Here is a 112,987-nt window from a genome sequence, read left to right as displayed (position 1 = left end):
TTCAGGATCGTGCCGAAGCTCGGATTGCCGTCGTGCGACAGCGCCTTGTACAGACCTTCGCGCGACAGGCCCGCATCGCGCGCGACCTGCGACATGCCGCGCGCGCGGGCGATCACGCCGAGCGCATGCGCGATGAAGGCCGGGTCGTCGCCGGCTTCCTGCAGACAGGCCTCGAAGTAGTCGGCCATGTCGTCGTCGGTTTTCAGGTGTTCGGCCGAATCCCACGGCCGGGTCTTGATCTTGTCCATCGATCACTCCAGGTCGAGCCGCTCGAGCATCGCGTGCGCGGCGCGGATGTCCGCCTGTTGCGTCGACTTGTCGCCGCCGCAGAGCAGGATCACCCATATCGTTCCGCGTCTGACGTAATAGACGCGATAGCCGGGGCCGTGGTCGACACGCATTTCGACGACGGGTGAGCCGGCGGATTTCCAGTCGCCCGGGTTGCCCATCGACAGACGGTCGATGCGCGCCTGGATGCGCCGCCGGGCGACGCGATCCTGCAGGCGGGCAAACCACGCGTCGAAGACGTCGGTAGTCCGGATACTGAACGTAGGCGCACTGTAGGACATGGATCGCGGTATGTCAACCATGGTTCACAGGTTTGGTGAATGGAATCGGGGTGCGTCCAACGATAGGGCCGCGCGTGCCGTTTGAGGGCGAATTGGCCGTCAGGCCGATCCTTTTGCGCGGCCGGACCCGGCCATTCGGCCGAAGTCGGAATTCCGCGAATCCGTCTACAATCAAAAACGTCCTTGCCGCCCGTGCGTGCTTGCCGCGCGCGGGCGGATCCGTTTGTCCTCCTGCACAGGGAGGCACCGCCGTGCGTTACGCGGCGGGCAGTGCCGTGGTCACCAGTAGGTAAAGCGTCCGCGTGCCGTAGGCCGGCGCGTGTTCTGAACGTCGCGCGCTCGTAAGCCGGGCAGGCGGCATCAACCGAGAGTCCCCCATGAAAGCATCGGATCTGTTCGTGAAGGCGCTGGAAGCCGAAGGCGTCGAGTATGTGTTCGGCATCCCCGGCGAGGAAAACCTCGATCTGCTCGAATCGCTGCGGCGATCGAAGATTAAGCTCGTGTTGACCCGGCACGAGCAGGCGGCCGGATTCATGGCCGCCACCTACGGCCGGCTGACGGGCCGCACCGGCGTGTGTCTCGCGACGCTCGGGCCGGGCGCGACCAACTTCGTGACGGCTGCCGCGTATGCGCAGCTCGGCGGCATGCCGATGCTGATGATCACCGGGCAGAAGCCGATCAAGTCCAGCAAGCAGGGGCACTTCCAGATCGTCGACGTCGTCGGCATGATGCAGCCGCTCACGAAGTTCACGCGACAGATCGTGTCGATCGGCAACATCCCGTCGGCGGTGCGCGAGGCGTTCCGTCGCGCGGAGGAGGAGCGCCCCGGCGCCGCGCATCTCGAACTCCCGGAGGACATCGCGCACGAGGAGGGCGACGGCAAGCCGATTCCGCGCAGCTACAGCCGGCGGCCGGTGGCGGAGGAGAAGGCGGTCGCGCACGCGGTCGACGCGATCCAGGCCGCGCGCCACCCGCTGTTGATGATCGGCGCGGGCGGCAATCGCAAGACGACCTGCAAGATGCTGCTCGAATTCGTCGACAAGACGGGCATCCCGTTCTTCACGACCCAGATGGGCAAGGGCGTGATCGACGAAACGCATCCGCTGTGGCTCGGCAACGCGACGCTGTCCGACGGCGACTTCGTGCACCGCGCGATCGAGCATGCGGACTGCATCATCAACGTCGGCCACGACGTGATCGAGAAGCCGCCGTTCTTCATGCGCACGGACGACAAGACCGTGATCCACGTGAACTTCCTCGGCGCGCAGGTCGATCCCGTCTACTTCCCGCAGATCGAGGTGGTCGGCGACATCGCGAACGCGGTGTGGCAGATGAAGGAGGCGATTGCGCCGCAGCCGCATTGGGATTTCGCGCGCTTCGCGATGATCAAGGAGCACTTCGACGCGCACCTGCAGAAAGGCCAGCACGACCCGCGCTTCCCGATGTACCCGGTGCGGATCGTGAACGACCTGTACAACGCGCTGCCGACCGACGGGATCGTCTGTCTCGACAACGGGATGTACAAGATCTGGTTCGCGCGCTACTGGCGTGCGCATGAACCGAACTCGCTGCTGCTCGACAACGCGCTCGCGTCGATGGGCGCGGGCCTGCCGTCGGCGATCGCGACGAAGATCGTGCATCCGCAGCGCAAGGTGATCGCCGTGTGCGGCGACGGCGGCTTCATGATGAATTCGCAGGAACTCGAAACGGCCGTGCGGCTGAAGCTCGACATCGTCGTGATGATCCTGCGCGACGACGCGTTCGGAATGATCCGCTGGAAGCAGGAGAACATGAACTTCCCCGATTTCGCGATGACGTTGAAGAACCCCGATTTCGTGTCGTATGCGCAGAGCTACGGCGCGCACGGGCATCGCGTCGAAGCGGCCGACGATCTCGAGCCGCTGCTGCGCGACTGCTTCGCGACGCCGGGCGTGCACGTGATCGACGTGCCGATCGACTATTCGGACAACGAACGCGTGCTCAACCGCGAAATCAAGCGCCTGTCGGCGCAACTCTGAATCCGCAGTTCACCGGAAGGAGCGTTCCATGCTGAAGGATACCTATCCGTACTATCTGGCCAACGAGGCCGTCTACGCGAACACCGATCTGGAAGTGACCGACAAATTCAGCGGCAAGGTCGCGACCCGCGTCGCGCTGGCCGACGCGAAGGCGATCGATGCGGCCATCGGCGCGGCGGTCGACGCCGCGAAGCCGATGCGCGAGTTGCCGGCGTACAAGCGTCAGGCGGTGCTCGACCACTGCGTCGCGCGCTTTCGCGAGCGATTCGACGAGCTGGCCGAGGCGCTGTGCATCGAGGCCGGCAAGCCGATCAACGATTCGAAGGGCGAAGTGACGCGGCTGATCGATACGTTCCGCGTCGCGTCCGAGGAGTCGGTGCGCATCGACGGCGAGGTGATCAACCTCGAGATCTCGGCACGCGCGCAAGGCTACACCGGCTATACGCGGCGCGTGCCGATCGGCCCGTGCTCGTTCATCTCGCCGTTCAACTTCCCGCTGAACCTCGCCGCGCACAAGGTCGCACCCGCGTTGGCCGCGGGCTGTCCGTTCGTGCTGAAACCCGCGAGCCGCACGCCGATCGGCGCGCTGATCATCGGCGAGGTGCTCGCCGAAACCGACCTGCCGAAGGGGGCATTCTCGGTGCTGCCCGCGCATCGCGACGGCGCGGACCTGTTCACGACCGACGAGCGCTTCAGGCTGCTGTCGTTCACCGGTTCGCCGGCCGTGGGCTGGGCGCTCAAGGAGAAGGCCGGGAAGAAGAAGGTCGTGCTGGAGCTCGGCGGCAACGCGGCGGCGATCGTCGACGCGGACCAGCGCGAGCAGCTCGACTACGTGGTCGAGCGTCTCGCGTTCGGCGCGTATTACCAGTCGGGCCAGAGCTGCATCGGCGTGCAGCGGATCCTCGTGCATGCGGATCTGTACGACGCGCTGCGCGACAAGCTGATCGCGAAGACGCGTTCGCTGAAGATGGGCGATCCGAAGGATCCGTCGACGTTCGTCGGCCCGATGATTTCCGAATCCGAATCGCGCCGGCTGTCCGGCTGGATGGACGCGGCCGTCGCGGCGGGCGCGAAGATCGTCGCGGGCGGCAAGGTCGACGGCGCGATGTTCGAGGCGACACTGCTGGAAAACGTCGGTCGGGAACAGGACCTGTACCGCAAGGAGGCATTCGGTCCCGTCGCGATCCTCGAAAAGTTCGAGCGCTTCGACGATGCGCTCGCGCGCGTCAACGACAGCGACTTCGGGCTGCAGGCCGGCGTGTTCACCGATTCGCTCGCGCATGCGCAGCGTGCGTGGGACGAGCTGGAGGTGGGCGGTGTCGTGATCAACGACGTGCCGTCGTTCCGCGTCGACAACATGCCGTATGGCGGCGTGAAGGATTCGGGGCTCGGCCGCGAAGGGATCCGCTACGCGATCGAGGACATGACCGAGCCGCGCCTGATGGTCGTGCGGCGCCGCTAGCGCGACGGGCGGCGGCCTGACGGCTGACGGCACGCGGGCGGGCGGGCGATCGTGCCGGCCCGCGTGCCGTTTTCGTCTCGGCGCACGCCGACGGGCGCGGCGATGCCCGCCATTGCGTCATCGTGGCGGCACCGCGCGCCGTGCTTGCCGAACGCGCTCGACTGCCTGCATCGCATCGTGATGTAATCGCGCGAATTGGCCAACCGGGGTACGACACCGGCTGGCGTGCGCATTCATTCCTCACGAGGTCGATTCATGTCCCCCGTCTCGGCATTCAAGCTGATTCTGTTGTCATTCCTCGCGATCGTCGCGCTCGAATACATCGCCAAGCGGTTGCGATTGCCGCCCGCGGCCGCGCTGCTGATCGGCGGCATCGGCATCGCGTTCATTCCCGGCCTGCCGCCGATCAACCTCGATCCGGAACTCGTGCTGCTCGTGTTCCTGCCGCCGCTGCTGATGGACGGCGCGTATTTCTCGGTATGGGAGGAATTCAAGCGCAACGTCGGCGGCATCATGATGCTCGCGATCGGCGCGGTGGTGTTCACGACGTTCGCGGTCGGTTTCGCCGTGCACTGGGTCGTGCCGTCGCTGCCGTGGGCCGCGTGCTTCGCGCTCGGCGCGATCGTGTCGCCGCCCGACGCGGTGGCCGCGAAGGCGGTGCTCGAACGCGTCGCGCTGCCGCGCCGGCTGATGGTGCTGCTCGAAGGGGAAAGCCTGTTGAACGATGCGGCGGGCCTGGTGCTGTTCCGCTTCGCGGTCGCCGCCGCGCTGACGGGCGCGTTCAGCCTCGAGCACGCGGTCGTGCGCTTCGCGGAACTCGGGCTCGGCGGTGTCGTGGTCGGCTTCCTGGTCGGCAAGCTCGTCGTGTGGTTCCTGAAGCTGCTCGATGACGACTATCTGGTGATTACCGTCGCGGTGATCGCCGGCTGGATCGCGTACATCGCGGGCGAGATGGTCGAGGTGTCGGGCGTGATCGCGACGGTCACGGCCGGCATGATCGTCGGCTGGCATCAGCACGAGGTGTTCTCGGCGGCCGTGCGCACGCGCGGCACCGCGTTCTGGCAGGTCATCGTGTTCCTGCTCGAAGCGCTGGTGTTCGTGCTGATCGGGCTGTCGCTGCGCGGCGCGATCCACCGGCTCGGCGGTTTCGAGCAGGTGCTCGCGACGATGGTCCCGCCGGTGCTCGCGGTGCTGGTGGCGGTGATCGTGTCGCGCTTCGTCTGGATCTACGCGGTCGAGGCGCTGAAGGTGCCGGTGCGCGGGATCATTCGGCGTGGTGCCGCACCCGACTGGAAGGCCGCGACGATCATGAGCTGGGCCGGGATGCGCGGGGTCGTGACGCTGGCGATCGCGCTGTCGTTGCCGGAGGCGATGCCGGGCCGCGACGTGATCCTGGTCGCGTCGTTCGCGGTGATCCTCGTCACCGTGCTCATGCAGGGCACGACCATCGGGCCGCTGATTCGGCTGCTGCGCCTGCCCCAGCGCGAGGAGCGCGCCGCGCATCACCTGACCGAGCCGCAGGCGTGGGCGCATATCGAGGCCGCGCAGCTCGCGGCGATCCAGCCGCTGGTGCGCGACGAGAGCGGCAAGGTGATTCACCCGCGCCTGCTGGAGCAATACACGTATCGCGCGGAACTGACCGAGCGGGCGAAGAACGAGCCTGCTTATCCGGCGGAGGTACGCACCGCGCACTACGACGTCGTGCTGGCCGCGATCAAGGCCGGGCGTGCGGAATTGTTGCGCCTGCATCGTTCGGGCCGCATCCACGACGAGATGCTGCACATGCTCGAGCGCGATCTCGACCTGCAGGAAGTGTCCGCGCAGCACGCGCGCGGGTAGCGGGCGGCGCGCACGCCATGAACGCGCGGCCGCGTGGCCGCGCCGATCGTGTTCGTCGCGCGGTGCCGCGAGCCTTCGCGTCGCGCCGATCCAGGCGCGGCGCACGATTTTTCCCCTTCCATCTCTCCCGATTCCGCCGCTTCGGAATCCGGCCCCAAAGCGTTCGACACGACGGCCTTGCAGCGCATGCAAACCTCGCGGCGCCGGCTTCGCAAACGTTATCGTCTTTCGCATCCGGAAATGATCTGATTTATCTGAATCCCGCTCTTTCACCATATTTGGCAAAACTAAACCGGAAGGAGATAGATGCTGTGTTCTAATTTCATTTAGAATCAGCCGGTTATCTTTATTGAGAGAAAGCGCGCGGAGGTAATGCGACCGTCGTCGGGGTGAATTCGGCGCTCGGATCCCCGCGAGGCAATGCCGACAGGCCAGATCGGCAACAATTGGCGGATTTCTCCGCCGCCAGTTTTAAGATGGCGTCCAAGTCGGATAAACAACTCCTATGAAAGAATCAATTGGAGATTTGGCGTTTGAAACGGTATTTATGAAAGAATCCAGCGGTGAAAATGCGCCGGATTGTCTGGAGTCGGGGCTATCGGTTCTCCTCGTCGACGATCAGCCGTTCGTCGGCGAGGTGATCCGCCGCGCATTGCGCAGCGAGCACGATATCGACCTGCATGTGTGCACGGACGCACATCGGGCGATGGCGGTCGCGCGCGACGTGAAGCCGACGGTCATCCTGCAGGATCTCGTGATGCCGGAAATCGACGGCCTCGACCTTGTTCGCGCGTGGCGCGCGGACACCGACACCGCACGCGTGCCGATCATCGTGCTGTCGGCGAAGGAGGAGCCGATCGTCAAGCGCGAGGCGTTCATCGCCGGCGCGAACGACTACCTCGTGAAGCTCCCGGACGCGATGGAGCTGACCGCGCGCATCCGCTATCACTCGAATTCGTACCTGATGTCGCGCCAGCGCGACGAAGCGCTGGATTTCCTGTCGCACGACATGCGTTCGCCGCAGACGTCGATCCTCGCGCTGCTCGAGGTCTACCGGACCGAGCACGGCGACATGCCGCCGATCATGGAGCGCATTGCCGGCCACGCACGGCGCGCGCTCGCGCTCGCCGACGGCTTCATCCACCTGACCCGCGCGCAGTCGGAACGCCGCGCGCACGAGGTCCTGAGTCTCAACGAGATCGTGCTCGACGCCGTCGACCAGCTGTGGGAGAAGGCGGCCGGATTCGGCAGCCGGGTATTTGCCCACGTGCCCGGCACCGAGTGCGTGACGATGGGCGACCGCATGATGCTCACGCGCGCGGTCGCGAACCTGATCGACAACGCGCTGAAGTACGGCCCGGCCGGCACGGACGTGCACTGCACGCTGAGCGACGACGGCGGTGCGTGGCTGATCGGCGTCGAGGACGCCGGCTCCGGCATCGCGCCCGAGCAGCGCACGGCCGCGACCGAGTCGTTCGTGCGGCTCGAATCCGCGCATGGCGCGGCGCGCAGCGGCTTCGGCCTCGGGCTTGCGTTCGTCCGCGCGACGGCCGCGCGGCATCGCGGCCAGATCCTGATGCGCAATACGGCGCGCGGCTTCATGGTCGCGCTTCGGCTGCCGGCGCAAGCGGAGCGATGATTTCGCGGCGCGGCCGGCCGGTGCCGCGCCGCCCGCAGACCCCGATGCGCTCGTGGCGCGCCGTCCGGCGCGCGGGCGGGCGCGGTTTTTTTCAACGCTGATTTTAGAAAGCCCATAACGAACATGGCCACCGTGACGCCTCGCGCGACCAATGAAAGCCTGCACCCGACGATCGGCACCGCCCGGCTGACGCTCGGCAACCGTATCCTGTTCAGCTTCGGCGTGTTGTTCGTGCTGATGCTGGTGACGGCCGGCGTGTCCTACGAGCGCCTGCGTGCGATCAACACCGAGGCCGTCAGCATCGAACGCGATTCGCTGCCGGGCGTGTATCTGGCGGCGTCGCTGCGCGGGGCGGTCAACGAATCGTTCGCGACGCTGCAGCAGGCGACGTTCGTCGACACCGATCCCGAACTCGTGCAGCGTGATTTCGCGAAGATCGGCGAGACGCTCAAGGAGATCGAGTCGTTGTCGGTCGACTATCAGAACACGACGTTCCGCGATGACGACCGTCAGCGCTTCGCGGCGTTTCGCGGCGCCTTCGACCGCTACCTGCCGCTGCTGAACGACGCGGTGCAGAAGAGCCGCGCGTCGCGCGAGGAGGCCGTCGCCGCTTATGCGAAGGTACAGCCTGCGTGGGCCGAGGTCGTGCGCAACGCGAATATCCTGGTGCAGGAAAACCGCAAGTTCGCCGACCAGTCCGCGAAACTGATCCGCGAATCCGTGCAGGACACCGAGATCGTCCTCGCGACCGCGCTGGCGATCGTGCTGCTGTCCGCGCTGGGGCTGGGCTACGGGCTGTACCGTTCCGTCACCGTGCCGATGGCGCGGCTCGTCGAGGTGCACGACGTGATGCGCACCGGCAACCTGACGCGCCGCCTCGACCTGCGCCGCCGCGACGAATTCGGCACGCTCGAGACGGGCTTCAACCGGATGGCCGACGAGCTGACCGAGCTGGTCGCGCGCGCGCAGCAGTCGTCGCTGCAGGTGACGACGTCGGTCGCCGAAATCGCGGCGACGTCGCGCGAGCAGCAGGCGACCGCGAACGAGACCGCGGCGACGACGACCGAGATCGGCGCGACCTCGCGCGAGATCTTCGCGACGTCGCGCGACCTGCTGCGCACGATGAACGAGGTGGCCGGCGTGGCCGAGCAGTCGGCGACGCTCGCCGGCGTGAGCCAGAGCGGCCTCACGCGGATGGGCGAGACGATGCGCAGCGTGATGGACGCGGCCGGTTCGGTGAACGCGAAGCTCGCGATCCTCAACGAGAAGGCGCTGAACATCAACCAGGTCGTCGCGACGATCACCAAGGTGGCCGACCAGACCAACCTGCTGTCGCTGAACGCGGCGATCGAGGCCGAGAAGGCCGGCGAATACGGCCGCGGCTTCGCGGTCGTCGCGACCGAGATCCGCCGCCTCGCCGACCAGACGGCGGTGGCGACGTACGACATCGAGCAGACGGTGAAGGAGATCCAGTCGGCCGTGTCGGCGGGCGTGATGGGGATGGACAAGTTCTCGGAGGAAGTGCGCCGCGGGATGCTCGACGTGCAGCAGGTCGGCGGACAGCTGTCGCAGATCATCGCCGAGGTGCAGACGCTCGCGCCGCGCTTCCAGATGGTCAACGAAGGGATGCAGACCCAGGCGAACGGCGCCGAGCAGATCACGCAGGCGCTGTCGCAACTGTCGGAGGCCGCGCAGCAGACGGCCGAATCGCTGCGCCAGTCGTCGCAGGCGATCGACGACCTGACGCTCGTCGCGAACCAGTTGCGCACCAGCGTGTCGCGCTTCAAGGTCGACGCGTGACGCGCGCCGAGTCGCACGGCGGCGCGCACGCGCTGTTCCTGATGTTCGAGCTCGACGGCGAGCGCTATGCGCTCGACGCGGCCGACATCGACGAGGTGCTGCCGCTTGCGACCGCCAAGGCCGTGCCCGGCGCGCCCGAATGGATTGCCGGGCTGCTGATGCGCGGCGGTCAGCCCGTGCCCGTGATCGACGTGCCGATGCTGGCGCTCGGGCGGCGCGCGCATGCGCTGCGGTCGACGCGGCTGGTGATGGCGCGCTATCGCGTCGGGCAGCCCGACCGCGATCGCGTGGTCGGCCTGATCGTCGAGCGCGCGACGCAGACGCTGCGAATCGACCGCACCGCGTTCCGCGCCAGCGGCGTGTCGACCGCGCGCACCCGCTGGCTCGGGCGCGTCGCGAACACGCCGGACGGGATCGTGCAGCAGGTCTCGGTGTCCGACCTGATCGACGACGTCGCGCGCCTGTATCTGTTCGACGGCCTGCCGGGCCACGGAGGGGAGTCCGCATGAAAGAACCCGATTCGCGATTTCGCGGCTGGCTGCTGCGCGAGACCGGCATCGACCCCGATTCGCTCGGCAACGATTTCCTGAGCCGCGCGCTGACGGAGCGCGTGCAGGCGCTGCAGGGCGACGGCGAGCGCCTGCCGTCGGCGGCGCGGCCGCCCGTCACGCCGGAAGCGCTCGACGCCTACTGGCAGCAGCTCAACGCGTCGGCCGACGAGCGGCGCGCGCTGATCGAACTGTTCGTCGTACCGGAGACGTGGTTCTTCCGCGATCGCGAGGCGTTCGCCACGCTCGCGCGGCTCGCGGCCGAGCGGCTTGCCGCGATGCCCGGGCGCGTGATCCGCGTGCTGAGCGCGCCGTGCTCGACCGGCGAGGAACCGTATTCGGCGGCGATGGCGCTGCTCGACGCCGGGCTCGATCCGGCCAGCTTCACGATCGACGCGATCGACCTGAGCGCCCGCGCGATCGAACAGGCGCGGCTCGGCTGCTACGGGCGCAATGCGTTTCGCGGCACGTCGACCGAATTCCGCGGCCGCTACTTCACGCCGGTCGCCGACGGCTGGCTGCTCGACGAGCGCGTGCGCGCGTGCGTGCAGTTTCGCCAGGCGAACCTGGTCGAACCGGGCCCCGACACGGGCATCCGCTACGACTTCGTGTTCTGCCGCAACGTGCTGATCTATTTCGACCGCGACGCACAGGATCGCGTGATCGATTCGCTCGAAAACTCGCTCGCCGACGACGGGATGCTGTTCGTCGGGCCCGCCGAAACGGGCGTCGCGATGCGGCACGGGATGCGCTCGGCGCGCGTACCGCTGGCGTTCGCGTTTCATCGCGTGCGCGGCGGCGCCGCGGCGGACGGCCATGCGGCACCGATGCCCGCGATCGCGCCGCACCGTCGCGCCGAGCGCTTCACGGTGGCGCCGCCGGCCGCGACGCGCCCGCTGCTGGCTGTCGTGCCGCCGACGTGGAGCGATGCCGCGCCGTCGCGCGCCGCGTTCGCGCCGGCCGAGCGCCCGACGGCGCTCGAACCGCGGGCCGACCTGCACGCCGACTCGCCGGCCCGGGTGGCCAACGTGACCAACGTGCCCGACACGCCCGCACCGGCGACACCGGTCGCCGGCAGCGCCGCACCGACGCTCGAGGAAGCGCAGGCGCTGGCCAACGCGGGCGCGTTCGACGAGGCAGAGCGCGTGCTCGCGCAATTCTCCGCGCACGCCGGGCCGCACGCCGACGCGTTCTACCTGAACGGGCTGATCGCGGATGCGCGCGGACGCGTCGCGGAAGCGGGCGACTTCTACCGGAAGGCGCTGTATCTGCGGCCGACGCACCACGAAGCGCTGACGCATCTCGCGACCTTGCTCGACGTCGGCGGCGACGGCGCCGGCGCGCGATGGCTGCTCGAGCGTGCGCGACGCTCGGCCGGATAACGGGAATACGGGTTGGGAGCCGACATCGGGATGACCGAGGAAAGAATGAACCGCGACGCCGTTGCCACTGACGACACGACGCTCGGCGTCGACGATTGCTGGAACCGGATCGGCACGCACGGCGACCGCTCGTGCGAGCGGCTGGCCGACTGCCTGCGCTGCCTGAACTGTCCGGTCTACGCGTATCACGCGGCGAAGCTGCTCGAGCGCCCGCTCGGCGTCGCCGAGATGGCCGACGCCACGCAGCGGATCAGCGCGTTCGACGCGACCCGCGCGCATGGCGACGACGATACGCGCCAGGCGGCGCTGGCGTTTCGCGTCGCCGACGAATGGCTCGCGCTGCCGATCGGCGTGCTGCGCGAGATCGCCGGCACGCGTCCGATCCATTCGCTGCCGTATCGCCGTCATTCGGCCGTGCGCGGCGTGGTCAACATTCGCGGCACGCTGCGCATCGCGATCTCGATCGGCGCACTGCTCGGCCTCGACGCGGGCAAGGGCGGCAACGGCGGCGCGGACGGCCGTTTCACGCGGCTGCTGGTCGCCGCGCACCAGGGCGAGCCGGTCGTGTTTCCGGTCGACGAAGTCGAGGGCGTGTTGCGCTTCAGCGCATCCGAATGGGTGCCCGTGCCGGCGACGGTCGGGCGCGCGAGCGCCGGCCTGTCGCGCGGCGTGCTGTCGTGGCGCGGCAAGTCGGTGGGCCTGCTCGACGACGATCGGCTGTTCGACGCCGTGACCCGGAGCATGCGATGAGCGGCGATGACGATCTGAGCCACCTGTCGCTGCTCGAGCTGTATCGCGAGGAAACGCGCACGCAGACCCAGGCGCTGTCCGAACGCCTGCTCGCGCTCGAATCGGGCGAGCCCGACTCCGTCGCGCTCGAGGCGTGCATGCGCGCCGCGCATTCGCTGAAGGGCGCCGCCCGCATCGTCGGCGTGCCGCTCGGCGTCGACATTGCAGGGCGCATGGAAGAGTGCTTCGTCGCCGCGCAGGCCGGCACGATCGCGCTGACGGCCACGCACGTCGACGTGCTGCTCGCCGGCGTCGACCTGCTGGTGCGCGTCGCCGATCCGCAGGCGCAGCCCGTGTCGTCGACGGAGATCGAGGCGTTCGCACTGGCGCTGACGGGTGCCGACGGCGCGCACGCGATGCCGGTCTCGGCCTCGGCCTTCGCGCCGCCGCCGGCGCCGCCGTCCGTCGTGCCGCATCGCGAGCATGACGGCGCCGCGAACGAATCCGTGGGGGCCGGCGCCGCGGTGCCGCCGCTCGCCGTGTCGGCGGCCGTGCCCGATCCGGTCCAGGCCGGCCGCGCGGCCGGCGCGGGCGCGATGCGCCGCGTGCGGGCCGATACGCTGAACCGGCTGCTGAGCCTGTCCGGCGAGTCGCTCGTCGAATCGCGCTGGCTCAAGCCGTTCGCGGAGTCGATGCTGCGCGTGAAGCGTGCGCAGCGCGATGCGGCCCGTTCGCTCGATCTGTTGTACGAACAGTTTGCCGACGATCTCGACGCGGGCGTGCTCGCGTCGGTGAACGAAGTGCGGCACATGCTCAACGATCTGCAGCGCTCGCTCGCCGAGCGCATGGACGAATTCGACCGCTTCGAGCGGCGCAGCACGCACATCGCCGAGCAGCTGTACGACGAGGCGCTGCAGTGCCGGATGCGGCCGTTCGGCGACGCGACGCGCGCGTATCCGCGCATCGTCCGCGATCTCGCGCGCTCGCTCGGCAAGCAGGTGCGCTTCTCGATCGTCGGCGAAGGCACGCAGGTCGACCGCGACATCCTCGACCTGCTCGACGCGCCGCTCGGCCACCTGCTGCGCAACGCGATCGATCACGGCGTCGACGCGCCCGACGCGCGTCGCGCACGCGGCAAGCCGGCCGAGGCGAGCGTCACGCTGGAGGCGCGCCACAGCGCCGGCTCGCTGCTCGTCAGCGTGATCGACGACGGGCCGGGCGTGGACATGGACGCATTGCGCGCGGCGGTCGTGCGCCAGCGCCTGACCGACGACGAGACGGCCGCGCGGCTGTCCGATCCCGAGCTGCTCGAATTCCTGCTGCTGCCGGGCTTCTCGATGCGCGACGCGGTGACCGACGTGTCGGGGCGCGGCGTCGGCCTCGACGCCGTGCAGGAAATGGTGCGCGGCGTGCGCGGCGCGGTGCGCATCTTCAACGAGCCCGGCGCGGGCATGCGCTTCGTGCTGCAACTGCCGCTCACGCTGTCGGTGATCCGCAGCCTGCTGGTCGAGGTCGGCGGCGAGCCGTACGCGTTCCCGCTCGCGCACGTGCGCCGCACGCTCGAACTGTCGCACGACGACATCGACGTGCTCGAAGGGCAGCCGCATTTTCCGTTCGACGGCCGGCGCGCGGGCCTCGTCGGCGCGCATCAGCTGCTCGATGCGGGCGAACCCAACGTCGCGCGCGCGAGCACGGCGGTCGTGGTCGTCGGCGGCGAGCCCGAACTCTACGGTGTCGCCGTCGACCGCTTCCTCGGCGAACGGATGCTCGTCGTGCAGCCGCTCGACAGCCGCCTGAACAAGATCCAGAACATCGCGGCCGGTGCGTTGCTCGAGAACGGCGACCCGGTGCTGATCGTCGACGTCGAAGACCTGATCCGCTCCGTCGACAAGCTCGTGCGCGGCGGACAGCTCGCAAAGCTCAAGCGCGATCCGCAGCTCGCGCTCGCCGACCGGCGCCGCCGCGTGCTCGTCGTCGACGATTCGCTGACGGTGCGCGAGCTCGAACGCAAGCTGCTGGAAAAGCGCGGCTACGACGTGACCGTGGCGGTCGACGGGATGGACGGCTGGAACGCGGTGCGCAGCGACGCGTTCGATCTGGTCGTCACCGACGTCGACATGCCGCGCATGGACGGGATCGAACTCGTCACGCTGATCAAGGGCGATCCGATGCTCAAGCGCGTGCCGGTGATGATCGTGTCGTACAAGGATCGCGACGAGGATCGCCGGCGCGGGCTCGACGCAGGCGCCGACTACTACCTCGCGAAGAGCAGTTTCCACGACGAGGCGCTGCTCGATGCGGTGCACGACCTGATCGGGGATGCACGCGGATGAACATCGGCATCGTCAACGATCTGCCGCTTGCCGTGGAGGCGCTGCGCCGCGTGATCGCGCTGCGCACCGATCATCGCGTGCTGTGGGTGGCGACCGACGGCGACGAGGCGGTGGATTTCTGCGTCGCGCATCCGCCCGACCTCGTGCTGATGGATCTCGTGATGCCGAAGCTCGACGGCGTGGCCGCGACGCGGCAGATCATGGCGCGCGCGCCGTGCGCGATCCTGGTCGTGACCGCGAGCGTCAGCGCGAACACGTCGTCGGTCTACGAGGCGATGGGCGCCGGCGCGCTCGACGCGGTCGACACGCCGACGCTCGCGCTCGGCCTGCCGTCGGATGCGGGGCCGCAGCCGCTGCTCGCGAAGATCGACCAGATCGGCCGGCTGCTCGAAAGCCGGACCGTGACGCTCGTGCCGCCCGGGCCGGCCCTCGCGCGCGGCCTGCCGACGCTGATCGCGATCGGCGCGTCGGCGGGCGGCCCGACCGCGCTCACCGCGCTGCTGCGCGCGCTGCCGGCGGATTTTCCGGCTGCGCTCGTGATCGTGCAGCACGTCGACCAGGCGTTCGCGCTCGGCATGGCGGAGTGGCTCGACGGCTATACGCGGCTGCCCGTGCGTGTCGCGCGGGAGGGCAGCGTGCCGCAGGCGGGCGAGGTGCTGCTCGCGGCGACCAACGATCATTTGTACATGTCGCCGCGCGGCGTGCTCGGCTATACGCGGCATCCGGCCGAGACGCCGTACCGGCCGTCGATCGACGTGTTCTTCAACAGCGTCGCTGACGGCTGGCAGGGCGACGCGCTCGGCGTGCTGCTGACCGGAATGGGGCGCGACGGGGCGCTGGGGCTGAAGGCGATGCGCGCGAAGGGTTGCTACACGATCGCGCAGGACGAGGCGACGAGCGCCGTCTACGGGATGCCGAAGGCGGCCGCCGCGATCGGCGCCGCGTCGGCGATCCTGCCGCTCGAGCGGATCGCGCCGCAACTGATCTCGCGCGTGACGCGCATGCCGCTCGACTGACGGCGCGCGACCCCGGCGGGGCCGCGTTGCAGGCGCCGCGCGGCGTCGCGTACAATTGCCGCCTGCGGAGATGGCATGCCTCCCTGCGGTCGATCCCGGCGCGTCGCGCGCGGTTCGGCCCTCAACCGCCGGTTGCCCGGCTGATGATGCCTGCGTGTTCCTGGGTCGTCAGGAGGTCGCAGGCCGTCCATGCGGTATTCTGCCGCCCAGGTTTTGATGTCCCGTCGAATCTGGAAATCATGTTTTTCTCGACTTCTGCCGATTTTTTCGCGACCGTGCGCTACGTGTGCCGCTGGCTCGCGCTTTCCGCCCTGCTCGGCGCGCTGGCCGGCACGGCTTCCGCGTTGTTCCTGATCGCGCTCGACTGGGCGACCGGCACGCGCGTCGCGCATCCGTGGCTGTTGTGGGGACTGCCGGCCGCCGGTTTCGCGACCGGCTGGGTCTACCACCGGTTCGGCCAGTCGGTCGCGCGCGGCAACAACCTGCTGATCGACGAAATTCACGACCCGAAGGCGCTCGTGCCGAAGCGGATGGCGCCGCTCGTGCTCGTCGCGACCGTCGTCACGCACCTGTTCGGCGGGTCGGCGGGCCGTGAAGGCACGGCCGTGCAGATGGGCGGCGCGCTCGCCGATCGCGTCACGCACCTGTTCCGGCTCGATCGCGAGCATCGGCGCGTGCTGCTGATGGGCGGCATCGCGGCCGGCTTCTCGTCGGTGTTCGGCACGCCGCTCGCGGGCGCCGTGTTCGGGCTCGAGGTGCTCGCGATCGGCCGCGTACGGTACGACGCGCTGCTGACCTGCGTCGCGTCGGCGATCGTCGCGGACGTCGTGTGCCGCGCGTGGGGCGTGCATCACACCGTGTATGCGATTCCGTTCGTGCCGGCCGTGTCGGCGACGGGGCTGGCCGCGACGGTCGTCGCGGGCGTTGCGTTCGGCGTCGTCGGCCGGCTGTTCGCGTTCGCGACGCATGCGCTGACCGCATGGTTCCGTCGCGTCGTGCGCTATGCGCCGCTGCAGCCGGTGCTCGGCGGCGCGCTGGTGGCCGTGGCCGCCACCGTGCTGAACGTGCCGCAGTATCTCGGGCTCGGGATTCCGACGATCGAGGCCGCGTTTCGCGGGCCGCTGCCGGTTTACGATTTTGCGGGCAAGTTCGCGTTTACCGTCGTCACGCTCGCGTCGGGATTCAAGGGCGGCGAAGTGACGCCGCTGTTCTACATCGGCGCGACGCTCGGCAACGCGCTCGGCCAGGTGCTCGCGCTGCCGGTGCCGGTGCTCGCGGGGCTCGGCTTCGTCGCGGTGTTCGCGGGCGCGGCCAACACGCCGATCGCATCGACGATCATGGCGATCGAACTGTTCGGCGCGGATGTCGGCGTCTATGCGATCGTCGCCTGCGTGGTCGCCTATCTGTTTTCCGGACACGCGGGGATTTATCGATCGCAGCGGGTGGCGGTGGGGAAGGGGGCGCGGGTGGAGGCGGAGTGACGGCGGCGCGCGGGGCGGCCGACCGCGGTGTGTCGACCGAAACCGAGACCCGGTGATCGCGCCGATCACCGGGACCGGGGGGGCGTCCGTTACGCCTTCGGCAGTTTCGCGACGTTGCGCGCGAGCAGTTCCTCGATGTCGATGCCTTTCTCCGCGAGCAAGGCCGTCACGACGCCGGTCAGCTCCCCGAGCGTTTCCTTGACCGACTCGCGGATCGTATCCACGACGACCTGGGTGCTGCGCTCGATCTCGATATTGACCTTGTCGTCGACGCCTTTGGCGTCGAAGGTGGTCGCGCGTCGCGTTTCGGGAATCAGCCAGACGTCGAACCAGCCTGCGTCGCGATCGACGTCCGACACGGTGAGGCTGCAGCCGTTGATCGCGATATAGCCTTTCGCGAACACATAACGTTTGAAATCGGCCGGCACGCCGATGCGGATCATCCGGTTGTGTTCGGACGACGCGATTTGCAGGATGGTCCCCATGAAGTCGACGTGACCGGACAGCGGATGCCCGCCGATTTCCGCGCCGTCCTTCGCGGCCCGTTCGACGTTGACGCGGGCGCCGGTCGTGAGGTCGGCCAGCGTGGTGATTCTCAGGCTCGGCAACATCACGTCGAAGTCGATCAGCAGCGGTGAGTGGATGGTCGTCACCGTCAGGCAGACGCCGTCGACCGAGACGCTCGCGCCGATCTCGATGTCGGTGGTGAACCGCTCGGGGAATTCGATGCTGAACGTTCTCAGTTCGCCGTGATCCTTGATGGCCTTGATGACGCCAACACCCTGAACAATGCCTGTAAACATGATCCGCCTTTCGTCGCAAATTGCCTGGCCGGTATGATAAGTGATCGCGGCGGGCGGCGTCGGGGCCGGACGCGCGGCGGCAGTTGCCGCACGTCCGGCCCCGACCGGGTTGCCGTCAAGCCTCCGCCGGCTCTCCCCGCGGGCCGGCATCGCCGCTGACCGCGCGCCGCGGCGAATCGATCAGGCCCTTCGCCAGTTCCAGCGCCTGCCGCTCGAACAGCCGGCGATAAATCCCGCCGTCGATGCGGATCAGCGCGTCGTGGTTGCCTTCCTCGATCACCTTGCCGCGATCGAGCACGAGCAGTCGGTCGAGCGAGCGCACCGTCGACAGCCGGTGCGCGACGACGAGCGTCGTGCGGCCGACCATCAGCCGCTCCATCGCCTGCTGGATCAGCACCTCGCTTTCGCTGTCGAGGCTCGACGTCGCTTCGTCGAGGATCAGGATCGGCGCATCTGCGAGGAACGCGCGCGCGATCGCGACGCGCTGGCGTTCGCCGCCCGACAGCTTGATCCCGCGCTCGCCGACGAGCGTGTCATAGCCGTCCGGCAGCGCGGCGATGAAGTCGTGCGCGCTGGCGAGACGCGCGGCGCGCTCGATGTCCGCACGGCTCGCGTCGGGACGCGCATACGCGATGTTCTCCGCCAGCGTGCGGTGGAACAGCACGGGTTCCTGCTGGACGATCGCGATCTGGCTGCGCAGCGAATCCTGCCGCACCTGCGCGATATCCTGGCCGTCGATCGTGATGCGGCCGCCCGACACGTCGTACAGACGCTGGATCAGCTTGATGAACGTCGTCTTGCCCGACCCGGAATGGCCGACGAGGCCGACACGCTCGCCGGGCGCGATGCGCATCGAGAAGTCGTCGTACAGCGGCACCGGATGATTGCCGTAGCGGAACGTCACGTGCTCGAAGCGGATCTCGCCTTGCCCGATCCGGATCGCCGGCGCGCCGGGACGATCGTCGATGCCGAGCGGCTGGCGCTCGAGCGCGACGAGCTCTTCCATGTCGTTGACCGAACGCTGCAGGTTGCGGATGTGCATGCCGACGTCGCGCAGGTAGCCCTGCAGCATGAAGAACATCGTCAGCGAGAATGCGATGTCGCCGACGCTCGCTTCGTCGTTCGCCCACAGCCGCAGCGCAACGCCGATCATCGCCGCCTGCATCGCGACGAGCATCGCACCCTGCAGCCCGCCGTTGAGCGTGCCGCGTACCCACGTGCGGCGCGTGCGCTGGCGCCATTTGCCGATCACGCGCGCGAGCCGCGCTTCCTCGCGCGTCTCCGCGCCGAACGCCTTGACGACCGCATTGCAGCTCACCGCGTCGGCGAGTGCGCCGCCCATGCGCGTATCCCACATGTTGCCGAGCCGCGCGGCCGGCGCGACGATGCCGAGCGACACGGCGACCGTCACCGAGATGTACAGCAGCGAACCCACGCCGACGACGAGCCCCATGACAGGCCAGTGCGTGCCGAGCAGCACCGTCGCCCCGACGAGCATCGTGACCGACGGCAGCAGTGCGATCAGCACGGTGTCGTTCAACAGGTCGAGCGCCCAGATTCCGCGCGTGATCTTGCGCACGGTCGATCCCGCGAAGCTGTTCGCGTGCCAGTCGGTCGAGAACCGCTGCACGCGATGGAACGACGCAGCGGCGATCTCGCTCATCATCTTCAGCGTGAGCGTGATGATGTTCAGGTAGACGCCCTGACGCAGCAGCGTCGCGCCGATGCCGAGCGCGGCCAGCGTGCCGAACGCGACGACGGCCGAATGCCACGCGGCGGCGCGGTCGGTCAGGCCGGTCGACAGCGCATCGACGAGGCGCCCGGCGAACAGCGGCGTGAGCACGTCGGCAAGCGCGCCGAGCAGCGCCAGGGTCGTGATCGTTGCGATGCGCACCGGCTGCTTGCGCCAGTAGCGGAACGTGAAGCCGAAGACGGCCTGGAATGCCTGGCCGCCCAGATGGGTGGTTTTTCTGGTCATGTATCGTTGCCCGGCGCATCGCGCGACGGGACTTTCCGGTTCGGAGAACGTCGAAAACGCAACAGCCCGACCGCGGGGATGACGCGGGCGAAACGAAAACGGACTGTCGGAAAAATGCGCGGGCCGGCGAGTTAGCGGAGCACTCGGGAGCCGGCGCGGACGACGGGCTGGATCAGCCGCGCCGTGGGACCACGTTCGGGAAGGCTGCTGGCATTCGGAACATCTGCACCTCCCTGAAGTGAACGGTTGAAAGGACGCCGAAAAGACGTGAAGGGATTTTATCAGCAGTGCCGGAGTCGCCGCAACGTCTGACGAATGCGGCGTTGCAGCGTCGATACGGTTAGTATTCGGGGTTTCGGCCCTTTTTCGCGCGGGTTCCGCGGTGCGGTGCCGCACGGGTCGGCGGGCCGCATCGATTACACTTTGCCGTTGCGCGCCGGCCGCCGAGGCCGCGCGGATTCACCCCCGATACATTCCTGAGGAAACGATGAGCGACGTTCAGCAAGGCATCCTGGCTCCGATCGACACGGCGGCCCGATACCTCACTTTCACGATTTCGAACAACGGCAACGTGGCAGCGGCGCTGACGGCGTTGCGCGAGCTCGTTGACGGGCGCGACACGGTCGCGGGCTTCGGACACGCGCTGGCCGCACACCTCGGGCGTCCGGTCCCGGGCCTCACCGAATATCCGGCGTTCGCGGTGAACGACCGCACGCTGCCGATCACGCCGGCCGACATCTGGGTCTGGCTGCGCGGCGACGATCGCGGCGAACTCGTGCTGCGTGCGCGGGCGATCGAGCGGGCGCTTGCGCCGGCGTTCGCGCTGCAGGACGCGGTCGACGGATTCCGCTATTCGAACGATCGCGACCTGTCGGGTTACGAGGACGGCACCGAGAACCCGACCGGCGACGACGCGCTGGCCGCGGCGATCGTCACGGGGCAGGGCGCGGGTCTCGACGGTTCGAGCTTCGTCGCGGTTCAGCAATGGCTGCACGACTTCGACCAGATGGAGCGCATTGCGTCCGGCGACATGGATCACATCGTCGGCCGCCGCCGCTCGGACAACGAGGAACTCGACGACGCGCCCGAGTTCGCGCACGTGAAGCGCACGGCGCAGGAGAGCTTCGAGCCGGAGGCGTTCATGCTGCGCCGGTCGTCGCCGTGGTCCGACGCGCGTCGCGCGGGCCTCTACTTCGTCGCGTTCGGCTGTTCGTTCCGCGCGTTCGACGTGCAGATGCGCCGGATGAGCGGCGCGGACGACGGCATCGTCGACGGCCTGTTCCGTTTCACGCGACCGCTGACGGGCGCGTATTTCTGGTGCCCGCCGGTGAAGGACGGCAAGCTGGACCTGTCCGCGCTCGGACTCTGACCGCCGGACGACATCCGCAAACGGGCGGGTCGCGCATCGTGCGCGGCCCGCCCGTTTTGCTTGTTGCGTGGCGATCGTGTGCGGCGCGCTGCGCCGCCCGTCAGTTCAGCGTCGTTTCGATGCGCGTGCCGCGCTTGATGAACAGCGTCACCGGCGTTTTCTCGCAGATTTCCGCGAGCCGCTGGCGCTGCGCATCGTCGAGCGGGCCGTCGAGCGTCACGACGCGGCGCACGTATTGCTGTCCTTCGCGATCGGCGTGCAGTTCGGTGCGCACGTCGATCCGCACGGCCGGCCACGTCTTGCGCTGCATGTACATGCGCAGCGTCGCGGCCGTGCATTGCGCGAGGCCGGCCAGCACGAACTCGAACGGCGCCGGCCCGAGGCCCTGTCCGCCTTCGCGCGGCGCTTCGTCGCCGGTCAGCGCGTGCGTGCCGGCCTGCAGCTGGACGACGTAGTCGGGTGCGTCGGCGGCGAGGGTGGCGGCAGCATGGATGAGCGGCATGGCAAGACTCCGGTAAGCGGGGAAAGAGGCGGCAGCGACGATGCGCGGCGTGCGAGCCGTCAGCATACCGTCTCGACGAAAATCGCGGGCGCTGCGTGCGTCGACGTGGCTCGCCAGAATCAGCCGGCGACGCCGGCGCTCCGGCGCACGAGCGTGGCGACGCGTTCGCGCACCCACTGATGCGCGCGGTCGGTTTCGCGCGACTCGTGCCAGTACGCGAGCAGCGGAAACGGCTTGAGCCGCAGCGGCAGCGGCTGCACGGCGATCGGCAGCAGCGCCGCCATGCGCAGCGCATACGTGCGCGGCAGCGTCAGCAGCAGGTCGCCCGCCGCGGCGATCTGGCAGGCGGCGAAGTAATGCTGGCACACGAGCTGGATGTGACGGAAGCGCCCGTCGTTGCCGAGCAGCACGTCGAGCGATTGCGGTTCGCCGAGCGACGACACCGCGACATGCCGTGCGGCGAAATAGTCGCCGCGCCGCAGCGGACCGTCGGTCAACGGATGATCGTGCCGCATCGCGACGACGAGCGAATCGTCGAGCAGATGTTCGGTCGCGATGCGCGGGCCGGTCTGCACGCGTCGATCGACGGCCAGATCGAGATTGCCCGACGCGAGTTCGCGTTCGATGTCGTGCACGGCGATGCGGCGGCTCACGAATCGCAGGCCCGGCGCTTCGTCGGCGAACGCGGCGACGATCTGCGGCAGCGCGATCGATTCGAGCACGTCGCGAATGCCGACCGCGATGCTCAGGTCGAGCGTCGCCGGGTCGAATGCCGACGGGTCGCGCGCGGCGCGTTGCAGGCCGGCGAGGTGAAGCTGCACGTCCGCGATGATCGTGCGCGTGCGCTCGGTCGGCACGACGCGGTTGCCCTGGCGGACGAACAGCGGGTCGTCGAAATGCGCGCGCAGCCGGTTGAGCGCATGCGTGACGGCCGGCTGCGTCAGGTGCAGCGCACGGGCGGCCGCGCCGATGCCGCCGTGCACGTAGACGGCGTCGAGCACGCGGAACAGGTTCAGATCGAGACGATGATCGGCGGGCACGGACGAAGTCGGCGTGGTGGACGGTGGGGCGATTCTAATGGATGCGCGAACAACGGCATGCGGGTGCGTGCGTTAGAGAGACGATCGATGCCGTTCGATGCGTGTCGATGACGATCGACCCGATACGCGAGCGTGTGCATCCGACGCGCGATGCGGATCGTGCGCACGATGCGAGCCTGCCCGTCGGCAGGCGCATTTCCATGCGGTAGCACCAGCGTTCGGCGACAGCCTGTAGAAATCCGCCATCATACTGTCCCGGTCAGCCATTTCATGCCAAAGACACGACCCGTTCGGCTAAGATGCCGTCGCTTCATATTTCGAGATAGCCGTCCCTGTCGCACGCGTTCAAACCAAATATAAGCCTGACAGTTCGACGGTATTACAAGAAGTCGAAACAGTCCGGGGGCTTGGCAGTGGAAGCAGCAGATCAGAGGTGGGTCGTAATCTATTTGAGTACGGGGTTTTCCTTGGCGCAGGCCGCGCGCCTTGGCGAGGCCTTCAATCTGGCGAATCGCCTGCACGCGTTCAGTGCGGATTACCAGCTGAAGTACGTATCGGAAAGCGGGGGATTGCTGCAGTCGTCGTCGGGCGTGCAGATCGCCGCCGATCCGCTCGGCGACGAGCACGGCCATCGTGCGCTCGCGTTCTTTCATCTTCATGGTGACCGCGCTTCGGTCAACTGGAACGATGCATTGCGGCGTCGGCTCAGCGACATCCGCCGGCATGCGCGATGGATCGTCGACGCGATGGACCTGTCGACGCTCGCGGCGTCGCAGCGGCAGACGGATGGAAGTCACGCGCGAACCGATCGCGCGCGCCGGACGGCGGCCACGATCGAACTGCAGGCCGGCGAGGCCGACGTGTTCTCGGCCGTGCTCGACATGTTCCGCGCCGATCTCGGCGACAGCGCCGCGCAGGAGATCGCCAGCAACCTGATGCGGCCGGTCGAGCAGCGCTATGCACAGTCGATGTGGGCGTTTCGCGAGCTGAGCGCGAGCCCGTCGATCAGGATGTCGGCGCAACGGCTGCGCGCGCAGAGCGCGAACCGCATTTCGATCGCGGAAGTCGCGCAGACGGCCGCGATGAGCGAGCGCAATTTCCTGCGGCGCTTCAAGAAGGAAATCGGCGTGACGCCGACCGAGTTCGTGCAGCACGTGCGGCTCGAGCGCGCATGCCACATGCTGATCCACACGACGCTGCCGGCCGACAAGGTCGCGCGGCGCACGGGCTTCGGCAGCGGGGAGCGTCTGGCGAAGCTGTTTCGCCAGCGCCTGCGGGTGTCGCCGACCGAATTTCGCGTCGCCGAGCGCGAACGGATCCTGACGAACGGCGCCGGCGCGGCCGATCCGCAACTCGTGCCGCGGCCCGCGAAATCCGGCGGCGAGCGGGCGAGCCGGGGCGCGCGCGCCGATGCGCGGGAGAAAACGGGCCGGATAACCGTAAAATCACCGTGTCGCGATCACGATCCCCGGTTTCCATGCCCTTGCTCCCCACTACCGCCACAGCCCCCTTCTGCCCGTCGGAAGTAAAGGGCAGCATTACGATCGACGCCGGCGCGTCGCGCTGGATGAAGCTCAAGCGCTTCTTCGGCCCGGGCCTGCTGGTCGCGATCGGCTACATGGATCCCGGCAACTGGGCCACCGACATCCAGGCCGGCTCGCAGTTCGGCTATTCGCTGCTGTGGGTCGTCGCGTTCTCGAGCCTCGCCGCGATCTTCCTGCAGATGCTCGCCGCGCGGCTCGGCCTCGTCGCGGGCAAGGATCTCGCGCAGGCCAGCTACGACCGCTATGGCCGCTTCGGCCGCATCGTGCAGTGGGTGACCGCCGAGGTGTCGATCATCGCGTGCGACATCGCCGAAGTGCTCGGCTGCGCGCTGGCGTTCAAGCTGCTGCTCGGCGTGCCGCTCGCGTGGGGGATCGTGCTCACCGCGCTCGACACCGTGATCGTCCTCGGGCTGCAGGGCAAGGGCGTCCGGCAGATCGAGGCGATCGTGCTCGGGTTGATCGCGACGATGGCGTTCTGCTTCGTCGCGCAGGTCGCGATCACGCCGCCCGACTGGCATGCGGTCGCTTCGGGGCTCGTGCCGGGCGATCCGGGCCATGACCGCAAGGACGCGATCGTGCTCGCGCTCGGCATCGTCGGCGCGACGATCATGCCGCACAACCTGTATCTGCATTCGTCGGTCGTGCAGACGCGCCATGTCGTCGGCGGCGCGCGCGGCCTGATCCGCGACACGCTCGCGCTGGTGCGGATCGACACCTGCGTGTCGCTGTTCGTCGCGATGCTCGTCAATGCGGTGATCCTGGTCGTCGCGGGCGCGGCGTTCCATGCGACCGGCCAGCACGACGTGACCGACATCGAGCAGGCGTACCGGCTGATCACGCCGATCGCGGGCGGCGCGGCCGCGCTGCTGTTCGGCATCGCGCTGCTCGCGTCGGGGCAAAGCTCGACGCTGACCGGCACGATTGCCGGCCAGGTGATCATGGACGGCTTCCTGCACACGAAGATTCCGTGCTACCAGCGCCGGCTGATCACGCGCGGGCTCGCGCTGGCGCCTGCGCTGATCGGCGTGCTGTGGCTCGGCGAGAACTCGGTCGGGCGACTGCTCGTCTGGAGCCAGGTGCTGCTGAGCCTGCAACTGCCGTTCGCGATGTGGCCGCTGATCCGGTCGGTCAGCGATCGCGACGTGATGGGCGAGCATGCGATCGGCCGCAGGATGCAGGTCGCCGCATGGACGCTGTTCGCCGTCATCACCGGCACGAACCTGCTGCTGATTACGGGTGTCGCGGGCTGATACAGCCTGTCACAGGCTGAAACAGGCGCGTGGCGCGCGTGCGTTAAACTGCGCGTTTTCCAGCTGTTCGACGTCCGTTATGTGGAGTGAAATCAGCAACATCGGCGACGCCGCGCTGACCCTGCCGGTCGCGCTGACCTGCGCGGTCTGGCTCGCGCTGTCCGACTGGCGGCTCGCGATGCGCTGGATCGTGCTGCTCGCGGCCGGCATGAGCCTGGTCGGGGCGACCAAGATTCTCTATGCGGGCTGCGGTGTCGAGATCCCGCAGTTCGACTTCCGCGTGATCAGCGGCCATACGATGCTGTCGACGTCCGTGTGGACCGTCGCGCTGTCGATGCTGTGGCAGGCCTTCCGTGCGGGCAAGGTGCCGGGCGTGGCGGCGGGCCTCGCCGTCGGCGCGGTGACGGCCGTCGCGCGCGTGTTCGACCATTCGCACACGATTCCCGAAGTCATTGTCGGCTGGCTGCTCGGCGCGCTGGTCGCGCTGGTGTTCCTGCGGACCTACGACCGGGCGCACAAGCGCTCGTTCTCGCCGCGCATCGCGGCCGTCTGCCTGCTGCTCGTGTCCGGCATCGCGTACGGGAATCGTGCACCGTTCCAGCAGATGATCGATACGCATTCCCCGCAGTTCTGTGCCTTCATGCGCACGTCGTCCGGCAACGGGTTCTGAAGGGCGTTTTTCCCGGGGCGTCGGTGTCCCGGTGTCAGGTGATGTTGTCGCCCGCGGCGGCGGCCCCGCCGAGTCACATCCAATTCTTTCTTCTTCATTGTCAAAATCCGGCGTTCCGCGTTCATTGAATCGATGTTCGCGGTGATCCGGCGCGCCGGGCAGGCTCCGTCCCGTCGCCCGGAGAGGCGAAGGTCATGAGCCGGGTCTATGACTGGGCATTACGAATATTCATTTCATCGATCGGCGGCAATCGCGTACGCTGGCGTTCGTTCGATCGCGGCCGGCAGCGGCGGCCCGCCCGATTTGTCCGACGCGGTGCGGCCGGCTCGCTATACTCGCGCAAACCGCGCGGCCGTCGGCCCGCGCACGGCAACCGCCGTCGCGGCACCGGTCCGCCACGACGATTCACGATAGGAGCAGGTCTCATGACAGTCGTTTCCCCGCGCCTCGCAGGCAAGTGCGCGTACATCACGGGCGCCGCCGGCGGCCTCGGCCGCGCGATCGCGCGCCGGATGGTCGAGCAGGGCGCGCGCGTGTTCCTGACCGACATCGCCGATGCGGCGGTGCTCGACGCGTTCGCGCACGAACTCAATGCGGGACACGCGGCGCCGGTCGCGTTCGCGGCCACGCAGGACGTGCGCGACGAGGCGCGCTGGCAGGCGCTGCTCGCGCAGGCGAACGAAGCGATGGGCGGGTTGTCGGTGCTCGTCAACAATGCCGGCGTCGGGTCGATCGGCGCGCCCGCGCAGATCGAGCTCGACGAATGGCGGCGCGTGATGGCGATCAACGTCGAGAGCATCGTGCTCGGCTGCAAGCATGCGCTGCCCTACCTGAGCGCGAGCCATCCGGCGTCAATCATCAACATCTCGTCGGTGGCCGCGTTCAAGGTCGAACCGGATTTCACCGCGTACAACGCGTCGAAGGCCGCGGTCGCGTCGCTGACCAAGTCGGTCGCGATCGACTGCGCGCGCCGCGAGCTCGACGTGCGCTGCAACTCGATTCACCCGGCGTTCATTCGCACGGGGATCGTCGAGCCGCTGTTCCAGTCGCTCGGCGAACGCGATGCAACGCGCAAGCTCGCACGCGGCATTCCGCTGCGCCGGCTCGGCGATCCGGACGACGTCGCGCATGCGGCCGTCTATCTCGCATCCGACGAAAGCCGCTTCGTGACGGCCGCCGAACTCGTGATCGACGGCGGCATGTGCGCGGTCTGACGCGCATCGACGACAACAACCGGAGGAGTACATCGTGTCGACACCCGTGAACCGCCAGCTGCTGCTGAAGACGCGCCCGGAAGGGCGGGTCGGCCGCGAACACTTTTCGCTCGTCGACACGCCGGTGCCGGCGCTCGCCGACGGCGAAGTACTCGTGCGCGTGCTGTATCTGTCGATGGATCCGACCAACCGCGTGTGGATGAGCGACGTCCCGCAATACCTGCCGCCCGTCGCGATCGGCGAAGTGATGCGCGCGCTCGGCATCGGGCGCGTGGTCGCGTCGCGCCATGCGGGTTTCGCGCAGGGCGATCTCGTGCAGGGGCTGGTCGGCTGGCAGGACTATGCGGTCGTGCCGGCCGAGCAGGCCGCGCAGCTCGTGAAGCTGCCTGCGCAGTCGGGCCTGCCGCTGCCGACGCTGCTCGGCGCGTGCGGGATGAGCGGCCTGACCGCGTATTACGGGCTGACCGACATCGCGCCGGTGCAGCCCGGCGAGACGCTCGTGGTGTCGGCGGCGGCCGGGTCGGTCGGCTCGATCGCCGGCCAGATCGGCAAGATTCACGGCGCGCGCGTCGTGGGGATCGCGGGCGGCGCGGACAAGTGCCGCTACCTGACCGAGACGCTCGGCTTCGACGCGGCCGTCGACTACAAGGCCGACGATTTCCGAGAGCAACTGAAGGCAGCGACACCGGACGGCGTGCACGTGAATTTCGAGAACGTCGGCGGCGAGGTGATGCGCGCGGTGCTGTCGCGGATGGTGATCGGCGGGCGCGTCGCGCTGTGCGGCGTGATCTCGAACTACAACAGCGGCCGCGCGGCGGACGACGTCGGCGTGCTGATCTCGAAGCGGCTCACGATGCGCGGCTTCCTGATCCTCGACTACCGCAAGAGCCGCGAAGCGGTGCAGACGCTCGCCGGATGGCTGCGCGACGGCCGGCTCAAGGCCGAGGAAACCGTCGCCGACGGGCTCGAGAACGCTCCCGACGTGCTGAATCGACTGTTCGACGGCGACCATCGCGGCAAGCTCGTGCTGCGCGTCGATCCGGACGCTTGAGCCGCGGCACGCGCGCGCGTTGAGTCTGCATCGTCCGGCATCAATTTAAGACTCGTCCCATATATTGTTCCGGCCGCTCTCCTTAAAGTAATTGCCAGCAAACGGCGGCGTGACATGCGCGTCACGCCGCCGTTTTTCATTTGCGCGGCAAAAAGGGAGGCGAAACATGCAAACGAAGACGGGGCAGGCGGCACCGGCGGCGGTGCGCGATCGAACGAAGCGGCGCATCGGCACAAGGTTGCGGATCGTCGCAACCGGGTTCGGCATCGCGTTCGCGATGTCGGGCGCGGGAGCGGCCGAGCAGGCGCAAGCGAATGGCATCGTGCGAATCACCGGCGCGCTCGTCGATCTGTACGACGTGCGATTCGACGCGCCGTCGATCGGCGCGTCAAGCAGCGCGACCGCGGCGACACTCCGGTTCGATGCGCATGGCCGGCGCCTGCCGGGCGCGCATGTGACGCTCGTGGAACTGGACGGCCAGCCGCTTTCGCGGCCCGCGGAAGCGGCGGTTCGCGCGACATGGCGCGATGCGCGCGACGATCGGATCGTGCCGCTGGAAGCGGGGCGCGCGCATCGTGTCGGCCCGTATGGCGGCGAGCTGACGGTCGCCGGGCCGGACATGGAAACGGGCGCCGTGGCGCCCGTCGTGATCAGGATTCGACATCCGTGACGCGTTGCGTCATTCCCCTTGTTCGGCGCGCGCGTAGATGTCCCAACTCGCCATGAACAGCGCGGCGACGAGCGGTCCGATCACGAAGCCGTTGATGCCGAACAGCGCCATCCCGCCGAGCGTCGAGATCAGCACGACCCAGTCGGGCATCTTCGTGTCCTTGCCGACGAGGATCGGTCGCAGCAGGTTGTCGACGAGGCCGATCACGCCGACGCAGAACGCGACGAGGATCACGCATTTCCAGATCGCGCCGATCGCGAGGAAGTAGAGCGCGGCGGGCACCCACACGAGGCTCGCGCCGATCGCCGGCAGCAGCGACAGGAACGCCATCAGCGCGCCCCACAGCACGACGCCCTCGATCCCGAGGATCCAGAAGATCAGGCCGCCGAGCGCGCCCTGCACGAGCGCGACCGCGATGTTGCCCTTCACGGTTGCGCGCACCACCGTCGTGAACTTCGCGAGCAGCAGGTTCTTGTGCTCTTCGTCGAGCGGCATCGCGCGGCGCACGCGGCGGCCGATCTCGCCGCCGTCGCGCAGCAGGAAGAACACCATGTACAGCATCACGCCGAAGCTGACGACGAACTGGAACGTGTTCTGTCCGATGCTGAGCGCCTGGGTTGCCGCGAACTGGCTGATCTGCGCGGCGCCGTCGGTCAGCTTCTTCTGGATGCCGGGGATGTTGGTCAGCCCGTATTTCTGCAGCAGGTTCTGAATCGACGTCGGCAGCGCGTGAATGATGTCATGGAAGTACTGCGAATAATTCGGTTGCGCGTTCTTGAGTTCCTGGTACACGTACGCGATTTCCTGCACGAGCGTCGCCGCGACGAACACGAGCGGCAGGATCACGATCAGGATGATCAGCGACATCGTCACGAGCGCGGCCAGGTTGCGCCGCTTGCCGAAGCGCGCGGCGAGCCAGCGCTGCACCGGCTGGAACAGGATCGCGAGAATGGTGCCCCAGAAGACGGCGCCGGAGAACGGCGCGAGAATCCAGCACAGTCCGACGGTGACCGCGAACAGCAGGAAATAGAAGAATTTTTGGTGATCGTGTCCGCTATCCATGGATGGTTCGCGCAGATTGATGCCTGGTTTGATTGAATTTCGTTGCCTCGGGCGCGATCGGCTCGCGAACGTCACGGGTTCGCGGCGAAGCGCGCGCAGGGCGGCCCGATGGGCAGTATGCCCGCAAAGGTGCCGCCATCATAGCCGCTGCGCGCGGCGCACGCGAAAACGCCGCGACCGGGGTCGCGGCGTTGCCGGGAAGCAAATCGGCCCTGGGGCCGTGACGGCTCGTCAGATGTGGAGGCGGGTGACCTTGGTGCCGTTGACCGACAGGTCGCCCATCAGGCCCGCGTTGGTCAGGACCAGCACCTCGACCGGAGCGGTGGCCGTGTTGGAATCGACCGCACCGTTCGCGCCGACCTTCACGACCGCGACGGAGGCGTCGGCGCCGGCCGACCAGCCTTCGGACTTGCGGAACGAGTCGAGCGCATCCTGCGTCATGAACAGGAACACGATCGCCTTCGATTGCGCGCCGGCCTGCAGGCCGACCGACAGCGACGACGTGTTGTAGTAGCCGACGGTGCTGCCGCCGACGCGCAGCGCGCCGTTGCCCGACTGACCGCCGACGATGAAGCCGGCCTGCAGCACGTTCGGGAACACGAGCACGCCGCGCGATTTCGCGACGAGTTCACGCGAGCCTGGCACCGTCGAATAGAGGCGCGATAGCGTCGCATTCACGCTCGCGTCGATCGATTCGCGTTTCGACGCGCTGGCCGATGCGTTGTCGGGTTTGTCGGGCGTGGTGGTGCAACCGGCAAGGGCGAGACTGCCGAGCATGACGGCGGCGGCGGCCTTCAGGGCGAGAGACTTCTGCATGGCGTTTCTCCTTCGTTGTCGGGTTGAGAACGGATGGGGCGGGCGGCGGTGCGGGCAGCCCCGTTCAACGGCGGGCAAGCAGCAGGCCCGCGACGAACGCGAGGCCCGCGACGACGCCCGCGGTCTGCCATGGGTTGTCGTGCACGGCTTGCGACACGCGCTCGGCCGAATCGCGCAGCCGGGCGGCCGCGCTGCCCGACGCGTAGTCGAGCGTGCTGCGCGCTTCGTCGAGCCGCGACTGCACGCGCTTGCGCAGCGCGGCGATATCGCCGTCGCCGTCGTTCTTCAGCAGGTCTTCCAGTTCATCGACCAGCCCGCGCAGATCGTCGGACACGTCCGCATGCAGGTCGCGGGCGGCCGAGCGTGCCGAGCGTCCCACGCGCCGGCCGGTGCGACGGATATCGGACAGGCCGCGGTCCAGCTTGTGTTCGATCGAGTCGGTGAGCGCCATGATGTTTATCCTCCTTGGATTTGATTTGCAGCCCGGATTTGCAGGCCCATTTGAAGATAAGACGAATCCCAGCAACCAATGTGATTCACATCAGCCAATTGAGTTTCGAGACAAATTTTCAATTCGTCGGCAAGTTTCCCGGGAAGCCCCGCGCGACGGGGCGCGGCGGCGGTTGAAAAAATTTCGCGCTTCGGGCGAAACGACGTGGCGAGCCGTTGCGCGACGTGAAAGTCCGGTAAATATGGCGTCGCCCGATGCGTCAGGTAAATAGTGCCATTGCGCGTGCCGTGCCGATGCAATTGCACTAATCGTCCATTTCTTCGTGGAGCAGGGTTTGTGCCCGCGATGGCCGTAGGCGGTGCCGTCGTCCAGCCCGAGGCCGATGACGGCGGGACCGTGGTCCGACGAGCGATATGCAGCGGATGCGTAACAGGCGGCCCGTTGCGCCGGAGTTTTGTAATCGGGCATGGATTGCAGCGCGATCGGCTCGGCGGCGTCGGTGTGTCAGGCATGCACGGCCTTTACGCGCGCGCGGCGAAAATGGCGAAGCGACGCGGCGGGCATGAACGGCGGCAGGCGTGACATGGAACGTTCCACGGGAAGAAAATTCGAAGGGTCGGGCAAGCATCCTGACGGCAAAATCGCGTGTTGTGATCGAATTGGCCATCAGGCCAGTGCCGAACGGCCAACGATGAAGGCAGGGCCGGCCAGGGCTGCTACGCTTCGCATCTGACACATCGTTCCGGCCTGCGATCCGAACGCGTCCGCGCACGGCCCCCACAGGAGATTTCCATGTCCTACATGCTGTTGATCGTCGAACCGACCGGCCAGCGCGCCGAACGTACGCTCGAAGACGGGCAGGCGCTGTACGCGCGAATGGTCGATTTCGCGGAGACGCTGAAAGCGCGCGGCGTGCTGCGCGGCGTCGAGTCGCTGGAGCGCACCGAGCACGCGACGCGCGTGCAGGTGCGCGAAGGCGAGACGCGCCTCGTCGACGGCCCGTTCGCCGAGGCGAAGGAAATGGTCGGCGGCTTCTTCATCGTCGACGTCGACACGCGCGAGGAAGCGATCGAGATCGCGCGCCAGTGCCCGGCCGCGCAATGGTGCACGGTCGAAGTGCGCGCGGTCGGCCCGTGCTTTCTGTAACGGCTGCACCTCGGTATTTACCCTGATTCGTCGCGCGGCACGTCGATCCGGCGGTCTGCCGCCCGTCGTCCGGATAAGGCGCCGATGAGCGGACGCCCCTTTTCACCGATGACAAGGAGTGAGCGATGCGATTCATGATCATGATCCGGGCGAACGCCGTCAGCGAATCCGATGCGTTGCCGGACAACCGGCTGGTCGAGGCGATGACGGTCTACCACGAGGAGCTGGCCAGGGCCGGCGTGCTGCTCGACGCGAACGGCTTGCGGCCGAGCGCGCGCGGCTGGCGCGTGCGGTACACCGGCGGCAAGGGCACGGTGGTCGACGGCCCGTTCGCGGAGACGAAGGAGCTGATTGCCGGCTACACGCTGATCCAGGTGCGCTCGCGCGACGAGGCGCTCGAATGGACGCGCCGGTTTCCCGCGCCGTTCGGCGCCGAAATGGACTGCGAGATCGAGGTGCGGCCGCTGTTCGAGCTCGACGACCTCACACCGAGCGACGCGGTCGAGCGGTTCCGCGATCTCCACGTCGGCCGCACCCACGCCTGAATCTGCCTGAATCCAATCTCACCGGAGCATCCGTCATGCACAAGATGGTCTTCATCAACCTGCCCGTGGCCGACCTGCCGCGCTCGAAGACGTTCTACCAGGCACTCGGCTTCGAAGTCGTACCGGCCTATACCAACGATCAGGCCGCCTGCATCAAGATCAGCGACACGATTTTCGCGATGCTGCTCGTGCGGCCGTTTTTCCAGACCTTCACCGGCAAGACCATCGTCGATCCGGCGACGCAGGTGCAGGCGCTGTCGTGCCTGTCGTGCGACAGCCGCGCCGAGGTCGACGAGATCGTCGCGAAGGCGCTCGCGGCCGGCGGGTCCGCGCCGCAAGCGCCGCGCGAGTATCCGAACATGTACGGCCACGGTTTCGACGATCCGGACGGCCACGCATGGGAGCTGATGGCCATGCCGCTGGATGCTGCCACCCAGGGGCAGGCGTCGTGACGCGTGAGGCGACTCACCGTGCGATCGAAGCGGTCTGGCGGATCGAGGCGCCGAAGATCATTGCCCGCGCCGCGCGCGTGGTGCGCGACGTCGGCGTGGCCGAGGAACTCGCGCAGGACACGCTCGTCGCGGCGCTCGAGCACTGGCCCGTCGACGGCGTGCCCGACAACCCGGCCGCATGGTTGATGACGGCCGTGAAGCGGCGCGCGCTCGACCGGGTCCGGCAGGAGTCGCTGCATGCGGCGAAGCGCGATCAGCTCGGGCATGAAATGGACGCGCTCGAAGCGCACGTCGTCCCCGACATCGCGGATGCGCTCGCCGATGCGAGCGACGACGATATCGGCGACGACCTGCTGCGGCTGATCTTCACGTCGTGCCATCCGGTCCTGTCGACCGATGCGCGCGTCGCGCTGACGTTGCGGCTGCTCGGCGGGTTGACCACGAGCGAGATCGCGCGCGCGTTCCTGTCGCCCGAGCCGACGATCGCGCAGCGCATCGTGCGCGCGAAGCGCACGCTCGCGGCGGCGCGCGTGCCGTTCGAGGTGCCAGCCGCCGATGCGCGGCCCGCGCGGCTCGCGTCGGTGCTCGAAGTGATCTACCTGGTGTTCAACGAAGGCCATGCGGCGACCGCGGGCGACGACTGGACGCGCCCGGCGTTGTGCGACGAGGCGCTGCGACTCGGCCGCGTGCTCGCCGGACTCATGCCGGACGAAAGCGAGGTGCTCGGGCTGGTCGCGCTGATGGAGCTGCAGGCGTCGCGCATGCACGCGCGGACCGATGCGCAGGGGCGGCCCGTGCTGCTGCTCGACCAGGACCGCAGCCGCTGGGATCCGCTGCTGATCCGGCGCGGCCTCGCCGCGCTCGAGCGGGCGACGAAGCTCGGCGGCGTGCGCGGCCCGTATGCGCTGCAGGCCGCGCTGGCGGCGTGCCATGCGCGCGCGCGGCATGCGTCGGAAACGGACTGGGCGCAGATCGTCGCGCTTTACGACGCGCTGGCCGAAGTCGCGCCGTCGCCGGTGGTCGAGCTGAATCGCGCGGTGGCGGTGGGGATGGCGTTCGGGCCCGCCGCGGCACTGGAAATCGTCGACGTGCTGCGCGACGATCCGGCGCTCGCCCGCTATCACTGGTTGCCGAGCGTGCGCGGCGACCTGCTCGCAAAGCTCGGCCGCGCCGACGAAGCGAAGGTCGAGTTCCGTCGTGCGGCGGAGTTGACCCGCAACGAACGCGAAAGGGAATTGTTGTTGAAGCGCGCGACGGATGCGTGACGCGTGACGAGCGACGCCGGTGCGAGCGCACCGGGCGTCGCGCCTGAAGCCTGAAGCCAGAAGCCGAATCCCGAGCGTAACGCCGACCCACCGACGACGCGACCCATCCCGCCCCCGCCCGTCAACTGTCCCTCATTCCCGCCCTCCGCTATCGCGCGGATTGAAAAAGCCTATTGGGGGATGCGAACGCCAGCGCCTAGATTAAAAGGCACGAAGCGTGCGCGTCCGGCCTGCGCTTCGTTCCCCACATACATCATCGGCCCGGCTTCGCACGCGGCCGCGCCGACTCGAACGGAGGCGCAAATGGCTCAACTCAAGGGCAGCAAGACCGAAGAGAATCTGAAGGCCGCATTCGCGGGCGAATCGCAAGCGAACCGGCGCTATCTGTATTTCGCTTCGAAGGCCGACGTCGAAGGCCAGAACGACGTCGCCGCGCTGTTCCGCTCGACTGCCGAAGGCGAAACGGGCCACGCGCACGGCCACCTCGAATACCTCGAAGCAGTCGGCGATCCGGCGACGGGGCTGCCGTTCGGTTCGTCGCGGCTGAACCTCGAATCGGCGATCGCCGGCGAGACGCACGAATACACCGACATGTATCCGGGCATGGCCAAGACGGCGCGCGACGAAGGCTTCGACGAAATCGCGAACTGGTTCGAGACGCTCGCGAAGGCCGAGCGCAGCCACGCCAACCGCTATACGAAGGCGCTCGACGCACTCGTCGACTGACGCGAGTCCGGCAGCAAGGCAGCACGGCCCGGCCCGACATCCTGCGGCCGGCCGTGCGTTGATCGCTGCCCGCGTCACGCGGGCGGCGCGTCCGCGCGCATGCGCGCCACGCTGGAGCGCCCCATGCCACACAAGGAAGGCAGTCTCGAAGCCCCGACGCGGCATCCGCTCGACTGGCAGTCCGAAGCGTTCTACGACCAGGCCGCGATCGATGCGGAAATGACGCGCGTGTTCGACATCTGCGCCGGGTGCCGGCGCTGCGTGTCGTTGTGCGGCGCGTTTCCCGCGCTGTTCGATCTCGTCGACGACACGCCGATGGGCGACATCGAGGAAGTGCCGAAGGACGCGTTCGGCAAGGTCGTCGACCAGTGCTACCTGTGCGACCTCTGCTACATGACGAAATGCCCGTACGTGCCGCCGCACGCATGGAACGTCGACTTCCCGCACCTGATGCTGCGCGGCAAGGCGGCGCGCTACAAGCGCGGGGAAGCGCCGCTGCGCGACAAGGTGCTGTCGAACACCGACGCGCTCGGCCATTTCGCGGGCATTCCGATCGTCACGCAGGCGGTGAACGCGGTGAACCGCACGCCGCCCGCGCGCCACGCGCTCGAAGCGGCGCTCGGCGTCGATCGCAACGCATGGCTGCCGGAGTTCGCGCCGCGCAAGTTTCGGCGTGCCGCGAAACGCTCGGACGGCCCGCCGGTACGTGACGGCGAACGCACGCCCGGCAAGGTCGCGATCTACGCGACGTGCTACGTGAACTTCAATGAGCCGGGCATCGGCCACGACCTGCTCGCGATCCTCGCGCACAACGAGATCCCGTACGAGCTGGTCACGCGCGAAGCGTGCTGCGGGATGCCGCTCCTCGAGCAGGGCAACCTCGCGGGTGTCGCCGCGAAGAAGGCCGTCAACATTCCGGTGCTGGAGCGCTATGCGCGGGAAGGTTACGCGCTGATCGGCGCGATCCCGAGCTGCGTGCTGATGTACAAGAGCGAACTGCCGCTGATGTTTCCCGGCGACGACGCCGTGCGCGCGGTGGCGGACGCATTCTGGGATCCGTTCGAATACGTGATCGCGCGGCATCGCGACGGCTTGCTGAAGACCGATTTCAAGCAGGGCCTCGGCACCGTGTCGTATCACGTGCCGTGCCACGCGCGCGTGCAGAACATCGGCCGCAAGACGGCCGACACGCTGTCGCTCGTGCCCGATACGCGCGTGAACGTCGTCGAGCGCTGCTCGGGGCATGCGGGCACGTTCGGCGTGAAGAAGGCCTTCCATGCGGACGCGATGCGGATCGGGGCGCCGGTGTTCAAGGCGATGGCCGAGCCGAAGCCGGATGTCGTGTCGTCGGACTGCGCGCTCGCCGGCCATCACATCGTGCAGGGCATCGACGAGAAAGGGTTGCCCGCCGCGCCGCTCGCGCATCCGCTGACGCTGCTGCGCCGCGCGTACGGCATCTGAACCAGTCGCTCCACGAAGACATCGACGCTATCCAAGGACACGCCATGACGCTGACCCGCGACTCGCTGCTGACGCTCGAAGCGTACGCGAAGATCCGCAAGGCCGAACACGCGCGGCTCGTCGCGTACAAGCGCCGCCGCGCGGTGGCGCTCGGCAACCATCTGCGCCTCCTGTTCGAGGACGAGACCACGATCCGCTACCAGATCCAGGAAATGCTGCACATCGAGAAGATCTTCGACGAGGCCGGCATCGAAGGCGAACTGGAAGCCTATCTGCCGCTCGTGCCCGACGGCACCAACCTGAAGGCGACGCTGCAGATCGAATACGAGCACGAGGCCGAACGGCGGGCGGCGCTCGCGCGGCTGATCGGCGTCGAGGATCGCGTGTACCTGCGCGTCGACGGGCACCCCGACGTCTATGCGATCGCCGACGAGGATCTCGATCGCGACAACGCGGAGAAGACCTCGGCCGTGCATTTCGTGCGCTTCGAACTGGACGGGCCGATGCGCGCGGCGCTCAAGGGCGGCGCGACGCTGTCGATCGGCTGCGATCACCCGGCCTATACGATGCCGCCGCAACGCGTGGACGCGGACGTCGCCGCGTCGCTGGCCGGCGACTTGCGCTGACGCGCGCGGCCCGGCGCCGCTTCCCGTATCGCGCGGATTCCCCACATCGTTCCGACCCGAAACGCGGCGCCCGATCGTCGCGCCCGCCGCCGTTGGCTGTCCGCTACGGCGAGATGTAACAGGCCCGTCGAGGCTTGCATGCCGGGAAACGATGTGCATCGGCCTCAGAGCGCTTTCATTACTCGCGGAGAAACAATAACAAGATTGTGCGACGGGAAAATTCAGTCGAATGCAATTTGAACGAATTACCGATCCGTGAATATCTTGTTACGAATTTTTCCCTGATTTACCGATTTTCGGCGGCGATTCCCGGGAGGGTTGCGGGCAAGGGTCGGAACAACGCCGGAGGCCTGCCTGGCGGGCCTCGCAGAGCCCCGCCAGACGGGGCTTCCCAGCATCTCGCATAAGGATCGCGTAAAAAAATTCAAGCGTAAATTGATTGCGCATCCATGGCAGGTTGTTTCAGTTCGTAACATTAAGTCATTGTCATATTGAGATAAACCCTGAGGATGGTATGCTTCGTGCACAAAAATTCCCACATTGGAGTGAGACCGTAGTTTGTGCGCCATAGCCGTGAATGGCGGCACCGTGAAAGTGCGGTGTCGCACCGGCATGCACAACGATCGGATAACCATAATGTGCAACCGGGCCGCCCCGTGACGCGATGCGTGACGACGGCGCCGACAATCGCAGCCCCGGCCTGGCTGCGTGGAGAAATCGACTATGTTCTTCGATGAGCTTAACGATGAAGAGTGGTTTCGACTTTCAGCGCTGATCGCCGATGAACCCATTCGGCTGAACCGTCGAGGCCGTCCGCGAGCCGAACCGCGCGTCGTCGCCAACGCGGTTCTCTGGATCCTGACGACCGGTGAAGCGTGGTCGAAACTACCCGGGCGCTATCCGTCCGGGCCGACGTGCCGCCGCCGCTACGAGGAGTGGCTCGCGAACGGCACGCTGCTGCAGATGATCGACGTGCTGACCCAGTTCAGCGGGCGCACGTTCGCGTACGTGCCGCCGCCGCCGGCGCCGGTCGCGCCGGCATGCCGTGCGGAGCCCGTGCCCGACAACGACCGTCTGCGCGGCGTGTTCTGGCAGAACCCCGAGTCGTGGCAACTGCCGGTCGCGCAGGCAAACGTTTGGGATGGCGAGGGCGCTTCGCTGACCGCGATGCCGAACGGCGCCGCCGAAGCATCGTCCGGTGCGTCGTTCGCGGTGCCGGGCGCGCAGCCCGCGGGGCTGCGTCACGGGCGTCCGTCCGCCGCGAGCTTCGCCGCGGCCGAGCCGCAAGTCGACGAATACCGCGGCTATACGATCAGCGGCAGCGCGCAGCCGGTGCAGAACCTGATGTACCGCGCGTGGGCCGAGATCATGCAGGACGACCGGCGCGTCGAGCGCTCGGGCCTGATCGGCCCGCGCTTCACCGATGCGGAGGAAGCGGAGCAGTACGCGCTCGACTGGGCGCGTCAGTGGATCGATCGCCATGGAGCGAGCGACGAACCGGTGCGTGCGCAGCAAAGCGAGGTGCTGGCCGGCCTGTCCGCGCTGGCGCGTGCCGAGTCGGACATCAAGCGCTTCATCGCCGAGCGTCGTGCGGGCGCGTTGTCCGAGGGCCGCAACGACCCGGTGCAAGCGGATCGCCGCGAATACGCGTATCGCGTAGGTTGATCGTCGTCCGAACGAAAACGCGCGGGTCGTCGTCCGTCACGACGCCCGCGCGTTTTTTTGTGTTCGTCATTTCCGCGATGCCGGGTGCACCGTCGAGAGGGCGCGCCCGGCGGACATCGCGTCACTGGCGTCCGTAGGTATCGTCGAAGCGGACGATGTCGTCCTCGCCGAGATACGCGCCCGACTGCACTTCGATCAGTTCGAGCGGCATCTTGCCCGGGTTCTCGAGACGGTGCGACACGCCGAGCGGGATGTACGTCGATTCGTTTTCGGACAGCAGGAAGGTTTCGTCGCCGCGCGTGATGCGCGCGGTGCCGCGCACGACGATCCAGTGTTCGGCGCGGTGGTGGTGCATCTGCAGCGACAGTCGCGCGCCCGGCTTCACGACGATGCGTTTCACCTGGAAGCGCTCGCCCGTGTCGACCGAGTCGTAATGCCCCCACGGGCGATGGACCTTGCGGTGATCGGTCGCTTCGGCGCCGCGTTCGGCCTTGATGCGCCCGACGATCTTCTTCACGTCCTGCACGCGGGACTTGTCGGCGACGAGCACGGCATCGGGCGTTTCGACGACGACGAGATTGTGCGTGCCGACACACGCGACGAGCCGGCTTTCCGAATGCGCGAAGGTCGATTCGGCGTTTTCGAACAGCACGTGGCCGCGGCCGACGTTCTCGGCTTCGTCCTTCGGCAGGATCTGCCAGATCGCGTCCCACGAACCGACGTCCGACCAACCCGCGTCGAGCGGCACGACGACGCTTTCGCACAGCTGCGGCAGGTTCACGAGCCGCTCCATCACCGCGTAGTCGATCGAGTTCGACGGCGACGCGGCGAACGCGTCGCGATCGACGCGGAAGAAGTCGCCGTCGTCCTTGCCGCGTGCGACGGCCTGCTCGCAGGCCGCGAGGATCTCGGGTTCGAGCTGGCGGATCGCGTTCAGCCACACCGACGCGCGCACGATGAAGATCCCGCTGTTCCACCAGTATTCGCCGGATGCGACGTACTGCTGCGCGAGTTCGAGATGCGGCTTCTCGACGAAGCGGTCGAGACGGCGCACGTCGAGGTTGCCGGTGGCGGCGTCGCCGAGCGGCGCGCCGACGCGGATGTAGCCGTAGCCCGTTTCGGCGCGGCCCGGCACGATGCCCATCGTCGCGATCTTGCCCTGGGCCGCGCAGTGCACGCCGGCCGCGACGGCCGCATGAAAGCGCGGCTGGTCGGCCACCGCGTGGTCGGCCGGCATCACGGTCATCACGGCATCGCCGCCGCCGGCGACGATCCGCAGCGCGGCGAGGGTCAGCGCGGGCGCGGTGTCGCGGCCGAGCGGCTCGAGCATGATCGATGCACGCTTGCCGGTCAGGCGCAGTTGTTCGGCGGTCGTGAAGCGATGATCCTCGCCGCACACGATCAGCACGTCGTCGTTCAGCGGATGACCGGTCGCGAGGCCGTCGAGCCGCAGCGCGGTGGACTGCAGCAGCGAATGATCGCCGAGCAGGCCGATCAGCTGTTTCGGATAGTGTTCGCGCGACATCGGCCACAGACGCGTGCCCGAACCGCCGGCAAGGATCACCGGCTGCACCGCGACACGCGTCGCGGCGTCGGTTGCGGCGGAAGAAGAAGGGCGCGTATCGGCTGCCACGGCCGGAGCATTCATGATGACACTCTCCTCGATTGAAGTCAGTGCCTGTTTTGTAGCATGAAGTAAATCGACAATAAAACCGGGCGATATGCGCGATATTCGGCGCGCATGCGTCATGGAAATTTTTCCCCTATCGCACGCGATGCAAATAAAAAAATAAAAAATAATTCGATGAATCGGGCTGGGGCCCCATCCTGCAAAGGGTTGCCGGGGTCCGTAAAGTTCTCGAAAAAATCCCGATTCACGACCGATTCGGGAAAACGTGCCGATTTAATTCAAGAATCGCGCGGCAAGAATTTCCGATTATTTTTCGAAATACTTGAGCGCTTGAGGCGCGATTTTCTTGTCGCTTCAATAGCGTCATGCAACGTTTGAATCGAAGGTGCGGCACGGGCTGCACGAGGAGCTGTTCGGCAAACGCCTGTTCAAAGAGGAAGCGGACATGTTGAGCGTGCTGGCGAGAGTCATCGATATTGCGATGGTCGTGTTGGGGGCATTGATCGCCGCCGCGCTGCACGGCGGCAGCATCTGGCTCAACGACCTGCAGCGCACGACGGTGCTGTTCGACTGCCTGCTGGTCGTCGTGTTCTTTCCGGCGATCGGCATTTACCAGTCGTGGCGCGGCAAGCGCCTCGTCGGGCTGGTGGGGCGCGTCGCGTTCGCGTGGCTGGTGGTCGAGCTCGCGGGCATCCTGATGAGCTTCAGCTTCCACCAGTCGGGCGACCTGTCGCGACTGTGGCTCGGCTACTGGGCGCTCGTGACGATGGCGCTGCTTGCCGGCTCCAAGGCTTGCGTGCACGTCGTGCTCCGGCAGCTGCGCCGCGGCGGCTACAACCTGAAGGCGGTGGCGATCGTCGGCGGCACGCCGGCGGCGCGGCGGCTGATCGCACAGATGCGGGCGCGTCCGGAGGCGGGCTTCAACCCGGTGTGCGTGTACGACGAAAGCGAAGTGCCGGGCGAAGTCGCGCTCGACGACGTGCGCATCGAGCGGCAGTTCGAATCGCTGGTGTGGCTGGTGCGCAGCCGCGCGATCAGCGAGCTGTGGCTCACGCTGCCGATCACGGAGGAGCGCCGGATTCACCAGATCGTGACGGTGTTCCGCCACGACTTCGTGAATATCCGTTTCATTCCGGACGTGCGCACGCTGTCGTTCTTCAACCAGGAAGTGGTCGAGGTGCTCGGCGTGCCGGCGATCAACCTCGCGGCGTCGCCGATCACCGACGTGCGGATCCTGCCGAAGTTCGTGTTCGACCGGCTGTTCGCGCTGGCCGCGCTCACGGCGCTCGCGCCGGCGATGGTGCTGATCGCGTGCCTGATCAAGCTCACGTCGCGCGGGCCGGTGTTCTTCCGCCAGAAGCGCAAGGGCATCGACGGCCACGAGTTCGAGATCTACAAGTTCCGCTCGATGAAGGTGCATCAGGAAGTCGCCGGACAGGTCACGCAGGCGACCAAGAACGACTCGCGCGTGACGCCGGTCGGCCGCTTCCTGCGCCGCACGAGCCTCGACGAACTGCCGCAGTTCATCAACGTGCTGAAGGGCGAGATGTCGGTCGTCGGCCCGCGGCCGCATGCGCTCGCGCACGACGACATCTACAAGGATCTGGTGAAGGGCTACATGTTCCGCTACCGGATCAAGCCGGGCATCACCGGCTGGGCGCAGATCAACGGCTTTCGCGGCGAGACCGACCAGATCGAGAAGATGATGGGACGCGTGAAGCTCGATCTGTACTACATGCAGAACTGGTCGTTCTGGCTCGACATCAAGATCGTCGTGCTGACGCTCTGGAAAGGCTTCACCGGCAGCAACGCGTACTGACGCGGTTTCATCCCGCGCAGACACTCCGGTTTCACGAATTTCGAATCATTGGTCACGAGGTCCGACACATCATGAATCTGACTATCATCGGCAGCGGTTACGTAGGTCTTGTCACCGGCGCCTGTCTCGCCGACATCGGGCACGACGTGTTCTGTCTCGACGTCGATCAGGCGAAGATCGACGTCCTGAACAACGGCGGCGTGCCGATCCACGAGCCGGGCCTCAAGGAAGTCATCGCGCGCAACCGCGCGGCCGGCCGCCTGCGCTTCTCGACCGACATCGAGGCCGCGGTCGCGCACGGCGACGTGCAGTTCATCGCGGTCGGCACGCCGCCCGACGAGGACGGTTCGGCCGACCTGCAATACGTGCTCGCGGCGGCGCGCAACATCGGCCGCTACATGAAAGGCTTCAAGGTGATCGTCGACAAGTCGACGGTGCCGGTCGGCACGGCCGAGCGCGTGCGCGCGGCGGTGGCCGAGGAACTCTCGAAGCGCGGCGGCGACGCTCCGATGTTCTCGGTCGTGTCGAATCCGGAATTCCTGAAGGAAGGCGCGGCGGTCGACGATTTCACGCGGCCGGACCGCATCGTGATCGGCTGCGACGACGACGTGCCGGGCGAGCGCGCGCGCGAGCTGATGAAGAAGCTCTACGCGCCGTTCAACCGCAACCACGAACGCACGCTGTACATGGACGTGCGCTCGGCCGAATTCACGAAATACGCGGCGAACGCGATGCTCGCGACGCGCATCTCGTTCATGAACGAGCTCGCGAACCTGGCCGACCGCTTCGGCGCAGACATCGAGGCCGTGCGCCGCGGGATCGGTTCCGATCCGCGCATCGGCTATCACTTCCTGTATGCGGGCTGCGGCTACGGCGGCTCGTGCTTCCCGAAGGACGTCGAGGCGCTGATCCGCACCGCCGACGAGCACGGCCAGTCGCTGCAGATCCTGAAGGCCGTGTCGTCGGTCAACGCGACGCAAAAGCGCGTGCTCGCCGACAAGATCGTCGCGCGTTTCGGCGAGGACCTGACGGGCCGCACGTTCGCGATCTGGGGTCTCGCGTTCAAGCCGAACACCGACGACATGCGCGAGGCACCGAGCCGCGAGCTGATCGCCGAGCTGCTGTCGCGCGGCGCGCGCATCGCGGCGTACGACCCGGTCGCGCAGCAGGAAGCGCGCCGCGTGCTCGCGCTAGATCTCGCGGATCACCCGAGCTGGCTCGAGCGTCTCACCTTCGTCGACGACGAGGCGCAGGCCGCGCGCGATGCCGACGCGCTCGTGATCGTTACCGAATGGAAGGCGTTCAAGAGCCCGGATTTCGTCGCGCTCGGCCGTCAATGGAAATCGCCGGTGATCTTCGACGGCCGCAACCTGTACGAGCCGGAGACGATGAGCGAGCAAGGCATCGAATACCACCCGATCGGCCGCCCCGGCTCGCGCCAGGCCGTCGCCGCCCGCGTGCCGGGCGCCGCGCGCGCCAACGCGTAATCCGCGCGTCGCCGTTACCCGTAACCTGAATCGAGACGCCATGTTCCGGAACATCCTGATCGTCTGTCACGCGAACGTCTGCCGCAGTCCGGCGGCGGAACTGCTGTTCAAGTCGCACGCGGCATCGCGTGGCGGCCCGCGCGTGACGTTCCACTCCGCCGGCGTGCGTGCGAACGACGGCGACGGCATCGATCCGGTGATGCGGCAACTGCTCGCCGAGCGCGGCGTCGATGCGACGACGCACCGGTCGCGGCGGCTGTCGCGCCGGATCGTGCGCGACGCCGACCTGATTCTCGTCAGCGAGCGCGAACAGATCAAGGCCGTCGAATCGGTCGATCCGTTCGCGCGCGGCAAGGTCCACCTGCTGGGCAAGTGGGAGGACGCCGAGATCGCGGATCCGCATGGCGGCCCCGAGGCCGACTATCGCGAGAGCTACTCATTGATCGAACGTCTGGTTCAAGGATGGCTGCAAAAACTATGCTGAAACGTCCCATGCGCCCGCTGGCGCTCGCCGTCGCGATGACGACATTCCTGTCGGCCTGCGCGACCGCGCCCGGCAACTATCTCGACTCGTCGAACCTGAAGGACGAAGGCCGGCAAGGCCAGACCGAAACCTATCCGGTTCATTACATCGACGCGAAGCTGGTGATGGATCAGCTGCAGAAGCAGCAGGTCGAACACCCGCTGCCGCCGGGCCGTTACACCGATCCGTCGCAATACGTTTACCGCATCGGCCCGCAGGACATTCTCGGCGTCACCGTGTGGGACCACCCCGAGCTGACGACGCCGCAGGGCCAGTCGTTCTCGAGCGGCGGCAACACGACGCAGACGATCGCGGGCGCGTTGCAGCAGCCGTATTCGTCGTCGCTGCCGGGCCAGGCCGATCCGTACGGCCAGACCGTGGCCGCCGACGGCACGATCTTCTTCCCGTTCGTCGGCCGCATCCACGTGGCGGGCAAGACGATCGCGCAGACGCGCGACGAGCTGGCCACGCGCCTCGCGCGCTACGTGAAGAATCCGCAGCTCGACGTGCGCGTGCTGTCGTTCCGCAGCCAGAAGGTGCAGGTGACGGGCGAGGTGAAGACGCCGGGCCCGCTCGCGATGAGCGACGTGCCGCTGACGCTGGTCGACGCGATCTCGCGCTCGGGCGGCTCGACCGCCGAGGCCGACCTGCAGCGCGTGCGCCTGACGCGCGACGGCAAGCTCTACACGCTCGATGCGAACGGCGTGCTCGACCGCGGCGAAGTGAAGCAGAACGTGATGCTGCAGCAGGGCGACATCGTCAACGTGCCGGACCGCAGCGACAGCCGCGTGTTCATCATGGGCGAGGTCAAGACGCCGGTCACGGTGCCGATGCTCAAGGGCAGGCTGACCATCGCCGACGCGCTGACGGCCGGCGGCGGCATCCTCGACACCGATGCGAACCCGCGCAAGATCTACGTGATGCGCGGGATGCGCGACAACCCGACGAAGCCGGAAGTGTTCCGTCTCGACATGACGCAGCCGGATGCGCTGATGCTGTCGAGCCGCTTCCCGCTCCAGCCGCTCGACGTCGTCTACGTCAGCACGGCCAGCTCGGTGCAGTTCAACCGTGTGCTGCAGCAAGTGCTGCCGACGATCCAGACGATCTTCTACATGCGGCAAATCACGCGCTGATAGCCCGCCGGGGCGGCGCCTCCGCCCCGGCACCACTCAAGCGGGAACGAATGGTGAACACGCAAGCAAAACACGCCTACGCGGATCTGACCGCGAAAACCGAGGAAGAGGACGTCGTCCTCGGCCAGCTGCTCCAGGTGTTGATGGACGACATCTGGCTGCTGCTCGGCATCGCGGTGACCGTCATCGCGCTTGCCGGCCTCTACTGCTACATCGCGAAACCGGTGTACCAGGCCGACGTGCACGTGCGGGTCGAGAGCAACGACAACACGTCGCAGGCGCTCACGCAGACGCAGACGGGGGCGACGATCAACAGCGGCCCGCAGCAGGCGCAGACCGACGCGGAAATCGAGATCATCAAGAGCCGCGGCGTCGTCACGCCGGTCGTCGAGCAGTTCAAGCTGAACTTCTCGGTCGTGCCGAAGACGATTCCGCTGCTCGGCAGCCTGTCCGCGCGCGTCGCGACGCCCGGCGAGCCGTCGCGCGCGTGGTTCGGCCTGCGGTCGTATGCATGGGGTGGCGAAGTCGCCGACGTCGACACGATCAACGTCGTGCCCGCGCTCGAAGGCAAGAAGATGACGCTCACGGCCGGCCCGAACGGCACGTATACGCTGGTCGGACCGAACGGCAACCGCCTGCTGTCGGGCCGTGTCGGCGAATCGGAGCAGGGCGGCGGCGTGACGCTGCTCGTGCAGAAGCTGGTCGCGCGTCCGGGCACGCAGTTCACCGTGGTCCGCTACAACGATCTCGACGCGATCACCGGCTTCCAGTCGGGCATCCAGGTGTCCGAGCAGGGCAAGCAGACGGGCGTCGTGCAGATCTCGCTCGAAGGCAAGGACCCGGACCAGACCGCCGCGATCGCGAACGCGCTCGCGCAGTCGTACCTGAACCAGCACGTGATCGCGAAGCAGGCCGAAGCGACCAAGATGCTCGACTTCCTGAAGGGCGAGGAGCCGCGCCTGAAGTCCGACCTCGAGCGCGCGGAAGCCGCGCTGACGCAGTATCAGCGCACGTCCGGCTCGATCAACGCGAGCGACGAGGCGAAGGTCTACCTCGAAGGCAGCGTGCAGTACGAGCAGCAGATCGCGGCTCAGCGCCTGCAACTCGCGTCGCTCGCGCAGCGCTTCACCGATTCGCATCCGATGGTGATCGCCGCGAAGCAGCAGCTCGCGGAGCTGCAGGGCGAGAAGGACAAGTTCAGCAACCGCTTCCGCAGCCTGCCGGCGACCGAAGTGAAGGCCGTCCAGCTCCAGCGTGACGCGAAGGTCGCCGAGGACATCTACGTGCTGCTGCTGAACCGCGTGCAGGAACTGTCGGTGCAGAAGGCCGGCACGGGCGGCAACATCCACCTCGTCGATTCCGCGCTGCGCCCGGGCGATCCGGTCAAGCCGAAGAAGGTGCTGATCCTGTCGGCCGCGGTGTTCCTCGGGCTGATTCTCGGTACCGGCGTCGTGTTCCTGCGCCGCAACCTGTTCCAGGGCATCGAGGATCCGGATCGCGTGGAGCGCACCTTCAACCTGCCGCTGTACGGGCTGGTGCCGCAAAGCACCGAGCAGGTGAAGCTCGACGCCATGGCCGAGAAGGGCGGCGGCCGCGCGCGGCCGATCCTCGCGAGCCTGCGTCCGAAGGACCTGAGCGTCGAAAGCATGCGGAGCCTGCGCACCGCGATGCAGTTCGCGATGATGGACGCGAAGAATCGCGTGGTCGTGCTGACCGGTCCGACGCCGGGCATCGGCAAGAGCTTCCTGACGGTCAACCTCGCGGTGCTGCTCGCGCATTCGGGCAAGCGCGTGCTGCTGATCGACGCCGACATGCGCCGCGGCATGCTCGACCGCTACTTCGGCCTCACCGCGCAGCCGGGCCTGTCGGAACTGCTGAGCGATCAGTCGCCGCTCGAGGAGGCGATCCGCGAGACGCCGGTGCAGGGCCTGTCGTTCATCTCGGCCGGCACGCGCCCGCCGAACCCGTCGGAGCTGCTGATGTCGACGCGCCTGCCGCAATACCTCGAAGGGCTCGGCAAGCGCTACGACGTCGTGCTGATCGACTCGCCGCCGGTGCTGGCGGTGACCGACGCGACCATCATCGGCCGCATGGCCGGCGCGACCTTCATGGTGCTGCGCTCGGGCATGCACACCGAAGGCGAGATCGCCGACGCGATCAAGCGCCTGCGTACCGCGGGCGTCGATCTGGAAGGCGGGATCTTCAACGGCGTGCCGCCGAAGGCGCGTGGCTACGGCCGCGGCTATGCGGCCGTCCACGAATACCTGAGCGCCTGACGGCATTGCACGAAACCGGGCCGGCGTGCGCAACGCCGGCCCGGCCGACTGGAGAACCCTCGATGAAAATTTCCGTGCTCGTTCCGACCTACAGGCGTCCCGCCGACCTCGCGCGCTGCCTGCTGGCGCTGCAGCGTCAGCAGCGGCTGCCCGACGAGGTGATCGTGGTCGCGCGCCCGGAGGACGATGCCACGCACGAGCGCCTCGCCGACCCGTCGGTCGGCGGCATGCTGCCGCTGCGGATCGTGCCGGTCGACGTGCCGGGGCAGGTCGCCGCGCTGAACAAGGGGCTCGACTCGGCGAACGGCGACGTCGTCGCGATCACCGACGACGACGCGGCGCCGCGCGCCGACTGGCTCGCGCGCATCGAGGCCGTGTTCCTGGCCGACCCGCGCGTGGGCGCGGTCGGCGGCCGCGACTGGGTGCACGAGAAAGGCCGCGTGCTCGACGAGTCGCGCGAGCTCGTCGGCCAGCTCACGCTGTCCGGCAAGATCATCGGCAACCATCATCTGGGCGTCGGCGGCGCGCGCGAAGTCGACATGCTCAAGGGCGCGAACATGAGCTACCGCCGCGCCGCGATCGAACGTCTGCGCTTCGACACGCGGCTGCGCGGCGCCGGCGCGCAGGTGCACAACGACATGGGTTTCAGCATGCAGGTGCAGCGTGACGGCTGGACGCTCGTCTACGATCCGGCGATCGCGGTCGATCATTTTCCGGCCGAGCGTTTCGACGACGACCGGCGCGACGCCGCATCGCTCAATGCGATCAGCAACGGCGCGTACAACCTGCATTTGATCCTGCGCGAGCATCTGCCGCCGGTGCGGCGCGAGATCGCGTGGTGGTGGTGGACGCTGATCGGCACGCGCGTCTATCCGGGCTTCGCACATGTGCTGCTGTCGCTGCATACCGCGCGGCGCGAGCGCGTGCGCGAGCACTGGCGCGCGGTGCGCCGCGGCGCACGCGATGCGCGCCGCGCCGACCTTGCCCCCCATCGTGCGGCGATGCCGCCGGTGACGTCTTGAACGGGCTGCGCGCACGACGCGCGGCCATCCCCGGAGGGCTTGAAATGGTACGACCCCAACGCTCACTTTGTTCGCTGTCCCCCAAGGGGACGGTCAGCCTCCTTGGGGCGGTCCGGCGGAGGCTTGCATGAATTCCACGAAGGTTCACGTCCACCTGTTTTACGGCGCCGATCCGCGTACTTACCGGAAAGGCGAGAACATCGGCTGCCTGTACGGCTATCACCACGCGGAATCCGACGAATTCCGGCTGACCTATTCGCAGGACCGGCGCGAGAACCGCGTCGCGAGCCTCGCGCGCCGTGCGCTGAAGGCGGCGCTCGGCTTCGACGTCGTGCATGCGTGGCGCAATCGCGCCGCGTTGTTGAGCACCGACGTGATCTGGACGCACACGGAGCAGGAGCATCTCGCCGCCGCGCTGATCCTGAAGCTCGCCGGCGCACAGGGCAAGCGTCCGCTGCTGCTCGCGCAGAGCGTGTGGCTGTTCGACAAGTGGAACACGTTCGGCGGCCCGCGCCGCTGGCTGTACCGCAAGCTGCTCGCGCGCGCCGACGCGCTGACGACGCTCGCCCGCGACAACGCCGAGCTGTGCCGCCGCTTTCTCGGGCGCGAAGCCGAGTTCGTCTACTACGGGCTGAACACGCAGGACTTCCCGCCGACGGAGCCGCGGCAGTGGCAGCCGAACCGGCCGCTGCGGATCGCCGCGATCGGCAACGACCGCGATCGCGACTGGCGCACGTTTCTCGCCGCGTTCGGCGGCGACGAGCGCTACGACGTGCGGCTCGCGACGCGGCGCCGCGTGCCGCGCGAGTGGCATGCGCCGAACGTGAAGATCGGCTCGGCCTCGGGCCTCGCGAAGCAGCACGAACTGTACGCGTGGGCCGACGTGATCGTCGTGCCGCTGCGGCCGAACTTCCACGCGTCGGGCATCACCGTGATGCTCGAGGCGGCGGCGGTCGGCAAGCCGATGATCGTGTCCGACGTCGGCGGGCTCAGCGACTACTTCCCGCACGACACCGCCGCCTACGTGCCGGCGTTCGACGCGGCGGCGATGCGCCAGGCTGCCGATCGCTTCGTGGCCGATCCGGTCGCCGCGCTCGAATGCGCGCGTGCCGCGGCCGCGTGCCTGCGCGAGCGCGACCTGACCACGCAGGCGTTCGCCGAACAGCACGTGCGGATCACGCGCGACATGCTGCGCCGGCGTCGCACGCCGGCGGCGGCCGGTCACGCGATGCCGCTCGCGGATTCGCGCCCGTCGTCGCGGTGAGAGCGGATCGATGAGTACGATTGCCGCCGAACGCGCACCGTCGCGCAGCCGCAGCCGGTTGCCCGAACCGAAGCACTGGGTCGGGCAGGCCGGGCTGTGGACGTTTACCGCCGCGCTGATCGCCATTCACCAGGGCAAGGTGCTGACGCTCGCGTTTCCGGTGCTGGCGATCGCGGTCGGCATCTGGCTGTATTTCAAGAGCCCGGCGCGCTACGTCGGCTTCATGTGGTGGGTGTGGTTCCTGAGCCCCGAAGTGCGGCGTCTCGCCGACTGGTCGAAAGGCGCGTTCACGCCGACGAGCCTGATCCAGGTCGCGCCGCTCGCGGTGACGATGATCGCCGGGTTCGGGCTGCTCAGGCATTACCGCGTGCTCGCGCAGCGGCGCGGGATTCCCGTGCTGCTGATGCTGTTCGGGCTCACGTATGCGTATCTGGTCGGGATCGTGTCGAGCGGCGTGATGGCCGCGACCTACGACCTCGCAAACTGGGTGTACCCGGTGCTGATCGGCTTTCACATCATGGTCAACTCGCGCGACTATCCCGAGTACCGCGACGTGCTGTTGTCCACGTTCATGTGGGGCATGCTCGTGATGGGCGTGTACGGGGTCGTGCAGTACTTCGTGATGCCGCAGTGGGACGTGCTGTGGATGATCGGCTCGGACATGGGCTCGCAGGGCGAGCCGGTGCCGTATGGCGTCCGCGTCTTCAGTACGATGAACTCGTCGGGGCCGTTCGCGTTCGCGATCATGGGCGCGCTGGTGTTCGTGTTCGCGGCGCCGCAGAAGGTCCGCTGGTTCGCGGGCGCCGCCGGCTTCGTGTCGTTCGCGCTGTGTCTCGTGCGCTCGACCTGGGGCGGCTGGGTGATCGCGCTCGCGATCCAGCTCGTGCAGTCGAGCAACCGTGTGCGGATGCGGATCCTGATCAGCGGTGTCGTGCTGGTCGGGCTGTGCGTGCCGCTGCTGACCGTCGGGCCGGTGGCCGACCGGCTCGGCGCGCGCCTGCAGTCGATCACGAACCTGAAGGACGACCGCAGCTACGACGACCGCAACAAGTTCTACGCGACCTTCGCGCAAACGGCGTTCACCGACGTCGCCGGCGAGGGGATGGGCGCGACCGGCGCGTCCACCAAGCTGTCGAGCGACAGCGGCGAGCTCGGCAAGTACGGCAGCTTCGACAGCGGCGTGATGAACGTGCCGTTCGTGCTCGGCTGGCCCGGCACGCTGCTGTACCTGTCGGGCGTGGTGATGCTGCTCGCCCGCACGCTGCGCGCGGCGTTCAAGCTGCGCAAGGACAAGTTCGTCGGCGCATGCCTGAGCCTGTGCCTGTCGGTGTTCGCGATGCTCGTGTTCACGAACTCGCTGATCGGCACGGGCGGCCTGCTGCTGTTCACGGCCATTTTTTCAATACTATCCGCGGCGCACTGGCAGAAGGCACAGCGCCTGCTGGCCGCCGCGCGTTCACGGGGAGGCGACCATTGAGAATCGCGATCGTCACGCACGTCGTGCGACATAACGACGGGCAGGGCCGCGTCAATTACGAAATCGCGCGCGCGGCGCTGGCCGAAGACTACGAGGTCACGCTGGTCGCGTCGCATGTCGCGCCCGAGTTGTTGGCCGACCCGCGCGTGCGCTGGGTGCCGGTGAAGGTCGGCGGCTTCTGGCCGTCGAATCTCGTCAAGCAGCAGGTGTTCGCGCTGAAGAGCGCGTGGTGGCTGCGCGCGCATCGCGGCGAGTACGACGTGCTGCACGTGAACGGTTTCATTTCGTGGATCAAGGCCGACGTGAATACCGCGCACTTCGTGCACGGCGGCTGGTTCAAGAGCCCGTATTACCCATTCGGGCTGACGAAGGGGCTGTGGTCGGCGTACCAGTACGTCTACACGCGCGTGAATACGGCGCTCGAGCGCTGGGCGTACCGGCGTTCGCGCGCGATCACGGCCGTGTCGCAGAAGGTGGCCGACGAGATCGCCGGGCTCGGCATCGACAGCGGCAAGATCAGCGTGATCTACAACGGCGTCGACGGCAGCGCGTTCGCGGGCGCGCAGGCCGATCGCGCGGCGTTCAAGCTGCCGGACGATGCGTTCCTGCTGCTGTTCGTCGGCGATCTGCGCACGCCGCGCAAGAACCTCGGCACCGTGCTGAAGGCGCTGACGAAGCTGCCGGCGAACGTCCATCTCGCGGTGGCCGGTTATCTGCCCGGCAGCCCGTATCCGGACGAGGCGCGCGCGCTCGGCATCGATTCGCGCGTGCATTTCCTCGGTCTCGTGAAGAACATGCCGACGCTGATGCGCTCGGTCGACGCATACGTGTTTCCGTCGCGCTACGAAGCGATGAGCCTGTCGCTGCTCGAGGCGATGGCGGCCGGGCTGCCGGTCGTCACCGCGCGCACCGCTGGCGGCGCGGAAATCATCACGCGCGACTGCGGGATCGTGCTGGAGGACCCCGACGATCCGGCCGCGCTCGCGCAGGCGATCGGCTCGCTCGCGGCGTCGCGCGACACCTGCCGCGCGATGGGCGACGCGGCCCGCGAACTGATGACCCGTTTCGGCTGGGCCCACATGGGCGCCCAGTATGTCGCGCTCTACCGGCGCATCGGCCAACCCTCGCAGCCGTCCGCGTTCGAGCGGGTCGAGCATGCGGTTACGCAGGAGCAGTCGTAATGTCCCAATCTTCCCGGCCGATCAAATCGTTGCAGATCGGCATGCACTGGTTCCCCGAACGCGCGGGCGGCCTCGACCGGATGTACTACTCGCTCGTCGGCGCGCTGCCCGGTGCGGGCGTCGAGGTGCGCGGGCTCGTCGCCGGCTCGCCGAAGGTCGCCGACGACACGGGCGGCGCGATCCAGGGCTTCGGGCCCGCGTCGCAGCCGCTCGCGCGCCGCATGCTCGCCGCGCGCCGCGCGTTGCGCGACGAGATTCGCAGCGAGCGGCCGGACGTGATTTCGTCGCACTTCGCGCTGTACACGTTTCCGGGGCTCGACGTGACGCGCGGGATTCCGCAGGTGTCGCATTTCCAGGGGCCGTGGGCCGACGAAAGCCAGGTCGAGGGCGCCGCGTCGCTCGGGCAGCGCGCGAAGCGCTATCTCGAACAGGCCGTCTATACGCGCTCGTCGCGCCTGATCGTGCTGTCGCAGGCGTTCGGCCAGATCCTGACGAACCGCTACGGCATCGATCCGTCGCGCGTGCGCGTGATTCCCGGCTGCGTCGATACCGCGCAGTTCGATACACCGCTGACGCCGGCCGAGGCGCGGCACAAGCTGCAACTGCCGCAGGACCGGCCGATCGTGCTGGCCGTGCGCCGGCTCGTGCGGCGCATGGGGCTGGAAGACCTGATCGACGCGATCGGTCTCGTCAAGCACCGTCACCCGGACGTGCTGCTGCTGATCGCCGGCAAGGGCAAGATCGGCGAGGAACTGCAGCAGCGCATCGACGACGCGGGGCTGCAGGACAACGTGAAACTGCTCGGGTTCGTGCCCGACAATCATCTCGCGGCGCTGTACCGCGCGGCGACGGTCAGCGTGGTGCCGACGGTCGCGCTCGAAGGCTTCGGGCTGATCACGGTCGAATCGCTGGCGTCCGGCACGCCGGTGCTGGTGACGCCGGTCGGCGGGCTGCCGGAGGCGGTGGCCGGGTTGTCCAGCGATCTCGTGCTGCCGTCGACGGGCGCGGATGCGATCGCGGAAGGGCTCGGCGGCGCGCTGTCGGGCGCGATCACGTTGCCGGACGAGGCCGCGTGCAAGCGCTACGCGCGCGACCATTTCGACAACGCGGTGATCGCGCGACGCGTCGCCGGCGTGTACGAAGAGGCGATCCAGGCGGCGGGGTAAGCGAACGCGGCACGCCGCCGCGACGGTCGGGCCGGCGCACGCGCATGCGTCCGGTCCGCATGCCGGCCGCCCGAACGGGGCGAGCCGGTTTTTTCGTTCTGTGCGAGGCACGCCGCGCTCCGTGCTCGACACGTCGCCACGCGTCATGCACGCCTGAACGTTACGGCCCAGACGGCGAATGCAACCACGCTGACCGCCGCGCCGAGCCCGCAGACGCCGATCCATCCGGCGTGCGCATACATCATCGTCGACGCAATCGCGCCGAGCCCGCTGCCGACCGAATAGAACAGCATGTAGCAACCGACGAGGCGGGCATGCGCATCGGGCCGCGCGCCGAGGATCATGCTCTGGTTCACGACGTGGACGGCCTGCCCGCCGACGTCGAGCAGCACGATGCCGACGACCAGCAGCGCGATCGACGTACCGGCGAACGCGAGCGGCAGCCACGAGAGCGCGAGCAGCGCGAGGGCGGCGCCGGTCGTGGCTTCGCCGAGGCCGCGATCCGCGAGCCGGCCCGCGCGCGCGGCGGCGGCCGCACCCAGCGCGCCGACCAGACCGAATGCGCCGATCTGCGTATGCGACATCGCATGCGGCGGCGCGCTCAGCGGCAGCACGAGCGCGCTCCAGAAGATGCTGAACGCCGCGAACATCAGCAGTGCGATTGCCCCGCGCACACGCAGCACGCGCTCGTTGCGCAGCAGCGTGACCATCGAACCGAGCAGCGCCGCGTAGCCGATGCGCTCGCGCGGCGCGCAGGCATCGGGCAACAGCCGTGCCAGCGCGACCAGCATCGCGATCGCGAGCGCGCCCGACACCAGATAAACCGCGCGCCAGCCGGCGACATCCGTGACGACACCCGCGAGCGAGCGCGCGGCGAGCAGGCCGATCACGACGCCGCCCTGCGCCGCGCCGACCACGCGGCCGCGCTCACCGGCGCCCGCAAGCGCGGCCGAGCAGGCGATCAGCCCCTGCGTCATCGCGGTGCCGAGCAGCCCGACCGCGACCATGCCCGCCAGCAATGCGATGCGCGTCGACGAGGCGGCCACGCCGATGCATGCCGCCGTCAGCAGCAGAAGTTGAACGGCGATCAGGCGTTTGCGGTTCAGCAGGTCGCCGAGCGGCACGACGAACAGCAGCGCGAGCGCGCAGCCGAGCTGCGTCGCGGTGATGACACCGCCGACCGCCGCCTGCGATACGCCGAAGTCATGTGCGATCGAGTCGAGCAGCGGCTGTGCGTAGTACACGTTCGCGACGCTCGCCGCGCAGCACACGGCCAGCAGCGCGACGAGCGCCGTCGGCACGCGTGACACGGCGCCCGGACGAGCGGCGCGTGACGTCGCGTTCGACGCGACCGTTCCTGAACAGGACGATTCCATGGGGGGCCTCACGCTCGCTCAAGTAGTTGCAATTTGAAACCAGTGTGAGTGTAGGAAAAGTGGTTTTAAAATGCAACCTGTGTGACGGCGGGCGACGGGCCCGCGCACGGACGGCCGGCGGCCCGCGAAGGCGCCGGCGCGACAGCGGAGAGCAATATGGCCAGGCAGAAAAGTCTCGCGGATTCGCCGTGCCCGGTGGCACGGGCGACCGATATCGTCGGCGATCGCTGGGCGTTGCTGATCGTGCGCGACGCGTTCGACGGCGTGCGCCGGTTCGGCGATTTCCGCGCAAGCCTCGGCGTCGCGAGCAACATCCTGTCGGACCGGCTCAGGATGCTGGTGGACGCCGGCGTATTCGAAGTCGTGCCCGCGTCGGACGGCAGCGCGTATCAGGAATACGCGTTGACGAAGAAGGGCGAGGGGCTGTTTCCGGTGATCGTGATGTTGCGGCAGTGGGGCGAGGCGAACCTGTTCGAGCGCGGCGAGCCGCATTCTGTGCTGGTCGAGCGCAAGACCGGCCGCGCGATCCGCAAGCTCGCGCTTCGGCACGACGACGGCCGGCCGCTGAAGGCGGCGGAGACGGTCGTGCGGAAAGTGGGCGACGAGGGGGGCGGGACGCGCGCGTGAGCGCTCAGTGCCGCTCGCCGCGCCAGCGCCCGGGCGCGACGCCGAAGCGCTTCGTGAAAGCGTGCGTGAAGGTGCTCTGGTCGGCGAAGCCGACCATGCCGGCGATGTCGACGAGCGGATGGCGGCCGTCCGCGAGCAGCACGACGGCGGCGTCGAGCCGCAGCCGCTGCAGGTAGCGATGCGGGGTTTCGCCGAACGCGTCGACGAACAGTTGATGAAAGCGGCGCATCCCGTAGCCGCAGTGCGCGGCGAGATCGGCGATGCGCAGCGGTTCCGCGAGCCGCGCGCGCAGCCAGCGGTCGATGCGCGCGAAATCCAGGCCCGCCGCGGGCGCGGCGAGGCCGGCATCGTCGAGCAGCGCGTCGCATAGTCGCGCGGCGGCCTGCCACTGGAAGCGATGCGCGCGCCGCGTGTCGCCGGCCGTCCCGTCGAGTTGCGCGGCCGCCGCCGCGACCTGCGCGACGAGCGACGTCAGCGCCGGGTCGATCGACACGGCACGCGCGCTGTCGAACAGCCGCCGCGGCACCGCGAGCGACGCGGCGGGCAAGTCGAGCACGAGCTGGCGATTGTCGCCGAGGCCCGCGTAATCGTGGCGCGCGCCGGCCGGAATCAGCCACGCCGCGTGCCGGTCGATGCGCTGGCCGACGCCATCCACCGCCATCACCATCGCGCCGTCGACGCCGATCACGACCTGGTGAAAGTCGTGCACGTCGGATGCTTCGCACGTGTCGTAACGGCGCAGCGCGATGGCGGGAGACGGGATGCGTTCCATCGGAAGGACGTCGGCCGGCGGCGTCGTCAGATGGCGAGCAGTTCGACTTCGAACACGAGCGTCGCGTTCGGGGGGATCACGCCGCCTGCGCCGCGCGGGCCGTAGCCGAGTTGCGGCGGGATCGTCAGGCGACGCACGCCGCCGACCTTCATGCCCTGCACGCCTTCGTCCCAGCCCTTGATGACCATGCCGCCGCCGAGCACGAACGCGAACGGGTCGTTGCGGTCCTTGCTCGAGTCGAATTTCTGACCGTCGGTCAGCCAGCCCGTGTAGTGGACGCTGACGGTCTGGCCGGCTTGCGCCTGTGCGCCGGTGCCTTCGGTCAGATCTTCGATTTTGAGGCCCGATGCGGTCGTGGTGACGGACATGACTTCTCCTGAAAAGGGGGTGGGTAAAACCGCTATTGTAGGCGAGCGGGCAGGGGGCTGCCGTACGTGGCGAGCGCCCGTCCGCGTGCCGATCGCGAGTCGGTCGCGGCGGTCTTCGCAGAGCCCGCCCGATACGCCAATGGAACGCGCGTTTGAATTTTTCGCGAACCGGAGCGACGGGGGTTGCACCGCGCGAACGGGGCACGCGTATGAATCGGTGCCGCCCGGCTGCTCGGCGTCACGTCGAGCGCCACCGCGCGATCCCGTGAAACGCCCGTCGCGCGGCGTTTTCGTGCCGATTTCGGCGCGTGCGCGCGCCGCCCGGCTGGCGGTCCCTTACCGGCATGCGCGTTCGAATCGCGGCACGCGCGAACGCCGCTCGAACGTCGCTTTTTCCGCGCTGCCGACCGTGCCCTGTTTGGAAGCGCGCGTCTACCGCGCGGCTTGCGCGCGGCGCCGGCCGGCGCCTATCTTTACAGTTATCGATGTCAAGATTTGGGCGTTGCGCGATGCGCTGCCCGGGCCCGCGCCGACAAGGCCGCGACGGCTGCCGGGCCGCCCGAAAACCAGGAGAACGACGAACATGAAGTCAGCCGCTTCCGCCACCGCCGCCGAGGTGATGCCGGTGCGCCGCGACCTGCGCTTCGACCTGCCGGTCGAACGCGCGAAGGACTGGCATGGGCTCGGCCCGCACGTGACCCACTTCTTCAATGCGCTGTCTCTGCTGTTTCCGGCCGGCGAACGCTTTTTCATGGATTCGGTGCGCAATTATCGCGACCGGATCGACGACCCGGTGCTCAAGCGGCAGGTGCTCGGCTTCATTGGCCAGGAGGCGATGCATACGCGCGAGCACGTCGAATACAACGAGCTGATGCAGGCCAACCGCCTGCCCGCGCGCAAGCTCGACAAGCGCGTGTGGACGGTGCTCGGCTTCGTGAAGCGCACGCTGCCGCATTCGGTGCAGCTCGCGCACACGGTCGCCGCCGAACACTACACGGCGATGCTGGCGGACTGGCTCCTGCGCGACCCGACGCGCCTGGACGGCTCGGTCGAAGGTTACCGGCAGATGTGGCTGTGGCATGCGCTCGAGGAAACCGAGCACAAGGCCGTGTCCTACGACGTGTGGAACGCCGTGATGAAACCGGGCCCGCGCCGCTACCTGATCCGCGTCGGCGTGTACCTGGTGACGACGCTGACGTTCTGGCCGACCGTGTTCCTGATGCACGTGACGCTGCTGTCGCGCGATCGCGACATCAGGCATCGCATGCGCGGCATGCTGCGCATGATGGCATTCCTGTACGGGCCGCGCCGCGGGCTGTTCCCGCGCATCGCGGGTGAATGGCTGAGCTTTTTCCGGCCGGGCTTCCATCCGTGGGACCACGACAACCGCCACCATCTCGCGCGCGTCGACGCGCTCGTCGCCGCCTACGGCGAACACGACGGCGCGTCGGCCGGACGCGGCCGCGCCAACGCACTCGCGCCGCTCGCATCGGGGCGCTGACGCCGCCGCGCCATGCGGCACGTGTTGCGTTCGTGCATCAACCCCACTTCTTCCGACGATTGACTGGCGTCAAGCGGAAAACGGTTGCGCGAGCGGGCGCCGGTACGGCCGCCGCGGCCGCGCCGGCGCCTGCCGCCGGTCCGATTCCTCGTGCCCGGCGTCGCGTGGCGCACCGGCGCGCCCGCACCGGCGCGGCTTCGCGCGCCCGCAACCCGTACGGCCGTGGCTTCGCACCCGCCGCGCCACCGGGATATCACCCATCTAGCCGCGCGTCGGCGGCACCGATATACCGTTCATGAAAGGATCCGCCCGGCGCGCGATTATTGCCCGGGGGGATTTTATTCGGACGGAAATGCGGCCAATATGTCGGTTCGATCGAGGTCCTTCGGATGCGGCGGCGAGCCGGCGCACGATACCAACGCCAAGCGGGGAACAACGATGGTTGCAAGGTCACCCGACGCAAGCGGGACGACGGCGTCCGAGATGCCGCTCGTGTCCGTTACCGCTCCCGAGGCCGGACGCAAGCTGTTCGTGATCATGCGTTCGCCGGACGAGCCGTTGCTGGCGCAACTGCGCGAGCTCGGCTGGGACATCTCCGTCGCGAAGACGGCCGGCGCCGCGCAGAACATGACGTCCGGCGTGAACGTCGCCGCCGGGCTCGTCGATTTCTCGGGCTTCACGTCGCGCGACTATCCCGCGCTGAAGGCGTGCCTCAGCCAGCCGGCGATCGGCTGGATTTCCGTCGCGCAGGCCGGCATCACGATCGGCGTTGCCGTGCGCGAGCTGATCCGCAGCTACTGTTTCGATTACGTGACGCTGCCGTTGCCGTACGAATGGATTTCGCACGTGCTCGGCCACGCGCGCGGGATGGCCGCGCTCGATCGCGTCGACGGCGCGGCGTACGCGGCGTCGATCGGCGAGCACGGGATGATCGGCAACTGCGAAGCGATGCAGCAGCTGTTCAGCACGATCCGCAAGGTCGCGAAAACGGACGCGAGCGTGTTCATCTCCGGCGAGTCGGGCACCGGCAAGGAGCTGACGGCACTCGCGATCCACGAGCGCTCGGCGCGCGGCAAGGGGCCGTTCGTCGCGATCAACTGCGGCGCGATTCCGCATCACCTGCTGCAGTCGGAACTGTTCGGGTACGAGCGCGGCGCATTCACCGGGGCGAACCAGCGGCGCGCGGGCCGGATCGAATCCGCGAACGGCGGCACGCTGTTTCTCGACGAAATCGGCGACATGCCGGTCGAAAGCCAGGCGAGCCTGCTGCGCTTCCTGCAGGAAGGGAAGATCGAGCGCCTCGGCGGCCAGGAGTCGATTCCGGTCGACGTGCGGATCATCTCGGCGACGCACGTGGATCTCGACGGCGCGGTCGAAGCCGGACGCTTCCGCGCGGACCTCTATCACCGGCTCTGCGTGCTGCGCATTCACGAGCCGCCGCTGCGCGCGCGCGGCAAGGACATCGACATCCTCGCGCATTACGTGCTGCAGAAATACAAGGCCGACAGCGGCCGCAAGATCAGCGGCTTCACGTCGGCCGCGCTCGACGCGATGCGCCGCTACGAGTGGCCCGGCAACGTGCGCGAGCTGATCAACCGGGTGCGCCGCGCGATCGTGATGGCCGAGAGCCGGCTGCTGACGCCGCACGATCTCGGGCTCGATGTCCCGGGCGAAACGGAGCCCGTGACGCTCGAGCAGGCGCGTTCGCTCGCCGAGCGCACCGCGATCGAAAACGCGTTGCTGCGCAACGATCACCGGATCAACAAGGCCGCCGCCGAACTCGGCATCTCGCGCGTCACGCTTTACCGGATGATGATCGAGCACGGGCTCAACGACCACGACAACAACGGCGACAACGGCGGAAAGGACGGCGCGCCGCCGGACGACGCCGACCATCAGCGAGTCGGCTGAACGGCGGCGGGAAGCGTCCGCGGTCGTCCCGTGCGCGGGCGGCCGGCGCCATGTAAAGCGCGTGAAACGTTTCCTGCCGGCGGCCGCCAAAATCGCCCCTGCAAACGCCCGCGGCGGCGTGCCGCCCGCGCCGGGAAAATTTTCCGGATCGTCCGCGCGCCTTGTCCGGCAAGGCGTCGCCGTCACACGGGCGCGCCCGCCTGCGCCCGCCATGTTTCAGTTTCGCAACGTCCTGCCTGTCCCGCCCGTTCCGGCCGCGGGCTTGTCCGACGAAAGCCTTGTGCGGCCGGCCCGGAACGAAGCTGGCCCGCTCCTTGCGGCGTTTGAGGTGCGAAAGTCGACGACGTGGCATCCGGCCGGTTCGGCAGCGAACCATGCGAGGACCGGCAAGGACGCAGTCCGGGGGATGACCGGACGGACGGGCAGCACAGCCCTGCTCCGAACGGCATGGGCCGTCGTCGACGGATCGTCGGGGCGCCGGCATTGTCCGGTTGCCGGTACAAGCTACGGATCGAATACGGGGTAGAAAAATGACGAACGATCGCCACACGCCGCGGCCGGCAGGCCGCGATCGAAGTGATTCGACCCATCGCCGGTCGACCGCGCATCTTGCTGCCGGCCGGCATGCGTCGACAGGCCATCTCTCCGCGCCCGGTGCGAGGCGGATCCGGCTGATACCCGGTCATCCGCGCCGGGCCGGCGCTTTCTCGCTCGCCAACCCGATCCGCATGGGGATGTGCACGCGGGCACCGGTCCCCCGGCGCCCGATCTTCGCTTATTGACGACGTCGAGCGCCTGCGGTCGCCAGCGCAGGCGATCCGTTTGCAATGCGAATGACGTGCCGCGTCCGGATGCGCGATACGGACGACGAACCGGCGCGACGGCGAACGTCAGGGAGGCGTCGCCGTCCGGCGAGCAGGGGAGGGGCGGTCAGGCCGCGCGCGACGGGCATCGCACCCGTGCGCGCGCGGCACCGCTTCAGCCGCCGTAGATGTCGAAGTCGAAGTACTTCGACGCGAGCCGCTTGTACGTGCCGTCCTTGACCATGTCGAGGATCGCGCGATCGATCTTCGCCTTCAGGTCGGTATCTTCCTTGCGCAGCCCGATGCCGGCGCCGATGCCGAGCACCTTCTCGTCGACGAGTTCGGGCCCGACGAACTGGTAGCCCGCGCCGCGCGGCGACTTCAGGAACCCGATCGCGGCCTGCACCTCGTCCTGCAGCGCGGCGTCGAGGCGGCCCGACGTCAGGTCCGCATACACGCCGTCCTGATTCTGGTACGACACGACGTTCGCACCCTGCTTCGCCCAGTAGGCCTTCGCATACGCTTCCTGCGTCGTGCCCTGTTCGACGCCGATCGACTTGCCCTTCAGCGATTCGGCCGTCGGCAGCAGCGGCGAGCCCTTCTTCACGACGAGCCGCGTCGGCTGGTTGTAGATCTTCGTCGTGAAGCCGATCTGTTCCGCGCGCTGCGGCGTGATCGACATCGACGACAGCACAGCGTCGAACTTCTTCGCCTTCAGCGCGGGAATCATCCCGTCGAAATCGTTCTCGAGCCACACGCACTTCGCCTTCAGCCGCGCGCAGATCTCGTTGCCGAGGTCGATGTCGAAGCCGACGAGCTTGCCGTCGGGCGCCTTCGATTCGAACGGCGCGTAGCTGGCGTCGGTGCCGAAGCGCAGCGTGGTCCAGTCCTTCGCGACGGCGGGGCCTGCCGATACCGCGAGCAGGGCGATCGAAACGGCGGCAATCAGTCTCTTCATGGTGGTTCCTTGGCGTGGTCTATCCGGTTCTGGGCGACACGGTTGCTGCGGGGACGCACCGCGTCCCGGTGCGCCGTCCGCACGGTCATTAACGCAGAAAATAAAATCGCAGTCCAGAATGGACAAAAAATATCGATCCTTCGGACGGAATACCGACGCGGTGGGGGACGACCCTTGCAAAAATACGAAAATGGACTAATCTTGTTAGTAAATTCGTTTCGAGACTAACGATCATGTCACAGCCCGCCTTCGATCCGCATTCCGCCCCGCGGCAGGCCTCGGTCGCGCAGATGTCGGCGGCCGGCCTGCGCGCATTCTTCAACATCGCGCGCGACTGGGAGCTGACGATCGACGAACAGATCGTGCTGCTCGGGTCGCCCGGCCGCTCGACGTTCTTCAAGTGGAAGGCCGCGCCGGAATCGGCGCGCCTGCCGCGCGATACGCTCGAGCGGTTATCGTTGCTGCTCGGCATCTACAAGGCGCTGCAGATCCTGCTGCCGCAGCCGGCCGCGGCCGACACCTGGGTCAAGCGGCCCAACGACGCCGCGCCGTTCGGCGGCAAGCGCGCGCTCGACCGCATGCTCGCCGGCAACGTCGGCGACCTGGTTGCCGTGCGTCAATATCTCGACGCGATGCGGGGTGGCTGGGCGTGACGATGCCGATCGAAGCAGTCCAACACTGGCCCATGACCGTCGTCGATTGGGCACCTGCCTATCGCGTGATTCCCACCCGTTTTCCGGCCATCAACCTGTTCGACCGCGTCGCGTCCGCCGAGGATTTCGACGCGCTGTACGCGCTCGAATCGCTGACCAACGACCGCATCCGCAACGAAGTCGGCACGCTCGAACTCGTGCCGCCGGCCGAGCGCCGCTACGGCCAGGGCTGGGGGCCGATCATGGCCGCGTTCACGCACCTGAATCCGCAGGGCAGCCGCTTTTCCGACGGCAGCTACGGCGTGTTCTACTGCGGGCGGTCGCGCGATACGGCGATCGCCGAGACGCGCTATCACAGCGGGCTGTTCCTGGCCGCGACGAAGGAGGCGCCGATGCGCCAGCAGATGCGGCTGTACACGGTGTACGCGCAGGGCGACGTCGCCGACGTGCGCACGTGGCCGCAGCGCAGCCCGGGGCTGCTCGATCCGCTCGACTACGGCGCCGGGCAGGCGTTCGGCCGTGCAGTGCGCAGCGCGGGCGGCGCGGGGATCGTCTATCCGTCGGTGCGCGACCCGCGCGGCGAGTGTCTCGCGGCGTTCCGCACGACGGTGCTGCGCGACTGCCATCACGCGGCGTATCTCGAATACAACTGGAACGGTTCCGCGATCGATGCGGTGTTCGAATTGAACCAGGTCGGCTAGCCCGCGCGCTGCCCGCGCACGCAAACGCCTGCGGTTGGGGCACGCCATGAACGCTGCGGGCCTCAGGCCCGTTATCGGCGTGAACAGGCCTCAAGGCAGCGGCAGGTCGCCCGCGTGACGTGCGCGCGCGTCGGCCTGGGTGAGCGACCATGTCTCGCCCGTGCGCGGCTCGACGATCGTCAGGCGTCCGGACGGTGCGAACGCGCCGGTGTCGATGAACCATTGCGCGCCGATGCGCTGCGGCGCGCGCACCGGCGTGTGGCCGGTGCAGGTCAGCGACAGGCCTGCCTGCCGGGCCGGGTCGGCGAGCCCCTGCACCAGGTCGCGCCCCCAGATCAGCCGCTCGCGCACGTCGGGCGAATAGCTGCCCGCGTCGAGTTCGGCGTCCGGGCCGAAGAATTCCGCATGCAGCACGTTGAAGCGCGCGGGGCCGTCGCCGATCACGCGCACGAGCGGCAGCGCGTCGACGCGTGCCGCATGCGCGTGCAGCCGTTCCGGCGGGAGATCGGCGCCCCAGTCGCCGCCGATTCCGCGCCACGCGTCGGGCGACAGCTTGCCGCGCGACACGAGGCTCAGCACTTCTTCGTGATTGCCGCGCACCACGTGGCACCACGGGCGGTCGAGCAGCTCGAGCGCGGTTTCGGAGGCGGGGCCGCGATCGACGAGATCGCCGACCGAAAACAGCCGGTCGCGAGCTGGGTCGAAGCCGATGTCGTGCAGCAGCGCGCGCAGCACATCCACGCAACCGTGCAGATCGCCGACGACGAAGTCGCGGCCGGCCGCGTTCGCGGGATGATGGCAGAGGACGGGAGTCATCCCGATATCTTAGGCGCTCACGCCCATCGCAACGTCATGCAGGAATGGCGATAATCGGGGCGGTACCGCCCGGCGCGGCGCAGCGGGCCGTTCGGACGCCGGCCGAATCCTTTCCATCCGCTTTCGGAATCGTACGATGACGCTTTATCCGCAGGTGTTACGCAATCGGCCGCGCATGGTCGCAGCCCTCGCCGCGGGCGTGCTGTGCGCGGTGCTGCTGCCGTTGCAGTTGAGGCCGACCGCGCGCGCGCTGATCGGCTGGGATTGCACGATCTGGCTGTATCTCGTGCTGATGTGGGTGCGCATGGTCACCGCGCATCATCATCAGGTGCGCGAGATCGCGATCCGCGAGGACGAGAACGCGACGACCGTGCTGACGGTCATCTGCATCGCGACGGTCGCGAGCGTCGCCGCGATCGCGATCGAACTCGCCACCGCGAAGAACGTCGGCTTTCGTGCCGGGCTCGGCCATTACGCGGTCACGGGCGCGACGCTGTTCGGCGCATGGTTCCTGATTCCGACGATCTTCACGCTGCACTATGCGCGGCTCTATTACGGCTCGCCGAGCAGCGATCGCGCACTGCGGTTCCCCGACCGCAACCCCGAGCCCGATTACTGGGATTTCCTCTATTTCGCGTTTACGCTCGCGGTCGCGTCGCAGACGGCCGACGTGTCGCTCGCGAACCGTTCCGCTCGGCGCGCGGTGCTCGCGCAGTCGATCCTGTCGTTCTACTTCAACATGGCCGTGCTCGGGCTGTCGATCAACGTCGCGGCAGGGTTGTTGAGCTGACGTGGGTGACCCGAGCGGCTCGTGGAGACCGCCGCTTCACGGCGTTTCGCGTTGTCACGCGCCGCGCCGCACCGCGATCCACGCCCCCCAGAACAGGCTCGAGAAAAAGCGCAGCGGCGCATCGAAGCCCGCATCGTGCATCAACGCGAACACGGCTTCCTCGGCAACCGGCGGGTCGGCGCCCTGCAGGATTTTCGCAAGCTGCGCACGCACGGCGTCGGGCGTCGCGCCCTTCATCCGCCAGCGCTGCTGCCACGCGTCGAGCAGGCGAGGGTGGTCCGCGTAGCGGCGATAGTTGCCCGCGATCACGAGCGGCGCGCCGGGCTTCAGGCGGCGCGCGATCGCGTCCAGCAGCGCGGCCTTCGCCGCGTCGCCGGGGACGTGATGCAGCACGCCGATCAACGTCGCGCCGTCGAAGGCGGGCGCATCGGGCAGCGCATCGACGCCGGCCTCGACGAATTGCGTGCGGGCGGCGAAACCCGCCGCTTCGACGTTGGCACGCGCGAGCGCGAGCATCGGCGCGGACGGATCGACGGCCGTGAACTGCCAGCCGGGTTCCAGCGCCGCGGGTACGCAGATTTCCTGCCCGGTGCCGCCCGCACCCACGATGAGGAGCTGCGCCCCCGGCACATCGATCGCCGACGCGAGCATGCACGCGGCGAGCTCGTGGCACGCGTCGTAGCCGGCGAGCGCGATGCGGGATTGTTCGGCGTATTCGTGCGCGCGTACCGGATCGAACTTCGCGGCGCTGGCGGGGAGCGACATGGCGGATTCCTCGGGTTCGGGCGCGGACGGGGTGCCCACGCGCATCGCACGGAGCGTAAGCGCGGTCCGGCCGCGCAACAAGGCGAGCGGACATTCCGGTATGCGGACTACCCGATTCGGCGCGCGATACGCACAAGCGTTGGCGGGGTCGATTCGCATTTAAAAATGTGAGGATTCGATGCATCGCGGCCGTGAAACCGGCGCATACTTTTCTCCCCCTCTGCCTGGCCGTCGCATGCCGGGCCACGATGCGCCGCGCCGACCGCGCGGCCATGCCGCTCGGCACGCACGAGGAGCGCATGATGTCAGATTGTCCGCACGATCCGTATGCGCAGCACTACATTCACTGCCTGCCGTCCGGCGCGCAGCCCTGCGGCGCGCTCGGCACGTCGCCGCGCACGCATTTCCGCGTGTGGGCGCCCGGCAGCACGCATGTCCAGCTCGAACTCGATACCGGATTGGGGCCGACGCTCGTCCCGATGACGGCGGCCGGTCCGCACTGGTTCGAAGCGTTCGTCGAATGCGGTGCGGGCGCGCGTTACCGTTATCGGCTCGACGACGTCACGTCGATTCCCGATCCCGCATCGCGTTCGCAACCCGACGGGCTCAACGGCCCGAGCGAGGTCGTCGATCCGCGCGCGTTCACGTGGCGCAACACGTTCTGGCGCGGACGTGCGTGGGAAGACATTGCGCTGTACGCGATTCGTCCGCACGCGGTGGGCGGCTTCGACGGCGTGCGCCGCCGGTTGCCTCAGCTTGCCCGTCTCGGCGTGACCGCGCTGGAGTTGCTCGCGTCGCCGCACGACAGCCTGCCGTTCGCGCCGCTCGCGTCGGAGGGCGGCCCCGACGGACTGAAGGCGCTGATCGACGATGCGCACGGCTACGGCCTCGCGGTGCTGCTGGAACTCGACTACGCGCGCTTCGGCAGCGGCACCGACGCGCTGCGTCATTACGCGGCGCCGTTCTTCCACACGCGCGACGATCCGCTGCAGGTGCCGCCGCTCGCGCTCGATCATCCGGAGGTGTGCGACTTCTTCTGCGACAACGCGCTGTACTGGATCGACGAATACCGTTGCGACGGCTTGCGGTTGCGCGAGGCCGACCGGATTGGCACGTCGTGGCTGCGCGAGATCGCCGACCGCGTGCGTGCGGCCGTGCCGGCCGACCGGATGATCCACCTCGTGCTCGGCAGCGAGCGTCATCCGGTGCATCTGGCCGACACGCATTTCGATGCGCAGTGGAACGGTTGCGGAGAACGCGCGCTGCATCGGCTGACGGGGCGCGACGTGTCGGCGCACGAAGGGATTTCGCCTCACCAGTCGATCCACACGCTCGCGCGCGCGCTGACTGCGGCAGGCGCGGCATTCCAGCCGGCCACGGCGGGCGAGGGTCCATGCGCCGAAGGGTTGTCGCTCACGTCGCTGGTGCTGTCCGATGGCGCATGGCGCGAGAGCGAGCATGGCGATCATGAGCAGACGCCCGGCCTCGCGGCGCTTGCGCTGTCGCTGCTCACGCCGCAGATCCCGCTGATCTTCGACGAAACCGCGCGCGATGTCGATCGTGCGCATTTCGTGCAGTCGGCGCTCGCGGTGCGCGCGAAGCTGATTGCGCCGCGGCTGACCGATTGCCGGCCGCAGGACGCGCATGCGCTGAAGGCGAGCGGTGACGGCGATGCCGATGCGCTGCTTGCATCATGGTGGCTCGCCGATGACGAGACGTTGACGATCGCATTGAACCTGTCGCCCGACGCGGTGCCGTTCGATGCGCCGAGCGGGCAGGTCGTGTTCGAGACGCCGGCACGCGCACGCGACCGGGTCGATGAAGGGGAGTTGCCGCCGTATTCGCTCGTTGCGTGGCTGACGGGTGACGTCAACCGCTACGCGCTGACGCACGACGTGCGCCGCCTCGACGACAGCGCACGGCGCGCAATGCGTCCCGTTCCGGGCGCATGATGTCCGGACTGCCCGGCGCTGGCGCGCCCGGCCGCACTTACCAGAAGCCGCGAATGCCCGCGACGCCGTACGCGCCGTGGCGGCGCGCGTCGTCGAGATGCGCGCGTGTCATGCCGCCGAGCGCATAGACCGGCATCGCGGCCTGCGCGGCCAATGCGGCGAATCGCGTCCAGCCGAGCGTCGGCGCGCCGGGATGGCTCAGTGTCGGCAACACGGGCGACAGCGTGACGAAATCCGCGCCCGCGCGCGCGGCCAGCACGAGATCGTCGGCCGCGTGGCATGCGGCCGACATGCGGCGCGCGGCCGGCAGCGGCCGTTGCGCGACGGCGCGCAGGGCGGCGCCGTCGAGGTGCCAGCCCGCGCCGTCGAGCTGCATCACGCCCGCCGCATCGATCGGTCCGTTGAGCATCAGTTGCGCGCCGGCCGCGTCGCAGCGCGCGAGCGCATCGGCGGCCAGCCGCGCGAACGCGTCCGCATCGAACGACTTCACGCGCAACTGCACGAGCGTCTCGCCGCGTGCGAGCACGGCCGACAGCCTGTCGAGGAATGCGTGGCAATCGGCGGCCGACGCGGACGCCGGCTCCGGCGTGATCACGCAGCAGCGCGGCAGCGTCGGGCTCATCGCGTGCGGCGACGACAGCGAGAGGCCGTCATTCGTCGGCCTCCTTCGCGATCTTCGGATAGACGCGCACCAGCACGATGCGCGGCCCGTTCATCTTCTTCACGACGACGTCGAAGCGATCGAACGACACGCGCTGCCCTTCGCTCGGCAAATCGCTGAGCGCCTGGATCACGAGGCCGCCGACCGATTCCGCACGCCCTTCGTCGATGTCGATGCCGAGTGCCTGCTCGAGCGACACGACGGGCAGGCTGCCCTTGCCCATCAGCGTGCCGTCGTCGAGGCGGCTCCAGTCCGCATCGCCCTGGCGGAACTCGTCGTGGATCTGGCCGACCAGCGCGCCGAGCAGGTTGTCGAGCGTCAGGAAGCCGATCGGCTTCTCGCCCTTGTTGCCGACCAGCGCGAAGTGCGGCGCGCCCTTGCGGAAGCGGCGGAACAGCTCCAGCGCGGGCATGTCGGGCTTCACGTACTGCACCGGGCGCACGTAGTCGGACAGATCCTCGAGCGCCGCACCGGCATGACGCGCGAGCAGCAGGTCCTTCAGGTGGATCAGCCCGCTCACCTGTTCGCGCGACGCATCCTCGAACAGCGGATAGCGGCTGAAGCGGTGCCGCGCGACGATCTCCATGTTGTCGGGCAGCGGCAGGTCGCGGCGCAGGCCGATCATTTCGTGTGCCGGCCGCATCAGGTCCGACACGGTCATCGACGAGAAATCGAGCGAATGCGCGAGCGTGTTCCACTCGTCGTTGGTGTACGTGCCGCGGGCCGGTTGGGCCGCGTTGCCCGCGCTGCGGCGGCTGCGCAGGATCAGCTTCAGTTCGTCGGTCGAGTAGTGCGCGTCGCCGCCGTGGTCGGCCGACAGGCCCGCGAGCCTCAGCACCGCGTTCGCGCTGCTGTTGAGCACCCAGATCGCCGGATACATCGCCCAGTAGAACGCGTAGAGCGGCAGCGCGACCCACAGGCCGACCTTTTCCGACTGGCGGATCGCCATCGATTTCGGTGCGAGCTCGCCGACCACGATGTGCAGGAACGAGATCAGCGAAAACGCGAACACGAGCGAGATCAAGTGCACGATGCGTTCGGACTGCACGCCGATCAGGTCGAGCAGCGGGCCGATCAGTTCCGCGAACGCCGGCTCGCCGACCCAGCCGAGGCCGAGCGACGCGAGCGTGATGCCGAGCTGGCAGGCGGACAGATACGCGTCGAGCCGGCCGTGCACGACGGCGAGGATGCGGCCGCGCAGGCCGTGCTTGCGGGCAAGTGTCTTGACGCGCGTCGCGCGCAGTTTGACGAGGCCGAATTCGGCCGCGACGAAAAACCCGTTCAGGGCCACCAGGAACAACGCGCCGATGAGCGCGAAGATCTGTAACAAAGAATCGCTCCAGTCATGACAGGCCCATCAGTATAGGGCCGGAAAGGGAAATGTAATGATTCGGGCGCCGATCGATTACACCGGCGCCTCGCAAGGGACGGAGAGCGAGAGGGTGACGGCGGAGCCGTCGGCGAACGGGGTGTGGGTGAAGGTGCCGCCGTGCGCGAGCGCGACACGCTGGCACAACGCGAGCGTCCAGGCAACGCGCTTCGCGTCGCGCGCGCGCAGCATCTCGCTGCGGGCGAACGGTTCGAATGCGTGCGGCAGCGCGGGATCGGCGAGGGCGTCGGCGCTCACGTCGCAGGTGACGTGCGCGACGCACAGCGCGCCGTCGCGCGTGCATGTGAAGGTCACGCGACTGCCGGCGGCGCTGGTTTCGACGGCCGTCGTCAGCATCGTCCAGAGCGCCTGCGCGATGCGTTCGCGATCGGCGCTCAGCGACGGTTCGCCGTCGGGCAGCGTCGCGTCGACGGTCACCTGCCGGGCGTCGGCGAGCGCGAAGCGCACCAGTGCGAGCGTGTCGTCGAGCAACGGGCGCAGCGCGAACGGCTGTACGGCGATCGCGAGCGTGCGCGTTGCCGCGCGCGGCGCGTCGAGCACGTCGTCGATCAGCGCGACCTGCTGGTCGATCCCCGCGCGGATGCCCGCGAGCGCGCGTTGCAGGTTCGGGTCGGCGCTGGCAAGCTGGCGCTCGAGCACGTACGCCCAGCTGTGCATCGCGTTCAACGGGCTGCGCAGGTCGTGCGATGCGGTGGACAGCGCCTGGTCGCGCAGGAACAGCGCGGCCTCGGCGGCATAGTGCGCTGCGCGTTCGCGCAGGAGGTCGGCGGCGGGATCGACGGGATGGGGCGTCACGGAGCTGGCCTGTCGGAAGCGGTTGGCATGAAAAACACGCGAACCGCCATTATAGGGATCGCGCGTGTCACGCCGGCAGCGCGTCCTCGTCCTTTTTCCGGGCGTCGCCGTTCGGCAGCAACTGGCACGCGAGCAGGCCGGCCAGCATCAGCGCGCAGCCGACCAGCGCGCGCAGCGTCAGCGTCTCGCCGAGCGCGGCCCAGCCCGCGATGGCTGCGAACACGCCTTCCATGCTGAAGATCACGGCCGCGTGCGCGGGCGCCGCATCGCGCTGCGCGACGACCTGCAACGTATAGCCGACGCCGACCGACAGCAGCCCGCCATACAGCAGCGTCGGCAGCGCGCTGCGCAGCATCGCGACGCTGACCGGCTCGATCACGAGGCCGACCGCGAGGCACAGCGCGCCGCACGCGACGAACTGCAGGAACGCGAGCACGAGCGGATCGTGCCGCTTCGCGAAATGGCCGACGGTCATCACGTGCGCGGCGATGATCACCGCGCCCACGAGCTGGAACCAGTCGCCGTAGAGCACCGAGAAATGCTCGTCGATGCTGAGGAAATACAGGCCGATCGCCGCGAGCAGCGCGCCGAACCACGTGCCGGCGCCGATCCGGTGGCGGGCGAACACGCCCATCAGCGGCACGATCACGACGTACAGCGAGCTGATGAAACCCGCGTTCGCGACCCGTGTGTACTGCAGGCCGAACTGCTGAAGCGAGATCGACACGGCGAGCAGCCCGCCGAGCGCGAGGCCCGGCGCGAGGAGCGCCGGCTCGCGCCGAATCGCCGCGAGCTGCGCGCGCGAGCCCGCGTTGAACGTCAGCAGCGGGATCAGCACCAGTGCGCCGAGCAGGAAGCGCAGCCCCGTAAACAGGAACGGCCCGATCACGTCGAGGCTCAGTCGTTGCGCGACGAACGCCGAGCCCCAGATCGCGGCGGCGGCGAGCATCAGCAGGTTGGCGCGGAGGTGCTTGCGGGCTTCGGGCTTCATCGGAATTCTTCGGAAGATTGCGAACGGCGAAACCGCTCAGTTTACGCCGAGATTGCAAGGCTGTCGGAAAACCTTCGGAGTGCGGCCGCCGCGCGGGCGTCGCGCACGCGCGAATACAGCACGACCTGCGAGTGCGGCAGCGGCGGCAAGCCGAATTTCGCGCCGACGTCGACCAGCGTGCGCGGCGCGACGCGCCGGGCCAGCGGACAGACCGCGAGCCCGGCCGCGGCGGCCGCCGTGACCGCCGCGACGCCGCCACCCGTAAAGCGCTCGCGCCACGGGCGTCCGGCATGCTCGAGCGCGCGCAGCGCGGCGGCCCGCACGCCGCACGGCCCGGCCAGCACCGCGAGCGGCAGCGGCTCGCCGGCGCGCGGCGTCCAGTCGGGCGCGGCGAGCCACGCGAGCGGCTCGGTGAACAGCAGCGTGCCGTCGTCGCGCGGCGGATCCTCGCCCGGTTCGTGCCGCACGACCGCCGCGTCGAGCCGCCTTTCGTCGTATTGCGCGAGCAGGCTCGCCGACATTCCCAGATGCATTTCCAGCGACAGCCCGGGATCCTGCCGGTGCAGGCTCGTCAGCACGGCCGGCAGGTCGGGCACCGCAACGTGCTCGCTGACGCCGAGCGACAGGCGATGCGTGCCGGCCGAAATCGCGCCGAGCGCCTGGTCGTGCGCGTCGAGCAGCGCGCGGGCGGCCGGCAGGAAGTTTTCGCCGTCAGCGGCCAGCTTGACGACGCGCGGCGTGCGCGCGAGCAGCGGCTTGCCGAGGTGCGCTTCGAGCCGTTTCAGCTTCAGGCTGACGGCCGATTGCGTGGTGCCGAGCGCGTCGGCGGCGCGCGTGAAGCTCGCGAGATCGGCGACCAGCACGAACGCGCGCACCGCATCGAGGTCGAGGACTTTCATTTCAAATGAAAATGAATGAAATATTGATTGATGACTGTTCATTATAGTTATGCGGGCCTAATCTGGCGTGGTGTTTCCACTTTTCAACGTCACCGAAAGGAGCAGACCATGCCGTTCACCCGTATCGCAGTGCGCGAAGGCAAACCCGCCGCCTACCGCGCGGCGCTCGTCGACGGCGTGCATCGCGCGCTGATGCACACGTTCAACGTGCCCGAGGACGACATCTTCATGGTCGTGACCGAGCATTCGGCCGAAAACTTCGTGTTCGGCCGGCATTACCTCGACATCGAACGCAGCGACGATCTCGTGATGATCCAGATCACGGCGAACAACACGCGCACGCTCGAGCAGAAGCAGGCGCTGTACCGGACCATCGCCGAAAACCTCGCGCGGCAGCCCGGCGTGCGGCCGCAGGACGTATTCATCAGTCTCGTCGAAGTGCTGAAGGAGGACTGGTCGTTCGGCAACGGCATCGCGCAATACGTCGTCTGATACGTCGTTTGACACGCGACAGGCGCGACAGGGCCAGATCGTTTCCCGCGCGTTTTCGCGGCGTGTACTATGGAAGCTGCTTCACGGGCGACGCCGGTGCGAAGGATGCGCCGGCGATTCTTCATGTGCAGGAGCCTCCATGTCGCGTGTGCTGGAAATCGTGTTGTGCCTGTCGCTGGAAGGTTGGCCGGTCAAGACGGGAAGCCGCGCCCGTGGCGAGCAGCGCGACTTCGGTGCCGAACTCGTCCGGGCGTGGCGGATCTGTCCGCAGGTGCGGATGCGGCGCGGCCAGGAGCGCGTGACGATCGAGCCGTGCCAGGTCGAGGAGGCCGAACCGAACCCCGGCGAATGCTGGTGGACGTGGATCGAGTCGAACGCGCAGGGGCGGCGGGTCGTCGCGTCACGCACGAAGGCATTCGCGCCCGGCGTCGTGGAGCGGGAGTTGTTCGATGCCGAGCATGCGGGCATCGTCGTGGCCGCGCCGGCGTCCGGGCCGATTGCCGATACGGAATCGGCGGAGGCCGCGGGCGACGGCGACCGCGTCGTGCCCGGCCACGTTGACGAAGCGGCGGTCGCCGCATCGTCGGCGCCGGTGCGGCCGCGGCTCGTCAGCGAGCGGCGGCGCGGGCGCTGGGCGGACGACAGCGGCGTGGTGGTCGAGATGACGCTCGACGACGTCACGCTGCACGGCGGCGCCGAACCGCCGCGCCGCCATGTCGAGCTGCGCCTCGCGGCGCCCGACTGGGAAACCGCCGCCGCACGCACGGCCGCGCTGCGCGCGCTGTTTGCCGCCGCGCGCGAGCTCAGCGGCGCATGGCCCGCGTTCGTGCAGCTGACCAGCGTGATCGACCGCGCGTGCGCGGGCGAGCCTGCCGTCGCCGGGCCGGTCAAGGCGCAACTCGTCGACCTCACCGGCATCCGCACGCAGCGGGCCGCGCTGTTCGCGCTGTCGGGCGACATCGCCGCGCAATGGCTCGGCAACGAGCGCGGCGTGCTCGACCGCGACGATCCCGAATTCGTGCATCAGATGCGCGTCGCGCTGCGGCGGCTGCGTACGCTGATGCGCTTCTTCCCGCGTTTCGCGGACGATCAATGGCAGAACACGTTCGGCGTCGACTTGCGCTGGCTTGCGGCCCTGCTCGGCACGGTGCGCGACTGGGACGTGTTCTCGACCGAGAGCCTGCCCGCGCTGATCGCGGCCGACGGCGGCAGCGCGGACTGGGACGGCACGCTCGACGCCGCGCGCGTACAGGCGCTGGCCGCGCGCGTCGAACTGCGCCAGGCGCTGCATTCGGCGCGCTATGCGCGACTGACGCTCGGCTGGCTCGAGTGGCTGTGCGGGCTCGCGCTGCCGCCGACCGATGCGGACGACACACCGTCGCTGCGGCGGCATGCAACCAAGCGCGTGCGGCGGCTGTTCGGTCACCTGTATGCATCGCCAGCGCTCACGTCGCTCGACACGGCCGCGCGGCACCAGGTGCGGATCGACGCAAAGCGGCTGCGCTATGCGCTCGAATTCTTCGCGTCGCTGGCCTCGCGCCGCACGCGCAACGAGACGGTCAAGACGCTCGCGCGCGTGCAGAGCGTGCTCGGCGAGGCGAACGACACGATCGTCGCGCTGCATCATCTCGAGCAACTGGCGGCGCCCGCTTACCAGCTGGGTTTCGTGCGCGGCTACGGTGCCGCGCTCGAGCAACGCGCGGCGAGGGATGCCGAGACGCTGCTCGCGAGCCTGCGTCCGCCGAAGCTGGATGGCAAGCCGCGTTGAGCCTCGCGCGCTCACTATAATGGCCACCCGTTTTCTTCAGACAGACCGATGAGCGACGCGTCGCCTCCTTCCTCTTCCGCCGGACCGCTCGAACTGGGCGGCGAACTGTGGCTGCGCGCGGGCGGCCAGACGCTCGGCGGCGCCACCCGCATCGCGCTGCTCGCGGCGATCGGCGACACCGGATCGATCACGCGCGCGGCGAAGGCCGTCGGGCTCAGCTACAAGGCTGCGTGGGATGCGATCGATACGATGAACAACCTGGCCGGCGAGCCGCTCGTGACGCGCGCGACGGGCGGCAAGGGCGGCGGCGGCACGACGCTGACGCCGCGCGCGACCTCGCTGATCGCCGCGTTCCGCACGATCGAGCGCGAGCATCGCCGCTTCATCGACGCCGCGAGCGCGGCGGTGTCCGGTTTCGACGTCGACTGGGCGTTGATCGGCCGGATCGGGATGAAGACGAGCGCGCGCAACCAGTTGTTCGGGAAGGTCGAATCGATCGTGCGCGGCACGGTGAACGACGAGGTGACGCTCGTGCTGCCCGGCGGGCAGGTGATCGTCGCGGTGCTCACGCACGAAAGCGCCGACGCGCTCGGCCTGCAGCCGGGCGCGGATGCGTGCGCGCTCGTGAAGGCGTCGTGGGTCGTGCTGGCGGTTGACGACGAAGGCGGCGCCGAAGCGTCTCTGAAGGTATCCGCGCGCAACCAGTTGCGCGGGACGGTCGACGCCGTCGCGGCGGGCGCGGTGAACAGCGAGGTGACGCTGGCGCTCGACGGCGGCGGGACGCTCACGGCCGTGGTCACGAACGACAGCGTCGGGGCGTTGCAGCTCGACGCCGGCCGGCGTGCAATCGCGCTGTTCAAGGCATCGAGCGTGATTCTCGCGGTGACGGGCTGATCGCGCGCGACGGCGGTGTGAGCCGTTTCCGGCGATGACCGTGGGCGGACGAGGCGAAACCGGCGCCGCCCAACGTACGCGAGGCGCCGGCTTCGATCCCGTTTTCAGCTTGTGCCGCCAATGCGGTTTCTCTCAGGTCAAACGTGGCCGCTCGGGCCACCGCCTTCGCGCGATCAGGTGACGCGCGTCGGCCACTCGGCGTGCGGCGTGGCGGCCTGCACGCGTCCTTCGCTCAATTGCACGACCTGGTCGCCGAACGCGGCGACGTCGTCGGGATCGTGCGTGATGAGCACCATCGGGATATCGAGCCGCGCCTGCAGTTCGGCGAGCTCGTGGCGCATGCGCTGGCGCATCGCGCCGTCGAGCGCCGCGAACGGCTCGTCGAGCAGCAGGATGCGCGGCTGCGCGACCAGCGCGCGGGCAAGCGCGACGCGCTGCTTCTGTCCGCCCGACAACTGCGACGGGAATTGCCCGGCGAGCGTGTCGAGTTCGAACGCCTGCAGCCAGTACGCGACTTCGGGCGGCACCGTCTTCGCACGCGGGTTGCGCAGGCCCGACGTGAGCCCGAACGCGATGTTCTGGCGCACGTTCAGGTGCGGAAACAGCGCATAGTCCTGGAACAGATACGCGACGCGGCGCGCACGGGTCGGCACGTCGATGCCGCGCGCGGAATCGAACAGCGGTTCGCCGTTCAGCGCGATCGTGCCTTCGTCGGGCGACAGCAGGCCGGCGATCGCCTGCAGCGTCATGCTCTTGCCCGCGCCGGACGGCCCGAACAGCACGACGCGCTGCGTGGCGGCCGTAAACGACACGTCGAGCGTGAAGCGGCGCTCCGCGTTCACGTAGGTCTTGCGGATGTCGACGGCAACGCTCATGCGGGCCTCCGTCGTGCCGCGCCACGCGTGCGGGAAGCCGCTTGCGCGACGGGAAGGCGTTTTGCCGCGACCCGTGAGGCGCGGCGAATCGGAGGCGGCCGGCGCGTCATGTCGGCTGGCTCCGCCCGGCGCGCGACGGCACGAGCCAGCCGGTCGCGAGCAGCACGAGCACGCAGGTGATCGACGTCACCAGCACGAGGAAGTTGGCCGTGTTGTCGTCGCCGGCCTGCACCGCCGCATAGATCGCGACCGACAGCGTCTGCGTGCGGCCGGGCAGGTTGCCGGCGATCATCAGCGTCGCGCCGAATTCGCCAAGTGCGCGCGCGAAGGCGAGCAGCGCGCCGGCCAGGATGCCGCGCGTGGCGAGCGGCAGCGTCACGCGGAAGAACACCGCGGCTTCGCCGAGCCCGAGCGTGCGTGCCGCGCGCTCGAGATGCGGATCGACGCTTTCGAACGCCGTGCGCGCCGATTTCAGGATCAGCGGAAACGCGACGACCATCGATGCGATCACCGCGCCTTGCCACGTGAAGACGAGTTCGATGCCGAGCGTGTCGAGCCACGCGCCGAACACGCCGCGTCGGCCGAGCAGCACGAGCAGGTAATAACCGAGCACCGTCGGCGGCAGCACGAGCGGCAGCGTCAGCAGCGAATCGACCACGTCGCGCATCGGCGAGCGCCAGCGCGCGAGCATGAAGGCGGCGGTGACGCCGAGCACGATGTCGAGCGCGGTCGCCCAGCCGGCGACCTTCAGCGACAACAGCAGCGGCACCCAGGCGTCCTGCATCATGCTGCGCTCACTTGCCCGCGGGCTTGAAGCCGAACGTCGCCAGCACGGCCTGGCCCTGCGGCGACGCGACGAAGTCGATGAACGACTGCGCCTGTGCGGCATGGCGGCTGTCCTTGACCACCGCGATCGGATAGGTGATGGCCGTCTGCGTCGGCACCGTCAGCGCGACCTTCACGCGGCCCGGCATGATCGCCGCGTCGGTGCCGAACACGAAGCCCGCGTCGACTTCGCCGCGCGCAACGTAATCGAGGCTCTGGCGCACGTTGGCGGCCAGCACGCCCTTCGCGCTGACGGCGTCCCATACGCCAGCCGCGCGCAGCGCGCCTTCCGTGTAGCGGCCGACCGGCACCGACGCCGGGTCGCCGTACGCGATGCGCTTCACGCCGGGCGCCGTCAGGTCGTTCAGCGACGTCGGCGCGGCCGCGTGGCTGTCGGCCGGCACGATCAGCACGAGCGAGTTCGCCGCGAAATCGCGGCGCGTGCCCGGCACGATGACTTTTTCGCTGATCGCACGATCCATCGCCTTCTGGTCGGCCGATGCGAACACGTCGGCCGGCGCGCCCTTGGCGATCTGCTGCATCAGCACGTCCGACGCGCCGAAGTTGAACAGCACCTTGGTGTCCGGATGCTGCTTCTGATAAGCATCGCCGACGGCCTTGAACGCATTCGTCAGGCTTGCGGCCGCCGACACGACCAGCTCGTCGGCAGCGGAAGCCGGCCCGCTGAACGCGATGCCCGCGGCAAGCGCGGCGAGCGGCAGCAGGCGGAGCAGGGTGCGGCGAAGCGGGCGGACGGTTGGGCGCATGGTCTGGTCGTTCGAATGGAATGGTTGAAACCGTAATCGTAATATAGGGCGGGTTATAACGCTCGGCATACCGTTCATGCGCCGGTGCGCATGAAATCTTCAGATCTGGAAGGCGACGGGAAGGATGTGCGTGCGCCCAGTCATGCGTGCATCAACGGCGGCGGCGACCCGGTGCGGTGCAGCGACGACGGCTGCGATGCCGGCCGGTAGTTGGGATTGGCTTTCCAGCGGGCCCGAACGAACGGCCGCTCGTGCCCCGACAGCTCCAGCGCGACCCGGGTGACCCAGCGGTGTGACGGCACCGTGATGCCGTGCAGCGCGACGGTGACGAGCGCGAGGCTCACGACGACCGCCGGCACCGACCAGCGGTGCGGCACCGCGTGCCACGAGCCGGCGATGAATGCCAGCGCGGCGATCGCGCCGACGATGCAGCCGGTGATCGATTCGGACGGCGAATGCGCGTCGAGCGCGACGCGCGACACGCCGACCGCGATGCCGGCCGCGAGCCCGAGCGCGATGCCGGCGATCCGCACCGGCGTGCGCGTGCGGATCAGCGCGAGGAAGATCGCGACGGGATAGACCGACGTCGACAGCATCGCGTGGCCGCTGAATCCCGTGAAGTCCCATGCGCGGATACCGACGCCCCAGCCGAGGAACGCGATCTTCGTGAGCGCGACGACCCCGATCGCGACGGCGAGCACGCCGAGCCACGCGGCCGCGCGCTGCCACGAGTAGCCGAGCGCGAGCCACACGGCGATCGTGATCGCGAGCGGCAAGGTCAGGCCGGCGCCACCGAACGCGGTGATCATGATCCACAGGTGAGAGGGCAGGTCGAACATCGGGAGGGGAACGAGCAGAGGCGGGACGAATGCTTAAATCAACGCGCGAGCCGGGAAGAACGACTACAACGGATACAAGCGGCTAAACCCCAGTATAGCGCCGCGTATGCTCGAGGCCCGTTTTTTGCCGCGCGGCGGAACTATCCGCGCGCAGGAAAAATCCCAGAAACAATGTTATGGTGCATTGCACAAAGTCGAACGATGCACCGAGTGTTGTCCCCCTATTTTTCCTGACTGCGAGCCCGATCGATGACCAAAAGTCTGACGAAGGTATGGCTGGGCGGCATGAAACGTATGCTGTCTCCGGCCGCCAAACGTGCGGCGCGCGATGCACAGCGTATCGCGCGCGATACGCTCGAGGCTGCGGCGTCGCCCGCCGCGACCGATCTGTCCCCGCCGCGTGAGTCGCGCGTGCGGCCGCGCGCGGCTGCATGGGCGGCTGGCGAGTGGACGCGCGGCGAACACCCGATGGCGCCCGCGCTCGGCCGTCTGGTCCAGCAGCTCGCCTACGGGCTGTACGTTCCGCCTGGCCGGCGGCGCGGTGCGATACCGCTCGTCGTGATGCTGCACGGTTGCCAGCAATCGGTCGACGAGTTCGCGCAGGGCACCCGGATGAACCTGCTGGCCGACAAGTACGGCTTCGCCGTGCTGTATCCGGAGCAGTCGGTCCGCGCGCACTCGCACGGCTGCTGGCACTGGTACGAAGACACCGACCGCGCGGGCCGCGGCGAGGCGGATGCGGTCGCGTCGCTCGTCGACGCGCTCGTCGACGAGCACGGCTTCGACGCATCGCGCGTCTATGTCGCCGGGCTGTCGGCCGGCGCGGGCCTGGCGGCACTGCTGGCGCTGCACCACCCGGATCGCTTCGCGGCGGTGGCGCTGCACTCCGGCCCCGCGCTCGGCGAGGCGAATTCCGGGATCAGCGCGATGGACGTGATGCGGCGCGGTCTCCGGCAGAATCCGGCCGCGGTGGTCGACACGGTGGTCGATGCTGGCGCGTATCCGGGCATGCCCGTGCTGATCGTGCAGGGCGACCGGGACCATGTCGTCGCACCGAAGAATGCGGACCAGTTGATGGTGCAGTTCATGCGCCTGAACGGGCTCGCGGACAGCCGCGGCGCACTGCGCGGTGGCGAGCGTGTGGAAACGCGCGAGGCAGGCGCGCAGATCACCGACGTGCGTCGCGACGGCGAGTCGATCGTGCGGCTCTGTCACGTGAAAGGGCTCGAACACGCATGGGCGGGCGGCGACGAAGCGGTGCCGTTTCATGCGGCGGTCGGCCCCGATGCGAGCGCGATGATCTGGTCCTTTTTCGAAGGGAATCGGCGCACTGTGGCGACCGAACGACGCACCGTCTGATCGACGCTGGCCAAAGGCTAGGGTTTTCCCTATAATTCGGGAAAACCCTAGTCAAAGAACCTTTGGATTGCGAGATCGACCATGTACCTGCTGAGCCACCTCTTCCTGATGCTGACCAAGAACGCTGAAAAGGCCGCGAAAGAGCGCGCCGATGCGTACCTGTCCGAAGCAACCGACATCTACGATCTCGAATTCCGCATGCGCAAGATCGATCGCGAAGCGGCGATGAACCGTCCGTTCTCGTTCGGCTCGCGCTAAGCAGCGCAGCGCGGGCCGGCTCACCAGCCGGTCCGGCGAATCACGCAAAAGGGCGTGTGTGGCAAGCAGCCGCACACGCCCTTTTTGCATTCGGCGCCGCGCGTTGCGTCAGACGACCGTCAGGCGCACCGGCACGTTGTTGCGGGTCGCGTTCGAATACGGGCACACGTGGTGCGCCTTGTCGACCAGCGCCTGTGCGTCGGCCTTGTCGAGCCCCGGCAGCGACACGCGCAGTTCGATGTCGAGCCCGAAGCCGCCGGCATCGTTCGGGCCGATGCCCACTTCCGCGGTCACTTGCGTGTCGGCCGGCAGCGCCTGCTTGTTCTGGCCGGCGACGAACTTCATCGCGCTCAGGAAACAAGCCGAGTAACCTGCGGCAAACAGCTGCTCCGGGTTCGTGCCTTCCGCGCCCGTACCGCCGAGCTCGCGCGGCGCGGCCAGCTTCACTTCCAGCTTGTTGTCGGCGGATACCGCGCGGCCGTCGCGGCCGCCCGTGCTCGTGGCGCTGGTCTTGTACAGAATGTTCATGGTGCAGCTCCTGTCGGAAGAGTGGTAGGAAGCGGTCCGGTCGGACGAGGTGTCGCCGGCCACGAACGAAATATAGAACACAAATGATTTGTGTGCAAATGAAATTTTGAAGAAAAAGCCCGGGCAGTGCCGGGCTTGTTTGAGATCGACGTGCCGTCAGCCTTCGTTGGCGGCCGACAGCGCGTTGCGCAATTGCTGGAGATCCGCGCGCAGCCTGACCAGGAACTCGGGCGTTTGCTGCATCGCGCAGAAGAGATCGGCGGGCACCGAGCGCGCCTTGAGCTTCAGCGCACGGCCTTCCGCGGTCAGGCGCACGTTGACGACACGCTCGTCGGTCGCGCTGCGCACGCGTTCGACGTAGCCGAGCGCCTCGAGCCGCTTCAGCAGCGGCGTGACGGTAGCCGGGTCAAGGTCGAGGCGGGCGGCGATGTCCTTCACCGCGATGTCGTCGCGCTCCCACAATACGAGCATTGCAAGATATTGGGGATAGGTCAGCGACAGCTTGTCGAGCAGCGGCTTGTACGCCTTCGTCATCGCATGGGAAGTCGAATAGAGCGCGAAGCACAGTTGCTCGTCGAGCGTCTGGGGCAGCGGGGGCAGGCGGTCCATGATTCGGGGGCGCGGCGGACGCGCTAACGATTTGCATGCAAATTATTTTGCGCGCAACGGATTCGATTGAACAGGGGGCGGCGCGAAGGTTGGGGCGCCGGGGCCGGGAGGGGAGATGGACGGCCGGCGGCGTGCGCCGGCCGAGTCTGCGTCAGCGGCCGGACTCAACGGCCCGACGCGGGCGTCGCGGCTCCCGGTTCCTGCACGCCGAAGCAGCCGCGATAGGTCGCGTAGAACGAGCAGTACATCATCGTGACGATGATGATCGTCACCGGCATCATGATCGTCAGCACGTAGGCGCCCGCGCCGAGCGCCTGCAGCAGCAGCGACAGGCCGAACGACGTGCCGAGCGCGACGCCGAACCACAGCAGCCCGTACACCACGAATGCGCCGCGATTGCGCCAGCAACTGACGATGCTGAAGAACAGCGCCTTGGCGGGCGGGATGTCGTGCCACGCGGTGAGCACCGGCGCGAACCAGAACAGCATCGCGACCGGCGCGTAGAGCAGCGTCGCCAGCAGCAGCGCGCCGAGTGTGCCTTGCGCGGCAAGCGCTTCCGGCGTCGGACTCGTTTCGCTCGTCGCGCCCAGCATCATGGTGAGCAACCCGCCGCCGTCCACGACGGACGAGGCGGCGAACACCAGCACCATCAGCGCGACATAGACCACGCCGAGCACGAGCAGCCGCTGCGTCGTCACGGTGCCGTACGAGCGGAAGCCGTCGATGAGGATCGTCGGCATCACCGGCTTGCCGGCCACCGTGTCGCGGCACGCGGCCATGAAGCCGACGGCGATGCCGGGGATGAACAGCAGCGGCAGCGCCGCGCCGATGACCGGCACCATCGACACCAGCGTGATCGCCAGCAGGTACGTGAAAAACAGCGTGATGAACGCGAGCGGGTTCCGGCGGAACAGCCAGATGCCTTGACGGAACCAGACATAGCCCGCTTTCGCGGGCACTTCGATCAGTTGCATGCGGTATGGGTCTCGGGAAGCGCGGGCGTGTGGGCGATACGCTCACGCAGGATGCGTTCGAAATGACCGGGGTCGTGCGGTTTGAGCATTTCAGCCGCGCGCGGCAGGTAGAAATCGTACAGGCGCGACACCCAGAAGCGGTACGCGCCCGCGCGCAGCATGTCGCTCCAGTGGCGGCGCTCCTCGGCCGTGAACGGCCGGACCGTCTGGTACGCGCGCAGCAGCGCGTCCGCGCGCGCGACGTCGAGCACGCCCGTCGCGAGGTCGACGCACCAGTCGTTGACGGTCACCGCGACGTCGAACAGCCATTTGTCGCAGCCCGCGAAATAGAAATCGAAGAAGCCGCCGAGCCGGACGTCATGACCGGTGCCGGGCGCCGCGTGAGCGAACAGCACGTTGTCGCGGAACAGGTCGCAGTGGCACGGGCCGCTCGGCAGCGCCGCGTAGTCGTCCGACGAGAAGAACGCGGCCTGATGCGCGAGTTCGTCCTCGAGCAGCGTGCGCTGCGCGTCGGAAATGAACGGGACGATCGCCGGCACGTTTTCCTGCCACCACGGCAGGCTGCGCAGGTTCGGCTGGTGGCGCGCATAGTCGCGCCCCGCGAGGTGCAGGCGCGCGAGCATCTGCCCGACCTCGATGCAGTGTTCGACCCCCGGTGCGAGTTCGGCGGCGCCATCGAGCTTCGTGACGATCGCGGCCGGCTTGCCGTGCAGTTCGCCGAACAGCGCGCCGTCGTCGCGCGGGACCGGATCCGGCACCGGCACGCCGTGGCTGGCCAGATGGCGCATCAGATCGAGGTAGAACGGCAGCTGTTCCGCCGTCAGCTTTTCGAAGATCGTCAGGACGTATTCGCCGCGCGTCGTCGTCAGGAAGAAGTTGCTGTTTTCGATGCCGGACGGAATGCCGCGGAACGCCAGCACGTCGCCCAGTTCGTAGTGGCGCATCCATTGCGCGAGATCGGAGTCGGAAACAGCGGTGAAAACGGCCATGCGAGATGCGTCTGGTCAGTTGTCGGCACGCGCGCGGCGTGCGGCGCGACAGGAGGTGAAGGGAAAGCCGGCGCGCCGCGTCGGGATCGACGCGGCGCGGGGGGAATCAGTAGCGGAGGTTCACCGACGGCAGGCGCGTGATCGGGACGCCCGCGTCGTGCGGCTTCGGCGACGTGTCGAGCGTCGAGCTCATCTGGTAGCGCGTGCCGAAGTTCGACTTCACGTCGATCTCGACCGGCTTGCCGCGATCGCGATACTCGGTGACCTCGGTGCCGTTCTTGCTCTTTTCATGGAAGCTCGGCGTGCGGCGAATGTCGGCGAAGTCGACTTTCGACGTGACTTCGGCGCCCGGCCGGTTGATCTTGCGGAGATCGGGCAGGCCGGCGGCTTCGTTGGCCTCGGCCCGGGCCTGCGCGTCGGCGTCGGGCGTGCCGCCGGCGGCGTAGGCGGCGCCGGCGGCGGCAAACGTGCCAGCGAGCACGGCGGCAGCGGCGACGAGAATGAGCGGCTTCATGATGAGTCTCCAGTGAACCTTCCGATTTTAGCAAATACTGCGCGCGGCCCGGCCCTCGCGTGCAAGCGGCGTGCAAGCGGGCGGCCATGAGCGTGATCGGGTTCCGTGGTAATGTCGTTCGATCAGACGAGGTGATGAAAATGAAGAACGATTTGAGCCGCCGGCATCGGGTGCTGACGCCCGAGAGCCCGCCCGTCGAAGCATTCGACGATTCCGTTGCCGCCGTCGCGCGGCTGTCGGCCATCTACGACACCAATACGGGCTTCCTGCGCGACGCCTTCGCGCGTTATCGCCGCCATGAATCGATCACCGAGCACGTGCGCGCGTGCTATCCGTTCGTGCGGATTCGCACCGACGTCAACACGCACGTCGATTCGCGCCGTTCGTACGGTTTCGTCGCGGGCCCCGGCGTGTTCGAGACGACCGTCACGCGTCCCGATCTGTTCGCGAACTACTATCGCGAGCAACTGCGCCTGCTGTCGAAGAACCACCATGTGAAGATCGAGATCGGCGTGTCGTCGCAGCCGATTCCGGTTCACTTCGCGTTTCCCGAAGGTATCCACCTCGAAGGCGAACTCGATCGCGACCGCCTGCTCGCGATGCGCGACATCTTCGACACGCCCGACCTGTCGTACCTCGACGACCGCATCGTCAACGGCACGTTCGAGCCGGCACCCGGCGATCCGCATCCGCTCGCGCTGTTCACCGCCGCGCGCGTCGACTTTTCGCTGCACCGGCTGCGTCACTACACGGCGACGTCGCCCACGCACTTCCAGAATTACGTGCTCTACACGAACTATCAGTTCTACATCGACGAGTTCGTGAAGCTCGGCCGCGCGATGATGACGGAAAGCACCGATCCGGACGTGCGCGCGTACCGCAGCCAGTACAGTTCGTTCGTCGAGCCGGGCGACGTCATCACGTACAACGCGAACCTCGGCAGCGAGCCGGCCGAGGGCGCCGCGCCGCCGCGGCTGCCGCAGATGCCCGCGTATCACCTGAAGCGCGCGGACGGCAGCGGGATCACGATGGTCAACATCGGTGTCGGTCCGTCGAACGCGAAGACGATCACCGATCACATCGCGGTGCTGCGTCCGCATGCCTGGGTGATGCTTGGCCACTGCGCGGGCCTGCGCAACACGCAGCGCCTCGGCGACTACGTGCTCGCGCACGGTTACGTGCGCGAGGATCACGTGCTGGATGCGGACCTGCCGCTGTGGGTGCCGATCCCGGCGCTCGCCGAAGTGCAGCTCGCGCTCGAGCGCGGCGTGGCCGAGGTCACGCGTCTCGAAGGAGCCGAACTGAAGCGCGTGATGCGCACGGGCACGGTCGCGAGCGTCGACAACCGCAACTGGGAACTGCGCGATCACCGCGAGCCCGTGCAGCGGCTGTCGCAGAGCCGCGCGATCGCGCTCGACATGGAAAGCGCGACGATCGCCGCCAACGGTTTCCGTTTCCGCGTGCCGTACGGCACGCTGCTGTGCGTATCGGACAAGCCGCTGCACGGCGAGCTGAAGCTGCCGGGCATGGCCGACACGTTCTATCGCGGCCAGGTCGACCAGCATCTGCAGATCGGCGTGAAGGCGATGGAGATTCTGCGCACGAACGGGCTCGACAAGCTTCATAGCCGCAAACTTCGGAGCTTTGCGGAAGTGGCGTTTCAGTGAGGTGAACGCCGCGCAAGCAGCGGGCGTAACGACAAAGGCCGCACGCGAACTTTCGTTCACGTGCGGCCTTGTTCTTTGTCCTGCAGTGCGCGGGCCCGATCGACCCCGCATCTAGACGCTCAGCACTCGCCCTTCTTCGCGTGTCCCGGCGGGCAATGGTAGCCGCCGTGACCGCGATGGCGCTCATGATCTTCCCACTCACGACGCTCCCAGTAGCGGCGGCCGTCCCAGTAGCGATCGCCGTGCCAGCCGATCACGACCGCAGGCGCCGGTGCGACCACGACAGGCGCGGGCGCGACGACGACCGGCGCGGGCGTGCCGATGTTGACGTCGACGTTGACGGCATGGGCGAGGCCGGACAGCGAAAGACCGAGGCCGGCGAAGGCGAGGGCGATCAGTGAGCGTTTCATGTTGTTTTCCGTGATGTCGTTGTCAAAGGCCGGCGCGACGCGATGGACGCGAGGGGGATCGTTCCACCGGGGGGACGCCACGCCGACGAGATGCAGTGTGCAGGCGCGGCGCGAAAAAGGCGAGACGGGTTTGTTACGGTGGATTGACGTCAGGCACGCTTGCCGGATCGATGACGGGCTGCACGATTTGACAATGGCGGGCCGGGCATGGGAAGCGTTGATCGCATTGCGCGATGCAGGCTGCCCGGATTTGACATTCGGCGGCGCCCGGCTGCACGGCGGGATTAACACGGCGTTACAAAATGACGCGCGGCAGGTGGCGGAATTGCCATGCCTGCCGCGCGGGAGACGGGATGCCGGCCGTGAGGCAGGCCATCGCACCGATCGAATTACAGATAGAACATGCGGTCTTCTTCGGGCCGCGGCGGATGGTCTTCGCCGTCCGCGCCTTCTTCCTCGCCGCTGTCCTCGTAGAACGCGAGCACGGCGTCGAGCACCTGGTCGGGATCGTCGATCACCTGCATCAGATTCATGTCTTCCGGATTGATGAGGCCCATCGGAATCAGCTGGTCGCGGAACCACTGCAGCAGCCCCTGCCAGAACGTGCTACCCACGAGAATGATCGGCACGAGGCGCGACTTCTTCGTCTGGATCAGCGTGAGCACCTCGGACAACTCGTCGAGCGTGCCGAAGCCGCCCGGCATCACGATCACCGCGTCGGAGTTCTTCACGAACGTGACCTTGCGCGTGAAGAAGTGGCGGAAGCGCAGCGAGATGTCCTGATAGTGGTTGCCCGCCTGCTCGTGCGGCAACTCGATGTTCAGGCCGACCGACGGCGCCTTGCCGGCGTGCGCACCCTTGTTCGCGGCTTCCATGATGCCGGGGCCGCCGCCGGAGATCACCGCGAAGCCGGCGTCGGACAGCTTGCGCGCGATCTGCACGGCCAGCTTGTAGTGCGGCGTGTCCGGTTTGAGACGGGCAGAACCGTAGATGCTGACGGCCGGGCGGATCTCCGACAGGTACTCGGTCGCCTCGATAAACTCTGCCATAATCGTGAACATCTGCCACGATGCGCGCGCCTTCTTGGCCGTCGCGCGTTCTTGATCTGCGAGCGAACGCAGACTCGGAATCACTTTTCTCTTGTTCATAATGCCTGAAGAACGAAATCTGGAAGGTAAGACCCTGCTATTGGTTGACGGTTCGAGCTATCTGTATCGGGCTTACCATGCGATGCCTGATTTGCGTGGCCCTGGCGGGGAGCCGACCGGAGCGCTCTACGGAATCATCAACATGCTGCGCCGTATGCGCAAGGAAGTCAGTGCAGAGTATAGCGCTTGCGTGTTCGATGCAAAGGGCAAGACGTTCCGCGACGACCTTTATGCCGACTATAAGGCAAACCGTCCGTCGATGCCGCCCGACCTTGCACTGCAGGTCGAGCCGATTCACGGCGCGGTCCGTGCGCTCGGCTGGCCGCTGCTGATGGTCGAGGGCGTCGAGGCCGACGACGTGATCGGCACGCTCGCGCGCGAAGCCGAGCGGCACGGGATGAACGTGATCGTGTCGACCGGCGACAAGGACCTCGCGCAGCTCGTCACCGATCACGTCACGCTCGTCAACACGATGACCAACGAGATGCTCGATCGCGGCGGCGTGATCGAGAAGTTCGGCGTGCCGCCCGAGCGGATCATCGACTACCTCGCGCTGATCGGCGACACCGTCGACAACGTGCCCGGCGTCGAGAAGTGCGGGCCGAAGACGGCTGTGAAATGGCTGTCGCAATACGACAGCCTCGACGGCGTGATCGAACACGCGGGCGAGATCAAGGGCGTGGTCGGCGACAACCTGCGCCGCGCGCTCGACTTCCTGCCGCTCGGCCGCAAGCTCGTGACCGTCGACACGGCCTGCGATCTCGCACCGCATCTCGAATCGATCGAAGCATCGCTGAAGAGCGACGGCGAAGCACGCGACCTGCTGCGCGACATCTTCGCGCGCTACGGCTTCAAGACGTGGCTGCGCGAAGTCGACAGCGCGCCAGCCGAAGGCGGCGGCGCCGATGCGCCGGAAGGCGAGCCGGCGCAAGTGGTCGCGGCGGACATCGTCCGCGAATACGACACGATCCAGACCTGGGAACAGTTCGACGCATGGTTCGCGAAGATCGATGCGGCCGCACTGACCGCATTCGATACCGAAACCACCTCGCTCGATCCGATGACCGCGCGGCTCGTCGGCCTGTCGTTCTCGGTCGAGCCGGGCAAGGCCGCGTATCTTCCGGTCGCGCACCGCGGCCCCGACCTGCCCGAGCAGTTGCCGATCGACGACGTGCTCGCGCGCCTGAAGCCGTGGCTCGAATCGGCCGACCGCAAGAAGGTGGGCCAGCATCTGAAGTACGACGCGCAGGTGCTCGCGAACTACGACATCGCGCTGAATGGGATCGAGCACGACACGCTGCTTGAATCGTACGTGCTCGAATCGCACCGCACGCACGACATGGACAGCCTCGCGCTGCGCCATCTGGGCGTCAAGACGATCAAGTATGAAGACGTGGCCGGCAAGGGCGCGAAGCAGATCGGCTTCGACGAAGTGGCGCTCGAGCAGGCCGCGGCGTACGCCGCCGAAGATGCGGACATCACGCTGCAGCTTCATCATGCGCTGTATCCGCAGGTTGCGCGCGAACCGGGCCTCGAGCGCGTGTATCGCGAGATCGAGATGCCGGTGTCGCTCGTGCTGCGCAAGATGGAGCGCACCGGCGTGCTGATCGACGACGCACGCCTGCAGGCGCAAAGCAGCGAGATCGCGACGCGGCTCATCGAACTCGAGGGCCAAGCGTACGAACTGGCCGGCGGCGAATTCAATCTCGGCTCGCCGAAGCAGATCGGGCAGATCTTCTTCGAGAAGCTGCAGTTGCCGGTCGTGAAGAAGACGCCGAGCGGCGCTCCGTCGACCGACGAAGAAGTGCTGCAGAAGCTGGCCGAGGATTACCCGCTGCCGAAGCTGCTGCTCGAGCATCGCGGGCTGTCGAAGCTGAAGTCGACCTACACCGACAAGCTGCCGCGCATGGTGAATCCCGCAACGGGCCGCGTGCACACGAACTATGCGCAGGCCGTCGCGGTCACGGGCCGCCTCGCGTCGAACGATCCCAATCTTCAGAACATTCCGGTGCGCACGGCCGAGGGCCGGCGGATCCGCGAAGCGTTCATCGCGTCGCCGGGGCACCGCATCGTGTCGGCCGACTATTCGCAGATCGAATTGCGGATCATGGCGCACATTTCCGGCGACGCGTCGCTGCTGCGCGCGTTTTCGCAGGGGGAGGACATCCACCGCGCAACGGCCGCCGAGGTGTTCGGCGTGACGCCGCTGGAGGTCAACTCCGATCAGCGCCGGATCGCGAAGGTGATCAACTTCGGGCTGATCTACGGGATGAGCGCGTTCGGCCTCGCGTCGAACCTCGGCATCACGCGCGATGCGGCGAAGCTGTATATCGACCGCTATTTCGCGCGCTATCCGGGCGTCGCGCAGTACATGGAGGACACGCGCGCGGCAGCGAAGGAAAAGGGCTACGTCGAAACCGTTTTCGGCCGCCGCCTGTGGCTGCCGGAGATCAACGGCGGCAACGGCCCGCGCCGCCAGGCCGCTGAACGTGCGGCCATCAATGCACCGATGCAGGGCACGGCGGCCGACCTGATCAAGCTGTCGATGATCGCGGTGGACGACTGGCTCACGCGCGACCAGCTCGCATCGCGGATGATCATGCAGGTGCACGACGAACTGGTGCTCGAGGTGCCCGACGACGAACTGTCGCTCGTGCGCGAGAAACTGCCGGAAATGATGTGCGGTGTGGCGAAGCTGAAGGTGCCGCTGGTCGCTGAAGTGGGTGCCGGCGCGAACTGGGAAGAGGCACACTGACGCACCCCCGCGTGATTCCCGCGTCCCGCGGCATATTGTTGCAGGGATGCTGAATATCGAGATGGTTTGCTTGTGGTCAACGCGCAAGCTCCCGGACAATGCATGTCAGTCAGGTCATTGTCGCGGGGGCAGCGCGCCCCGCGTTCCGGCGTCGGCGCATCGAAGTGTTTCGAACTGCACATCGATGATGTCCGAACCGGTTAATCCAACGGGCGGCGCGAACGCATCGCGTCTGCATCGTCCGGCGGCAGCAGTTTCGAATCGCAAAGGGGGAATCGGATGCATCGGATCATCATCGTAGGCGGAGGCGCGGGCGGCCTGGAACTGGCGACGCGGCTCGGCGACCGTTACGGCGCGCGCGGCAATCGTCCGGCGCGTGCGCTCGTCACGCTCGTCGACCGCAATCCGACCCACATCTGGAAGCCATTGCTGCACGAGGTCGCGGCCGGCAGCATGGACCCGTTCACGCAGGAACTCGAATACGCAGCCCAGGCACGCTGGCATGGCTTCGAGTTTCAGCAGGGCGAACTGACCGCGCTCGATCGCGCGGCGAAGCGCATCACACTGTCGCCCGTCAACGACAGCGACGGCGCGGAACTGCTGCCTGCGCGCGACCTGGAATACGACACGCTCGTGATCGCGATCGGCAGCACGACGCATTTCTTCGGCGTGCAGGGCGCGGCTGAAAACGCGATTGCGCTCGATACGGTCGGCGAGGCCGAGCGCTTCCGCAAGCGCCTGATCGCCGCGTGCATGCGCGCCGAGCACCAGGCGCCGGCGCAGCCCGCGCCGGGGGCGGCGGACGAGCCGCGCATCCAGGTGGTGATCGTCGGCGGCGGTGCGACGGGCGTGGAGCTGTCCGCTGAACTGCGCAACACCGCGCAGGTGCTGTCCGTCTATGGGCTGCACAAGCTCGACCCGCAGCACGACGTCGGCATCGTGCTGATCGAATCGGGGCCGCGGATTCTGCCTGCGCTGCAGGAGCGCGTCTCGACCGCAACGGCCGAGCTGCTCGAAAAGCTCGGCGTGCGCTTGATGCTCGCGGAGCGCGTGACCGAGGTCGCGCCGGGTTTCGTGCATACGGCGAGCGGCAAGTCGGTGCGCGCGGATCTCACGGTCTGGGCTGCCGGTATCAAGGCGCCGTCCGTGCTGTCGAATCTTGATGGCCTGCAGGTCAACAAGCTCGGCCAGCTCGACGTGCGCCGCACACTGCAGACCTTCACCGACGACAACGTCTTCGCACTCGGCGATTGCGCGGCATGCGTATGGCCCGGCAACGAGCGCAACGTGCCGCCGCGCGCGCAGGCCGCGCACCAGCAGGCGAGCTTTCTGCTGAAGGCGATCGGCTGCCGGCTCGACGGACGTCAGTTGCCCGAGTTCACGTATCGCGATTTCGGTTCGCTCGTGTCGCTCGGTCACTTCAGTGCAGTCGGCAATCTGATGGGCGGGCTGATCGGCGGCAACATGCTGATCGAAGGGCTGTTCGCGCGCTTCATGTATATGTCGTTGTACCGCCTGCACATCGCGGCGCTGCACGGCTATCCGCGCATGGTGCTCGATACGTTTGCTCACTGGCTGCGCCGCACGACGCTGCCGCGCGTCAAGCTGCACTGACCGCGCGGTTCGTGCACCGACGGGCAGGGAACGTGCATCGAGCGTGTTTCCTGCCCGTTGTCGTCTCAGGTGCGGTTGACCGCGGATTCGCGCACCGGGCCTGTTCATTGCGCGTCACTTCGTTTCAATCCACGGACATTCGCGCGCGCGCCGACGCTCGCCGCATCGTCCGCGCATGGCCTTGCCGGGCCGGGTTGCCGCGGTTATCGATACCGTTGGGTGCTACGGCATTGCATCGTCGTAATCGAGTCTTACACATCTGACAGTTGACGCGACAACGGATTATTGGGCATCTTGTCCGGGTTTCCGCTTGCGGCGGGGTGCCACCGCCGCGACATCCGCGCCGTCCGCCGGCGTGGTGCCGGGGCGAGTCCCTAGCCGTGACGGCGGCGCCCAATCGAGGAGTGCATTCATGTTGAAACCCGAAGTCGACAGCCTGGTTCCCCACGTTCCGTTCTCGCGCCGCAAGTTCATGCAGGCCGCGCTGGGCGGCACCTTCGCGGCGGCCGTGCTGCCCGTGTCGGCGCAGACCATCACGACCGACAGCAGCGGGCTGGACGTCGACACCATCGAGATCCGCTCGGGCGACGCGAGCATCCCCGCGTATCGCGCGCAGCCGGTCGACAAGACGAACCTCCCGGTCGTCATCGTGATCCACGAGATTTTCGGCGTGCATGCGCATATCGCCGACGTCTGCCGTCGCTTCGCGAAGCTCGGCTATCTGGCGATCGCGCCCGACCTGTTCGCGCGCCAGGGCAATGCATCGAAGTATCCGACGATGAAGGAGCTGTTCGACAACATCATCAGCAAGGTGCCCGACCGGCAGGTCACCGAGGATCTCGATGCGACCGTCGCATGGGCCGGCAAGAACGGCGGCGACCTGTCGCGTCTCGGCGTGACGGGGTTCTGCTGGGGCGGCCGCCAGGCGTGGCTGTACGCGGAGCACAATCCGCACGTGCGGGCGGCCGTCGCATGGTACGGGTTCGTCGAGGGCTCGACCGACGAGATGACGCCGTTCAATCCGGTCGATCATGCGTCGTTGCTGAAGGTGCCCGTGCTCGGGCTGTACGGCGAGAAGGACACGAACATCACGCAGGCGTCGCTCGCGGACATGCGCAAGGCGATCCAGACGAGCGACTCGAAGCTCGCGCGCCAATCGGAGATCGTCGTGTATCCGGATGCGGGTCACGCGTTCTTCGCCGATTATCGGCCGAGTTACGTGAAGGGCGATGCCGAGGACGGCTGGAAGCGCGCGATCGAGTGGTTCCACAAGTACGGCGTGATGTAAACGAAGAAGCGGCGGCAGATGCCGCCGCCTTGTCGTCGCGCCACGCAGGTGCTTATGGGTTCGGGCCGGTCGCGATCGGCCGCGACGGATCGGCGCTCCATTCGCTCCACGAGCCCGGATACAGCGACGCGCCATGCAACCCCGCGATTTCGAGCGCGAGCGCGTTGTGGCATGCGGTCACGCCGGACCCGCATTGCAGGATCACGCTGTTCGGTTCGGTGCCGGCGAGCAGCGTGGTGAACGTCTCGCGCAGCTCATGACCGGTCTTGAAGCGGCCGTCGGCGGCCAGGTTGTCCTTGAAGAACCGGTTGCGTGCGCCGGGAATGTGGCCGCCGACACGATCGATCGTTTCGTTTTCGCCGCGATAGCGATCCGGTGCACGCGCATCGATCACGACGCGCTTGGCCGACGTCACGTTCGCGAGCACGGCCGCCGCGTCGACCGTCGATTCGAGCGGGGTCGTCGCGCGGAAGTCGCCGGCGGCCGGGTGCGGCACGTCGGCGGTCAGCGGCTGGCCGGCCGCTTCCCATGCCTGCAGGCCGCCGTCGAGCACCGCGACGGAATCGTGCCCGAGCCAGCGCAGCAGCCACCATAGCCGCGCCGCATAGGCGCCGCCTTGTGCGTCATAGGCGATGACCTGCTGGCCCTGCTTGACGCCGCGGCTGGCGATCAGCGTCGCGAATGCGTCGCGGGTCGGCAGCGGATGGCGGCCGTTGGTGCCGGTCTTGCGGCCGGACAGGTCGCGGTCGAGATGGAGATACTGCGCGCCGGGAATATGGCCGGTCGCATAGGCGGCTTCGCCCGCGCCCGGATCGACGAGATCGAAGCGGCAGTCGAACACGGCGACGCTGCCCGGCGCCGCGGCCAGCCGCTCGGCGAGATTGGCTGCGGAGATGAGCGTGGTGTAGTGGGTATGTGGCATGACGGCTCCCTGGAGTGCAAACGGCCTGATACTCCAAGTCTAAACAAAAAAAGACGGGCCGAAACCCGTCTTTTCATATGCCGAATGCCATGCGGCGCCGGCGCGCCGCGCGCGGTCAGATGTCGCCGAGGTGGCGGCGCAGGAACTCGTGGAAGTGCTGCATGCCGTCTTCCATCGGGCTCTGGTACGGACCGACCTGCGATTCGCCGCGCGCCATCAGTGCGCGGCGGCCTGCGTCCATCCGCATCGCGATTTCGTCGTCCTCGACGGCCGTCTCCATATAGGCGGCGCGCTCGGCCTCGACGAACTCGCGCTCGAACAGTGCGATTTCCTCGGGGTAATAGAACTCGACGATGTTGGTCGTCTTCTGCGGGCCGCGCGGAATCAGCCACGACACGACGAGCACGTGCGGATACCACTCGATCATCAGGCCCGGGTAGTAGACCATCCAGATCGCGCCGAACTCCGGCGGCACGCCGTTGCGGAACTTGAGCACCTGCTCGTGCCACTTCTGGTAGGTCGCGCTGCCCGGTTTCGCGAGGGCGTTGTGCACGCCGACCGTCTGCACGCTGTACCAGTCGCCGAACTCCCATTTGAGATCGTCGCACGACACGAAGCTGCCGAGGCCCGGGTGGAACGGAACGACGTGATAATCCTCGAGGTAGACCTCGATGAACGTCTTCCAGTTGTAGTCGCACTCGTGCACTTCGACGTGATCGAAGTGATACTCGGAGAAGTCGAAGTGATGCTTCGTGCCGAGGTTCGCGAGATCGCGCGCGACGTTGCGGCCATCGGCCTCGAACAGCAACCCCTGCCAGTTCTGCAGCGGGCTCTTGCCGAGGTTCAGGCACGGCTTGTCGGGGAAGTGCGGTGCGCCGAGCAGCTGGCCTTCCAGATCGTACGTCCAGCGGTGCAGCGGACACACGATGTTCTGCGTGTGGCCGCGCCCGTTCAGCATGATCGCCTGCCGGTGGCGGCACACGTTCGACAGCAGTTCGATCTGGTTCGCCGGGTTGCGGACCAGCACGCGGCCTTCCTTTTCGGACGGCAGCGCAAAATAATCCCCCGCCTCGGGCACCATCAATTCGTGCCCGACGTAACGAGGTCCTTTCTTGAAGAGGGTTTCGATCTCGCGCTCAAGGAGCGCCTCATCGAAATATGCAGTGACTGGAAGCTGGCTGTGAGCCGACTTCAACTGAAGCGCATCGCTCAGATTGGACATTCCCACTCCCGGTGTTAGCGTGAAAGCAGTGAACAACCCAACCATCGAAAAATCGATTTAGGGAAACGCGGAATTATACCCGGTTCGCCCCGCAAGGCTAGGATTAAGTGCCTGATTTGTGTCAATTTTTTGTCGGCAGGCAATCCGGGTGCGCACCCCGTGTGTCGAAGATGGGGCCGGAAGATGTGCCGGGCTGCCCACGTCGGCAGATCGGAGAATTCTCTTTTGCCGTAGAATGTCCGACTTGTTTTGAAATTTGACACCCTCGTCCATGGCGAAAACCGCATCCCCAGGCGCCACGCCGCCCGGCAATGGCACCGAACCGTTGCCGGACAATTATGAGATGGCGCTCGCGGAACTCGAGACGCTGGTTGCCCGGATGGAAGGCGGCGCGTTGAGCCTCGAGGATTCACTGGCGGCGTATCGCCGCGGTGCGACCCTCGTTGCGTTTTGCCAACAGCAGCTCGAGAAAGTGGAGCAGCAGGTTCGCGTGCTCGACGGCGCGACGCTGAAGCCGCTTTCGTCCGGAACGGCCGCCACGGACGGCGAAGACGACGATCTATGACATTCGAACAATGGATGCGGTCCGTGCTAGACCGTGTCGAGGACGCACTCGGCCACTATTTGCCGGCTGATAATGTAGTGCCCACGCAACTTCACGAAGCGATGCGCTACGCGGTCCTCGGCGGCGGCAAACGCGTTCGCCCGCTGCTGTGCCATGCAGCAGGCGAACTGACCGGCGCGACCGAAGCGGCGCGCAACGCAGCGGCGGCGGCGCTGGAGATGATCCACGTTTACTCGCTCGTGCACGACGACATGCCGTGCATGGACGACGACGCGCTGCGACGCGGCAAGCCGACCGTGCACGTGCAGTACGACGAGCCGACGGCCCTGCTGGTCGGCGATGCGCTGCAGTCGCAGGCATTCGTCGCGCTGACCGACGCCGCGGCACTGACTCCGGTGCAGCAGGCTGCGCTCGTGCGCGAGCTGGCGCTGGCGAGCGGCTCGATCGGCATGGCCGGCGGGCAGGCGATCGACCTGGCGAGCGTCGGCCTCAAGCTGACGCGCGAACAGCTCGAGACGATGCACCGGATGAAGACGGGCGCGCTGCTGCGTGCCGCCGTGCGGATGGGCGCGCTGGCAGGCGAGACGCCGTCGGCGGAAGCGATGGCCGCGCTCGACGTTTACGCGGGAGCCGTGGGTCTGGCCTTCCAGGTCGTCGACGACATTCTCGACGTCACGACCGATTCGGCGACGCTCGGCAAGACGGCCGGCAAGGATGCGGCGAACGACAAGCCGACGTACGTATCGATCCTCGGCCTCGACGCATCGCGTGAGCTCGCGGCCCAGCTGCGCGCCGAAGCGCACGATGCGCTGAAACCGTTCGGCGCACGCGCACAGCGTCTCGCCGAACTTGCCGACCTGGTGGTGAACCGGGTCAGCTGACGCGAAGCCCGCCGCTGCGCACACGCTACGGTGCGTGCAATAGAATGCGGGCGCGTTTGATTTCCTACAATGGAACGACGATGTACGACTTGCTGAAAACCATCGACGACCCGGCGGATCTGCGCCGCCTCGATCGTCGCCAACTCCAACCGCTCGCGGATGAACTGCGCGCGTTCGTGCTCGACAGCGTGTCGAAGACGGGCGGCCATCTGTCGTCCAACCTCGGGACGGTCGAGCTGACGATCGCGTTGCACTACGTGTTCAACACGCCGAACGACCGGATCGTCTGGGACGTGGGTCATCAGACCTACCCGCACAAGATCCTGACGGGCCGCCGCGACCAGATGCATTCGCTGCGCCAGTACGACGGCATCTCGGGTTTCCCGCGCCGCAGCGAGTCCGAATACGACACGTTCGGCACCGCGCACTCGAGCACGTCGATCTCGGCGGCGCTCGGGATGGCGATCGGCAGCCAGCTGAACGGCGACGACCGCTTCTCGATCGCGGTGATCGGCGACGGCGCGATGACGGCCGGCATGGCGTTCGAGGCGATGAACAACGCGGGCGTGTCGGAGGATGCGAAGCTGCTCGTGATCCTCAACGACAACGACATGTCGATTTCGCCGCCGGTCGGCGCGCTGAACCGCCATCTCGCCCGCCTGATGTCGGGCCGCTTTTACGCGGCCGCGCGCGCGGGCGTCGAGCGCGTGCTGAGCGTCGCGCCGCCGGTGCTCGAACTCGCGCGCAAGCTCGAGGAGCACGCGAAGGGCATGGTCGTGCCGGCCACGTTGTTCGAAGAGTTCGGCTTCAACTACATCGGCCCGATCGACGGTCACGATCTCGATTCGCTGATCCCGACGCTGCAGAACATCCGCGAACTGCGCGGCCCGCAATTCCTGCACGTGGTGACGAAGAAAGGCCAGGGCTACAAGCTCGCCGAAGCCGATCCCGTGCTCTACCACGGCCCCGGCAAGTTCAACCCGGCAGAAGGCATCAAGCCGTCGACCACGCCCGCGAAGAAGACGTACACGCAGGTCTTCGGCGAATGGCTGTGCGATGAAGCCGAGCGCGATTCGCGCGTCGTCGGCATCACGCCCGCGATGCGCGAAGGCTCGGGCATGGTCGAGTTCGAGAAGCGTTTCAAGGATCGCTATTACGACGTCGGCATCGCCGAGCAGCACGCGGTGACGTTCGCGGGCGGCCTCGCGACCGAAGGGCTGAAGCCCGTCGTCGCGATCTACTCGACGTTCCTGCAGCGTGCGTACGACCAGCTGATCCACGACGTCGCGCTGCAGAATCTGCCGGTCGTGTTCGCGATCGACCGCGCGGGCCTCGTCGGCGCGGACGGTGCGACGCACGCGGGCGCGTACGATCTCGCGTTCATGCGCTGCATTCCGAACATGACGATCATGGCAGCGTCCGACGAGAACGAATGCCGCCAGATGCTGCACACGGCGCTTCAGCAGCCGAACCCGACCGCGGTGCGCTATCCGCGCGGCGCGGGCACGGGCGTGGCGACGGTGAAGGAATTCACCGAAATCCCGCTCGGCAAGGGCGAAGTGCGTCGCCGCACGTCGCAGCCGGAAGGCAAGCGCGTCGCGATTCTCGCGTTCGGCACGATGGTTGCGCCGTCGCTCGTGGCGGGCGAGGAGCTCGATGCAACGGTCGCGAACATGCGCTTCGTGAAGCCCGTCGATGCGGCGCTCGTGCGTGAACTCGCCGAGACGCACGACTACCTCGTCACGGTCGAGGAAGGCTGCGTGATGGGCGGTGCGGGCTCGGCCTGCGTCGAAGCCCTGATGGACAGTGGGGTTATCCGACCCGTAATACAATTGGGCCTCCCTGACCAGTTCATCGATCACGGCGATCCCGCGAAGCTGCTGTCGCAATGCGGCCTTGACGGCGCGGGCATCGCGAAGTCGATTCGCGAACGCTTCCTGAGCCCGGCGGCCGATGTCGCCGGTCAGGCGAAGCGCGTCGCGTAAGCTGGCGCCGCCTGCGGGCGGCGTCGGTGCGACTGGCGCAACCGGTCTACATTGATGCGGAAAACATGGGCCTGCGGGCCCATGTTGCTTTTCCGGCTGCCGCATGACGCGGCGTGCGCGTCGTCGGACGCGCGGCTTACAAGGATTGAACAAGATGAACCAGATGAATCCCGCCTTCGTGATGCCCGACGTGCAGAGCACGGTGGATACCCGCCAGATTCCGATTCAGCGCGTGGGCGTGAAGGCGGTCCGGCATCCGTTGACGGTGTGCACCGAGAGCGGCGACGTGCAGCCGACCGTCGGCGTCTGGAATCTCGACGTGCGCCTGCCTGCCGATCAGAAGGGCACGCACATGTCGCGCTTCGTCGCGCTGCTCGAGGAGAATCGTGCGCCGCTGACGGTCGCGCGCTTCCGTGCGATGCTCGCGTCGATGCTCGAGAAGCTGGAAGCCGAGGCCGGCCGCATCGAGGTCACGTTCCCGTACTTCGTAAACAAGACGGCGCCGGTGTCGGGCGTGCAGAGCCTGCTCGACTATGAAGTGACGCTCGCGGGCGAAAGCCGCAACGGCGAAGCGCGCCTGTTCCTGAAGGTGCTCGTGCCGGTGACGAGCCTGTGCCCGTGCTCGAAGAAGATTTCGCAGTACGGCGCGCACAACCAGCGCTCGCACGTGACGATCGACGCCGAGCTCGCGGCCGACCTGCCGGTCGAGGCGCTGATCCGCATCGCGGAAGAAGAGGCGTCGTGCGAGCTGTGGGGCTTGCTGAAGCGTCCGGACGAGAAGTTCGTCACGGAGCGTGCGTACGAAAACCCGAAGTTCGTCGAGGATCTGGTGCGCGACGTCGCGCAGCGTCTCGATGCGGACGAGCGCGTGGTCGCCTATGTGCTCGAAGCCGAGAACTTCGAGTCGATCCACAATCACAGCGCGTATGCGCTGATCGAGCGCGACAAGCGGCACGCCGCGTAACGTTGTGCCGCTGCGGCGTTTTGCCGCTGCAACGGAAAAGGCCGCTCGATCGAGCGGCCTTTGTGTTTTGGCTGGCGTATTCCGAAACGTGCCGGTGCGTCGTGCGAATCAGCGTGCGAGCGACGCGAGATCCCAGCGCGGTTTCACCGTGAACGCGTAGTCGGCGTTCGCCTGCTCGGGCCAGCGGCCGAGCCGCAACGCGCCGGCGAGCGCGATCATCGCGCCGTTGTCGGTGCAGAGCGCGAGATCCGGATAGTGCACGTCGAAGCCGCGCTTGGCCGCGGCGGCCGACAGCGCCGCGCGCAACTGGCGGTTCGCGCCGACGCCGCCCGCGACGACGAGGCGCTTGAGCTTCGTCTTCTTGAGTGCGGCGAGCGACTTCGCGACGAGCACGTCGACGGCCGCGTCGACGAAGCCGCGCGCGAGATCGGCCTTCGCGCGTTCGAGTGCTTCGCCTTCGAGTTTTGCCGCCTCGAACTTCTTCATCTGCGTGAGCACGGCCGTCTTCAGGCCGCTGAAGCTGAAGTCGAGATCGCCCGAATGGAGCATCGGGCGCGGCAGCACGACGGCGCCCGGCGTGCCCGTTTCCGCGAGCTTCGACACTTCCGGGCCGCCCGGGTAGCCGAGGCCGATCAGCTTCGCCGTTTTGTCGAAGGCTTCGCCGGCCGCGTCGTCGAGCGTCTCGCCGAGCGTCTCGTACACGCCGACATCGGTCACGCGCATCAGCTGCGTGTGGCCGCCCGACACCAGCAGCGCGATGAACGGAAACGGCGGCGGCTCGTCGACGAGCAATGGGGACAGCAGATGGCCTTCGAGGTGATGGATGCCGACGGTCGGCTTGTTCCATGCCAGCGCGAGCGCGTTCGCGATGCTCGCGCCGACCAGCAGCGCGCCGGCGAGGCCGGGGCCTTGCGTGAATGCGATCGCGTCGATGTCCTCGCGGTGCGTGCCGCTTTGCGCCATGACTTCCTCCAGCAGCGGCAGCGCGCGGCGGATGTGGTCGCGCGATGCGAGCTCGGGCACGACGCCGCCGTATTCGCGGTGCATCGCGATCTGCGAATGAAGCGCGTGCGCGAGCAGGCCGCGCTGCGTGTCGTAGAGCGCGAGGCCGGTTTCGTCGCAGGAGCTTTCGATGCCGAGAACGAGCATGGTAGAGGCGGGGCGAGCTGCGTCGAGCGCGCCGCGGGAAGGTAAACGTAACCGCAAATTATAGCAGGCGAGGGCCTGCCGCCGCTGGGGTGCGGCCCGGGTGCGCGGCCGGGCAGGTACAATCCGCGCCATGGAAACTTATGACATCGCTAATGCCGTTGATTTTAAAGGGTATTTTTCGGTGTTCTGAGTGCGCGTGTACTAGCAATGTGTCCCAGCACGGAGACTAGCGAACCGCCCCCGTTTTCCACGCCCGGAGGGCGGCTTTATCCCGCCAGTCGCAAGCCTCCATCGCGGCTCGTTCATTAATCAGAGCTTGAGCCAAATCCGCCACCGTTTTACCTGCCGGTCGCGGTGCATGGGCGCAGTCTTGCAAGTACGCGTCCGGAATACCTCCCGAACTCCCCGCAGCACACCCCGCCAGTACCGCCGCAATGATCGCGGCCCCTCCGATTTTAATTCCCCGCATTCGCATCCCCGTAGATCGCGTCCCAGACAACATCAGGGACGACAGTTTCAGCAACCGCAGGGTTCACCTTGATCGCCTCTGCCAGCCTGTCTGAGGCCGCCTTCGCGCGTTTCTGCGCCGCTCTTTCCGCGTCTTTCTGCGCGTCGAGCGCCCGCGCGTACCCATCTCGCTCCCGTTCGACCTTCTGCACCCGGTCCTCTAGTTCGCTCGCGCGCGCGTGCTCGTGCTTTGCGTAGAGTCCCGCACCGGCCGCACCTATTGCCGCGACAAGGAACAGGGCCGCGAGAATCTGATCAATTCCCCGCATCAGTCGTCTTTCTTTGGCGTTGGTTGGTCGCCCAGCTTGCGCCACAGGGACCAGTCCTTATCGATCAAGCCGCTCTTGAGCGCCACCGCAGTACGTGCCACACGGGGCAAAGCGCCCCAGATATAGCAGACCGATAGGACAATCGAAGCGATCGCCGCGTAGGTACTGAGCGGCAGAGTAGTGAGGCCGTAAAGCGCGGTTCCGGTTGCTGCTCCTACCTTCACCGCTGATGCGGCGGCACTATCGGCCGCCTCCTGAAAAATGCCCATTTGCTCCTTTGTTAGATGAGGCCAGTCCCGTCGATGACGAGGAAGTGCAAGTGATACGCCTCGCTGAAACCTACCCAGTTCGGAGGCGTTCCCGCCCAATCCTGCTGATACCACGCAACCGTGTCTCCGGCCGTTCGAAATAGAGTGAGACTGGGCCGGTATGTACCGTCACCTGAAATGAGGGTATGGCATGGGAACGGGCACGATACGAGCACCGGGCGGCCGTAAGAGCGGGACTCCGTAGGCGGATGTGGATGACCTATACCGCTACCGTTCCAGCCATAACCGGGTACGTACTGAATATGGAACGCGTCCACAACTCGGTAAAACGGCCGCGATGAATCCGCGACGAGGGCGCCAGTCTCCGAAAATACTTGCAATCCGAAATTTCCGCCGACCGGCGGCGTCGTGTCGAATACGAAGAATCGAACCGTTGTTTGCTGCCACGTAACGATTCGGATTGTGTGGAAGTTGCCGGAGACTTGATGGTCCCAGACGGTAGCGCCGACTCCTCCATCTGATGCGAAGGCGTACAGCGGCGTGTTAGCCGTGAACGAAAATGTTGCGACCCAGAACGTACCGTCGAACCACTTGCCAACGTCGTTGTAGGCAACATGAAGACCCATGCTTTGGGACACTGCGGCGAGTGACTGAACGCATTGAAAGTTTGGCGTCCGTCCGTCGATCTGGTACAGCCCACCATCAGTGAACGCCTGAAACCCGACAGTCAATCAGTAGACCCCATAGACGAGGGTTCCCGGCATCGGCGTTCGATAGTTTGTTGACGATCCGGAGTAGAACCAGCTAATTCCGTTCACGTCGATTTGTACTACAGGGACAGGCGCGTTACCCGAAACGTGCCGAAATTGCCAGTCTGGAGTGAACGCCCAAAAGGGCGTCCCGCCAGAAAGATCGGCTACTCTTGAGCCAGAGCTACCGCTTTCATCCAGTCGAACCACTCCGACCACACGTCCGGCGCGAGTAGTTGCGTCCAGAGCGATGCGGCCTTGCTGGTCCCAGATTTGCAGACCTACAGGCATTAGTAGAACCCGAGGCGATACCGGAGGGTTCCGTTAGCGTCGAAGCCCCGCACGCCGTTACTGTCAATGTTCAATCGGTTTCCTTGTCCGTCCGTATTGTTGATTTCAAACCAGCCACTCTTATCAAGCCGCCATCCTTGCCGCCCCGCCACGTAGTTGTCGGACTGGATGTAACTCCCAATCATCGCGTTCGTGATGCGCCCATTTCCGATGAACACGTCATTGAGAAACACTTGTCCGCCTTGCACGATAAACGGAGAACTCACGGCGGAGCCGTTCGGATCGATGATTGCAAACCGTGATGCGGACATCAAAATTTGCGATTCCACGTCACCGCCGCTCCCGTTGACGCCTAGCGAGATGCCCGCCATGTACGTCCGGCCGTCTTTCGTGATTTGTGTCTTAACGGTGTACGAGGCGGACAATTGCCCGTTGAGATCGGCGTATGATTTGGCGACGGTTTGAACTGCGGCGGCGTTGTCGTTTGCCTGTGCCTGTACAGTCGTGATCTGCTGTGCCTGCGCGCTGTCCGCTGTCGCGCGCGCTTCGGATTCGGTACGGACCACCGCTATCAATTCGTTATTGGCATTCTCGAACTGGGCCGTGATTGTATCGACGCGATTTGCAAGAGCTAGGTCCGCCTCTGCGCGTGCCGACTGTTCCGACCAGACGCCCGCGTAAACGGAAGCGGAGCCAGCTTTACCTCCATCGTCACCGGCCATAGGCGGATTCATCTGCGCGGATAGCCGCCCATGTACTGCTGTCGCAGTTCAACGCGGAATTGCTCCGCGCGTTCGTCGAAGTCGCCCGTAAAGGTGTTCTCCTCCATCATGTTGTCGCCGTGCACCGTGACACTCGGAACCGGGACGGGGATCGTCCAACCGAAATACCACTCCATGAAGTCCGACGCGGCGAGCATGCATGCATGAAGGAGCGCACTCGATTCAAACAGGACAGACTTGTGCGCATCCTTGTACAGCGCGTCGTGAACCTGATTGACCAGGAGCGCAAGGCCGTTGAAGTTCTTCCGGGCATAGAACGCACGAATCGCGAGCCACATTGCCGCCTTGGCCCACTCGCCGCCCGCACCCTGAACCTCGTAGTTCGCAATCTCGGTCGGGCTGAATGACTGCGGCATCCCGCCTTGCTGGATGAGCCATTTGGGCGCGGGTGATTCGCGGTACACGCCGTCTTTCATTCATTAACGAGAAGGAAATTCTATACTTGGCATACGACCTCAAAGCGAAAATTGCAGAAGCGAAGAAAACCGGCCCGAACATGAACGAGGCGCAGGCGGGCGGAGAGTGGACTCCTCCGGCTGCTGGCATCGCGCGTGCACGATTCGTCGGCTACTTCGAGCTTGGCACGCATGAGGAAGAATTCGAGGGCAAGAAGCGCGACCGCGAGAAGGTCGATCTTGTGTTCGAACTGAGCGGCCCGAATCACGAACCGATCAAGGCAGCAGACGGGACGCTGATCCCGATTCGCATCACGGCTCAAGAGACCCTGAGCTTTAGCGAGAAGGCGCATTTCTTCAAGCTGTTTGCATCGATGAACGCCGCGCACGGCGGCACGGCTACACACATGGCCGAACTGCTGGGTAAGCCGTTCATCGTGGAGATTTTCCATCGCAAGAGCAAGGACGGTAAGCGCACGTATGCGAATCTGCGCGGCCCGAACGGCTACAACGTGAAGGGTACGACGGTGCAAGACCCGCTGTCGGGTAAGCCGGTTCTGGTCGAGGTCGCGGCTGCACTTACGGATGTGAAGGCGTTCATCTGGGACGTTGCCGATAAGGAGATGTGGGACACGATCTTTATCGAAGGCAAGTACCCGGAGCGCAAGGACGAAAAGACCGGCGAGGTTGTCAGTCCGGAGCGTTCGAAGAACGTGATTCAGGAAAAGATCATGTCCGCGAAGAACTGGAAGGCGCACCCGCTCGCGGCCATTGTCGCCGCTGGCGGTCAAGAGCCGGACCTTCCGGATGCGGAAACGCCGGAACGCAGTACGCCGGAGAACGAAGCAGCAGCCGACCCGCTGGCCGCTATCGGTTGAACGAGGCTCTACGCGCAAAGATAGCGCGTGCGGCGGCGGAATGTCCTCAAGCTGGGGCGGGAACATTCCCGCCCATCGAGCCGGGGCGAGTCCTTCACCTGGACGGCGACTATCTAGCCTACTTCGCAGCGGGCAACGACGACACCCAGCCGGGTCAGGCGCGACGATCCGCGTTCGACCGCATCGAGACAACGCGTCTGCGCACTGGATCGGAATCGGTAGTTGTCCACTTGTCCGCGAGCGGTTGCACGAAGGCGCACCGGTTTCTCATTGCGACGGTTAAGCCGTACCAAGGACAACGCCACAAACGCAAGCCGCGTAACTGGCAATTCCTCCGGGAAGTCCTTGAGCATTACGAGGGGCCGAACTTCCGTCCTAAGGTTTGGGTAACGCGAGAAGCCGATGACGGCATGGCCCATTGCTCGCACCTGTCGGACATTGCCATTTCGACGCGGGACAAGGATATGCGGATGCTTCCGGGCCTACATATCAACTGGATGTCATGGGAGTTAACGACGGTCCCGCGTGGTGCGTTCGACGTAACCGGTACGGATGGGTTGCAGTACGGCCTTAAGTGGTTCTACCTGCAAATGCTCCAAGGCGACACAGCCGACAACATCCCCGGACTGCCGTTGCTCTTCGGTCAGCAGTGCGGTGACGCCCGAGCCGTGAAGTACCTCGCTGGAGTCACGAACAAGGAGGACGCCTACGACCGCGTACAGACCGCATACGCCGATCATTACGGCGCGACATGGGCTGATGCCCTCGTAGAACAAGCGGGCCTACTATGGCTGCGTACGGACGCCCAAGCGAGTATCGCGAACGTCGCGGAAGCATTCCCCGACTGCCCCCACATCGAGCGCGCTTTGGAGCGCCTGGAAGCGCGCGTAACACAGGAGTTGAATGACCTTCAAAAAATTGTCCAAGGGTGACTTGGCAGACTACCGCGAGAAGTTGCGGAAAGAGCAGGGCAACCGATGCCCGATCACTGGTTGGCATCTTACTGACGACATCGTAGCCGACCACTGCCACAAATCCGGGATGATGCGGGCGGCGCTTCCTCGCTGGGTGAACGCAGTATTGGGCCGCGTCGAGAACTGGGCCGGCCGCGTAGGCGGTGGTGTTCCGGTTCCGACGTTCCTCCGCAAGTGCGCCGACTACATCGAGCATTACCAGCTTTTCCCGTCGTTCGTGTTCCATCCGCTGCACAAGACGCCGGAGGAGAAGAAGGAGGCGGCCAAGAAGAATGCAGCGAAGCGACGCGCAGCGAAGAAGGCGGAGGCCCGCAAGTGAGGAAGAAGCCCCGCATCCTGTCCTTGGACATCGAAACTTCTCCGATCCTGGCTCACGTGTGGTCGCTCTGGAAACAGAACGTCGGGCTGAACCAGATTCACAGCGAATGGTGCATCTTGTCATTCTGTGCGAAGTGGCTGGACGATCCCCGCGTGATCTACCACGACACCAGCGGGCAGCGAAACAAGGAGGACGACCGGCGCATTGTCCGCAAGCTGTGGAAACTGCTGGATCAAGCCGATATCGTCGTCGCACAGAACGGTGTCAAGTTTGATGTACGAAAGATCAATGCGCGGTTCATTTTGCTTGGCATGCAGCCGCCGTCGCCGTTCCGCGTTGTCGATACGATGCTAGAGGCCCGGAAGCATTTCGGGTTCACGTCAAATAAGCTGGAATGGCTCACGGCGAAGCTGTGCAAGACACATAAAAAGCAGAAGCATGCGCAGTTTCCCGGCTTCGAGCTTTGGCGCGAATACCTCGCGGGCAATCCGGCAGCAGCGGCCGAAATGCGGGCCTACAACACGGATGACGTGCTGAGTCTGGAGGAGTTGTACCTTGTCCTCCGGCCGTGGATCACGGGACACCCGAACGTAGGCAACTACGACAGCGCTGTAGGCGACGGCCCGAAGTGTGACCGATGCGGGAGTACGAACGTACGCCGGAAGGGCCTCCGCTATACCCAAGTCGGGCAGTACCCGCGATTCCACTGTCAAGCGTGCGGCGCATGGAGCCGTGGCCGCCTAACGGTCAATTCGAAGCAGCACAAGGCGAACCTGTTGGTTAGCTGATGACCTCACACGTTCCAACGTTCTACCAATGCGGGCGTATAGCAGCGTCGGAGGGATTCGACGTTGCGGACGTTCCTTTTGATCGCGGCACATTCGCCCGTGGCGAGTGGCTGCGTGGATTCCATGCCTATGCCGATGAAGCCCTTACTTATTCACGCAGCAGAGGAAGCGGCGGAGTTCACGCAAGCCGCGATGAAGAACGCCCGGAGTGATTGGGGTAGACGGAAATTGACAGACGAGGCCGCCGACTTGGCGGCTTTTCTTTTGGTGATGCAGGAGCGCGGCGCGATTGACCCTGAGCGATTCGGGAAGCGTCTCGCGAAGAAGCTGAGAAAGATGAGGAGGAAGTATGGAAGGCGTTAAGACTGCGGCGACGACAGCCGGTCGGATTTATGTCGCGGGCCTTGAGCCGACGCGCGCGCGCGGGATGAAGTTCGACGGCGGTAAGCCCCGTTTCGATCTGCTGGAGTTCGGTTGTCCGGATGCGCTCTTAGGCGTCGTCAAGGTGATGACCTGGGCTATCGAGGTGAAGGGCTATGAGCCGCATTCGTGGCAGGGCGTTGAGGACGCGGAGACTCGCTACACCGCCGCTATCCGTCGTCACCAAAATGCACGCGCGCGCGGCCAATTGAATGACCCGGAAAGCGGCTATCCGGAGGAATGGCATATCGCAACAAACGCCCTGTTCCTCGCGCAACTGCGACATAACCGAGATGCCAGTGTCCTCCAGCCGGTCTAAGTCCGTCTACTACAAAGACACGCGGGTAGCGCCTAACAGCGACCTATACGCAGCGTTGCAGGACGCGAAGAATCCAAACGCATCCGCAGCGGATCGAAAGGAAGCGGCAGCACGCGCCGAACGCATCTATCAAGAGTGCGAGCGCGAGTATCAACGAACGTACAAGGAGAAGATTTGAAGGAAATCGTAGCCAAGGCATTTATCGCGGCGTCGCTGCTGGACGCGCTGGGAATGCATCAAGACCCGGCCGCCAGGGAGGTTCAGGAGTTCATCAAGGCGCATCCGGAGTTGGACGCCGCCATTATGCAGGCACTGGACCTCCCGGAAACGGAAGCGGTGGTCACTGAGCTTGCGCGGACAGCCGCGCGGGAAGTGCTGGAGTTGCTCAAGAAGTATGCGAGCGAGACGGCTTGAGCGTTCAAGCCTGCATCAACCAAGCGGCCTACAACGCGTTCTACGATCTGGCCGCGTGCGCTCTGGAGACCCACAACCCGAAGCGTGCAGCACAGCGGATTGTTGAGGCGCGAGACTATCTCTCACAGGCGGATGTGAATCGGCTGGTTCGGGAGCTTGAATCTGAGTATTACGAGTTCACTTAATTTGCCGGATTCTCGATAGCGCCGGCCACGCAGTGTCTTCGCATGGACGATAGTCGGTGAGAACATCAAGGTCGCGAACAGGAATGACCTGTCGAAATCGTCGGAGAGTTTGCGACAGGTACTCATCTTCGGGGGGCGGGGAGCCTCGGACTGTCCATGAAGGACGACGGCGGGAACATGATGGCGTTGTGGGCGCTAAGTCGAGAGGCAGTATGCGATCTCGGTAACATCTTCAAGGTGATCGAAGAGTTCACGATTCCAAATCTCGCGAGGCAGGTACAGATGTCGGAAAGCCTTGCGGCCACACGGGCAGGCGTACCACAGTCTCCCTCTATCAGCGAGCAGTGCTATCGAGAATGACGAACTTCATACGTAGAGTTCGTGAAAAAAAATAAGAAAGGGTTTAGGATAAATTCGTGTAGCAGGTAGCGCCGCTACATAAAGCGAAGCCGCCGACTCGGCCAGGAATCGGCGGCTAATTTAAACCTGAGTAAGGAGGTGCGACATGCACCCGCTTCATCCGTCGGTGTTGTACTTCGCAATCGCTGTGAACTACTTGATCTTGGCGTGGTTCCATCTGCGTTGAGCAGGTTAGGGCGAGAGCTGTGCGAGGTGATCGCCCTAGGCCAAGTATCGTTACAAGCATTTCTTGTAACGACGCTTGCAGTCTAGCACTGTGATGCTAGGCGTCAAGTGAGCTAAACGGGCCTGTGGAGTTTTGGCCCTGGTGAATCGCGCCTTGGCGTGGTGAACCTCCGACCGCCTCTTAGAAATAAGCGGCGGTCTTGTCACGTCTATAAGGAGTTGATGCACTCGATTGCTGAGTACCAGAGCCTTCGCGAAAAGGCCGTAGCAGTATCCCTTACCGAGATTCCGGAAGTCCGTCCGTATGCCAGACGCCATGTCGAGCGACTTCAACAACTAGATCATGCCGGGAAGGTGATCAAACAGCTTTGCCGGGAAGCGCAAAGTAGCCGCCGCACGACGGATGATGCTGGCCTGACGAACCGGGAAGCACTCTACGCGGGCCTCAGTGCGTTCCGTGATGCCCTGGAGACTGCCAAGCAGACCAAGCGGAAGATCTCCAAGATCGAACACAAGGGCGGCAAGTACAACCCCCTCAACGCCGTCGATGTCGCCGCCCAGGCGGATGCCACATGGGACGCGATTTGCGGCATGCTGGGCCGGATGGCAGACCCGGATAGACCGCTGAGTGCGCAGACTCTCGCGGGAGCCTTGGCGGGCCGCCTCCGCAATCTGACCGGCGGCGCACCGGAGTACGGCGAACTCGGATACGAACGGGCCGCCTTGCTTCTGCTGGATCACTTCTGCGCGGCTACGGGTTGGCTGGAGGAGCGAACCGGCGAAGCCAAGATGATGAGCCGCACGCGTAAGCCGAACACATTCCACCTCACAGCGCGATTCATGAACGAGGTAGCTGGCGACGGCCTCGCCGTAGACTTCGCGGAACGGCGGCCGATGCTTGTCCCTCCCGTGCCGTGGACGACGTTTGCAACGCATGGCGGATACCTTCACGACCAGATTCCAGCGGTGCGGGGCACGCGCCGCCCGATTGAGTCGGAAGTGATCGTGTCGGCGTTGAATGCGTTGCAGGCGACGCGCTTTCGAGTGAATCGCCGCGTGCTTGAGGTCGCACAGACGTTCAAGACGAATGCGGAGGACATGCGCGGGGCCGTTATCAATGGCAAGTACATCGAAGCCCGCCACGACACGCCGGAATCGCTTCGACGCGCCAAGACAATCCGCAGTGCGCTTACTTTGGCTGCAATGCAAGAGCTTGTAGACGAGGAGGCGTTTTACTTCCCGTGGAATCTCGATTGGCGCGGCCGGATGTATCCCGCAACGAGCATCATCAGTCCACAGGGCGCGGACCTGTGTAAGGGTTGCTTGGAATTCGCGGACGGCACGCCGCTAGGTCGGGATGGGGCAAAGTGGCTCGCAATCCACCTCTGCAATCTTGCCGGTGAGGACAAAATCACTGTGGACGGAAAGAAAGTCCACCGCACGCCAGAGGAGCGGGAGCAGTGGTCGCGCGACAACACACAGGCGATTCTCTCGTATGCAGAGAACCCGCGAATCAACACAGGTTGGCACCGCGCGGATAAACCGTGGCAATTTCTCGCAGCGTGCTTCGAGTGGGCCGGGTATCAGGACGAGGGTGACGCGTTCCGCAGTCGCCTTGCGGGCGCGCTGGACGGAAGCTGTAGCGGGGTGCAAATGCTTGCGGGGATGACTCGCGATGCGTCTGCCGGCGCAATGGTGAATCTCGTTCCCGCTCCGCGTGGCGATGACTATTACGGCCGGATGGCGGACGCCTTATCGAAGCGCCTGTACGGTCTTGTTGATTCTGCCGATGCGGCTACGATGGCGCGCCTTCAATTCTGGGCTGAGATGTCGATCGACCGCGACCTGTTGAAAGGTCCGAGCATGACGAAGGTGTATAGCGCCGGGACGTACACATTCGGGGAGCAAGTGCAAAACAAGACCGGTGCGCCGGATGCTGAATCAATGTGGTTGGCTTCGCAAATCAACGCGTGCTTTTCTGATGTCGCGCCGGGGATGCTCAACGCGATGGCCTACCTACAGGCTGTGTCCGATGTGATGACAGCGGCGGGCCTCCCGTTGGTATGGCGAACGCCTGCGGGTCTGCGAGTGGAGCAGGCGCGGCTAGCCCGCAAGTCGGTGCGCCTGGAGACACAAATCAGCGGCCCCGAATCGCGACGCTCGCGCACGTTCTCGGTGGACACGGACGACCTTAGTAAGAACGATCAACGGGCCGGAGTAGCCCCGAACTTTGTGCATGGCGTCGATGCCTCCCACATGGCCTACGTCGTCAATGATCTGCACGGGAAGGGTGTCCGCAACTTCTGGATGATTCACGACTCGTTCGGCGCACCGTTCGCTCAATGCGGGGATGTATTTCGCAGCACGCGCGAGCAGTTTATCGAACTGATGTCGCCGGACTTGTTGCGCTCTTGGACCGATGGCGTCGTCGCAGGCCTCACAGACGAACAGCGTGCAGCACTTCCGCAGCTTCCCGATTACGGGGCGCTTGATCTAAGCGTGGTCCGAGAATCGATTTACGCGTGGTTCTAGCTTTCATCGTGTAAGCGCGTGTAAACTTCTCACTGGGGCTAACAAACACAAATCGAACAAAGACAATGATTAAACGACTTACTGCTGTAGCTGTTCTTTCTGCATTTCTGGCCGCGTGTGGCGGGGGCGACGATAACGGCGCATCCACTCCGGCAAATAGTGGACCTGCAATCAAGCTGACGTACACAGGCGCACCGCTCGTTGCGGCCACAACCAAAGCGCGCGTTATGGCTGCCGTGGACACGCCCGCATCAGCTCCGGTTGCAGCAGATTCGCAGGACACCATCGCGCGCTTGCAAGACGCGTTCAAGGCGCGCGGTGCCGATATCGGCGTGTATCCCGGCATCATCAACGGATCGAAGCTGCACGACATCGTTATGAGCGTGAACAACGGTGAAGCGCCGACCGCCGCCGAGATGGCAGCAGCAAACGTCAACATTTCAACGTGGACGTTGGTGAACTTCCAGTACGACGACATGACGGGCTACGTTGACACGCCGGAAAAGAAAGCGGCAGCAGCGCAGTTCTACAAAGACATCCGCGTGTTTGCCGCGCGGGAGTACATCAAGGGCAACGTGGTGTACTTCGCCCGGCCGATCCTGTCGTGTCTGCCCGACAAGCTAGACGCACAGGGGGATGCCATTCAGACATCGACTGTCTCACTGTGGTCCGCGTTGGGTAGCGGCGGGGATAACGTCGGGCATGCAATCGGCGGCATCCGGCCGACTCCGGACCAGATGGGGAGCGACTGCCAAACGCCCGACACGACGGCCCAAGCATCGTACATCGACAGCGTTGTTGATCCGCTTGTGACCGACTACAAGAACGCCTTGGACACCATCAACAAGTGCAAGCACAGCCCCGAATCGATCCCGGAGAATGAACGCGCGGGGCAGTGCTGGGGCATCACGCCCGACAAGAAGTAATTAAACCTCGCGTGATTCGGAGGCTACCTTGACGCTAGCGTTTAGGAGTCTCCGAAGCGCGATGACCTCCAGGACCATACGGCGAACGTCAGCGCCGTCAACCCTCTCAGGGTGCTTCCACCACCCGCGCAATGTGCCTGTGTCCGGAGACACGAATTCCGGCAGCGGGTCTGTTCCTGCGGGAGCCGATGCGTACGACAGCGCTTGCTCGGTAGACTGTAAGCCGTCAATAAACGACGCCCTACCAATGGTAGGCAGAAGGTCAGATGCTAAGTGTCCGCGTGGACACATGCAC

108 protein-coding genes, 1 pseudogene and 1 riboswitch (1 of these 110 cut by a window edge) are annotated in these 112,987 nt (G+C 66.8%); of the genes and pseudogenes, 68 read left to right on the top strand and 41 right to left on the bottom strand.

The annotated features are described in order from the left end of the window. Nucleotides 1-248 carry the 5' portion of an addiction module antidote protein gene (locus WS49_RS18800; protein ID WP_006750245.1) on the bottom strand. It extends 52 nt beyond the left edge of the window, so the window shows 248 of its 300 coding nt (coding positions 1-248); the start codon lies at nt 246-248; its stop codon lies off the left edge, out of view. 3 nt (nt 249-251) lie between these two features. Further along, nucleotides 252-569, bottom strand: coding sequence for a type II toxin-antitoxin system RelE/ParE family toxin (locus WS49_RS18795; protein WP_107938181.1), 318 nt, complete (start codon nt 567-569; stop codon nt 252-254). Nucleotides 570-946: 377 nt separating this feature from the next. Here WS49_RS18795 and WS49_RS18790 point away from each other — a divergent pair, with 377 nt between their 5' ends. From WS49_RS18790 to WS49_RS18740, 12 genes are all read left to right on the top strand, one after another. Then, nucleotides 947-2,587 (top strand): acetolactate synthase large subunit, encoded by a 1,641-nt coding sequence (locus WS49_RS18790; protein ID WP_059531686.1) that lies wholly within the window; start codon nt 947-949, stop codon nt 2,585-2,587. 28 nt (nt 2,588-2,615) lie between these two features. After that, nucleotides 2,616-4,049, top strand: a complete 1,434-nt coding sequence (locus WS49_RS18785; RefSeq protein WP_059531683.1) for an aldehyde dehydrogenase family protein — start codon at nt 2,616-2,618, stop codon at nt 4,047-4,049. A gap of 255 nt (nt 4,050-4,304) precedes the next feature. After that, the gene (locus tag WS49_RS18780; RefSeq protein ID WP_059531680.1) at nt 4,305-5,888 is read left to right on the top strand and encodes a Na+/H+ antiporter; all 1,584 of its coding nucleotides are present in this window, start codon (nt 4,305-4,307) and stop codon (nt 5,886-5,888) included. A 33-nt stretch (nt 5,889-5,921) separates the two neighbouring features. Then, nucleotides 5,922-6,137, top strand: a complete 216-nt coding sequence (locus WS49_RS35135; RefSeq protein ID WP_156441415.1) for a hypothetical protein — start codon at nt 5,922-5,924, stop codon at nt 6,135-6,137. A 256-nt stretch (nt 6,138-6,393) separates the two neighbouring features. Next, nucleotides 6,394-7,527 (top strand): hybrid sensor histidine kinase/response regulator, encoded by a 1,134-nt coding sequence (locus WS49_RS18775; protein WP_059531677.1) that lies wholly within the window; start codon nt 6,394-6,396, stop codon nt 7,525-7,527. 123 nt (nt 7,528-7,650) lie between these two features. Next, nucleotides 7,651-9,327, top strand: coding sequence for a methyl-accepting chemotaxis protein (locus WS49_RS18770; protein ID WP_059531674.1), 1,677 nt, complete (start codon nt 7,651-7,653; stop codon nt 9,325-9,327). Further along, the gene (locus tag WS49_RS18765; protein WP_059531672.1) at nt 9,324-9,836 is read left to right on the top strand and encodes a chemotaxis protein CheW; all 513 of its coding nucleotides are present in this window, start codon (nt 9,324-9,326) and stop codon (nt 9,834-9,836) included. Before WS49_RS18770 ends, WS49_RS18765 begins: the two co-directional genes overlap by 4 nt. Next, on the top strand, nt 9,833-11,257 hold the full coding sequence (locus tag WS49_RS18760; RefSeq protein ID WP_059531668.1) for a CheR family methyltransferase: 1,425 nt from the start codon (nt 9,833-9,835) through the stop codon (nt 11,255-11,257). The genes WS49_RS18765 and WS49_RS18760 overlap by 4 nt, the downstream gene beginning before the upstream one ends. 45 nt (nt 11,258-11,302) lie before the next feature. Continuing rightward, a complete protein-coding gene (locus tag WS49_RS18755) occupies nt 11,303-12,007 on the top strand; it encodes a chemotaxis protein CheW (protein WP_059531665.1) in 705 nt (234 codons plus the stop codon). Then, nucleotides 12,004-14,319: a hybrid sensor histidine kinase/response regulator gene (locus tag WS49_RS18750; protein ID WP_059531661.1), complete on the top strand. Its 2,316-nt coding sequence runs from the start codon at nt 12,004-12,006 to the stop codon at nt 14,317-14,319. The genes WS49_RS18755 and WS49_RS18750 overlap by 4 nt, the downstream gene beginning before the upstream one ends. After that, on the top strand, nt 14,316-15,335 hold the full coding sequence (locus WS49_RS18745) for a chemotaxis response regulator protein-glutamate methylesterase (RefSeq protein ID WP_059531658.1): 1,020 nt from the start codon (nt 14,316-14,318) through the stop codon (nt 15,333-15,335). The genes WS49_RS18750 and WS49_RS18745 overlap by 4 nt, the downstream gene beginning before the upstream one ends. 57 nt (nt 15,336-15,392) lie before the next feature. Further along, nucleotides 15,393-15,495, top strand: a riboswitch (Fluoride riboswitch). Nucleotides 15,496-15,574: 79 nt separating this feature from the next. Further along, nucleotides 15,575-16,816 (top strand): voltage-gated chloride channel family protein, encoded by a 1,242-nt coding sequence (locus WS49_RS18740; RefSeq protein ID WP_059531655.1) that lies wholly within the window; start codon nt 15,575-15,577, stop codon nt 16,814-16,816. Nucleotides 16,817-16,905: 89 nt separating this feature from the next. Here WS49_RS18740 and WS49_RS18735 read toward each other — a convergent pair whose 3' ends face one another. Both WS49_RS18735 and WS49_RS18730 read right to left on the bottom strand, forming a co-directional pair. Beyond that, nucleotides 16,906-17,619, bottom strand: coding sequence for a riboflavin synthase (locus WS49_RS18735; RefSeq protein WP_059531652.1), 714 nt, complete (start codon nt 17,617-17,619; stop codon nt 16,906-16,908). A 115-nt stretch (nt 17,620-17,734) separates the two neighbouring features. Then, complete coding sequence (locus WS49_RS18730) at nt 17,735-19,597, bottom strand: ABC transporter ATP-binding protein (protein WP_059531649.1); 1,863 nt, start codon at nt 19,595-19,597, stop codon at nt 17,735-17,737. Nucleotides 19,598-20,084: 487 nt separating this feature from the next. On the opposite strand from WS49_RS18730, the gene WS49_RS18725 reads away from it, so the two are divergent. After that, a complete protein-coding gene (locus WS49_RS18725; RefSeq protein ID WP_059531647.1) occupies nt 20,085-20,966 on the top strand; it encodes a Dyp-type peroxidase in 882 nt (293 codons plus the stop codon). Nucleotides 20,967-21,066: 100 nt separating this feature from the next. Here WS49_RS18725 and WS49_RS18720 read toward each other — a convergent pair whose 3' ends face one another. Together WS49_RS18720 and WS49_RS18715 are read right to left on the bottom strand one after the other, a co-directional pair. After that, nucleotides 21,067-21,468, bottom strand: coding sequence for an OsmC family protein (locus WS49_RS18720; protein ID WP_059466564.1), 402 nt, complete (start codon nt 21,466-21,468; stop codon nt 21,067-21,069). Between the two features lie 119 nt (nt 21,469-21,587). After that, nucleotides 21,588-22,508 carry a LysR family transcriptional regulator gene (locus WS49_RS18715; RefSeq protein ID WP_059531645.1) on the bottom strand — a complete coding sequence of 307 codons (921 nt, stop codon included), beginning with the start codon at nt 22,506-22,508 and terminating at the stop codon, nt 21,588-21,590. A gap of 467 nt (nt 22,509-22,975) precedes the next feature. On the opposite strand from WS49_RS18715, the gene WS49_RS18710 reads away from it, so the two are divergent. The 6 genes from WS49_RS18710 (at nt 22,976) to WS49_RS18685 (ending at nt 28,907) form a co-directional block, all read left to right on the top strand. Next, nucleotides 22,976-24,037, top strand: coding sequence for a helix-turn-helix domain-containing protein (locus WS49_RS18710; protein WP_059531643.1), 1,062 nt, complete (start codon nt 22,976-22,978; stop codon nt 24,035-24,037). After that, on the top strand, nt 23,986-25,302 hold the full coding sequence (locus WS49_RS18705; protein WP_059531640.1) for an Nramp family divalent metal transporter: 1,317 nt from the start codon (nt 23,986-23,988) through the stop codon (nt 25,300-25,302). The genes WS49_RS18710 and WS49_RS18705 overlap by 52 nt, the downstream gene beginning before the upstream one ends. Before the next feature lie 79 nt (nt 25,303-25,381). Further along, the gene (locus tag WS49_RS18700; protein WP_059531637.1) at nt 25,382-25,972 is read left to right on the top strand and encodes a phosphatase PAP2 family protein; all 591 of its coding nucleotides are present in this window, start codon (nt 25,382-25,384) and stop codon (nt 25,970-25,972) included. A 425-nt stretch (nt 25,973-26,397) separates the two neighbouring features. Then, nucleotides 26,398-27,186 carry an SDR family oxidoreductase gene (locus tag WS49_RS18695; RefSeq protein WP_059531634.1) on the top strand — a complete coding sequence of 263 codons (789 nt, stop codon included), beginning with the start codon at nt 26,398-26,400 and terminating at the stop codon, nt 27,184-27,186. Between the two features lie 34 nt (nt 27,187-27,220). After that, a complete protein-coding gene (locus WS49_RS18690; protein ID WP_059531631.1) occupies nt 27,221-28,237 on the top strand; it encodes an NADP-dependent oxidoreductase in 1,017 nt (338 codons plus the stop codon). 166 nt (nt 28,238-28,403) lie between these two features. Further along, nucleotides 28,404-28,907, top strand: a complete 504-nt coding sequence (locus WS49_RS18685; RefSeq protein ID WP_082725542.1) for a thioesterase — start codon at nt 28,404-28,406, stop codon at nt 28,905-28,907. A 9-nt stretch (nt 28,908-28,916) separates the two neighbouring features. Here WS49_RS18685 and WS49_RS18680 read toward each other — a convergent pair whose 3' ends face one another. The 4 genes from WS49_RS18680 to WS49_RS35130 all read right to left on the bottom strand — a co-directional run bounded on the left by WS49_RS18680 (nt 28,917) and on the right by WS49_RS35130 (nt 31,541). Beyond that, nucleotides 28,917-29,969 carry an AI-2E family transporter gene (locus WS49_RS18680; RefSeq protein WP_059531628.1) on the bottom strand — a complete coding sequence of 351 codons (1,053 nt, stop codon included), beginning with the start codon at nt 29,967-29,969 and terminating at the stop codon, nt 28,917-28,919. Between the two features lie 231 nt (nt 29,970-30,200). Further along, entirely contained in the window at nt 30,201-30,785 is a 585-nt protein-coding gene (locus tag WS49_RS18675) for a BPSL1445 family SYLF domain-containing lipoprotein (RefSeq protein WP_059531625.1), read from the bottom strand. A 64-nt stretch (nt 30,786-30,849) separates the two neighbouring features. After that, nucleotides 30,850-31,236, bottom strand: a complete 387-nt coding sequence (locus WS49_RS18670; RefSeq protein WP_059531622.1) for a DUF883 family protein — start codon at nt 31,234-31,236, stop codon at nt 30,850-30,852. A gap of 5 nt (nt 31,237-31,241) precedes the next feature. Beyond that, nucleotides 31,242-31,541, bottom strand: a complete 300-nt coding sequence (locus WS49_RS35130; protein ID WP_156441414.1) for a hypothetical protein — start codon at nt 31,539-31,541, stop codon at nt 31,242-31,244. Between the two features lie 487 nt (nt 31,542-32,028). Here WS49_RS35130 and WS49_RS18665 point away from each other — a divergent pair, with 487 nt between their 5' ends. The 8 genes from WS49_RS18665 (at nt 32,029) to WS49_RS18630 (ending at nt 39,122) form a co-directional block, all read left to right on the top strand. Further along, entirely contained in the window at nt 32,029-32,382 is a 354-nt protein-coding gene (locus tag WS49_RS18665) for a YciI family protein (protein ID WP_059531619.1), read from the top strand. A 125-nt stretch (nt 32,383-32,507) separates the two neighbouring features. Continuing rightward, entirely contained in the window at nt 32,508-32,927 is a 420-nt protein-coding gene (locus WS49_RS18660) for a YciI family protein (protein ID WP_059466553.1), read from the top strand. A 35-nt stretch (nt 32,928-32,962) separates the two neighbouring features. Then, complete coding sequence (locus tag WS49_RS18655; protein ID WP_059531616.1) at nt 32,963-33,379, top strand: VOC family protein; 417 nt, start codon at nt 32,963-32,965, stop codon at nt 33,377-33,379. Next, nucleotides 33,376-34,644: an RNA polymerase sigma factor gene (locus WS49_RS18650; RefSeq protein ID WP_059531613.1), complete on the top strand. Its 1,269-nt coding sequence runs from the start codon at nt 33,376-33,378 to the stop codon at nt 34,642-34,644. The genes WS49_RS18655 and WS49_RS18650 overlap by 4 nt, the downstream gene beginning before the upstream one ends. A gap of 303 nt (nt 34,645-34,947) precedes the next feature. After that, nucleotides 34,948-35,370, top strand: a complete 423-nt coding sequence (locus WS49_RS18645; protein ID WP_059466550.1) for a rubrerythrin family protein — start codon at nt 34,948-34,950, stop codon at nt 35,368-35,370. Between the two features lie 123 nt (nt 35,371-35,493). After that, nucleotides 35,494-36,831, top strand: coding sequence for a heterodisulfide reductase-related iron-sulfur binding cluster (locus WS49_RS18640; RefSeq protein WP_059532391.1), 1,338 nt, complete (start codon nt 35,494-35,496; stop codon nt 36,829-36,831). A 44-nt stretch (nt 36,832-36,875) separates the two neighbouring features. Continuing rightward, entirely contained in the window at nt 36,876-37,457 is a 582-nt protein-coding gene (locus WS49_RS18635) for a DUF3501 family protein (protein WP_059531610.1), read from the top strand. A gap of 723 nt (nt 37,458-38,180) precedes the next feature. Continuing rightward, nucleotides 38,181-39,122: a transposase gene (locus WS49_RS18630; protein ID WP_059531607.1), complete on the top strand. Its 942-nt coding sequence runs from the start codon at nt 38,181-38,183 to the stop codon at nt 39,120-39,122. 121 nt (nt 39,123-39,243) lie between these two features. Here WS49_RS18630 and WS49_RS18625 read toward each other — a convergent pair whose 3' ends face one another. Then, nucleotides 39,244-40,770, bottom strand: a complete 1,527-nt coding sequence (locus WS49_RS18625) for a mannose-1-phosphate guanylyltransferase/mannose-6-phosphate isomerase (RefSeq protein WP_059531604.1) — start codon at nt 40,768-40,770, stop codon at nt 39,244-39,246. A 427-nt stretch (nt 40,771-41,197) separates the two neighbouring features. Here WS49_RS18625 and WS49_RS18620 point away from each other — a divergent pair, with 427 nt between their 5' ends. From WS49_RS18620 to WS49_RS18575, 10 genes are all read left to right on the top strand, one after another. After that, nucleotides 41,198-42,571 carry an undecaprenyl-phosphate glucose phosphotransferase gene (locus WS49_RS18620; RefSeq protein ID WP_059532388.1) on the top strand — a complete coding sequence of 458 codons (1,374 nt, stop codon included), beginning with the start codon at nt 41,198-41,200 and terminating at the stop codon, nt 42,569-42,571. Between the two features lie 71 nt (nt 42,572-42,642). Further along, the gene (locus WS49_RS18615; protein ID WP_059531601.1) at nt 42,643-44,058 is read left to right on the top strand and encodes a UDP-glucose dehydrogenase family protein; all 1,416 of its coding nucleotides are present in this window, start codon (nt 42,643-42,645) and stop codon (nt 44,056-44,058) included. A 40-nt stretch (nt 44,059-44,098) separates the two neighbouring features. Next, nucleotides 44,099-44,542: a low molecular weight protein-tyrosine-phosphatase gene (locus WS49_RS18610; RefSeq protein ID WP_059531598.1), complete on the top strand. Its 444-nt coding sequence runs from the start codon at nt 44,099-44,101 to the stop codon at nt 44,540-44,542. Then, entirely contained in the window at nt 44,536-45,714 is a 1,179-nt protein-coding gene (locus tag WS49_RS18605) for a polysaccharide biosynthesis/export family protein (RefSeq protein ID WP_059531595.1), read from the top strand. Before WS49_RS18610 ends, WS49_RS18605 begins: the two co-directional genes overlap by 7 nt. Nucleotides 45,715-45,764: 50 nt before the next feature. After that, nucleotides 45,765-47,990 (top strand): polysaccharide biosynthesis tyrosine autokinase, encoded by a 2,226-nt coding sequence (locus WS49_RS18600; RefSeq protein ID WP_059531592.1) that lies wholly within the window; start codon nt 45,765-45,767, stop codon nt 47,988-47,990. A 62-nt stretch (nt 47,991-48,052) separates the two neighbouring features. Continuing rightward, nucleotides 48,053-49,012, top strand: coding sequence for a glycosyltransferase family 2 protein (locus WS49_RS18595; protein ID WP_059531589.1), 960 nt, complete (start codon nt 48,053-48,055; stop codon nt 49,010-49,012). A gap of 127 nt (nt 49,013-49,139) precedes the next feature. After that, complete coding sequence (locus WS49_RS18590) at nt 49,140-50,276, top strand: glycosyltransferase family 4 protein (RefSeq protein WP_059531586.1); 1,137 nt, start codon at nt 49,140-49,142, stop codon at nt 50,274-50,276. Nucleotides 50,277-50,286: 10 nt separating this feature from the next. Next, nucleotides 50,287-51,753, top strand: a complete 1,467-nt coding sequence (locus WS49_RS18585; RefSeq protein ID WP_059531583.1) for an O-antigen ligase family protein — start codon at nt 50,287-50,289, stop codon at nt 51,751-51,753. After that, a complete protein-coding gene (locus WS49_RS18580; protein ID WP_059531577.1) occupies nt 51,750-52,934 on the top strand; it encodes a glycosyltransferase family 4 protein in 1,185 nt (394 codons plus the stop codon). Before WS49_RS18585 ends, WS49_RS18580 begins: the two co-directional genes overlap by 4 nt. After that, nucleotides 52,934-54,100 (top strand): glycosyltransferase family 4 protein, encoded by a 1,167-nt coding sequence (locus WS49_RS18575; protein ID WP_059531574.1) that lies wholly within the window; start codon nt 52,934-52,936, stop codon nt 54,098-54,100. Before WS49_RS18580 ends, WS49_RS18575 begins: the two co-directional genes overlap by 1 nt. 143 nt (nt 54,101-54,243) lie before the next feature. On the opposite strand, the gene WS49_RS18570 is transcribed toward WS49_RS18575, so the two are convergent. After that, nucleotides 54,244-55,476, bottom strand: a complete 1,233-nt coding sequence (locus WS49_RS18570) for an MFS transporter (RefSeq protein WP_059531570.1) — start codon at nt 55,474-55,476, stop codon at nt 54,244-54,246. Between the two features lie 156 nt (nt 55,477-55,632). On the opposite strand from WS49_RS18570, the gene WS49_RS18565 reads away from it, so the two are divergent. Further along, nucleotides 55,633-56,103 carry a winged helix-turn-helix transcriptional regulator gene (locus WS49_RS18565; protein WP_059532386.1) on the top strand — a complete coding sequence of 157 codons (471 nt, stop codon included), beginning with the start codon at nt 55,633-55,635 and terminating at the stop codon, nt 56,101-56,103. A 4-nt stretch (nt 56,104-56,107) separates the two neighbouring features. On the opposite strand, the gene WS49_RS18560 is transcribed toward WS49_RS18565, so the two are convergent. Both WS49_RS18560 and WS49_RS18555 read right to left on the bottom strand, forming a co-directional pair. Beyond that, complete coding sequence (locus WS49_RS18560) at nt 56,108-56,875, bottom strand: AraC family transcriptional regulator (RefSeq protein ID WP_059531567.1); 768 nt, start codon at nt 56,873-56,875, stop codon at nt 56,108-56,110. A 26-nt stretch (nt 56,876-56,901) separates the two neighbouring features. Beyond that, nucleotides 56,902-57,243 carry an FKBP-type peptidyl-prolyl cis-trans isomerase gene (locus WS49_RS18555; protein ID WP_059531564.1) on the bottom strand — a complete coding sequence of 114 codons (342 nt, stop codon included), beginning with the start codon at nt 57,241-57,243 and terminating at the stop codon, nt 56,902-56,904. 583 nt (nt 57,244-57,826) lie between these two features. Here WS49_RS18555 and WS49_RS18550 point away from each other — a divergent pair. Then, complete coding sequence (locus tag WS49_RS18550; RefSeq protein WP_059532385.1) at nt 57,827-58,744, top strand: metal-dependent hydrolase; 918 nt, start codon at nt 57,827-57,829, stop codon at nt 58,742-58,744. Nucleotides 58,745-59,182: 438 nt separating this feature from the next. Continuing rightward, entirely contained in the window at nt 59,183-60,655 is a 1,473-nt protein-coding gene (locus tag WS49_RS18545) for a sigma-54 dependent transcriptional regulator (RefSeq protein ID WP_059531561.1), read from the top strand. 978 nt (nt 60,656-61,633) lie between these two features. On the opposite strand, the gene WS49_RS18540 is transcribed toward WS49_RS18545, so the two are convergent. Continuing rightward, nucleotides 61,634-62,416: an ABC transporter substrate-binding protein gene (locus WS49_RS18540; RefSeq protein WP_059466532.1), complete on the bottom strand. Its 783-nt coding sequence runs from the start codon at nt 62,414-62,416 to the stop codon at nt 61,634-61,636. A gap of 233 nt (nt 62,417-62,649) precedes the next feature. Between WS49_RS18540 and WS49_RS18535 the strand changes: the two genes are divergently transcribed. Continuing rightward, nucleotides 62,650-63,069 carry an MbcA/ParS/Xre antitoxin family protein gene (locus WS49_RS18535; RefSeq protein ID WP_059531557.1) on the top strand — a complete coding sequence of 140 codons (420 nt, stop codon included), beginning with the start codon at nt 62,650-62,652 and terminating at the stop codon, nt 63,067-63,069. Nucleotides 63,070-63,071: 2 nt separating this feature from the next. Then, entirely contained in the window at nt 63,072-63,770 is a 699-nt protein-coding gene (locus tag WS49_RS18530; protein ID WP_059531554.1) for an RES family NAD+ phosphorylase, read from the top strand. Between the two features lie 90 nt (nt 63,771-63,860). On the opposite strand, the gene WS49_RS18525 is transcribed toward WS49_RS18530, so the two are convergent. After that, nucleotides 63,861-64,586: a metallophosphoesterase gene (locus tag WS49_RS18525; protein WP_059531552.1), complete on the bottom strand. Its 726-nt coding sequence runs from the start codon at nt 64,584-64,586 to the stop codon at nt 63,861-63,863. Nucleotides 64,587-64,722: 136 nt separating this feature from the next. Between WS49_RS18525 and WS49_RS18520 the strand changes: the two genes are divergently transcribed. Further along, a complete protein-coding gene (locus WS49_RS18520) occupies nt 64,723-65,376 on the top strand; it encodes a DUF1345 domain-containing protein (RefSeq protein ID WP_059531549.1) in 654 nt (217 codons plus the stop codon). 54 nt (nt 65,377-65,430) lie between these two features. On the opposite strand, the gene WS49_RS18515 is transcribed toward WS49_RS18520, so the two are convergent. Next, the gene (locus tag WS49_RS18515) at nt 65,431-66,141 is read right to left on the bottom strand and encodes a class I SAM-dependent methyltransferase (protein ID WP_059532382.1); all 711 of its coding nucleotides are present in this window, start codon (nt 66,139-66,141) and stop codon (nt 65,431-65,433) included. A gap of 302 nt (nt 66,142-66,443) precedes the next feature. On the opposite strand from WS49_RS18515, the gene WS49_RS18510 reads away from it, so the two are divergent. After that, entirely contained in the window at nt 66,444-68,093 is a 1,650-nt protein-coding gene (locus WS49_RS18510) for a DUF3459 domain-containing protein (RefSeq protein WP_059532380.1), read from the top strand. Nucleotides 68,094-68,130: 37 nt separating this feature from the next. Here the strand turns inward: WS49_RS18510 and WS49_RS18505 are convergent, their stop codons facing one another. From WS49_RS18505 to WS49_RS18485, 5 genes are all read right to left on the bottom strand, one after another. Then, entirely contained in the window at nt 68,131-68,715 is a 585-nt protein-coding gene (locus tag WS49_RS18505; RefSeq protein ID WP_059531546.1) for a thiamine phosphate synthase, read from the bottom strand. A gap of 28 nt (nt 68,716-68,743) precedes the next feature. Continuing rightward, a complete protein-coding gene (locus tag WS49_RS18500) occupies nt 68,744-70,084 on the bottom strand; it encodes a hemolysin family protein (protein WP_059531543.1) in 1,341 nt (446 codons plus the stop codon). 75 nt (nt 70,085-70,159) lie between these two features. Further along, complete coding sequence (locus tag WS49_RS18495) at nt 70,160-70,939, bottom strand: sensor histidine kinase (protein WP_059531540.1); 780 nt, start codon at nt 70,937-70,939, stop codon at nt 70,160-70,162. A 67-nt stretch (nt 70,940-71,006) separates the two neighbouring features. Continuing rightward, a complete protein-coding gene (locus WS49_RS18490) occupies nt 71,007-71,930 on the bottom strand; it encodes a DMT family transporter (RefSeq protein WP_059531537.1) in 924 nt (307 codons plus the stop codon). 41 nt (nt 71,931-71,971) lie between these two features. Further along, a complete protein-coding gene (locus WS49_RS18485) occupies nt 71,972-72,829 on the bottom strand; it encodes a LysR family transcriptional regulator (RefSeq protein WP_059531534.1) in 858 nt (285 codons plus the stop codon). A 108-nt stretch (nt 72,830-72,937) separates the two neighbouring features. Here WS49_RS18485 and WS49_RS18480 point away from each other — a divergent pair, with 108 nt between their 5' ends. The 3 genes from WS49_RS18480 to WS49_RS18470 all read left to right on the top strand — a co-directional run bounded on the left by WS49_RS18480 (nt 72,938) and on the right by WS49_RS18470 (nt 75,983). Next, nucleotides 72,938-73,321, top strand: a complete 384-nt coding sequence (locus tag WS49_RS18480) for a tautomerase family protein (RefSeq protein ID WP_059531531.1) — start codon at nt 72,938-72,940, stop codon at nt 73,319-73,321. Between the two features lie 139 nt (nt 73,322-73,460). After that, nucleotides 73,461-75,089, top strand: coding sequence for a CHAD domain-containing protein (locus WS49_RS18475; RefSeq protein ID WP_059531527.1), 1,629 nt, complete (start codon nt 73,461-73,463; stop codon nt 75,087-75,089). 48 nt (nt 75,090-75,137) lie between these two features. Then, a complete protein-coding gene (locus tag WS49_RS18470) occupies nt 75,138-75,983 on the top strand; it encodes a TOBE domain-containing protein (RefSeq protein WP_059531524.1) in 846 nt (281 codons plus the stop codon). Between the two features lie 173 nt (nt 75,984-76,156). Here the strand turns inward: WS49_RS18470 and WS49_RS18465 are convergent, their stop codons facing one another. The 4 genes from WS49_RS18465 to WS49_RS18450 all read right to left on the bottom strand — a co-directional run bounded on the left by WS49_RS18465 (nt 76,157) and on the right by WS49_RS18450 (nt 79,289). Then, on the bottom strand, nt 76,157-76,858 hold the full coding sequence (locus tag WS49_RS18465) for a sulfate/molybdate ABC transporter ATP-binding protein (RefSeq protein ID WP_059531521.1): 702 nt from the start codon (nt 76,856-76,858) through the stop codon (nt 76,157-76,159). 106 nt (nt 76,859-76,964) lie between these two features. Further along, nucleotides 76,965-77,642: a molybdate ABC transporter permease subunit gene (gene modB / locus WS49_RS18460; protein WP_059532377.1), complete on the bottom strand. Its 678-nt coding sequence runs from the start codon at nt 77,640-77,642 to the stop codon at nt 76,965-76,967. Between the two features lie 10 nt (nt 77,643-77,652). Next, the gene (gene modA, locus WS49_RS18455; RefSeq protein ID WP_059531518.1) at nt 77,653-78,450 is read right to left on the bottom strand and encodes a molybdate ABC transporter substrate-binding protein; all 798 of its coding nucleotides are present in this window, start codon (nt 78,448-78,450) and stop codon (nt 77,653-77,655) included. A gap of 140 nt (nt 78,451-78,590) precedes the next feature. Further along, nucleotides 78,591-79,289, bottom strand: a complete 699-nt coding sequence (locus tag WS49_RS18450) for a phosphatase PAP2 family protein (RefSeq protein ID WP_059531515.1) — start codon at nt 79,287-79,289, stop codon at nt 78,591-78,593. Nucleotides 79,290-79,538: 249 nt separating this feature from the next. Between WS49_RS18450 and WS49_RS18445 the strand changes: the two genes are divergently transcribed. Further along, entirely contained in the window at nt 79,539-80,648 is a 1,110-nt protein-coding gene (locus tag WS49_RS18445; RefSeq protein WP_059531512.1) for an extracellular catalytic domain type 1 short-chain-length polyhydroxyalkanoate depolymerase, read from the top strand. 81 nt (nt 80,649-80,729) lie between these two features. Next, nucleotides 80,730-80,906 (top strand): DUF3563 family protein, encoded by a 177-nt coding sequence (locus tag WS49_RS33815; RefSeq protein ID WP_006753395.1) that lies wholly within the window; start codon nt 80,730-80,732, stop codon nt 80,904-80,906. Nucleotides 80,907-81,014: 108 nt separating this feature from the next. Here the strand turns inward: WS49_RS33815 and WS49_RS18440 are convergent, their stop codons facing one another. The 5 genes from WS49_RS18440 to WS49_RS18420 all read right to left on the bottom strand — a co-directional run bounded on the left by WS49_RS18440 (nt 81,015) and on the right by WS49_RS18420 (nt 84,520). Next, on the bottom strand, nt 81,015-81,434 hold the full coding sequence (locus tag WS49_RS18440) for an organic hydroperoxide resistance protein (RefSeq protein WP_031399791.1): 420 nt from the start codon (nt 81,432-81,434) through the stop codon (nt 81,015-81,017). 156 nt (nt 81,435-81,590) lie between these two features. Beyond that, nucleotides 81,591-82,043, bottom strand: coding sequence for a MarR family winged helix-turn-helix transcriptional regulator (locus tag WS49_RS18435; protein WP_059531509.1), 453 nt, complete (start codon nt 82,041-82,043; stop codon nt 81,591-81,593). A gap of 164 nt (nt 82,044-82,207) precedes the next feature. Continuing rightward, nucleotides 82,208-83,017, bottom strand: coding sequence for a BPSS1780 family membrane protein (locus WS49_RS18430; protein ID WP_059531507.1), 810 nt, complete (start codon nt 83,015-83,017; stop codon nt 82,208-82,210). Next, nucleotides 83,008-84,006, bottom strand: coding sequence for a homoserine kinase (locus WS49_RS18425; protein WP_059531505.1), 999 nt, complete (start codon nt 84,004-84,006; stop codon nt 83,008-83,010). Before WS49_RS18425 ends, WS49_RS18430 begins: the two co-directional genes overlap by 10 nt. 106 nt (nt 84,007-84,112) lie before the next feature. Further along, on the bottom strand, nt 84,113-84,520 hold the full coding sequence (locus WS49_RS18420) for a hypothetical protein (protein ID WP_059466512.1): 408 nt from the start codon (nt 84,518-84,520) through the stop codon (nt 84,113-84,115). A 140-nt stretch (nt 84,521-84,660) separates the two neighbouring features. On the opposite strand from WS49_RS18420, the gene WS49_RS18415 reads away from it, so the two are divergent. Further along, nucleotides 84,661-86,187, top strand: coding sequence for an AMP nucleosidase (locus WS49_RS18415; protein WP_059532374.1), 1,527 nt, complete (start codon nt 84,661-84,663; stop codon nt 86,185-86,187). A 119-nt stretch (nt 86,188-86,306) separates the two neighbouring features. On the opposite strand, the gene WS49_RS18410 is transcribed toward WS49_RS18415, so the two are convergent. Both WS49_RS18410 and WS49_RS18405 read right to left on the bottom strand, forming a co-directional pair. Then, the gene (locus WS49_RS18410; RefSeq protein WP_059531502.1) at nt 86,307-86,597 is read right to left on the bottom strand and encodes a hypothetical protein; all 291 of its coding nucleotides are present in this window, start codon (nt 86,595-86,597) and stop codon (nt 86,307-86,309) included. Nucleotides 86,598-86,986: 389 nt separating this feature from the next. Continuing rightward, nucleotides 86,987-87,745: a TIGR00730 family Rossman fold protein gene (locus tag WS49_RS18405; protein ID WP_059531499.1), complete on the bottom strand. Its 759-nt coding sequence runs from the start codon at nt 87,743-87,745 to the stop codon at nt 86,987-86,989. A 1-nt stretch (nt 87,746) separates the two neighbouring features. Between WS49_RS18405 and polA the strand changes: the two genes are divergently transcribed. The 3 genes from polA to WS49_RS18390 all read left to right on the top strand — a co-directional run bounded on the left by polA (nt 87,747) and on the right by WS49_RS18390 (nt 93,402). Continuing rightward, nucleotides 87,747-90,500, top strand: a complete 2,754-nt coding sequence (gene polA / locus WS49_RS18400; protein ID WP_059531496.1) for a DNA polymerase I — start codon at nt 87,747-87,749, stop codon at nt 90,498-90,500. 279 nt (nt 90,501-90,779) lie between these two features. Beyond that, nucleotides 90,780-92,114, top strand: coding sequence for an NAD(P)/FAD-dependent oxidoreductase (locus WS49_RS18395; RefSeq protein WP_059531493.1), 1,335 nt, complete (start codon nt 90,780-90,782; stop codon nt 92,112-92,114). Between the two features lie 412 nt (nt 92,115-92,526). Further along, the gene (locus WS49_RS18390) at nt 92,527-93,402 is read left to right on the top strand and encodes a dienelactone hydrolase family protein (protein WP_059531490.1); all 876 of its coding nucleotides are present in this window, start codon (nt 92,527-92,529) and stop codon (nt 93,400-93,402) included. Between the two features lie 52 nt (nt 93,403-93,454). On the opposite strand, the gene WS49_RS18385 is transcribed toward WS49_RS18390, so the two are convergent. After that, nucleotides 93,455-94,324, bottom strand: coding sequence for a sulfurtransferase (locus WS49_RS18385; RefSeq protein WP_059531487.1), 870 nt, complete (start codon nt 94,322-94,324; stop codon nt 93,455-93,457). Between the two features lie 115 nt (nt 94,325-94,439). Then, entirely contained in the window at nt 94,440-95,546 is a 1,107-nt protein-coding gene (locus tag WS49_RS18380; protein ID WP_059531486.1) for an aromatic ring-hydroxylating oxygenase subunit alpha, read from the bottom strand. 271 nt (nt 95,547-95,817) lie between these two features. Here WS49_RS18380 and WS49_RS18375 point away from each other — a divergent pair, with 271 nt between their 5' ends. The 4 genes from WS49_RS18375 (at nt 95,818) to folE2 (ending at nt 99,941) form a co-directional block, all read left to right on the top strand. Then, nucleotides 95,818-96,111: an exodeoxyribonuclease VII small subunit gene (locus WS49_RS18375; RefSeq protein ID WP_006479428.1), complete on the top strand. Its 294-nt coding sequence runs from the start codon at nt 95,818-95,820 to the stop codon at nt 96,109-96,111. Further along, entirely contained in the window at nt 96,108-96,992 is an 885-nt protein-coding gene (locus WS49_RS18370) for a polyprenyl synthetase family protein (protein WP_059531483.1), read from the top strand. Before WS49_RS18375 ends, WS49_RS18370 begins: the two co-directional genes overlap by 4 nt. 80 nt (nt 96,993-97,072) lie before the next feature. After that, on the top strand, nt 97,073-98,977 hold the full coding sequence (gene dxs / locus WS49_RS18365) for a 1-deoxy-D-xylulose-5-phosphate synthase (protein ID WP_059531480.1): 1,905 nt from the start codon (nt 97,073-97,075) through the stop codon (nt 98,975-98,977). A 154-nt stretch (nt 98,978-99,131) separates the two neighbouring features. Continuing rightward, nucleotides 99,132-99,941, top strand: coding sequence for a GTP cyclohydrolase FolE2 (folE2, locus tag WS49_RS18360; protein WP_059531477.1), 810 nt, complete (start codon nt 99,132-99,134; stop codon nt 99,939-99,941). A 108-nt stretch (nt 99,942-100,049) separates the two neighbouring features. Here folE2 and tsaD read toward each other — a convergent pair whose 3' ends face one another. From tsaD to WS49_RS18335, 6 genes and pseudogenes are all read right to left on the bottom strand, one after another. Beyond that, on the bottom strand, nt 100,050-101,090 hold the full coding sequence (gene tsaD / locus WS49_RS18355) for a tRNA (adenosine(37)-N6)-threonylcarbamoyltransferase complex transferase subunit TsaD (RefSeq protein WP_059531475.1): 1,041 nt from the start codon (nt 101,088-101,090) through the stop codon (nt 100,050-100,052). 226 nt (nt 101,091-101,316) lie between these two features. Beyond that, nucleotides 101,317-101,559 (bottom strand): Rz1-like lysis system protein LysC, encoded by a 243-nt coding sequence (gene lysC / locus WS49_RS36635; protein WP_441294170.1) that lies wholly within the window; start codon nt 101,557-101,559, stop codon nt 101,317-101,319. Continuing rightward, nucleotides 101,546-101,866 (bottom strand): hypothetical protein, encoded by a 321-nt coding sequence (locus WS49_RS18350; protein ID WP_059531472.1) that lies wholly within the window; start codon nt 101,864-101,866, stop codon nt 101,546-101,548. The genes lysC and WS49_RS18350 overlap by 14 nt, the downstream gene beginning before the upstream one ends. Continuing rightward, complete coding sequence (locus WS49_RS18345) at nt 101,866-102,135, bottom strand: hypothetical protein (RefSeq protein ID WP_059531469.1); 270 nt, start codon at nt 102,133-102,135, stop codon at nt 101,866-101,868. Before WS49_RS18345 ends, WS49_RS18350 begins: the two co-directional genes overlap by 1 nt. A gap of 1,039 nt (nt 102,136-103,174) precedes the next feature. Then, nucleotides 103,175-103,909, bottom strand: a pseudogene (locus tag WS49_RS18340) (DUF1983 domain-containing protein); the annotation flags it as partial. Next, on the bottom strand, nt 103,906-104,373 hold the full coding sequence (locus WS49_RS18335) for a hypothetical protein (RefSeq protein ID WP_059531464.1): 468 nt from the start codon (nt 104,371-104,373) through the stop codon (nt 103,906-103,908). The pseudogene WS49_RS18340 and the gene WS49_RS18335, both read right to left, overlap by 4 nt. 26 nt (nt 104,374-104,399) lie before the next feature. Between WS49_RS18335 and WS49_RS18330 the strand changes: the two genes are divergently transcribed. The 11 genes from WS49_RS18330 to WS49_RS18285 all read left to right on the top strand — a co-directional run bounded on the left by WS49_RS18330 (nt 104,400) and on the right by WS49_RS18285 (nt 112,692). Continuing rightward, nucleotides 104,400-105,230, top strand: coding sequence for a hypothetical protein (locus tag WS49_RS18330; RefSeq protein WP_059531461.1), 831 nt, complete (start codon nt 104,400-104,402; stop codon nt 105,228-105,230). Further along, nucleotides 105,227-106,162 carry a phosphodiesterase gene (locus WS49_RS18325; protein WP_257127736.1) on the top strand — a complete coding sequence of 312 codons (936 nt, stop codon included), beginning with the start codon at nt 105,227-105,229 and terminating at the stop codon, nt 106,160-106,162. The genes WS49_RS18330 and WS49_RS18325 overlap by 4 nt, the downstream gene beginning before the upstream one ends. Then, entirely contained in the window at nt 106,134-106,523 is a 390-nt protein-coding gene (locus WS49_RS18320; protein ID WP_059531458.1) for an endonuclease domain-containing protein, read from the top strand. Before WS49_RS18325 ends, WS49_RS18320 begins: the two co-directional genes overlap by 29 nt. Next, the gene (locus WS49_RS18315) at nt 106,520-107,311 is read left to right on the top strand and encodes a ribonuclease H-like domain-containing protein (protein ID WP_059531455.1); all 792 of its coding nucleotides are present in this window, start codon (nt 106,520-106,522) and stop codon (nt 107,309-107,311) included. Before WS49_RS18320 ends, WS49_RS18315 begins: the two co-directional genes overlap by 4 nt. A 129-nt stretch (nt 107,312-107,440) precedes the next feature. Continuing rightward, the gene (locus WS49_RS18310) at nt 107,441-107,674 is read left to right on the top strand and encodes a hypothetical protein (RefSeq protein ID WP_257127737.1); all 234 of its coding nucleotides are present in this window, start codon (nt 107,441-107,443) and stop codon (nt 107,672-107,674) included. Next, the gene (locus WS49_RS18305) at nt 107,661-108,050 is read left to right on the top strand and encodes a dATP/dGTP diphosphohydrolase domain-containing protein (RefSeq protein ID WP_218921272.1); all 390 of its coding nucleotides are present in this window, start codon (nt 107,661-107,663) and stop codon (nt 108,048-108,050) included. Before WS49_RS18310 ends, WS49_RS18305 begins: the two co-directional genes overlap by 14 nt. Before the next feature lie 174 nt (nt 108,051-108,224). Next, nucleotides 108,225-108,464 carry a hypothetical protein gene (locus WS49_RS18300; protein WP_059531448.1) on the top strand — a complete coding sequence of 80 codons (240 nt, stop codon included), beginning with the start codon at nt 108,225-108,227 and terminating at the stop codon, nt 108,462-108,464. Beyond that, nucleotides 108,461-108,649, top strand: a complete 189-nt coding sequence (locus tag WS49_RS33800; RefSeq protein WP_082725538.1) for a hypothetical protein — start codon at nt 108,461-108,463, stop codon at nt 108,647-108,649. The genes WS49_RS18300 and WS49_RS33800 overlap by 4 nt, the downstream gene beginning before the upstream one ends. A gap of 156 nt (nt 108,650-108,805) precedes the next feature. Next, on the top strand, nt 108,806-109,009 hold the full coding sequence (locus WS49_RS18295) for a hypothetical protein (protein ID WP_059531445.1): 204 nt from the start codon (nt 108,806-108,808) through the stop codon (nt 109,007-109,009). 447 nt (nt 109,010-109,456) lie between these two features. Next, nucleotides 109,457-111,766, top strand: coding sequence for a DNA-directed RNA polymerase (locus WS49_RS18290; RefSeq protein ID WP_059531442.1), 2,310 nt, complete (start codon nt 109,457-109,459; stop codon nt 111,764-111,766). Between the two features lie 68 nt (nt 111,767-111,834). After that, nucleotides 111,835-112,692: a hypothetical protein gene (locus WS49_RS18285; protein WP_373557197.1), complete on the top strand. Its 858-nt coding sequence runs from the start codon at nt 111,835-111,837 to the stop codon at nt 112,690-112,692. Nucleotides 112,693-112,987: the final 295 nt, after the last annotated feature.

Source organism: Burkholderia sp. RF7-non_BP4 (genome assembly GCF_001521935.1).
GTDB classification, from domain to species: Bacteria; Pseudomonadota; Gammaproteobacteria; order Burkholderiales; family Burkholderiaceae; genus Burkholderia; species Burkholderia diffusa.
Note: the sequence above shows the minus strand (reverse complement) of the source record. Positions and strands in the feature narration are given on the sequence as shown.

Excerpts from the sequence above, each read along its gene's own strand:
- WS49_RS18795 (WP_107938181.1), bottom strand. The coding sequence starts at position 569 with ATGTCCTACAGTGCGCCTACGTTCAGTATCCGGACTACCGACGTCTTC.
- WS49_RS18790 (WP_059531686.1), top strand. The coding sequence starts at position 947 with ATGAAAGCATCGGATCTGTTCGTGAAGGCGCTGGAAGCCGAAGGCGTC.
- WS49_RS18785 (WP_059531683.1), top strand. The coding sequence starts at position 2,616 with ATGCTGAAGGATACCTATCCGTACTATCTGGCCAACGAGGCCGTCTAC.
- WS49_RS18780 (WP_059531680.1), top strand. The coding sequence starts at position 4,305 with ATGTCCCCCGTCTCGGCATTCAAGCTGATTCTGTTGTCATTCCTCGCG.
- WS49_RS18775 (WP_059531677.1), top strand. The coding sequence starts at position 6,394 with ATGAAAGAATCAATTGGAGATTTGGCGTTTGAAACGGTATTTATGAAA.
- WS49_RS18770 (WP_059531674.1), top strand. The coding sequence starts at position 7,651 with ATGGCCACCGTGACGCCTCGCGCGACCAATGAAAGCCTGCACCCGACG.
- WS49_RS18760 (WP_059531668.1), top strand. The coding sequence starts at position 9,833 with ATGAAAGAACCCGATTCGCGATTTCGCGGCTGGCTGCTGCGCGAGACC.
- WS49_RS18755 (WP_059531665.1), top strand. The coding sequence starts at position 11,303 with ATGAACCGCGACGCCGTTGCCACTGACGACACGACGCTCGGCGTCGAC.
- WS49_RS18750 (WP_059531661.1), top strand. The coding sequence starts at position 12,004 with ATGAGCGGCGATGACGATCTGAGCCACCTGTCGCTGCTCGAGCTGTAT.
- WS49_RS18745 (WP_059531658.1), top strand. The coding sequence starts at position 14,316 with ATGAACATCGGCATCGTCAACGATCTGCCGCTTGCCGTGGAGGCGCTG.
- WS49_RS18740 (WP_059531655.1), top strand. The coding sequence starts at position 15,575 with ATGTTTTTCTCGACTTCTGCCGATTTTTTCGCGACCGTGCGCTACGTG.
- WS49_RS18735 (WP_059531652.1), bottom strand. The coding sequence starts at position 17,619 with ATGTTTACAGGCATTGTTCAGGGTGTTGGCGTCATCAAGGCCATCAAG.
- WS49_RS18730 (WP_059531649.1), bottom strand. The coding sequence starts at position 19,597 with ATGACCAGAAAAACCACCCATCTGGGCGGCCAGGCATTCCAGGCCGTC.
- WS49_RS18725 (WP_059531647.1), top strand. The coding sequence starts at position 20,085 with ATGAGCGACGTTCAGCAAGGCATCCTGGCTCCGATCGACACGGCGGCC.
- WS49_RS18720 (WP_059466564.1), bottom strand. The coding sequence starts at position 21,468 with ATGCCGCTCATCCATGCTGCCGCCACCCTCGCCGCCGACGCACCCGAC.
- WS49_RS18705 (WP_059531640.1), top strand. The coding sequence starts at position 23,986 with ATGCCCTTGCTCCCCACTACCGCCACAGCCCCCTTCTGCCCGTCGGAA.
- WS49_RS18700 (WP_059531637.1), top strand. The coding sequence starts at position 25,382 with ATGTGGAGTGAAATCAGCAACATCGGCGACGCCGCGCTGACCCTGCCG.
- WS49_RS18695 (WP_059531634.1), top strand. The coding sequence starts at position 26,398 with ATGACAGTCGTTTCCCCGCGCCTCGCAGGCAAGTGCGCGTACATCACG.
- WS49_RS18685 (WP_082725542.1), top strand. The coding sequence starts at position 28,404 with ATGCAAACGAAGACGGGGCAGGCGGCACCGGCGGCGGTGCGCGATCGA.
- WS49_RS18680 (WP_059531628.1), bottom strand. The coding sequence starts at position 29,969 with ATGGATAGCGGACACGATCACCAAAAATTCTTCTATTTCCTGCTGTTC.
- WS49_RS18675 (WP_059531625.1), bottom strand. The coding sequence starts at position 30,785 with ATGCAGAAGTCTCTCGCCCTGAAGGCCGCCGCCGCCGTCATGCTCGGC.
- WS49_RS18670 (WP_059531622.1), bottom strand. The coding sequence starts at position 31,236 with ATGGCGCTCACCGACTCGATCGAACACAAGCTGGACCGCGGCCTGTCC.
- WS49_RS18665 (WP_059531619.1), top strand. The coding sequence starts at position 32,029 with ATGTCCTACATGCTGTTGATCGTCGAACCGACCGGCCAGCGCGCCGAA.
- WS49_RS18660 (WP_059466553.1), top strand. The coding sequence starts at position 32,508 with ATGCGATTCATGATCATGATCCGGGCGAACGCCGTCAGCGAATCCGAT.
- WS49_RS18655 (WP_059531616.1), top strand. The coding sequence starts at position 32,963 with ATGCACAAGATGGTCTTCATCAACCTGCCCGTGGCCGACCTGCCGCGC.
- WS49_RS18645 (WP_059466550.1), top strand. The coding sequence starts at position 34,948 with ATGGCTCAACTCAAGGGCAGCAAGACCGAAGAGAATCTGAAGGCCGCA.
- WS49_RS18640 (WP_059532391.1), top strand. The coding sequence starts at position 35,494 with ATGCCACACAAGGAAGGCAGTCTCGAAGCCCCGACGCGGCATCCGCTC.
- WS49_RS18635 (WP_059531610.1), top strand. The coding sequence starts at position 36,876 with ATGACGCTGACCCGCGACTCGCTGCTGACGCTCGAAGCGTACGCGAAG.
- WS49_RS18630 (WP_059531607.1), top strand. The coding sequence starts at position 38,181 with ATGTTCTTCGATGAGCTTAACGATGAAGAGTGGTTTCGACTTTCAGCG.
- WS49_RS18625 (WP_059531604.1), bottom strand. The coding sequence starts at position 40,770 with ATGAATGCTCCGGCCGTGGCAGCCGATACGCGCCCTTCTTCTTCCGCC.
- WS49_RS18620 (WP_059532388.1), top strand. The coding sequence starts at position 41,198 with ATGTTGAGCGTGCTGGCGAGAGTCATCGATATTGCGATGGTCGTGTTG.
- WS49_RS18615 (WP_059531601.1), top strand. The coding sequence starts at position 42,643 with ATGAATCTGACTATCATCGGCAGCGGTTACGTAGGTCTTGTCACCGGC.
- WS49_RS18610 (WP_059531598.1), top strand. The coding sequence starts at position 44,099 with ATGTTCCGGAACATCCTGATCGTCTGTCACGCGAACGTCTGCCGCAGT.
- WS49_RS18605 (WP_059531595.1), top strand. The coding sequence starts at position 44,536 with ATGCTGAAACGTCCCATGCGCCCGCTGGCGCTCGCCGTCGCGATGACG.
- WS49_RS18600 (WP_059531592.1), top strand. The coding sequence starts at position 45,765 with ATGGTGAACACGCAAGCAAAACACGCCTACGCGGATCTGACCGCGAAA.
- WS49_RS18595 (WP_059531589.1), top strand. The coding sequence starts at position 48,053 with ATGAAAATTTCCGTGCTCGTTCCGACCTACAGGCGTCCCGCCGACCTC.
- WS49_RS18590 (WP_059531586.1), top strand. The coding sequence starts at position 49,140 with ATGAATTCCACGAAGGTTCACGTCCACCTGTTTTACGGCGCCGATCCG.
- WS49_RS18585 (WP_059531583.1), top strand. The coding sequence starts at position 50,287 with ATGAGTACGATTGCCGCCGAACGCGCACCGTCGCGCAGCCGCAGCCGG.
- WS49_RS18575 (WP_059531574.1), top strand. The coding sequence starts at position 52,934 with ATGTCCCAATCTTCCCGGCCGATCAAATCGTTGCAGATCGGCATGCAC.
- WS49_RS18570 (WP_059531570.1), bottom strand. The coding sequence starts at position 55,476 with ATGGAATCGTCCTGTTCAGGAACGGTCGCGTCGAACGCGACGTCACGC.
- WS49_RS18565 (WP_059532386.1), top strand. The coding sequence starts at position 55,633 with ATGGCCAGGCAGAAAAGTCTCGCGGATTCGCCGTGCCCGGTGGCACGG.
- WS49_RS18560 (WP_059531567.1), bottom strand. The coding sequence starts at position 56,875 with ATGGAACGCATCCCGTCTCCCGCCATCGCGCTGCGCCGTTACGACACG.
- WS49_RS18555 (WP_059531564.1), bottom strand. The coding sequence starts at position 57,243 with ATGTCCGTCACCACGACCGCATCGGGCCTCAAAATCGAAGATCTGACC.
- WS49_RS18550 (WP_059532385.1), top strand. The coding sequence starts at position 57,827 with ATGAAGTCAGCCGCTTCCGCCACCGCCGCCGAGGTGATGCCGGTGCGC.
- WS49_RS18545 (WP_059531561.1), top strand. The coding sequence starts at position 59,183 with ATGGTTGCAAGGTCACCCGACGCAAGCGGGACGACGGCGTCCGAGATG.
- WS49_RS18540 (WP_059466532.1), bottom strand. The coding sequence starts at position 62,416 with ATGAAGAGACTGATTGCCGCCGTTTCGATCGCCCTGCTCGCGGTATCG.
- WS49_RS18535 (WP_059531557.1), top strand. The coding sequence starts at position 62,650 with ATGTCACAGCCCGCCTTCGATCCGCATTCCGCCCCGCGGCAGGCCTCG.
- WS49_RS18530 (WP_059531554.1), top strand. The coding sequence starts at position 63,072 with ATGCCGATCGAAGCAGTCCAACACTGGCCCATGACCGTCGTCGATTGG.
- WS49_RS18525 (WP_059531552.1), bottom strand. The coding sequence starts at position 64,586 with ATGACTCCCGTCCTCTGCCATCATCCCGCGAACGCGGCCGGCCGCGAC.
- WS49_RS18520 (WP_059531549.1), top strand. The coding sequence starts at position 64,723 with ATGACGCTTTATCCGCAGGTGTTACGCAATCGGCCGCGCATGGTCGCA.
- WS49_RS18515 (WP_059532382.1), bottom strand. The coding sequence starts at position 66,141 with ATGTCGCTCCCCGCCAGCGCCGCGAAGTTCGATCCGGTACGCGCGCAC.
- WS49_RS18510 (WP_059532380.1), top strand. The coding sequence starts at position 66,444 with ATGTCAGATTGTCCGCACGATCCGTATGCGCAGCACTACATTCACTGC.
- WS49_RS18505 (WP_059531546.1), bottom strand. The coding sequence starts at position 68,715 with ATGAGCCCGACGCTGCCGCGCTGCTGCGTGATCACGCCGGAGCCGGCG.
- WS49_RS18490 (WP_059531537.1), bottom strand. The coding sequence starts at position 71,930 with ATGAAGCCCGAAGCCCGCAAGCACCTCCGCGCCAACCTGCTGATGCTC.
- WS49_RS18485 (WP_059531534.1), bottom strand. The coding sequence starts at position 72,829 with ATGAAAGTCCTCGACCTCGATGCGGTGCGCGCGTTCGTGCTGGTCGCC.
- WS49_RS18480 (WP_059531531.1), top strand. The coding sequence starts at position 72,938 with ATGCCGTTCACCCGTATCGCAGTGCGCGAAGGCAAACCCGCCGCCTAC.
- WS49_RS18475 (WP_059531527.1), top strand. The coding sequence starts at position 73,461 with ATGTCGCGTGTGCTGGAAATCGTGTTGTGCCTGTCGCTGGAAGGTTGG.
- WS49_RS18470 (WP_059531524.1), top strand. The coding sequence starts at position 75,138 with ATGAGCGACGCGTCGCCTCCTTCCTCTTCCGCCGGACCGCTCGAACTG.
- WS49_RS18465 (WP_059531521.1), bottom strand. The coding sequence starts at position 76,858 with ATGAGCGTTGCCGTCGACATCCGCAAGACCTACGTGAACGCGGAGCGC.
- modB (WP_059532377.1), bottom strand. The coding sequence starts at position 77,642 with ATGCAGGACGCCTGGGTGCCGCTGCTGTTGTCGCTGAAGGTCGCCGGC.
- modA (WP_059531518.1), bottom strand. The coding sequence starts at position 78,450 with ATGCGCCCAACCGTCCGCCCGCTTCGCCGCACCCTGCTCCGCCTGCTG.
- WS49_RS18450 (WP_059531515.1), bottom strand. The coding sequence starts at position 79,289 with ATGTTCGACCTGCCCTCTCACCTGTGGATCATGATCACCGCGTTCGGT.
- WS49_RS18445 (WP_059531512.1), top strand. The coding sequence starts at position 79,539 with ATGACCAAAAGTCTGACGAAGGTATGGCTGGGCGGCATGAAACGTATG.
- WS49_RS33815 (WP_006753395.1), top strand. The coding sequence starts at position 80,730 with ATGTACCTGCTGAGCCACCTCTTCCTGATGCTGACCAAGAACGCTGAA.
- WS49_RS18440 (WP_031399791.1), bottom strand. The coding sequence starts at position 81,434 with ATGAACATTCTGTACAAGACCAGCGCCACGAGCACGGGCGGCCGCGAC.
- WS49_RS18435 (WP_059531509.1), bottom strand. The coding sequence starts at position 82,043 with ATGGACCGCCTGCCCCCGCTGCCCCAGACGCTCGACGAGCAACTGTGC.
- WS49_RS18430 (WP_059531507.1), bottom strand. The coding sequence starts at position 83,017 with ATGCAACTGATCGAAGTGCCCGCGAAAGCGGGCTATGTCTGGTTCCGT.
- WS49_RS18425 (WP_059531505.1), bottom strand. The coding sequence starts at position 84,006 with ATGGCCGTTTTCACCGCTGTTTCCGACTCCGATCTCGCGCAATGGATG.
- WS49_RS18420 (WP_059466512.1), bottom strand. The coding sequence starts at position 84,520 with ATGAAGCCGCTCATTCTCGTCGCCGCTGCCGCCGTGCTCGCTGGCACG.
- WS49_RS18415 (WP_059532374.1), top strand. The coding sequence starts at position 84,661 with ATGAAGAACGATTTGAGCCGCCGGCATCGGGTGCTGACGCCCGAGAGC.
- WS49_RS18410 (WP_059531502.1), bottom strand. The coding sequence starts at position 86,597 with ATGAAACGCTCACTGATCGCCCTCGCCTTCGCCGGCCTCGGTCTTTCG.
- WS49_RS18405 (WP_059531499.1), bottom strand. The coding sequence starts at position 87,745 with ATGAACAAGAGAAAAGTGATTCCGAGTCTGCGTTCGCTCGCAGATCAA.
- polA (WP_059531496.1), top strand. The coding sequence starts at position 87,747 with ATGCCTGAAGAACGAAATCTGGAAGGTAAGACCCTGCTATTGGTTGAC.
- WS49_RS18395 (WP_059531493.1), top strand. The coding sequence starts at position 90,780 with ATGCATCGGATCATCATCGTAGGCGGAGGCGCGGGCGGCCTGGAACTG.
- WS49_RS18390 (WP_059531490.1), top strand. The coding sequence starts at position 92,527 with ATGTTGAAACCCGAAGTCGACAGCCTGGTTCCCCACGTTCCGTTCTCG.
- WS49_RS18385 (WP_059531487.1), bottom strand. The coding sequence starts at position 94,324 with ATGCCACATACCCACTACACCACGCTCATCTCCGCAGCCAATCTCGCC.
- WS49_RS18380 (WP_059531486.1), bottom strand. The coding sequence starts at position 95,546 with ATGTCCAATCTGAGCGATGCGCTTCAGTTGAAGTCGGCTCACAGCCAG.
- WS49_RS18375 (WP_006479428.1), top strand. The coding sequence starts at position 95,818 with ATGGCGAAAACCGCATCCCCAGGCGCCACGCCGCCCGGCAATGGCACC.
- WS49_RS18370 (WP_059531483.1), top strand. The coding sequence starts at position 96,108 with ATGACATTCGAACAATGGATGCGGTCCGTGCTAGACCGTGTCGAGGAC.
- dxs (WP_059531480.1), top strand. The coding sequence starts at position 97,073 with ATGTACGACTTGCTGAAAACCATCGACGACCCGGCGGATCTGCGCCGC.
- folE2 (WP_059531477.1), top strand. The coding sequence starts at position 99,132 with ATGAACCAGATGAATCCCGCCTTCGTGATGCCCGACGTGCAGAGCACG.
- tsaD (WP_059531475.1), bottom strand. The coding sequence starts at position 101,090 with ATGCTCGTTCTCGGCATCGAAAGCTCCTGCGACGAAACCGGCCTCGCG.
- lysC (WP_441294170.1), bottom strand. The coding sequence starts at position 101,559 with ATGCGGGGAATTAAAATCGGAGGGGCCGCGATCATTGCGGCGGTACTG.
- WS49_RS18350 (WP_059531472.1), bottom strand. The coding sequence starts at position 101,866 with ATGCGGGGAATTGATCAGATTCTCGCGGCCCTGTTCCTTGTCGCGGCA.
- WS49_RS18345 (WP_059531469.1), bottom strand. The coding sequence starts at position 102,135 with ATGGGCATTTTTCAGGAGGCGGCCGATAGTGCCGCCGCATCAGCGGTG.
- WS49_RS18335 (WP_059531464.1), bottom strand. The coding sequence starts at position 104,373 with ATGAAAGACGGCGTGTACCGCGAATCACCCGCGCCCAAATGGCTCATC.
- WS49_RS18320 (WP_059531458.1), top strand. The coding sequence starts at position 106,134 with ATGACCTTCAAAAAATTGTCCAAGGGTGACTTGGCAGACTACCGCGAG.
- WS49_RS18310 (WP_257127737.1), top strand. The coding sequence starts at position 107,441 with ATGCCGATGAAGCCCTTACTTATTCACGCAGCAGAGGAAGCGGCGGAG.
- WS49_RS18305 (WP_218921272.1), top strand. The coding sequence starts at position 107,661 with ATGGAAGGCGTTAAGACTGCGGCGACGACAGCCGGTCGGATTTATGTC.
- WS49_RS18295 (WP_059531445.1), top strand. The coding sequence starts at position 108,806 with ATGAAGGACGACGGCGGGAACATGATGGCGTTGTGGGCGCTAAGTCGA.
- WS49_RS18290 (WP_059531442.1), top strand. The coding sequence starts at position 109,457 with ATGCACTCGATTGCTGAGTACCAGAGCCTTCGCGAAAAGGCCGTAGCA.